This is a genomic window from Stenotrophomonas maltophilia group sp. LNF247, from assembly GCF_054083135.1.
In genome coordinates this window covers 1-115,343 of sequence record NZ_JBSRQL010000015.1, presented here as the reverse complement: position 1 = coordinate 115,343, position 115,343 = coordinate 1, and the positions used below count along the sequence as shown (strand labels likewise).

At 66.5% G+C, this 115,343-nt stretch carries 93 protein-coding genes and 1 pseudogene (1 of these 94 running past the window's edge); 56 read left to right on the top strand and 38 right to left on the bottom strand.

The window, feature by feature from the left end; genetic code table 11:
* From ACTXG9_RS15035 to egtB, 3 genes are all read right to left on the bottom strand, one after another.
* Positions 1–681, bottom strand: partial view of a lytic murein transglycosylase gene (locus ACTXG9_RS15035; RefSeq protein WP_227852623.1) — the 5' end (the start) only. 1,506 nt of this gene lie to the left of the window's left edge; only the first 681 of its 2,187 coding nucleotides appear in the window; the start codon lies at positions 679–681; its stop codon lies off the left edge, out of view.
* Positions 682–759: 78 nt separating this feature from the next.
* A complete protein-coding gene (egtD, locus tag ACTXG9_RS15030) occupies positions 760–1,734 on the bottom strand; it encodes an L-histidine N(alpha)-methyltransferase (protein WP_021202049.1) in 975 nt (324 codons plus the stop codon).
* Positions 1,731–3,002 (bottom strand): ergothioneine biosynthesis protein EgtB, encoded by a 1,272-nt coding sequence (gene egtB / locus ACTXG9_RS15025; RefSeq protein ID WP_019658761.1) that lies wholly within the window; start codon positions 3,000–3,002, stop codon positions 1,731–1,733. The genes egtD and egtB overlap by 4 nt, the downstream gene beginning before the upstream one ends.
* Positions 3,003–3,152: 150 nt before the next feature.
* Here egtB and ACTXG9_RS15020 point away from each other — a divergent pair, with 150 nt between their 5' ends.
* Positions 3,153–4,436, top strand: a complete 1,284-nt coding sequence (locus ACTXG9_RS15020; RefSeq protein WP_288042057.1) for a GGDEF domain-containing protein — start codon at positions 3,153–3,155, stop codon at positions 4,434–4,436.
* On the opposite strand, the gene ACTXG9_RS15015 is transcribed toward ACTXG9_RS15020, so the two are convergent.
* On the bottom strand, positions 4,418–4,810 hold the full coding sequence (locus ACTXG9_RS15015; RefSeq protein ID WP_026346891.1) for a YchJ family protein: 393 nt from the start codon (positions 4,808–4,810) through the stop codon (positions 4,418–4,420). The genes ACTXG9_RS15020 and ACTXG9_RS15015 overlap by 19 nt on opposite strands.
* A gap of 81 nt (positions 4,811–4,891) precedes the next feature.
* Here ACTXG9_RS15015 and ACTXG9_RS15010 point away from each other — a divergent pair, with 81 nt between their 5' ends.
* On the top strand, positions 4,892–5,671 hold the full coding sequence (locus tag ACTXG9_RS15010) for a sulfite exporter TauE/SafE family protein (protein ID WP_019658763.1): 780 nt from the start codon (positions 4,892–4,894) through the stop codon (positions 5,669–5,671).
* Between the two features lie 105 nt (positions 5,672–5,776).
* Here the strand turns inward: ACTXG9_RS15010 and ACTXG9_RS15005 are convergent, their stop codons facing one another.
* The 4 genes from ACTXG9_RS15005 to folE all read right to left on the bottom strand — a co-directional run bounded on the left by ACTXG9_RS15005 (position 5,777) and on the right by folE (position 12,055).
* Entirely contained in the window at positions 5,777–9,157 is a 3,381-nt protein-coding gene (locus tag ACTXG9_RS15005) for an ATP-binding protein (RefSeq protein WP_021202048.1), read from the bottom strand.
* Positions 9,158–9,173: 16 nt separating this feature from the next.
* Complete coding sequence (locus ACTXG9_RS15000; RefSeq protein ID WP_019658765.1) at positions 9,174–9,875, bottom strand: DUF4194 domain-containing protein; 702 nt, start codon at positions 9,873–9,875, stop codon at positions 9,174–9,176.
* On the bottom strand, positions 9,862–11,331 hold the full coding sequence (locus tag ACTXG9_RS14995) for a DUF3375 domain-containing protein (RefSeq protein WP_019658766.1): 1,470 nt from the start codon (positions 11,329–11,331) through the stop codon (positions 9,862–9,864). The genes ACTXG9_RS15000 and ACTXG9_RS14995 overlap by 14 nt, the downstream gene beginning before the upstream one ends.
* Before the next feature lie 112 nt (positions 11,332–11,443).
* A complete protein-coding gene (folE, locus tag ACTXG9_RS14990; protein ID WP_004141296.1) occupies positions 11,444–12,055 on the bottom strand; it encodes a GTP cyclohydrolase I FolE in 612 nt (203 codons plus the stop codon).
* 674 nt (positions 12,056–12,729) lie between these two features.
* On the opposite strand from folE, the gene ACTXG9_RS14985 reads away from it, so the two are divergent.
* The 6 genes from ACTXG9_RS14985 (at position 12,730) to ACTXG9_RS14960 (ending at position 18,410) form a co-directional block, all read left to right on the top strand.
* A complete protein-coding gene (locus ACTXG9_RS14985) occupies positions 12,730–13,185 on the top strand; it encodes a MarR family winged helix-turn-helix transcriptional regulator (RefSeq protein ID WP_012481667.1) in 456 nt (151 codons plus the stop codon).
* A 108-nt stretch (positions 13,186–13,293) separates the two neighbouring features.
* Positions 13,294–13,503: a DUF1656 domain-containing protein gene (locus tag ACTXG9_RS14980; protein WP_010487502.1), complete on the top strand. Its 210-nt coding sequence runs from the start codon at positions 13,294–13,296 to the stop codon at positions 13,501–13,503.
* Positions 13,500–14,417 carry an efflux RND transporter periplasmic adaptor subunit gene (locus ACTXG9_RS14975; RefSeq protein WP_188250461.1) on the top strand — a complete coding sequence of 306 codons (918 nt, stop codon included), beginning with the start codon at positions 13,500–13,502 and terminating at the stop codon, positions 14,415–14,417. The genes ACTXG9_RS14980 and ACTXG9_RS14975 overlap by 4 nt, the downstream gene beginning before the upstream one ends.
* The gene (locus ACTXG9_RS14970; protein ID WP_188250462.1) at positions 14,414–15,874 is read left to right on the top strand and encodes an efflux transporter outer membrane subunit; all 1,461 of its coding nucleotides are present in this window, start codon (positions 14,414–14,416) and stop codon (positions 15,872–15,874) included. The genes ACTXG9_RS14975 and ACTXG9_RS14970 overlap by 4 nt, the downstream gene beginning before the upstream one ends.
* A 3-nt stretch (positions 15,875–15,877) precedes the next feature.
* A complete protein-coding gene (locus ACTXG9_RS14965; RefSeq protein WP_288041356.1) occupies positions 15,878–17,917 on the top strand; it encodes an FUSC family protein in 2,040 nt (679 codons plus the stop codon).
* Between the two features lie 94 nt (positions 17,918–18,011).
* Positions 18,012–18,410, top strand: coding sequence for a hypothetical protein (locus tag ACTXG9_RS14960; protein ID WP_288041355.1), 399 nt, complete (start codon positions 18,012–18,014; stop codon positions 18,408–18,410).
* Between the two features lie 280 nt (positions 18,411–18,690).
* Here ACTXG9_RS14960 and ACTXG9_RS14955 read toward each other — a convergent pair whose 3' ends face one another.
* The 4 genes from ACTXG9_RS14955 to recC all read right to left on the bottom strand — a co-directional run bounded on the left by ACTXG9_RS14955 (position 18,691) and on the right by recC (position 28,251).
* Entirely contained in the window at positions 18,691–19,218 is a 528-nt protein-coding gene (locus ACTXG9_RS14955; RefSeq protein WP_456115720.1) for a hypothetical protein, read from the bottom strand.
* A 131-nt stretch (positions 19,219–19,349) separates the two neighbouring features.
* Complete coding sequence (recD, locus tag ACTXG9_RS14950; RefSeq protein ID WP_288037466.1) at positions 19,350–21,230, bottom strand: exodeoxyribonuclease V subunit alpha; 1,881 nt, start codon at positions 21,228–21,230, stop codon at positions 19,350–19,352.
* A complete protein-coding gene (recB, locus tag ACTXG9_RS14945; RefSeq protein ID WP_456115721.1) occupies positions 21,227–24,907 on the bottom strand; it encodes an exodeoxyribonuclease V subunit beta in 3,681 nt (1,226 codons plus the stop codon). Before recB ends, recD begins: the two co-directional genes overlap by 4 nt.
* A complete protein-coding gene (gene recC, locus ACTXG9_RS14940) occupies positions 24,904–28,251 on the bottom strand; it encodes an exodeoxyribonuclease V subunit gamma (protein ID WP_456115722.1) in 3,348 nt (1,115 codons plus the stop codon). Before recC ends, recB begins: the two co-directional genes overlap by 4 nt.
* Before the next feature lie 189 nt (positions 28,252–28,440).
* On the opposite strand from recC, the gene ACTXG9_RS14935 reads away from it, so the two are divergent.
* From ACTXG9_RS14935 to ACTXG9_RS14910, 6 genes are read left to right on the top strand one after another with little or no spacing between them, the layout of a single operon-like run.
* Positions 28,441–29,229, top strand: coding sequence for an ABC transporter ATP-binding protein (locus ACTXG9_RS14935; RefSeq protein ID WP_014039019.1), 789 nt, complete (start codon positions 28,441–28,443; stop codon positions 29,227–29,229).
* Positions 29,229–29,978 carry an MlaE family lipid ABC transporter permease subunit gene (locus tag ACTXG9_RS14930; RefSeq protein ID WP_005414955.1) on the top strand — a complete coding sequence of 250 codons (750 nt, stop codon included), beginning with the start codon at positions 29,229–29,231 and terminating at the stop codon, positions 29,976–29,978. The genes ACTXG9_RS14935 and ACTXG9_RS14930 overlap by 1 nt, the downstream gene beginning before the upstream one ends.
* 59 nt (positions 29,979–30,037) lie before the next feature.
* Positions 30,038–30,562, top strand: a complete 525-nt coding sequence (mlaD, locus tag ACTXG9_RS14925; protein ID WP_021203289.1) for an outer membrane lipid asymmetry maintenance protein MlaD — start codon at positions 30,038–30,040, stop codon at positions 30,560–30,562.
* Complete coding sequence (locus tag ACTXG9_RS14920) at positions 30,559–31,221, top strand: ABC transporter substrate-binding protein (RefSeq protein ID WP_134735715.1); 663 nt, start codon at positions 30,559–30,561, stop codon at positions 31,219–31,221. The genes mlaD and ACTXG9_RS14920 overlap by 4 nt, the downstream gene beginning before the upstream one ends.
* Positions 31,211–31,522: an STAS domain-containing protein gene (locus ACTXG9_RS14915; RefSeq protein ID WP_021203287.1), complete on the top strand. Its 312-nt coding sequence runs from the start codon at positions 31,211–31,213 to the stop codon at positions 31,520–31,522. The genes ACTXG9_RS14920 and ACTXG9_RS14915 overlap by 11 nt, the downstream gene beginning before the upstream one ends.
* Before the next feature lies 1 nt (position 31,523).
* Complete coding sequence (locus tag ACTXG9_RS14910) at positions 31,524–32,537, top strand: MlaA family lipoprotein (protein WP_111104078.1); 1,014 nt, start codon at positions 31,524–31,526, stop codon at positions 32,535–32,537.
* Positions 32,538–32,620: 83 nt separating this feature from the next.
* On the opposite strand, the gene ACTXG9_RS14905 is transcribed toward ACTXG9_RS14910, so the two are convergent.
* The 3 genes from ACTXG9_RS14905 to rmuC form a co-directional block, all read right to left on the bottom strand.
* Positions 32,621–33,166 (bottom strand): glutathione peroxidase, encoded by a 546-nt coding sequence (locus tag ACTXG9_RS14905; RefSeq protein WP_031270126.1) that lies wholly within the window; start codon positions 33,164–33,166, stop codon positions 32,621–32,623.
* A gap of 125 nt (positions 33,167–33,291) precedes the next feature.
* Positions 33,292–33,687, bottom strand: coding sequence for a hypothetical protein (locus tag ACTXG9_RS14900; RefSeq protein ID WP_019658780.1), 396 nt, complete (start codon positions 33,685–33,687; stop codon positions 33,292–33,294).
* A 71-nt stretch (positions 33,688–33,758) separates the two neighbouring features.
* Entirely contained in the window at positions 33,759–35,315 is a 1,557-nt protein-coding gene (gene rmuC / locus ACTXG9_RS14895; RefSeq protein WP_456115723.1) for a DNA recombination protein RmuC, read from the bottom strand.
* A 45-nt stretch (positions 35,316–35,360) separates the two neighbouring features.
* On the opposite strand from rmuC, the gene ACTXG9_RS14890 reads away from it, so the two are divergent.
* Positions 35,361–35,966 carry a glutathione S-transferase family protein gene (locus tag ACTXG9_RS14890; protein WP_021203283.1) on the top strand — a complete coding sequence of 202 codons (606 nt, stop codon included), beginning with the start codon at positions 35,361–35,363 and terminating at the stop codon, positions 35,964–35,966.
* Between the two features lie 153 nt (positions 35,967–36,119).
* Here the strand turns inward: ACTXG9_RS14890 and ACTXG9_RS14885 are convergent, their stop codons facing one another.
* Positions 36,120–37,127, bottom strand: coding sequence for a zinc-binding alcohol dehydrogenase family protein (locus ACTXG9_RS14885; protein ID WP_188250467.1), 1,008 nt, complete (start codon positions 37,125–37,127; stop codon positions 36,120–36,122).
* A 91-nt stretch (positions 37,128–37,218) separates the two neighbouring features.
* On the opposite strand from ACTXG9_RS14885, the gene ACTXG9_RS14880 reads away from it, so the two are divergent.
* The 3 genes from ACTXG9_RS14880 to ACTXG9_RS14870 all read left to right on the top strand — a co-directional run bounded on the left by ACTXG9_RS14880 (position 37,219) and on the right by ACTXG9_RS14870 (position 40,466).
* Entirely contained in the window at positions 37,219–38,190 is a 972-nt protein-coding gene (locus ACTXG9_RS14880; protein WP_111099192.1) for a LysR family transcriptional regulator, read from the top strand.
* Between the two features lie 14 nt (positions 38,191–38,204).
* The gene (leuE, locus tag ACTXG9_RS14875) at positions 38,205–38,834 is read left to right on the top strand and encodes a leucine efflux protein LeuE (RefSeq protein ID WP_005411716.1); all 630 of its coding nucleotides are present in this window, start codon (positions 38,205–38,207) and stop codon (positions 38,832–38,834) included.
* A gap of 204 nt (positions 38,835–39,038) precedes the next feature.
* A complete protein-coding gene (locus ACTXG9_RS14870) occupies positions 39,039–40,466 on the top strand; it encodes an amino acid permease (RefSeq protein WP_019658787.1) in 1,428 nt (475 codons plus the stop codon).
* A 49-nt stretch (positions 40,467–40,515) separates the two neighbouring features.
* On the opposite strand, the gene ACTXG9_RS14865 is transcribed toward ACTXG9_RS14870, so the two are convergent.
* Together ACTXG9_RS14865 and ACTXG9_RS14860 are read right to left on the bottom strand one after the other, a co-directional pair.
* Complete coding sequence (locus tag ACTXG9_RS14865; protein ID WP_206621908.1) at positions 40,516–41,757, bottom strand: dipeptidase; 1,242 nt, start codon at positions 41,755–41,757, stop codon at positions 40,516–40,518.
* Positions 41,758–41,892: 135 nt separating this feature from the next.
* Positions 41,893–43,062 (bottom strand): class I SAM-dependent rRNA methyltransferase, encoded by a 1,170-nt coding sequence (locus ACTXG9_RS14860; protein WP_019658789.1) that lies wholly within the window; start codon positions 43,060–43,062, stop codon positions 41,893–41,895.
* Positions 43,063–43,355: 293 nt separating this feature from the next.
* Here ACTXG9_RS14860 and ACTXG9_RS14855 point away from each other — a divergent pair, with 293 nt between their 5' ends.
* Complete coding sequence (locus ACTXG9_RS14855) at positions 43,356–44,318, top strand: TerC family protein (protein ID WP_019658790.1); 963 nt, start codon at positions 43,356–43,358, stop codon at positions 44,316–44,318.
* 93 nt (positions 44,319–44,411) lie between these two features.
* Positions 44,412–45,182: a rhomboid family intramembrane serine protease gene (locus tag ACTXG9_RS14850; protein WP_206621909.1), complete on the top strand. Its 771-nt coding sequence runs from the start codon at positions 44,412–44,414 to the stop codon at positions 45,180–45,182.
* 84 nt (positions 45,183–45,266) lie between these two features.
* Here ACTXG9_RS14850 and ACTXG9_RS14845 read toward each other — a convergent pair whose 3' ends face one another.
* The 6 genes from ACTXG9_RS14845 to rpmH form a co-directional block, all read right to left on the bottom strand.
* Positions 45,267–46,373 carry a glycerophosphodiester phosphodiesterase gene (locus ACTXG9_RS14845; protein WP_111099191.1) on the bottom strand — a complete coding sequence of 369 codons (1,107 nt, stop codon included), beginning with the start codon at positions 46,371–46,373 and terminating at the stop codon, positions 45,267–45,269.
* A 137-nt stretch (positions 46,374–46,510) separates the two neighbouring features.
* Complete coding sequence (mnmE, locus tag ACTXG9_RS14840) at positions 46,511–47,860, bottom strand: tRNA uridine-5-carboxymethylaminomethyl(34) synthesis GTPase MnmE (protein ID WP_329866740.1); 1,350 nt, start codon at positions 47,858–47,860, stop codon at positions 46,511–46,513.
* Between the two features lie 3 nt (positions 47,861–47,863).
* Positions 47,864–50,536 (bottom strand): polysaccharide deacetylase family protein, encoded by a 2,673-nt coding sequence (locus ACTXG9_RS14835; protein WP_188250473.1) that lies wholly within the window; start codon positions 50,534–50,536, stop codon positions 47,864–47,866.
* Positions 50,537–50,713: 177 nt separating this feature from the next.
* Positions 50,714–52,429, bottom strand: a complete 1,716-nt coding sequence (gene yidC / locus ACTXG9_RS14830) for a membrane protein insertase YidC (protein WP_021203276.1) — start codon at positions 52,427–52,429, stop codon at positions 50,714–50,716.
* Entirely contained in the window at positions 52,429–52,923 is a 495-nt protein-coding gene (rnpA, locus tag ACTXG9_RS14825) for a ribonuclease P protein component (RefSeq protein ID WP_021203275.1), read from the bottom strand. Before rnpA ends, yidC begins: the two co-directional genes overlap by 1 nt.
* Before the next feature lie 5 nt (positions 52,924–52,928).
* Complete coding sequence (gene rpmH / locus ACTXG9_RS14820; RefSeq protein WP_005411729.1) at positions 52,929–53,069, bottom strand: 50S ribosomal protein L34; 141 nt, start codon at positions 53,067–53,069, stop codon at positions 52,929–52,931.
* 255 nt (positions 53,070–53,324) lie between these two features.
* Here rpmH and dnaA point away from each other — a divergent pair, with 255 nt between their 5' ends.
* The 19 genes from dnaA (at position 53,325) to ACTXG9_RS14725 (ending at position 77,699) form a co-directional block, all read left to right on the top strand.
* Positions 53,325–54,656 carry a chromosomal replication initiator protein DnaA gene (dnaA, locus tag ACTXG9_RS14815; RefSeq protein WP_019658797.1) on the top strand — a complete coding sequence of 444 codons (1,332 nt, stop codon included), beginning with the start codon at positions 53,325–53,327 and terminating at the stop codon, positions 54,654–54,656.
* A gap of 275 nt (positions 54,657–54,931) precedes the next feature.
* Positions 54,932–56,032, top strand: a complete 1,101-nt coding sequence (gene dnaN, locus ACTXG9_RS14810; RefSeq protein WP_005411731.1) for a DNA polymerase III subunit beta — start codon at positions 54,932–54,934, stop codon at positions 56,030–56,032.
* Positions 56,033–57,011: 979 nt separating this feature from the next.
* Complete coding sequence (gene recF, locus ACTXG9_RS14805) at positions 57,012–58,106, top strand: DNA replication/repair protein RecF (RefSeq protein WP_207049679.1); 1,095 nt, start codon at positions 57,012–57,014, stop codon at positions 58,104–58,106.
* 112 nt (positions 58,107–58,218) lie between these two features.
* The gene (gene gyrB, locus ACTXG9_RS14800) at positions 58,219–60,678 is read left to right on the top strand and encodes a DNA topoisomerase (ATP-hydrolyzing) subunit B (protein ID WP_111104090.1); all 2,460 of its coding nucleotides are present in this window, start codon (positions 58,219–58,221) and stop codon (positions 60,676–60,678) included.
* A gap of 67 nt (positions 60,679–60,745) precedes the next feature.
* Positions 60,746–61,591: a CPBP family intramembrane glutamic endopeptidase gene (locus ACTXG9_RS14795; protein ID WP_021204594.1), complete on the top strand. Its 846-nt coding sequence runs from the start codon at positions 60,746–60,748 to the stop codon at positions 61,589–61,591.
* Between the two features lie 71 nt (positions 61,592–61,662).
* Positions 61,663–62,469: a M48 family metallopeptidase gene (locus tag ACTXG9_RS14790; RefSeq protein WP_019658801.1), complete on the top strand. Its 807-nt coding sequence runs from the start codon at positions 61,663–61,665 to the stop codon at positions 62,467–62,469.
* A gap of 132 nt (positions 62,470–62,601) precedes the next feature.
* The gene (locus tag ACTXG9_RS14785; RefSeq protein ID WP_021204595.1) at positions 62,602–63,789 is read left to right on the top strand and encodes a tetratricopeptide repeat protein; all 1,188 of its coding nucleotides are present in this window, start codon (positions 62,602–62,604) and stop codon (positions 63,787–63,789) included.
* 143 nt (positions 63,790–63,932) lie between these two features.
* On the top strand, positions 63,933–64,601 hold the full coding sequence (locus tag ACTXG9_RS14780; protein ID WP_010487418.1) for an energy transducer TonB: 669 nt from the start codon (positions 63,933–63,935) through the stop codon (positions 64,599–64,601).
* A 93-nt stretch (positions 64,602–64,694) separates the two neighbouring features.
* A complete protein-coding gene (gene exbB, locus ACTXG9_RS14775; RefSeq protein ID WP_004132614.1) occupies positions 64,695–65,456 on the top strand; it encodes a TonB-system energizer ExbB in 762 nt (253 codons plus the stop codon).
* Between the two features lie 62 nt (positions 65,457–65,518).
* A complete protein-coding gene (locus ACTXG9_RS14770; protein WP_005411739.1) occupies positions 65,519–65,944 on the top strand; it encodes an ExbD/TolR family protein in 426 nt (141 codons plus the stop codon).
* Positions 65,945–65,947: 3 nt separating this feature from the next.
* Complete coding sequence (locus tag ACTXG9_RS14765) at positions 65,948–66,361, top strand: ExbD/TolR family protein (protein ID WP_005411740.1); 414 nt, start codon at positions 65,948–65,950, stop codon at positions 66,359–66,361.
* A gap of 102 nt (positions 66,362–66,463) precedes the next feature.
* The gene (gene cls, locus ACTXG9_RS14760; RefSeq protein WP_456115724.1) at positions 66,464–67,924 is read left to right on the top strand and encodes a cardiolipin synthase; all 1,461 of its coding nucleotides are present in this window, start codon (positions 66,464–66,466) and stop codon (positions 67,922–67,924) included.
* A gap of 40 nt (positions 67,925–67,964) precedes the next feature.
* Positions 67,965–68,234 (top strand): hypothetical protein, encoded by a 270-nt coding sequence (locus ACTXG9_RS14755; RefSeq protein WP_329866731.1) that lies wholly within the window; start codon positions 67,965–67,967, stop codon positions 68,232–68,234.
* A gap of 9 nt (positions 68,235–68,243) precedes the next feature.
* On the top strand, positions 68,244–68,987 hold the full coding sequence (locus tag ACTXG9_RS14750; protein ID WP_053442312.1) for a pyridoxine 5'-phosphate synthase: 744 nt from the start codon (positions 68,244–68,246) through the stop codon (positions 68,985–68,987).
* Between the two features lie 144 nt (positions 68,988–69,131).
* Positions 69,132–70,223, top strand: coding sequence for a PA0069 family radical SAM protein (locus ACTXG9_RS14745; RefSeq protein WP_019337496.1), 1,092 nt, complete (start codon positions 69,132–69,134; stop codon positions 70,221–70,223).
* A gap of 168 nt (positions 70,224–70,391) precedes the next feature.
* Positions 70,392–73,613, top strand: coding sequence for a DUF6531 domain-containing protein (locus ACTXG9_RS14740; RefSeq protein WP_134735722.1), 3,222 nt, complete (start codon positions 70,392–70,394; stop codon positions 73,611–73,613).
* Between the two features lie 194 nt (positions 73,614–73,807).
* Entirely contained in the window at positions 73,808–76,039 is a 2,232-nt protein-coding gene (locus ACTXG9_RS14735) for an RHS repeat-associated core domain-containing protein (RefSeq protein WP_134735723.1), read from the top strand.
* A gap of 1,037 nt (positions 76,040–77,076) precedes the next feature.
* Positions 77,077–77,367 (top strand): hypothetical protein, encoded by a 291-nt coding sequence (locus ACTXG9_RS14730; protein ID WP_100053429.1) that lies wholly within the window; start codon positions 77,077–77,079, stop codon positions 77,365–77,367.
* Positions 77,364–77,699 carry a hypothetical protein gene (locus tag ACTXG9_RS14725; protein WP_241745043.1) on the top strand — a complete coding sequence of 112 codons (336 nt, stop codon included), beginning with the start codon at positions 77,364–77,366 and terminating at the stop codon, positions 77,697–77,699. The genes ACTXG9_RS14730 and ACTXG9_RS14725 overlap by 4 nt, the downstream gene beginning before the upstream one ends.
* A gap of 196 nt (positions 77,700–77,895) precedes the next feature.
* On the opposite strand, the gene ACTXG9_RS14720 is transcribed toward ACTXG9_RS14725, so the two are convergent.
* The 3 genes from ACTXG9_RS14720 to ACTXG9_RS14710 form a co-directional block, all read right to left on the bottom strand.
* Positions 77,896–78,606, bottom strand: coding sequence for a 2OG-Fe(II) oxygenase (locus ACTXG9_RS14720; protein ID WP_014035427.1), 711 nt, complete (start codon positions 78,604–78,606; stop codon positions 77,896–77,898).
* Positions 78,607–78,714: 108 nt separating this feature from the next.
* A complete protein-coding gene (locus ACTXG9_RS14715; RefSeq protein WP_206621829.1) occupies positions 78,715–79,731 on the bottom strand; it encodes a class 1 fructose-bisphosphatase in 1,017 nt (338 codons plus the stop codon).
* Positions 79,732–80,071: 340 nt separating this feature from the next.
* Entirely contained in the window at positions 80,072–81,274 is a 1,203-nt protein-coding gene (locus ACTXG9_RS14710; RefSeq protein ID WP_111099267.1) for an amino acid aminotransferase, read from the bottom strand.
* 171 nt (positions 81,275–81,445) lie between these two features.
* Here ACTXG9_RS14710 and ACTXG9_RS14705 point away from each other — a divergent pair, with 171 nt between their 5' ends.
* Positions 81,446–83,536 carry a TonB-dependent receptor domain-containing protein gene (locus tag ACTXG9_RS14705; RefSeq protein WP_206621830.1) on the top strand — a complete coding sequence of 697 codons (2,091 nt, stop codon included), beginning with the start codon at positions 81,446–81,448 and terminating at the stop codon, positions 83,534–83,536.
* An 80-nt stretch (positions 83,537–83,616) separates the two neighbouring features.
* On the opposite strand, the gene ACTXG9_RS14700 is transcribed toward ACTXG9_RS14705, so the two are convergent.
* Positions 83,617–83,955 carry a hypothetical protein gene (locus ACTXG9_RS14700; protein ID WP_005411772.1) on the bottom strand — a complete coding sequence of 113 codons (339 nt, stop codon included), beginning with the start codon at positions 83,953–83,955 and terminating at the stop codon, positions 83,617–83,619.
* 147 nt (positions 83,956–84,102) lie between these two features.
* On the opposite strand from ACTXG9_RS14700, the gene ACTXG9_RS14695 reads away from it, so the two are divergent.
* The 3 genes and pseudogenes from ACTXG9_RS14695 to ligD form a co-directional block, all read left to right on the top strand.
* Positions 84,103–84,501 (top strand): hypothetical protein, encoded by a 399-nt coding sequence (locus ACTXG9_RS14695; protein ID WP_021204615.1) that lies wholly within the window; start codon positions 84,103–84,105, stop codon positions 84,499–84,501.
* 139 nt (positions 84,502–84,640) lie between these two features.
* Positions 84,641–85,561, top strand: coding sequence for a non-homologous end joining protein Ku (ku, locus tag ACTXG9_RS14690; RefSeq protein WP_021204616.1), 921 nt, complete (start codon positions 84,641–84,643; stop codon positions 85,559–85,561).
* Positions 85,562–85,670: 109 nt separating this feature from the next.
* Positions 85,671–86,618: pseudogene (gene ligD, locus ACTXG9_RS14685) on the top strand (non-homologous end-joining DNA ligase); the annotation flags it as partial.
* A gap of 75 nt (positions 86,619–86,693) precedes the next feature.
* Here the strand turns inward: ligD and ACTXG9_RS14680 are convergent.
* From ACTXG9_RS14680 to ACTXG9_RS14665, 4 genes are all read right to left on the bottom strand, one after another.
* Positions 86,694–87,086, bottom strand: coding sequence for a hypothetical protein (locus ACTXG9_RS14680; RefSeq protein ID WP_456115725.1), 393 nt, complete (start codon positions 87,084–87,086; stop codon positions 86,694–86,696).
* A gap of 103 nt (positions 87,087–87,189) precedes the next feature.
* A complete protein-coding gene (gene adhP / locus ACTXG9_RS14675; RefSeq protein WP_021204618.1) occupies positions 87,190–88,218 on the bottom strand; it encodes an alcohol dehydrogenase AdhP in 1,029 nt (342 codons plus the stop codon).
* Between the two features lie 96 nt (positions 88,219–88,314).
* On the bottom strand, positions 88,315–88,953 hold the full coding sequence (gene eda, locus ACTXG9_RS14670; protein WP_111099265.1) for a bifunctional 4-hydroxy-2-oxoglutarate aldolase/2-dehydro-3-deoxy-phosphogluconate aldolase: 639 nt from the start codon (positions 88,951–88,953) through the stop codon (positions 88,315–88,317).
* Complete coding sequence (locus ACTXG9_RS14665) at positions 88,940–89,959, bottom strand: sugar kinase (RefSeq protein ID WP_026346897.1); 1,020 nt, start codon at positions 89,957–89,959, stop codon at positions 88,940–88,942. The genes eda and ACTXG9_RS14665 overlap by 14 nt, the downstream gene beginning before the upstream one ends.
* Before the next feature lie 285 nt (positions 89,960–90,244).
* Here ACTXG9_RS14665 and ACTXG9_RS14660 point away from each other — a divergent pair, with 285 nt between their 5' ends.
* The gene (locus tag ACTXG9_RS14660; RefSeq protein ID WP_029550752.1) at positions 90,245–92,995 is read left to right on the top strand and encodes a TonB-dependent receptor; all 2,751 of its coding nucleotides are present in this window, start codon (positions 90,245–90,247) and stop codon (positions 92,993–92,995) included.
* Between the two features lie 138 nt (positions 92,996–93,133).
* Positions 93,134–96,937, top strand: a complete 3,804-nt coding sequence (locus tag ACTXG9_RS14655; protein WP_288041325.1) for a LamG-like jellyroll fold domain-containing protein — start codon at positions 93,134–93,136, stop codon at positions 96,935–96,937.
* A 34-nt stretch (positions 96,938–96,971) separates the two neighbouring features.
* On the opposite strand, the gene ACTXG9_RS14650 is transcribed toward ACTXG9_RS14655, so the two are convergent.
* The 3 genes from ACTXG9_RS14650 to ACTXG9_RS14640 are packed head-to-tail and all read right to left on the bottom strand — an operon-like array spanning position 96,972 to position 100,204.
* Positions 96,972–97,559: a cysteine dioxygenase family protein gene (locus ACTXG9_RS14650; RefSeq protein WP_111099263.1), complete on the bottom strand. Its 588-nt coding sequence runs from the start codon at positions 97,557–97,559 to the stop codon at positions 96,972–96,974.
* Positions 97,560–97,610: 51 nt separating this feature from the next.
* Positions 97,611–99,233 carry a carboxylesterase/lipase family protein gene (locus tag ACTXG9_RS14645; RefSeq protein WP_111099262.1) on the bottom strand — a complete coding sequence of 541 codons (1,623 nt, stop codon included), beginning with the start codon at positions 99,231–99,233 and terminating at the stop codon, positions 97,611–97,613.
* Complete coding sequence (locus ACTXG9_RS14640; protein ID WP_021204622.1) at positions 99,230–100,204, bottom strand: alpha/beta hydrolase; 975 nt, start codon at positions 100,202–100,204, stop codon at positions 99,230–99,232. Before ACTXG9_RS14640 ends, ACTXG9_RS14645 begins: the two co-directional genes overlap by 4 nt.
* A 174-nt stretch (positions 100,205–100,378) precedes the next feature.
* On the opposite strand from ACTXG9_RS14640, the gene ACTXG9_RS14635 reads away from it, so the two are divergent.
* The 9 genes from ACTXG9_RS14635 (at position 100,379) to ACTXG9_RS14595 (ending at position 109,856) form a co-directional block, all read left to right on the top strand.
* Positions 100,379–101,206 carry a 2-keto-4-pentenoate hydratase gene (locus ACTXG9_RS14635; protein WP_019337392.1) on the top strand — a complete coding sequence of 276 codons (828 nt, stop codon included), beginning with the start codon at positions 100,379–100,381 and terminating at the stop codon, positions 101,204–101,206.
* 40 nt (positions 101,207–101,246) lie between these two features.
* Complete coding sequence (locus tag ACTXG9_RS14630) at positions 101,247–102,248, top strand: TRAP transporter substrate-binding protein (protein WP_021204623.1); 1,002 nt, start codon at positions 101,247–101,249, stop codon at positions 102,246–102,248.
* A 10-nt stretch (positions 102,249–102,258) separates the two neighbouring features.
* On the top strand, positions 102,259–102,789 hold the full coding sequence (locus ACTXG9_RS14625) for a TRAP transporter small permease (protein ID WP_031270840.1): 531 nt from the start codon (positions 102,259–102,261) through the stop codon (positions 102,787–102,789).
* A gap of 3 nt (positions 102,790–102,792) precedes the next feature.
* A complete protein-coding gene (locus ACTXG9_RS14620; protein ID WP_005421133.1) occupies positions 102,793–104,076 on the top strand; it encodes a TRAP transporter large permease in 1,284 nt (427 codons plus the stop codon).
* Between the two features lie 17 nt (positions 104,077–104,093).
* Positions 104,094–105,683 carry a family 43 glycosylhydrolase gene (locus tag ACTXG9_RS14615; protein WP_019337389.1) on the top strand — a complete coding sequence of 530 codons (1,590 nt, stop codon included), beginning with the start codon at positions 104,094–104,096 and terminating at the stop codon, positions 105,681–105,683.
* A gap of 39 nt (positions 105,684–105,722) precedes the next feature.
* Positions 105,723–106,781 (top strand): LacI family DNA-binding transcriptional regulator, encoded by a 1,059-nt coding sequence (locus tag ACTXG9_RS14610; RefSeq protein ID WP_019337388.1) that lies wholly within the window; start codon positions 105,723–105,725, stop codon positions 106,779–106,781.
* Between the two features lie 197 nt (positions 106,782–106,978).
* The gene (gene kduI / locus ACTXG9_RS14605; protein WP_019337387.1) at positions 106,979–107,827 is read left to right on the top strand and encodes a 5-dehydro-4-deoxy-D-glucuronate isomerase; all 849 of its coding nucleotides are present in this window, start codon (positions 106,979–106,981) and stop codon (positions 107,825–107,827) included.
* A 71-nt stretch (positions 107,828–107,898) separates the two neighbouring features.
* A complete protein-coding gene (gene kduD / locus ACTXG9_RS14600; RefSeq protein WP_005421125.1) occupies positions 107,899–108,654 on the top strand; it encodes a 2-dehydro-3-deoxy-D-gluconate 5-dehydrogenase KduD in 756 nt (251 codons plus the stop codon).
* Positions 108,655–108,755: 101 nt separating this feature from the next.
* On the top strand, positions 108,756–109,856 hold the full coding sequence (locus ACTXG9_RS14595) for a GDSL-type esterase/lipase family protein (RefSeq protein WP_180832951.1): 1,101 nt from the start codon (positions 108,756–108,758) through the stop codon (positions 109,854–109,856).
* A gap of 55 nt (positions 109,857–109,911) precedes the next feature.
* On the opposite strand, the gene ACTXG9_RS14590 is transcribed toward ACTXG9_RS14595, so the two are convergent.
* Positions 109,912–110,571 carry a DMP19 family protein gene (locus ACTXG9_RS14590; protein ID WP_188250480.1) on the bottom strand — a complete coding sequence of 220 codons (660 nt, stop codon included), beginning with the start codon at positions 110,569–110,571 and terminating at the stop codon, positions 109,912–109,914.
* 31 nt (positions 110,572–110,602) lie between these two features.
* A complete protein-coding gene (gene phhA / locus ACTXG9_RS14585; protein WP_021204627.1) occupies positions 110,603–111,496 on the bottom strand; it encodes a phenylalanine 4-monooxygenase in 894 nt (297 codons plus the stop codon).
* A 125-nt stretch (positions 111,497–111,621) separates the two neighbouring features.
* On the opposite strand from phhA, the gene ACTXG9_RS14580 reads away from it, so the two are divergent.
* Positions 111,622–112,104 (top strand): Lrp/AsnC family transcriptional regulator, encoded by a 483-nt coding sequence (locus tag ACTXG9_RS14580; RefSeq protein ID WP_004153377.1) that lies wholly within the window; start codon positions 111,622–111,624, stop codon positions 112,102–112,104.
* Between the two features lie 85 nt (positions 112,105–112,189).
* Complete coding sequence (locus tag ACTXG9_RS14575; RefSeq protein ID WP_329866714.1) at positions 112,190–114,187, top strand: hypothetical protein; 1,998 nt, start codon at positions 112,190–112,192, stop codon at positions 114,185–114,187.
* A gap of 41 nt (positions 114,188–114,228) precedes the next feature.
* On the opposite strand, the gene ACTXG9_RS14570 is transcribed toward ACTXG9_RS14575, so the two are convergent.
* Complete coding sequence (locus ACTXG9_RS14570) at positions 114,229–115,221, bottom strand: patatin-like phospholipase family protein (protein WP_021204629.1); 993 nt, start codon at positions 115,219–115,221, stop codon at positions 114,229–114,231.
* Between the last annotated feature and the right edge of the window lie 122 nt (positions 115,222–115,343).

The window sequence follows — 115,343 nt, the reverse complement described above, 5'->3', positions numbered from 1 at the left end:
GCGCTTGAGGTAATTGGCGGTGGAGGCCAGCGCATCGGGAATGCTGCCGACCAGATCGCGGCGGCCATCGCCATCACCGTCCACGGCGATGCGTGCATAGGTGCTGGGCATGAACTGCGTATGCCCGAAGGCGCCGGCCCAGGAACCGGTGAGCCCCTGTGCCTGCAGGTCGCCGCGGTCGATCAACTTGAGCAGGGCCAGCAGCTCACCACGGAAGAAGGGCTGGCGGCGGCCGGCACAGGACAGCGTGGCCAGCGACTGCAGCAGCGGGCGCTTGCCGAACACACGGCCGTAGTCGCTCTCCACGCCCCAGACCGCGACGATGGTGGCCGGATCGACGCCGTACTGGGCCGACACCCGATCAAGCAGGGCCCGATGCTGCTGCAGCAGGACGCGCCCATCGTCCACGCGCTGGCGATCGACCAGCGCGGCCAGGTAGTCCCAGATCGGCGTGGTGAATTCCGGCTGCGCGTCGAGCAGGCCGAGCACGCTGGGATCGGGGGTGAGCCCGGCGATAATCCCATTGAAGCGGTCGGCACTGATGCCCTGGCTGGCGGCTGTCGATTGCAGGACGGCCAGGCAGCGGCTGAAAGCGGCATCGCTGCTGGCCGCAGGCGCTGCTGTCGAAGCGGGTGCCGCGGCGAGCACGGCCGCCAGGCCGAGCGTGGTCAGAATGGGCATGGCGTCCTCCGTGTTGCCGTTGCAGGGCCATCTTAGGCGCAGCGTAGGCGAACCTGAAGCAGCGCGGGCTGGCGGCGGCTAAAGGGCGCGAAGCAGGCGCAGGCCATAGGCCGGGCTTTCAGCATCCCAGCGCCGCACGACCTGCAGGCCCGCTGGCAGCAGCAACGCTTCGAAGCTGTCGTCGGTGTACTTGTGGCTGTATTCGACGCGGATCGGCTCGTCGGCCTGGAAGTGGAAGGTGCGGCCATCCAGACGGACGTCCTGTGCGCGCTGGCTGACCAGATCGGTTTCGATGCGCAGCCGCGCGATGCTGTAGCGGGCGCGGTGGCGGAAGCCGTCCAGATCGAAGTCGCTGCCGATCTCGCGGTTCAGGCGCGCCAGCAGGTTGAGGGTGAATGCAGCAGTGATGCCCTGCACATCGTTGTAGGCGGCTTCGACCAATGCCGGGTCCTTGTGCAGATCGATGCCGACCAGGGCCAGGCCATCGCGGCCCATGGTCTGGCGCATCGCGCGCAGCAGTGCGACGGCATCCTCTTCGACGAAATTGCCCAACGTGGAGCCCGGGAAGAACAACAGGCGCCGCGCAGGCTCGCGTTCCGGTGCCGGGACGGCGACCGCGCGGGTGAAGTCGGCACAGACCGGCAGCATCTCGACGTCCGGCAGCGCCGGGGCCAGATGGTCGATGCTGGACAGCAGCGCGGCGCGCGAGATCTCGATGGGGGTGTAGGCCACGGGGTCCTGCAGTGCCGCCAGCAGCAGCGCGGTCTTGCGGCCACTGCCGCTGCCCAGCTCCACCACATGAACATGAGGACCGACGCTGCGGGCGATGTCCGGCAGCACCCGCGCCAGCAGCGCCAGCTCGGTACGCGTGGGGTAGTACTCGCAGGTCTGCGTGATCTGCTCGAACAGGCGTGAGCCGCGTGCATCGTAGAAATACTTGGATGGCAGCTGGCGCGGTGTCCGCGACAACCCGGCCACCACGTCGGTGAGGATCTGCTGGCGGCCGGGGGTGAGGTCGGTCAACGCCTGCAGCGCGTCGTGCACGGTGCTCATGTGAGGTCCCTGGCCAGGCGCAGTCCGGAGAACTGCCAGCGCGCCGGCGGCATGAAGAAATTGCGATAGCTGGCGCGCACATGGCCCCGTGGCGTGACGCAGCTGCCGCCGCGCAGCACCCATTGGCCGCACATGAACTTGCCGTTGTACTCACCGAGGTTGCCCGCGAAAGGGCGGTAGCCGGGATAGGCGCCATACGCGCTGTGAGTCCACTCCCAGACATCACCGAACAGCTGGCGCAGGCCGCTGCCCTGCCCCGCCTGCGGGTGCAGGTGATCGTCATCCGCAAAGTGGCCCCGCACCGCCTGAGACGCGGCCGCGGCCTCCCACTCGAACTCGCTGGGCAGGCGTGCCCCGGCCCAGCGGGCACAGGCATCGGCCTCGAAGTAGCTGAGATGGCAGACCGGCGCGTGCGGATCCAGCTCGCGCCAACCGCCCAGGGTGTATTCGCGCTGCAGGGTGTCATCCCAGTACAGCGGGTGCTGCCAGTCCTCGGCTTCACGCAACGCCCAGCCTTCACTGAGCCACCAGCGCGGTTCGCGGTAGCCGCCGGCATCGATGAAAGCACGGTACTCGGCATTGCTGACGGGACGTTCGGCCAGAGCATGTGCCGGCAGCAGCACGCGGTGCGGCGGCGATTCGTTGTCGTAGGCAAACGCAGCGTGCTGCGGCCAGGCTGCAGCGCCGACGGTAACGATGCGCTCGGGTGATTCGATCCAGCCCTGTGCACTGGCAGCGCCAGGGGGGGTGGGCAGGTCCTCGCGGTAGGCCGGCTGCAGCGGATTGCACCAGAACGCGTGCTTGATGTCGGTCAACAACAACTCCTGATGCTGTTGTTCGTGCTGCAGGCCGAGCTGCAGGTTGTGCAGCGCGTGTGGGTCCAGGTCACCTGCCGATAGCCGCGACTGCACCTGTGCATCGACCTGCTGGCGATAGTCATGCACCTGCTGCAGCGAGGGCCGTGAGAGGAGGCCGCGCTGCGGCCGGGCATGGGCGGGGCCGATACTCTTGTAGTAGCTGTTGAACAGGTAGTCCCATGCAGGGTCATGTGCAGGCGCAGCCGGGAAGCCGGCCAGCACGAAGCGTTCGAAGAACCAGGTGGTGTGGGCCAGGTGCCACTTGCTGGGGCTGGCATCGGCCATGCTCTGCAGCATGGCGTCCTCGGCGCTGAGCGGGCCGGCCAGTTGCATGCTGCGCGCACGCACGCGTGCGAACTGGTGGGCGAGATCGTGCTGCGGGGCAGCGACGGCGGCGGGTACGCTGTCCATGCCGACAGCATCGGTGCCGGCGGGTGAGTGCGATGTCATGGTCCGGCGTCACTTCGTTCACATGGATGGGCCTGCCGCATTCAAGAAGCCGCCCCGAACGCCGCTAACGGCAATGCTGCGGCCGCGTCGTCACCGCGCTGGAATTCCTGATTGCCCCTGCATCCGCTCCGCCAGCCTGCGCACTACCTGTTCGTGCTGCCCGCCGTGCTGGTTGCCGTGGTGCTGTGGGCGGCGTTGGGCAACGAAGACGTGGCCAGTCCGGGCCAACGCGTTCTGCCCTGGCTGCTGGCCTGCCTCAGTGCCGGCCTGGCCCTTCTCTACCACCAGGTGCGTGCGCTCTGCCTGCTGTTGGTGGTGGCAGTCATGTTCGCGCTGCTGCACCAGGATGTCGGCGGCTACCTGCGCAGCGGCCATGTCAGCGCGCTGACACCGCTGCGCTTCCATGCCATCTCGGCGTGGCTGCCATTGCTGTTCGCCGGCCTGTCGTTGTGGCCGGAGCGTGGGCGGCGCAGGCACGACCTGCTGTTGCGCTCCGTCGCCAGCAGTACGGCATTGCTGATCTTCCTGCTGCTGGCCGCGCAGCAGCCGCGCGGCATGCATGATCTGCTGTCGAACCGTCATTGGGCGTGGATCCCGGCCGACTGGAACGCGCTGGCGCAGCTGCCGGCGCTGCTGTTCCTGCTGGCCACGGCGGCGCTGGGTTGGCAGGCATGGCGCCTTCCGCGGCCGCTGCACACGGCTATGTTGCTGGCGCTGCTGTGCCTGTGGTGGATGCTGCCGAGGGTCTTCCTGCAGCCGGTGCTGCTGCCTGCGCTGGCCAGTGCGGCCCTGCTGCTGATGCTGGGCGCGATGCTGCAGGAGTCGTTCCACATGGCGTTCCGCGACGAACTGACCGGCTTGCCGGGGCGCCGCGCCTTCAATGAGACCCTGCAACGGGCGCGCGGCACCTACAGCATCGCGATGGTGGACGTGGACCACTTCAAATTGTTCAACGACACCCACGGCCACGACACCGGCGACGACGTGCTGCGCCTGGTGGCCTCGCGGCTGGCGCGGGTCGGTGATGGTGGCCGTGCGTTCCGCTACGGCGGCGAGGAGTTCGCGGTGGTGTTCCTGGGCCAGCCGGCCGACGCCTGCATGGATGCCGTGGAAGCCTTGCGGCAGAGCATCGAGGACACCCGCATGCAGCTGCGCGACCGCAGCACCCGCAGCCGCGACGATGACGCCGGGCGTCAGCAACGCGGGCGCGGCGGCAGCGGCCCGGTGGTGCAGGTGACGGTGAGCATCGGCCTGGCCGACAGCCTTGTGGACCCGCGCCCGGCAGCGGTGGTCAAGGCCGCCGACCGGGCGCTGTACGCAGCCAAGGACGGCGGCCGCAACCAGATCCGGGCGAACGCCGGACAGCGGGCTGAGGCTCAGACTGCGTCGAGGTAGTACCAGCGACCGTCGATGCGCAGGAAGCGGCTGTGTTCGGTCATCTTCACCGCGCTGCCGCCGCCTACCCGGTAGCGGGCGGTGAACCTCACCTCGGCGCTGTCAGCGCCGGTGACGGTGTGCTCATGGACGGTCAGGCCCAGCCAGTGCGTACGCTGCCCGGGCGCGTCATCCAGCGACAACTCGACCGGACGCGTGTCCGGATGCCAGCTCTGGCGCAGGTAGCCTGCCAGGCCCCGCACGTACGCGCTGTAGCGCGAACGCATGAGGCGTTCGGCGTCGGGGACGGTGTCGCCGGCATGGAAACGGCCACAGCAGGCGGCGTACTCCGCGGGTAGCCCGCAGGGACAGGGATCGGCAGGTTTTCGGCTCATGCGCGCATTGTCGCGCGGAGCGCCGCCAGCATCCATCGGCGAAGGGCGTATGCTGTCGCGCCCCCACCTTGATTGATCGCCGTGCTGGAACTGGTTCCCCCCGAGTTGTGGTGGCTGGTGGTGATCGCCTTCATCGCCGGTCTTGTGGATGCCGCCGTCGGTGGCGGTGGCCTGGTGCAGCTGCCGGGACTGTTCACGGTGCTGCCGCAGCAGACACCGGCGATGCTGTTCGGCACCAACAAGTTCAGTTCGATGTTCGGTACCGGTGCGGCTGCCTGGCGTTACGCGCGCAACGTGCGTTTCCCGTGGAAGCCGGTACTGTTCGCGGCCGGTACCGCCTTCATCTTCTCCTTCGCCGGGGCCACTGCGGTAAGCCTGCTGCCCAAGGACGCGGTGCGCCCGCTGGTGCTGGTCCTGCTGATCGCGATGCTGGCCTACACGCTGTGGAAGAAGGACTTCGGCGCGTTGCACCGGCCACAGGAGATCGGCCGCCGCGAGCTGGTGATCGCACTGGCGATCGGTGCGGCGATCGGCTTCTACGATGGATTCTTCGGGCCGGGTACCGGCAGCTTCCTGATCTTCCTGTTCGTACGCTTCTTCGGGCTGGATTTCCTGCGCGCGTCAGCGGCATCGAAGGTCGTGAACCTGGCGACCAACGTGGCAGCGATCTCGTTCTTCGTACCAACCGGCAACATCCTGTGGCTGTTCGCGCTGCCGATGGCCGCAGCCAACATCATCGGTTCGGTGGTGGGCACGCGCCTGGCGTTGAAGGGCGGCACGCCGTTCATCCGCAAGCTGTTCGTGGGGCTGGTGGTGGTGCTGATCGCGCGGATGGCGTGGGACACGTTCCGCGGTTCGTGAGGGACGTTATGAAATGGTAGGTGCCAACCTTGGTTGGCACGTTGTTTCAGGTCGCGAAGAGCAGCCGAGCATGGCTCGGCTCTACAGGTAGATGGACCGAGGCGCTCAGGCCTCGGCTTCTTCCGGTTCGTTGGCCTGCTGGCGACTGCGCTCGGGCAGCTTCAGGCGCTTGCCTTCTTCGTCGTACTCGATCAGCAACACCCCGGAGTCGTGTCGGCCGCTGATTTCGACGAAGCAGGCGCCGCCGATGAACGGTTCAAGCGTCATCACCGACTTCAGCGGGGTGGCGACCACCATCTGGAAGCCGAAGTTGTCGAAGATGTTCATCGCCAGCGCGGTGAACTCGTTGTCGGCCTTGTCGAAGGCCTCGTCGAGCACGACCGCCGCGTAGCTGGGCAGCTGGCTGTCGGCGCCGCCGAGCTGGTAGCGCAGCGCTGCCGCCAGGCAGGTGGTGGCCAGTTTCTGGCGCTGGCCACCGGACTTGCCCGCGCCACTACGGTAGATCTCGACCTGCTGGCGCGTTTCCGCATCCAGCTCGACGCCGATGAACTCCACGTGCATGCGCACGTCCAGCACCAGCTCGCGCCAGCGCTTGTCCTCGCCTTCCTGCGAGCCCAGTCGGTTGACCAGCTGGCGCAGCACGGTGAACTGCGATTCGGCCAGTTCACGCTGCTCGGTCTGTTGCTGCGACAGCACCTCGCGCAGCTGCAGGTGGAACTCGGCGACTTCCGGCAGGCGGCGGTCGCTCAGTTCGATGGTCAGCAGCGTGCCACGGTTGAACGGCACCTGCTCCAGGCTGGCATTCACTTCATCCAGGCGCTGTCCGATCGACTTCCGGGCTTCGGCGCTGTGGCGCTGCAGGGCCAGCAGGTTGTTCTTGCTCTGGTTCTGCAGCAGATCGAAGAAGCGCTCTTCGTGCTGCGGCAGGCCATCGCGTTCCAGGCGTTCGAGGCGGGCGAGGAAGTCCTCGGCCGAGGCCACCGAGACGGTGAAGTCACCCGACTCCTCCGGCCACTGCTGGATGAAGCGGCGGAAGCAGCCGATCAGCTGGTTCTCGATGCGGTTGAGGTCCTGCTGCGAGGACGACAGCTGCTCGTTCAGCGCGTTGCTGACCTGGCGCATGTGCGCTTCGAGCGTTTCCAGGCTGAGCGGACCCTGCTCCTGCAGGCGCTCGGCAAGCCCGGCCTCCTGCTCCTGGGCCAGGGTCGGCAGCACCAGTGCACGGCTCTGCTGGCGGGCGCGATCGAGACGGTCGCGCTCCTTGACCAGCTGGCCGCGTTCGACGCGAACGTCCTCATAGGTGCGGCGTGCCTGTTCGATATCCGCACGCACGGCGTCGATCTGCTTGGCCAGCCTGGCGAGATCGGCGTTGCCTTCGCGCAGGTCGCGCAGGGTGGCTTCGATATCGCTCAGGCGCTGCTGCGGAGCGGCGATGTCGATCTCGTTCCAGCTGATGCTGACCAGCTCGTGGCAGGCCAGGCGGCGTTCGTTGTCGCGGTCACGTTGCCCGCGCAGGCGCGCGATGTCGGTCTCGCAGCTGGCGATGCGCTTGGCCAGTTCCTGGGCTTCGCGCTCGAAGGCACCGACCTTGTCGTGGTTGTTGAAGCCGAGGATCCAGCGGCGGCGGTCGCCCACTGCACTGCGGTCGTCCTTCTCGAAACGGTCACCGGGATGCTTGACCTGGCCTTCGCGGGTGATGCCGCGGTCGACGTTGCGCAGTTGCTTGGCATCCACGCATTCGTAGTCGAAGCGCTTGCCCAGCTCGCGGCGCAGCCAGCTTTCGAACACATGCTCGCGCAGTTCAAGCTTGTGCAGCAGCGATTTCGCCGAGGGTTCGCGCGCGAACGCATCATCGTTGCGGCGCACGCGGTAGTAGGTGAAGCGCATGCCCAGGTGAGTGCGGTTCACCCACTCGGCAACATCGTTGTAGTGCTTGTCGTCGACCAGCAGCGACAGCGCGAAACCGCCCAGCACGCGCTCGATGGCACCCTGCCAGCCCTGCTCTTCCGCGCGGACCTGGATCAGTTCACCTACGAACGGCAACGCTGCCTCGGCGATGCCGGTCTCTTCGGCCAGGCGCGCACGCAGCTTCTGCATCGGCGCCGGGATGTTGGACGGTGTGCGCTGCATCGCTTCGAGTTCGGCACGGACTTCGCCGAAACGGCGCTCGTCATCGCGCTTGCCACCGAGGCGATCACTGATCGCATCGTCCAGTGCCGAGGAGGCACGCTGGCGATCCTGCAGCTCGTTCTGCGCGCGCTCGACCAGTTCGGCGAAACCGTGCGCGTCGTCCGGCAGTTCGGCCCCCAGCTGCTGTGCCGCCTGGCGTGCCTGCTCGCGCTTGGCCTGGCGCCGGTCGCGCTCAGCTTCGGCACGACCCTGCTCGCGTTCCAGTTCCTCGATGCGCTCACCGCCCTGCTGGCGGCGCTGCAGCTCCAGTTCGGCCAGGCGCTCGGTGTGATTGTCCAGTGCGGCACGGCGCTGGGCTTCTTCGCCAAGCAGGCCGCGGTCACGCACGTCCATCTCGCGCAGGCGCGCCTCGATCAGCGCCTGGCGGCGGCTCTCGCGGAAGCTGTCGACGCCAAGTTTCAAGGCTTCGTCGTCACCGCGCCGGCGGTGCATTTCCTTCAGGTCGTTGTAGTAGGCGCGCGCCGGCAGCAGGGTTTCCACCTGGCGGCGGGCGGTGACCACCGCCTGGTGTGCGCCATCAAGCTCGGCGAAATCGCTGACCAGGCGCTCGGCGGCGTCGAAGGTCTTCGGCGTGTCGAGCATGAAGTCGCGCAGGAAGACGTTGAGGTCTCCCAGGTTCTTCGCCGACTGCGTCTTGTGCAGCAGGCGCAGCGCCATCTCGTTGTCGATGCCGAGCAGGTCGCGGAAGCGCTCGGCGTAGCCGGAGAAGGTGTCGAAGTGGTGCAGGTCGGACAGCTTCTGCTTGAGCTTGCGCAGGTCCAGGTCGAAGCCGCCGAGATCCTTGGCGATGTCGAACGGGCGCTCGGCGATCATGTAGTGCTTGCGCACATCGCCGGCCGAGGTGCCGTTGCCGGAGATCCAGAGCAGGCGCACCAGGCTGACCACGCGGCCATCGCCGGCGCGGTATTCCAGCACCAGTGCGGTCCAGGTGGCGCCTTTGCGCAGGTACTGGGTGGCGATTTCGCCGGTGCCGCTGTCCTGCTGGTCAGCCCACGCGCCACGCACGTAGGACACCAGGTTGCGGTCGCGGCCGCTGCGCTCGGCTTCACGCGCAGCGGCGTTGAAGTCGACGATGGCCGGCGGCGTCAGCAGCGCGGACATGGCATCGAGCAGGGTCGACTTGCCCGAGCCGGAGCGGCCGACAAACAGGAAGCCGCGCTCGGCGATCGGCACTTCGGTCAGGCCGTTGAAGGTGCCCCAGTTGTGCACCTGCAGGCGGCGCATGCGGAACTGCTGCAGGCGCGGGTCCGGCAGGCCTTCGTTGAACAGTGCGGGAGTGTGCTTGGAGATAGCCATGCGATGGTCGGGTCTCTCAGGCCTCGGCGGCCGGGGTTTCGCGCAGCTGGCGGTACACCGCCGAAAGCTGGGACACGTCTTCGGCGGAGAACAGCAGCTTCAGCGCCGGCGAGACTTCGTGGCGGTCATCCTGGCCGCTGAGGCGGGTCAGGATGTGGTTGTCCTTCATCTTCTGCACCGCCGAGGCAACGCGGCGGTTGAAGCCGGCGCGGTCGGTGGACAGGTTCTTTTCATAGATGGCCAGCGCTTCGGCCATCTCGGCGTCGGCGACCACCGCGCGGTTGCCGCGTGCATCGGCCTCGGCCAGCTGCTGGCGCAGGTACAGCAGCAGCACCGAGTCGATGAAGGTCAGCGGCGAGGTGCGCAGCAGCACCGGCGCATCAACGTCTTCGGTATCGGCCTGGCGGGTGAACGCCACGCCGCTGTCGCGGTCGAGCACCAGTTCCAGGAACAGGTCCGCCAGCGATGAGCGGATGGCCGCTTCGCTGCGGATCAGCGCGGGCCACAGCTTGGCGTGGCGCAGCTGGTCGATGCTGGGGCCGATCAGCAGCTGGCACAGCGCGCGGCGCGCATCCAGCGGCAGGCGCCCGGTGTCGCCGAGGTAGTACACGTCGTTGCCACGGCGGGGCTGCGCCATGGTCGCCGCCGGCTCGGCCTCGTAGGCGTCTTCCGCCACGTCGGCCTGCGGTGCTTCGATGGGATCTTCATGCCAGCTCATGGCGTCTCTCCTGGGTGAACCAAACCAGCGGGATGCGGGCGCGGCGGATCTGGCCGTCGCCACCGCGCCATTGCGCAAGCTCCTGCTCGCCGGCGACCACGTTGCCGAAACGCGTGCCCAGCGACAGGTAGCCGATGACGCTGCCGAGGCCCTGCGGCGCTTCGCGCTGCGACAGGGCCTGGGCGATGCTGAGCCGCGGCTGTGCATCGAGCAGGTCGTGCAGGTCGCGGCGCAGGGTGCGGAAGTCGATTTCGGACGAAGCGACCAGATCGCCGACGCTTTCCAGACTGATCGCGGCCGCGTCGTTGTACTCGACGTTGCCATCGACCTGGGCACTGCGCGGATCGTGCAGCTTCCATTGCGACCACGAACGCAGGCGGCTGGTGGTCAGCTGCAGGTCGCGGCCGATGCCGCGTTGTGCGGGGAACTCGTCACGCAGGGCCAGCGCTTCGGACTGCGCCTGCTTGAGCAGCTGGTTGAGGCGGCGCTGCTCCAGATAGCCACGGCTCTGTACGAAGCCGCGCAGGCTGCGCGCGAAGTGCTGCAGCACGTCGTGCACCTGGCCACCGCGCTCGAGCATGGTGCTGGTGAAGCCGCGCAGGAAGTTGCGCTCGTTGCGGTCCAGGCGCCGGGCAAAGCCACGCGCCAGCACCGCTTCCAGCGCGGCATCGAGCTGGGCGCTCTGCTCGGCGTCATTGAGCAGACGCCAGAAGGCCTGGAAGCTGCGCCCTGCATCACTCTCGCCGATCACGTCCACGCCTTCGAACAGCTGCGACAGCACGTCGCCGCGCTCGCCTTCATCGTCGATGATGCGTTCGCGGAACTCGCGGTTGAGCTGCTCGAAGTCATCGCGCACGCGCCGGAAATCCTCGGTCAGCTCGTCGGCCAGGCCGATGATCTGGCGCGCACGTTCCAGGGCGCGCTTGCCATCCAGCGCGGTGACGCGGCCGGCGCCGACGCGGGCGATCTCGGCGTCGATGCGGTCGCGCTCGTCGCGCAGCGCCGAGAGGCGGGCATCGGGGTCGGACTCGGTCTGCGCGGCCAGCTGCGAGAGCTGTTCGATGACCAGTGCCAGGCGGCTCTCGGTGGCGGCCACGCGAGCCTGCTCGAGGCCGTCGGCGAAGCGGATCGCCTGTAGCGCTGCGGTCGACAGCTCGTACTGTTCCTGGTCGGCGCCTTCGGGCAGGCGGCGCTCCAACCAGCCTTGGGCCAACCAGTGCGCGATGTAGGCCTGCGCGGTCCGCGGCAGCTCGCGCGAGAGTTCATCGCCGGCCAGCTGGTCCAGCGCGCGCTGCAGGCGCTCGTTGAGCACCGACGAAGGCAACGTGCGCTCGCCGTCCATCAGCAGGCCCTGCAACAGGCCGATGATTTCCGGGGCATGGTCGGCGGCAAGCAGCTTCCACTGGGGCTGTTCGCGCAGGTGACGGTAACGGGCAATGCGTTCGCGATGCTTCATGCAGCGAAAAGAGTCATGAGGTCTGGTGGGGACAAGCAGCCACCCACGGCGGCTGCGTGGGCAGCCGTGGGCATGCCGGCCACCAGGGGCCGGCGCGGTGCGGGCAAACGGCTCAGCGCTTGCCGCCCACTTCGATGAAGCGCAGGAACTCGGCGCGGGTGCGCGCGTCGTCGCGGAAGCTGCCCAGCATCTTGGAGGTGACCATGCTGACGCCGCGCTTGTGGATGCCGCGGGTGGTCATGCACTCGTGGGCGCCTTCGACGACCACGCCGACGCCGATCGGCTGCAGCACGTCCTGGATGCACTGGGCGATCTGCGCGGTCATCTTCTCCTGCACCTGGAAACGGCGGGCGTAGGCTTCGACAACGCGGGCCAGCTTGCTGATGCCCACCACCTTGCCGGCCGGCAGGTAGCCGACATGCACGCGGCCGATGATCGGCGCCATGTGGTGTTCGCAGTGGCTTTCGTACTCGATGTCACGCAGGACGATCAGTTCGTCGTAGCCGGCCACTTCCTCGAAGGTCCGCTCCATGTAGGCGCGCGGGTCGTCGCGGTAACCGCTGAACCAGTCGCCATAGGCTTCGGCGACACGGCGGGGGGTATCCAGCAGGCCTTCACGGGACGGGTCCTCACCGGCCCAGCGCAGCAGGGTGCGCACGGCATCCTCGGCCTGGTCCTGGGTCACGTCGCCCTGCGGGGCGGCCTTTTCGTTGTTCTTGCTCATTGCGTACAGCGTCCCGAACGGGGGGCGAGCATCGTACCCGACCGGGGGGTGGGTCGTCCTGTTGGGACGGTTCATCGGGGGGTTCTTCCGCGCCTCGTTGCTGCTGAGCGAGAGGGGGAAGTGGCAGGCCGGGCAGGACACGCCGCAAGTACGTCCCTGTAGGCTCGGCCACGGCATCCATGCCGTGGACGGTCCTGCCCGGCCTGCCCCTCCCCCTCTCCGACAAATTCCTGCGGGCGCGGCCGGACCGCCCGAAAGCGGGGTCAGAAGCGGAGGTTCATGGCTTCGGAAGCGGCCGCCGCCGCCTTGGTGGGTGCGGACCGCTGGTCCGCACTGCTTCTGCTCTTGCTTCTAAGAGCCAACCCACCGCGCTCGCGGGGTGATGGGAAGGCAGCGGGGGCCGGGCGGGGCAGGACCGTCCGCGGCATGGATGCCGCGGCCGAGCCCCCAAGGGTGAGGGCGCTTTGCTTGCGAGGCATGCCTCGCAAGCGCCCGAACGCACAGCCGCCAGCGGCTGGGCCGGACCCCGGAGGGGGGTTCACGGCGTGTCCTGCACCGTCCGGCCCCCCCTGCCCCACCCGACACCAGGCAGGCGCAACGCTTTCCTCACTACACCCCCCATTCAGAAAAACCTATTGATAGGAATGAAATTAGTAGTATCCTATCTATCTCTTATGGACCGACCTCTCGACGAGCGCACCGTGCTGCAGATGCAGCTCAGCTCCGGCCTGCTGTACGCAGGGCGGCAGTGGCAGCGCCTGGCCGACAGTCGGCTCGGCAGCTACGGCATCTCCACCGCCTGCACCATGCCCCTGCTGATGATCGGCCGCTCCGGCGGTGGCATCCGCCAGGTGGCGCTGGCCCAGCAGCTGGGCATGGAGGGTCCTTCCCTGGTGCGCCTGCTGGACAAGCTGTGCGCCAGCGACCTGGTCCGCCGCGAGAGCGACGCCAGCGACCGCCGCGCCAACCTGCTGTGGCTGACCGACGCGGGCCATGCGCTGGTCAGCGAGCTGGAAGACCAGTTGATCGGCCTGCGCCAGGACGTGTTCGGCGAGCTTTCCATGGATGAACTGCACGCCGTGCTGAAGGCATGGCGCCTGCTGGCCGAGGCCGCCGACCGCATCACGTAAGAGCGCTGCCCCCGAACACCGCCGCTGCCGTGCACACGCCAGCGGCTTTTGCCCGTTGCCGTTGTTCTGTTGTCCCTCCCCTCCCCCACCTCGCCCCCGCCCCTTCCGATGCCCGGTGAATTCAGTCTCCATGGAGTGTTCGTCCCGACCCTGCTCGGGTTGATGTTGTTGGCCTACCTGGTCAACAGCGGCCTGCACGCGCTGCTGCAGCGTGCCGGCGCCTATCGCCATGTATGGCACCCGGCGCTGTTCAACCTGGCGCTGTACGGGATCGTGCTTGGCCTGCTGTTCCACCTCCTGCGTTGGATGCAATCGTGAACAAGATCGTGAAGAAGACCCTGCCCATACTGCTGACCAGCGCAGCCGTGATCGTCGCCCTGCTGGTGCTGCGCCAGCTGTGGGTCTATTACATGGATGAGCCGTGGACCCGCGACGCCCATGTCGGTGCCGACGTGGTGCAGGTGGCACCGGACGTGTCCGGGCTGGTGGAAACGGTGAACGTGGCCGACAACCAGGCGGTGAAGAAGGGCGACGTGCTGTTCGTGATCGACCGCGCGCGCTACCGCATCGCGCTGGAACAGGCCAAGGCCAGCTTGGCCGAGCGCCAGGCCTCGGTGGCGCAGCTGCGCCGCGAAATCGGCCGTGACCGCAGCCTGCAGGATCTGGTCGCCGCCGAGGACGCCGAAGTGCGCCGCGCCAAGCTGCAGGCTGCACAGGCTGCGCTGGGCACCGCACAGGCGGCGGTCGACCTGGCCGAGCTCAACCTGGGCCGCACCGAGGTGCGCGCACCGGCCGATGGCCGGGTCAACGACCGCACCATGCGCGTGGGCGACTACGTGGTGGCCGGCAAGCCGGTGCTGGCGCTGCTGGACACCGGCTCGTTCCGCATCGACGGCTACTTCGAGGAAACCCGCCTGCGCGGCGTGGCCCCGGGGCAGCGCGTGGACATCCGCCTGATGGGCGAATCGGCGCCGCTGCGCGGCCATGTCGAGAGCATCGCCGCCGGCATCGAGGATCGCTACCGCAGCAACGGCAGCACCCTGCTGCCGAACGTGACCCCGGCCTTCGACTGGGTGCGCCTGGCCCAGCGCATTCCGGTGCGCATCGCCATCGACGAGGTGCCCAAGGGCGTGGAACTGATTGCCGGCCGCACCGCGACGGTGACCGTGGACACCGGCCGTCACCCGCACAACGACAAGGTCGGCACCGCGCCGACACAGGCGGGCCTGTGAACGCCACCCTGCCCCGTCTCGGCCTGATCGTCGCGCTGGCCAGCCTGGCCGCGTGCAGGACCGTCGGCCCCGACTATGCGCTGCCGGAAGGCTCGGCGTTCAAGCGCCCGGAGGCCAATGCGGCCTTCATCGATACGCAGAACCCGCAGGTGGCCGCCAACCAGGCGCTGCCCGACCGCTGGTGGTCGCTGTACAACGACCCGGTGCTGGATGGCCTGATCACCCAGGCGCTGCGAGACAACGTCGAACTGAAGGCCGCCGATGCGCACCTGCGCCGTGCGGCGGCGGTATACGAACAGGCGCTGGACGCCGGTGGCTTCGAGTACGAAGCCGAGGCCGGGGTCAGCCGCGCGCAGCTGTCGGCCGAATCGTTCCTGCAGGAGCACGAGCTGCCGGTGATCAACCTGGCCGATGGCAAGTTCGCGGTCAGCTACCAGTTCGACCTGTTCGGCAAGCTCAAGCGCGGCGCCGAAGCGGCGCGTGCCGACGAGCAGTCGGTGGCGGCGGCACGCGATCTGGCCCAGGTCAGTGTGGTCGCCCAGGTGGCCGACAGCTACCTGGAAATCTGCCATGCCAACCACGAACTGCACGTGGCCGAGCATTCGCTGCAGCTGCAACAGCGCAGCCGCACCGTTACCGAGCGCCTGATCGCGGCTGGCCGTGGCACGCCGCCGGAGCTGGCCCGCGCCAATGCCCAGGTGGCGCTGCTGGAAGCTGCACTGCCGCCGCTGCATGCGCAGCGCTCGGCGGCCGCCTATTCGCTGGCCGCCCTGCTCGGGCAGACCCCGGGCCAGCTGCCGACTGGCGTGATCGACTGTGCACACGCCCCCGGCCTGGCGCAGCCCCTGCCGGTCGGTGATGGCCGTGCGCTGCTGCAGCGCCGCCCGGACGTGCGCCAGGCCGAACGCAAGCTGGCCTCGGCCACCGCGCGCATTGGCGTGGCCACCGCCGAACTGTATCCGGACATCCGCCTGGGTGCCTCGGTGGGTGCCGCCGGCCTGCTGGAAGACTTCGGCACGCCGATGACCCAGCAATGGTCGATCGGCCCGCTGATTTCGTGGACGTTGCCGTCGTCGGGCACGCACGCGCGCATCCACGCCGCCGAAGCCGGTGCCGACGCGGCGCTGGCCGAGTTCGACCACACGGTCCTGCAGGCGCTGCGCGAGACCCAGACCGCGCTGGACCGCTATGCGCAGGACCTGCGCCGGCTGCAGTCGTTGCGCATCGCGCAGGAGCAGGCCGCGCTGGCTGCCGAGCAGAACCGCCGGCTGTACCAGGGCGGCCGCACGCCGTACCTGTCCAGCCTGGATGCCGACCGCAGCCTGGCCACCAGCGATGCCACGCTGGCGGCCGCCGAAGCGCAGGTCTCGCGCGACCAGATCCATCTGTTCCTGGTGCTGGGCGGTGGCTGGCAGGCAAGCGCCACCGCGCCCAACGCCTCGACCGCAGCGAAGTAAGCCATGAACGCGCTGACCGACCGCCAGGCCTGGCTGTTCTCGATCAAGACCTACCTGGCCGCAGTGGCCGCGCTGTACATCGCCATGGCCGGCAACCTGTCGCGCCCGTACTGGGCGATGGGCACGGTGTACATCGTCAGCCAGCCGCTGCTGGGCCCGACCCGGGCCAAGGGCGTGTACCGCATCGTCGGCACCCTGGTGGCCGGCCTGGCCACCCTGCTGGTGCTGCCGGCACTGGTGGAAACGCCGCTGGTCCTGAGCGCGGCCATGTCGATCTGGCTGGCCGGCTGCCTGTTCATGGCCCTGCTCAACCGCGGCCCGCGCGGCTACGCGTTCCTGCTGGCCGGCTACACCACCGCCTTCATCGGCTTCCCCGCAGTGACCTCGCCGGAAACCATCTTCGACACGGTGGTGGCGCGCAGCGAGGAGATCATCCTCGGCACGGTGGTGGCGGTGCTGTTCGCCTCGCTGCTGTTCCCGGCCTCGGTGCGGCCGATGCTGCGCGCCCGCATCGGCAACTGGATGGAGGACGCCGCGCAGTGGTGCCGGCAGATCCTGGAACGTGGCCGTGCACACGTGCCACGCAACCGGTTGGCCGCCGACCTGGTGCAGTTCGAGGCATTGATCGAGTTCCTGCGCCGCGACGACCCGCGCCATGCCGGTTCGGCAGTGTCGATGGAGCGGCTGCGCGAACGCATGCTGCTGCTGTTGCCGGTGCTGTCCTCGATTGCTGACCGCCTGAGCGCGCTGCGCACCGATGGCCAGGCCCTGCCTGAAGGTTTGCCGGCGCTGGTCGATGACATCCACGACTGGCTGGACGGCCCGACCAACGCCAGTGAGTACGCGCGGCTGCGCGCGCGCATCAGCGCGCTGAAGCCGCAGGTGGACCGCGACCTGCAGCACCTGCAGCTGGCCAGCCTGCTGCTGCGCCTGGAGGAGCTGGTGGACCTGTGGCAGGACTGCCGCACCCTGCAGCACGCGATCGATCAGGGCACCGCGCCGCTGGACCGCGCGCACTATCGCATCCGCACCGAACGGGTGGCCGCCGACAGGCACGTCGACTACGGCATGGCACTGTTCTCCGCGCTCAGTGCCGGCGTGGCACTGATGAGCTACTGCGTACTGTGGATCGCGCTCGGTTGGGAGGGCGGTGGCAACGGCGCGATGATGGCGGCGGTGACCGCCGCGTTCTTCGCCGCACAGGACGATCCGGCACCGAGCATGGTGTCGTTCCTGGTGTGGGCGATGGTCGCCTCGGTGGTGGCCGGCGTGTACCTGTTCGGCGTGTTCCCGGCCGTGCACGACTTCGGCCTGCTGGCACTGGTGCTGGCGGTGGCGTTCCTGCCGCTGGGGCTGATGCTGCACCACCCCAAGAGCGCGTTGTTCGCGCTGCCGCTGACGGTGAACCTGGCCGCGCTGTTGAGCCTGCAGAACACCTACAGCGCCAACATCCAGACCTTCCTCAACTCGTCGATCGCGATGTTCATCGGCATTGGCTTTGCAGTGGTGATGACCCGCCTGTTCCGTTCGGTAGGTGCCGAGTGGACCGCACGCCGGCTGGTGCGGCAGGGCTGGACCACGCTGGCCGAAGCCGCCGAAGGACGTGGCCAGCAGGATCGGCAACGCTTCGCCGCACGCATGCTCGACCTGCTGGGCCTGCTCGCACCGCGCCTGGCAGCGACGCCGGAGGGCAGCGACATCGCCTCCGTGGACATGCTCAACGAGGCGCGCATCGGCCTGAACATCCTGCAGCTGCGTCGTGCACGGCTGGAACTGCCCGAGCGCAGCCGCGAAGCCGTCGAGCACATCCTGGAAGAGATCGCTGGGCACTACCGGCGGCAGATCGCGGCGCGCAAGCCGATTGCTGCAGACCAGGCACTGCGCGAGCGGTTGGATACCTCGCTGGGACGGGTCGGCAGCGTGGCCGCCTGCAAGGCGCGCGACGAGGCGCTGATGGGCCTGATCGGGCTGCGCTTTGCGTTGTTCCCGGAGGCGAAGGCGTTGGCGCCGGGATGGGTAGGCGCCGAATCGCCGTCCGTGTAATGCGATCCGCCAGGCGCGGTCCGGCGCTACCATCGTGGCCCGGTAGCGCCGGGCCATGCCTGGCGGCCACTCGCAATCCCCACAGGACGGTTCAATGAGTTACGACATGATGGTGTTCGAGGCCAGCGCGGCCCCGCGCGAAGCGGCGGCCTTCATCGCCTGGTTCGAGAAGCAGACGCAGTGGAACGAGCGCCACGAGTACGACGACCCGGCGGTCAGCAGCCCGGCGCTGCAAGTGTGGTTCGCGGAGATGGCGCAGGACTTCCCGCCGTTGAACGGCCCGTTGAGCAACGACGATGACGATCGTGCCGAAGTGACCGAGTACAGCATCGGCCGGCAGGTGATCTACGGCGCGTTCGCCTACTCGGTGGCCGAGCGCGCGCATGGCCGCGTTCAGGACCTGGCCGAGAAGCACGGCGTGGGCTTCTTCGATGTGAGTGCCGATGAAGCGGCGATCGTGTTCCCGGATGGGTTGGTGCTGATCGCGGAATGACGGGGGCGGCAGGGCTGCGCCCTGCACCTGCCGAGGCAACGTCAACGTCAAAAGCGGGTGTTCCTTGGGATGGCGGGGTGGGTCCGGTTGAGGGGGACGCCGTAAACCCATCCATGGGGGCTTGGTCGCGGCATCCATGCCGCTCACACCCCCTCAACCGGACCCACCCCGCCTTCGACAGTTTCCTGCGGTCTGCAGTAGATCCACGCCATGCGTGGATGAGCGTGGAAATGATCGAAGTACGCTTTTGTAGAGTCGAGCCATGCTCGACTGCTTCTGGCTAGCGATTCAGGAACAGATCGACCGCTTCATCAGCCTCGTAAGCAGTTATCTGCCCAAGCATCCGCGCGACACCCGTGTTCTCATGGGCCAGGGCAAGCGTTGTCAGCAACGCTGAACTCATACTCTTGTCATGTTTATCGAGGATTACGCTTGCGGCGAAGCATGCAAGGTTCTGGAGCGCTTCTGAGTACTGAGGCTCCACGGATTCAGGAATTGAGATTCCAGCCTCCCTCCGCTCGACTTCGATCTTGACCGGCAGCCCAACAAAGTCAAACATCAAGAGCTCTGGCTGCTGCAGAAGCACGTCAACAATATGCGGCACCGCTGCAAACGAAGCGCTGTAGACATCCCCTTGATGGCACAAGCTACTCCACAATTCCTCCCAGGTGTCTTCAATCGAATCGTCTTCCGATCTCTCCCCCTTTGGAATACTCAGATTGGCCAACAGCTCCGGAATGTCATCCGCAGCCCCATAGGCATGCTGTAGTTCGGCCCAGCGTGGGTCATCCAGGGCGATAAGCGCCATGTGCCGGTTCCTGTGTCGTGGGATAGCAACGCAGGATAGGTAGCGCCGACGGCGTCATCAAAGGGCAAATGCGACATCGGGGCGACCGGGGTCAGAGCCCGTTCCCGGTGGGAACGGGATCCGACCCCCGTTCAGAACAACTGGCCCTGCACCGTGGGTTGCTCGATGGGTGCCGGTGCTTCGGCCGCCTCCTCCGCACCCAGCCGCCAGGCCAGACCACCGAGGCGGCTGGCATGCCGCTTCAATGCGGCCTGCAGCACCTCTGCGCTGCCCGCCACATGCAGCACCTGGCGGGCACGGGTCAGGCCGGTGTAGACCAGCTCGCGCGACAGCACGCGGCTGTCCTGGCGTGGCAGCTGCAACCACACTTCATCGAACTCCGAGCCCTGTGCCTTGTGCACGGTCATCGCAAAGGCGCTTTCGTGCGCGGGCAGTGCTGCGGGGTGGAAGGCGCGTGGTTGGTCGACGGTATCGCCGGGGAACCAGGCCACCATCGCGCCGCTGCCATCGCGCAGGCAGATGCCGATATCGCCGTTGAACAGGCGGTGCCGGTAGCTGTTCTCGGTGACCAGCAGCAGGCGGCCCTGGAAGTAGCCAGGGGTGTTGCCTGCCAGCAGCTGTTCGATACGGCTGTTGAGCCCGCGCGCGCCCTGCGGGCCTTCGCGCAATGCGGTCAGCACGCGCAGGCGCCCGGCCTGCTGCAGGGCACTTACCGGATCAGCGGCCTCGGCCAGCGCGCGCCAGTGGCCGAGCAGATGCTCGCGTTGGCCACGCAATGGATCGGCTTCGCCTTCGTGGAAATGCACGCCCGCCAGAGACCCGCCGCGCAGCAGCTGCAATGCGGTGCTGCTGTCGCCTTCGCGCACGGCATGCGCCAGCGGCGCCAGGTCCAGCGCATCACTCTGACGGTAACCGCGCTGCAGCTGCACGCGGCGGCCAGCAAAGGCGCGTGGTGCCGCCTGCGGCTGCAAGGTGGCCGGCGCCAGCAGACCATGCAGTGCCTGCGCGTCGTCGGCGCGGGTGCCGATGCCATCGCCGCTGGCGCGCAGGATCGCGCTGAGTACGTCGCCGGCTTCCACCGACGGCAGCTGGTCCGGGTCGCCGAGCAGGATCAGCCGGGTGCCACTGGCGATCGCATCGACCAGCTTGGCCATCATCGGCAGATCGATCATCGACGCTTCGTCGACCACCACCACATCCACCGGCAGTGGATTATCAGCGTGGTGGCGGAAGCGCGGTGAATCGGGAATCACGCCGAGCAGGCGATGCAGGGTGGTGCCGGTACTGGGCAATGCCGCGCACAACGTCGCATCCACTCCTTGTTCCTGCAGCCGTTGCACGGCTACGCGGAGGCTCTCGGCCATGCGCTCGGCAGCGCGACCGGTCGGCGCGGCCAACGCCACCTCGGGCAGCGGCTGGCCGGCATGCCGGGCCTGCGCCGCCAGCAGCAGCAACAGGCGCGCGATGGTGGTGGTCTTGCCGGTGCCGGGGCCGCCGGTGACCAGTGCCAGCGGATGGCGCAGGGTCACGCCGGCTGCGCGTGCCTGGTGGTCCTCGCCGCCCAATGCCTGCGGGAACAGCTGCGCGAACAGCGGTGCCAGCGCGGCCATGTCCGGCGGCGGCAGCGGATGCCGGCCGATGCGCTGCAGCCCGGCCGCCAGCTGCCGCTCGTACTCGCGGTAGCGGCGCAGGTAGAGCAGGCCGTTTTCCAGCACCAGCGGCGCGTCCTCGGCGATGGCATCGGCCTGCTCCGGCGTCGCCACCCACGGCGATGCACGCAGCTGTGCCAGCCAGTCGTGCGCGGCAGGCCACTCGGGCACGCCGTCCAGCAACCGCTGCGGCTGAGCCGGATCAAACCCGGCGTGGCCCTGCGACACCGCCAGCGAGGCCAGCGCCGCCGCCAGCGCCACGCTCTCGGGCGTGTCGTCGCGCAGCCGCTGCAGGCTGGTCGCCAACGCGTGATCAAGGGTGCGCAGCTGGCCCTTCTGATGCAGTTCCTTCAGCAGGCTCATGCGCTGGCTCCACGGGCACGTGCGGCCAGTTCGGCCTGGGCCTGCTCGCCACCGGCAAACAACGCATCCAGTGCATCCACCAACGCCAGCGGGAAACGGTCCACATGCACGCCATTGCCGGTGCCATCCAGGCCGCGGCAGAACAGGTAGCGGATGCCGCCCATGTCGCGCTCGTAGTCGTAGGCCGCGCCCAGGCGGAAGCGCAGCCAGCGATGCAGGGCCACGGTGTAGATCAGCGCCTGCAGGTCGTATTCGCTGTGGCGCATGGCAATGGCCAGCAGGTCCGGGCTGTAGCCGGGCAGGCGGTTGGATTTGTAGTCGAGCACGTACCAGCGCCCGTCGCGCACGTAGGTCAGGTCGATCATGCCGGTCATCAGCCCTTCCAGGCGGCGGCGCTGGCCGAAGCCGCGCCGGCCACTGGAAATGCCGTGCGCATGCAGCACCTGCAGCAGCGCCGGCACCGTGGTTGGTTCGATGGCGAAATGGAAGTCGATTTCGGCGCGGCGCTCGCCTTCTCCCAGGCTGTGCAGCGCGCCGCCTTCGGGCAGCGGCACGGTCAGGGTGTGGCCAACCAGCGGCACCAGCACCGCCACGCCGTCGTCCAGGTCGACGTCGGCATAGCCTTCGTCGTGCAGCGCCTTGCGCAGTACCTCGGCCTGCCCCTCGGGCGCTTCCAGGCCCGGCTGCCAGTCAGCCCATGCAGCAAAGTTGACGTTCTCCATTGCCCCATGCAGCACGTTGCCGAAGCGACTGCCCATGAAGCGCGGATCGAGCGGGGCGTTGTCCTCGGCGGCCGCGGTGGGTTCAGGCAGCGCCGGTTCCAATGGCAGTTCCGGGCCGGCCGGTTCGTCGGCGGCCGGTGCCGGCAGCTCGGTGGCGGCCGCTTCGATATCGCTGCCAACGCCTGCATCTGCGTGGGCCAGCTGGGTAAAGCTGTACACCCACCAGTCGTGCGGCACGCGCCGGGTCAGTGCACGCACCGCCGGAAGGTCACCTTCCACTTCGGCCGCCAGCTGCGGCAGCGCGGCCGGTGCATCACTGTCATCGATGTGCACATCGGCGTGTGCGCGCAGCGCCTGCAGGTCGCCCAGCAGCGGCGCCAGACGCGTCTTGCCCAGCCCGGCCAGATCACCCACGGCGATCCACAGCGCGTGCTCGGCACGGGTCAGTCCCACATACAGCAGGCGCGCATCCTCGGCGCGCTGCTCGCGTTCGCGCTGCGTGGTGGCCGCTTCCCAGGCCTCGTCCTTGTCCAGCTTCCAGTGCAACTGGCGCTGGCCGCCGACGTGCACGGTGCAGTGCGAGGCCGTGTTCGGTGCGCCGCCGTCGATGCCGACGAAGGGCAGGAACACCAGCGGATACTCCAGGCCCTTGCTCTTGTGCAGGGTGATGATCTGCACGCGGCGCGCATCCGATTCCAGGCGCAGCAGCTGCTGCTCGTCATTCTGGTCGGCGCTGGCCATCTGCCCCTGCAGCCAGTCCAGCAGGCCATGCATGCCCAGCGCCTGCGCCGAGGCCTCCTGCAGCAGTTCACCCAGCTGCAGGTAATTGGTCAGGCGGCGCTCGCCATCGATCAGCGCCAGCAGACGCTCGCCCTGCGCGGCACAGACATCGGCGATCACCGCGAACGGCCCGCCGCGCTGCCAGCGCTCTCGCCAGTGCAGCAGCTGCGCCTGGAACCCGCGTTGCAGGTCGCCGTCGCGTTCCATCGCCGCAATCGCACTGGCGCGCTGGCCGAGCAGTACCGTGGCCAGCGCTGCGCGCAGGCGGCCCTCGTCGGCCGGTTGCAGCAGTGCCAGCAGCAGCGCACGCAGATCACGCGCTTCAGGCGTGGAAAACAGGCTCTGTTTGCCGGCTGCCACTGCCGGAATGCCGACCGCGGCCAGTGCGCGCTGCACCAGGGTGGCCTCGCGATGCGAGCGCACCAGCACCGCGATGTCACCGGGCTGCACCGGGCGCCCACGCAACACGGCATTGCCCGCACGCGCCTCGACCAGGATCTGGTGAATCGCGGCCACGCAGGCCTGGGTCGCCGCATCGCGCGAGGCATCGGCGCTCATCGCCTTGTCACCGCCACTGCGCAGCACGCGCAGGGTGAGCGCCGCGGCGGCATGGCCGTCGCGCTGGTAGTCCGCATCGCTGCGCACGCCACCGGGCCGCACCGGCTCGAACTGGATGTCGCGTTCGAGGAAGGCGTCTTCGCCAGCGTTGTCGTACAGCGCCTGCAGCGCGCGCAGCACAGCGGGTCGCGAGCGGAAGTTCTGGTCCAGTACCGGCGCCTGCTGCGCCACCTGCTTGGCCTTCAGGTAAGTGTGGATATCACCGCCGCGGAAACCGTAGATCGCCTGCTTGGGGTCGCCGATCAGGAACAACGCCGGTGCCAGGTCCAGCTCGCGCACCTCCGGCGAATCACCGAACACGGTGTGGAAGATGCCCCACTGGCGATCGTCGGTATCCTGGAACTCATCGACCAGCGCGATGCGGTACTGCGCGCGCAGCTGCCTGACCAGCGTCAGTCGCTGCGGGCCTTCCAGGGCGAGCGCTACGCCATCGATCAGATCGTCGTAGGTCTGCACCCGGCGGATGCGCTTCAGTGCCTGCAGCCGCTGCGTGGCGTCGGCGCGAAGCGCGTGCAGGAAATTCAATGCGGTGGCACGCAACCAGGCATCGCGTTCGGCCAGCAGCACGACATAGCGCGCCAACGGTGCCTGCAATGGCGACGACGGCGTGCGCTCGGCGAATTTCTTGTTGGTCTTGGCGGCCAACGCCTCCGGCAGCAGCGCCGGCAGGCGTTCGCTGATCAGCAGCTCGCGCGGGTCGGCGCGCTCGGCCCAGGCCAGCAGCTGCCGGCCCAGCGGATGCAGCCAGCCCAGCTTGTAGGACACGCCGTTGAGCCACTTGTTGTCGACGGCATCGCACAGGTCGATGAAGAACTGCTCGCCATGCTCGCGCAACGCCTGCTGCAGTTCGGCGGCGGTGGCCTGCAATGCTGGGTGTGGATCGGCCAGCGCCACCGGCCGTGGCAACGGGTGCAGAGGCGGCGTAGCCAGCAACGCGCGCAGATCGGCCGCCAGCGCATCCGGGTTGGACCACAGCCAGGTCAGCGGCTCCAGCGTGGCCGGGTCGTTGGCATGCACGCGCCACAGATCGGCCGCGAGCTCCTCCAGCAGCTCACGGTCGCTGGCCAGCAGTTCCGGCGGATCAAAGGTGTGGCCGCTTTCCAGCGCATGCTCGCGCAGCACGCGGGTGCAGAAGCCGTGGATGGTGAAGATGGACGCCAGGTCGATCTCGTCTGCGGCCACCTGCAGGCGGCGTTTCAGTGCGGCGGCGCTCTCGGTGCCGCCCTGCAGATGGCGCTGCAGCACGTCGCGGGTCAATCGCACCTCCGGTGCTTCACCGTCGGCCGCTTCCAGGTCGACCAGGCGCGCGGCCAGCGCCAGGCGCTCGCGGATGCGCTTGCGCAGTTCCTGGGTGGCGGCATCGGTGAAGGTCACTGCCAGGATCTGGCCGATGCGCAGGCCCTGCTCCACCACCAGGCGGGTGAACAGCGTGGCCAGGGTGAAGGTCTTACCGGTGCCGGCGCTGGCTTCGATGAGGCGGATGCCGTCCAGCGGCAGGGCCAGGTAGGGATCACGGCTGAGGGATTCGATGCCGTCTTCGGCGATGGCGGTGTTCATGCGTTGCCCTCCTGGCGTGCTTCGGCGCCGAGAGCGCGGCCTTCGCGCACCGCGCTGAAGACCACCTGGCTGTTGCGCAGCAGGTCGGCATAGCCGGCGTCGGTGGCAAATGGATCGGCACCCCGCAGCAGCAGCTGCCAGGCGTCGCTGCTGGATTCACCCCAGCTGCGGTCGCTGCCGTGCCACTGCTTCCAACCTTCGCTGCGCTGCTTTTCTGCCGGCGCGTTGTACAGCACCCAGCCGGTGTACGGGGCAAAGCGCAGCGGCTCGCGCAGGCCACGCTGGCGCAGCTGCAGCAGCGCACGCAGCGCCGCACGTGCAGCGGGAACGCTCAGTGCCGGCAGTACATGCGGGCCGGGACCGGCGTCGCCACCATCATGGAACTGCACAAGCGGCAGCGCATCGCCCGCCGCGTTCGCCAGCAGCCAGTCCAGGCCGTGGCGGATCACTGCATTGCCATTGAGTGTGCCGGCACGCAGGCGCACCAGCCCTTCGGGATGCCGATCGGCCACGCGGCCATGCAGGCGCACGCCATCGACGTCCACTTCGTAGCGACGGCTTTCCAGTGGTTCGCCCTGCATCCAGCCCAGCAGCGCACTGGCATACGGGCGTGTCTTCAACTGCTCTACCTCGAACTGGCGCTCGCCCAATGGACCCGACGGCAGCAGGCCACGCGCGCGCAGCCGCGGGTACAACGGCTCGGCATCGCCGCTGAGCGTGGCGCGTACCACCGCCGCCTGCACGCTGCGCTTTTCCGGTCCGCGCGCGGACAGCACCAGCGGTTCCAGGTCATCCACCTCCTCCACCTCGTCGGCCAGGCGCAGGCCCAGCGACTGAGCGAGGAACTGTCCGGCCGGGTCGCACAGGAAACGACGCAGGGTATCGAGTGCGACCTCGTCTTCCACCGCATCGTCGAGCGGCGGCGGCAACGGTGCATCGAACCACGGCTGCAGGCCACCGCGCTGGCCGGTCAGGCGACCGGCGGCCGGATGCCACTGGGGGCGATAGCTGAAGCGGCGTGGATCGCCATCACCGAACGCGGCTGGCGAGAACGGCTGCAAGGCGTGACGCACGGTGAAGTCGCGGACCGCAGCAGTCGGATCGAGGTGATATGCGGCGGCGGCATCGATCAGTTCGCTGACCAGTACCGACGGCTCACGTACGCTGCCATCGCGCGGATCGGCGCCGAGATAGCTGAGATAGAACACCTCCTGCGCGGCCGCGAACAGCTGCAGGAACAGGAAGCGGTCATCCTCGCGGGTGGAGCGGTCGCCCGGACGGCGGCGCGGCGTATCCAGCTCGGCGGTGAGCTGGTTGAGGCCCGCGGCCGGGTCCCGGCGCGGGAAATCGCCATCGTTGAGGCCGAGCACGCAGATCACCCGGAACGGCAGCAGCCGCATCGGCACCATGCGGCCGAAGCTGATGCCACCGGTCAGCAGCGGTGCGCGCGTATCGGCCTCCCCCAGTACGCCGGCGAAGTGCGAACGCACCACCTCCGGCGGCACGCCGTCTTCGAAACCGGCCTTGGCGGCATCGTCGGCGAACTGGTTGAGCAGCTTGCGCAGGCGCTCCAGCGCGCGCTGGCTGTTGGGTGAACCGGGCGCGGTGGGCAGCAGTGCATCCAGCAGCGACAGCAGGCGTTGCCGCCACTGCGCCGGTGTCAGCAGCTCGCCGAGGCGTCGCTGGTAGACCGCCAGCACGCGCAGCAGGCGCAGCAACCGGTCCAGCGCGTCCAGCGCGCCGCCTTCCAGTTCGATCCACGGCGCCACGCCGGCCACGTCGGCCTCGCTGCCGGTGGCATGGCCGAGTACCAGGCGATCCAGCGCGAACTGCCAGGTGTAGGCGTCGTCGGCCGGTGCCTGGTGCTGGTTGCGGTGTCTTGCGTCCAGGCCCCAGCGTGCGCCGGCCTGCTGCAGCCAGCCATGCAGGCGGTCGAAGTCCACCGCTTCCAGCCCGGCCGCTTCGGACAGCGGCGCGCTGGCCAGCAGGTCCAGCACTTCGTTCAGGCCAAAGCGCGAGACCGGCAGGCCCAGCAGATGCACGAACACATCGGCCAGCGGCTCGCCCGCCAGCGGACTGCTGTCGGCCAGCGCATACGGAATGTGTTCCTCCTCGCCGCCGCGACCGCCGAACACCGCTTCCAGGTACGGCACATAGGGATCGATGTCCGGCGCCAGCACCGCGATCTCGCGCGCCTGCAGCGGCGGGTCGAAGCGCGGGTCCTGCAGCAGGCTGCGCAGCTGGTCGTGCAGTACCTGCAACTCACGCAGGCGGGTGTGGCAGGCGTGTACCTGCAGGCTGGGGTCGTCGCTGCGCAGGCCGTCGCGCAGTTCACCCGAGGGCAGCGCGCGACGGTGGAACAGGTCACGCTGCAGGCGATGCAGCAGGCTGTCGGACAGGCCACCTTCGTCCAGGCTTGGCCGGGTGTCTTCTTCCGGATCCGAATAGGCGGCGATTTCGCCGGCCGGATGCACCACCTCGTAACTGCCCAGCACCGCCATGAAGTCGCGCCCGGCCGCACCCCACGCTTCCAGCAGCCGGTTCTCGCCGGCCGCTTCACCGAAGGGATCCGGTGCGCCACTGCGCAGGCGCTCGGCCAGCGTCTGCAGATCTCCCCAGTACGACTGCACCGGGGTGGGCATGTAGAAGTGCAGCTCGCCCACCCGGGCCTGGGTGGCCATCACCCGCAGCACGTCGGGCGAGATGTTGAGCGTCGCGAACGCGGACATGCGCGGCGGCAGGCCTTGCGGCAGCGGCTGGCCGGCGCCTTCGAAGCGGTCCAGGTACTCCTGGATGCGGCGGGCGCGGTAGTCGTGGCCCCGGGTGATGGTGCGCCACAGGATTGCCTGCGGATCGGCCGGATCGGCCCCCGCCGCCCAGCGCAGCAGCCAGTCACGCCGCCAGGCCTGGTACTTCTCGAACACCGAGGCCAGCTCGCCGGCCAGCGCCCACGGCTTCAGAGCATCATCGCCGGCAAGATACGACTGCAGCGCGCGCATCGGTGGCTGCGCCAGCAGCGACGGATCGCGCAGCGCCTGGTACAGCTTCCAGTGCAGGCCGGCCGCGTCCAGATCGTCCTGCTCGCCGCTGACGTTGGCCTTCAGCGCCCGCGCCACGAACTCGCCGGGGGTCAGGAACTGGAGGTTGGCGGCGACGCCGAATTCCGCGGCCAGTGTCGCCTGCAGCCAGCGCCGCATCGCCACCTGCGGGATCAGCACCACTTCCGGCGCCAGCAGCGGCTGGCCCTGCACCGGCACACGCACGTTGCGCGCCAGCAGCGCGGCCAGCACGTCCAGGGAATTGGAATGGTAGAGGCGGAAATCGCTGCCCGGGTCACTCATCATGCACAGTGTGCAGCACGGCAGGCAGTATTCAATGGTTGGCACGCCAGCGGTACGGATTGTTCCGGCCCGCCGACCGATTGTCCCGGCCTACGCGAGGCCTTGCCGTGCAACAATACTGGACCGTCCAGTCTGCTTATGTTCAGCCGACGGGCCCGATCCTTCGATGTCTAAAAAACGTTAATGGTGCCCATGTCGGCTTCCACCTCCAGTCTGGTGCAGTTATCCAACGTCCGCATCGACCGGAGCGGGCGCACGATCCTGCGCGACGTGTCGCTGCAGGTGCCCAAGGGCAGCATCACTGCCGTGCTCGGTCCGTCCGGCAGCGGCAAGTCGACCCTGCTGGCGGCGCTGACCGGCGAACTGCGCCCGGTCGCCGGCGAGGTCACCCTGTTCGGCAAGCCGATCCCGCATGACAGCGGCGCACTGCTGGAAATGCGCAAGAGCGTGGGCGTGCTGCTGCAGGGCAATGGCCTGCTGACCGACCTCACTGTGGCCGAAAACGTCGCCCTGCCGCTGCGCACGCACACCCGCCTGCCGACCGCCGTGCTGCGCCGCCTGGTGGAAATGAAGCTGCATGCGGTGGGCCTGCTGGCCGCCGCCGATGCCTGGCCGCGCGAGCTGTCCGGCGGCATGGCGCGCCGTGTGGCGCTGGCCCGTGCGCTGGCGCTGGACCCGCCGCTGATGATCTACGACGAGCCGCTGACCGGGCTGGATCCGATCGCCTCCGGGGTGATCATGAGCCTGATCCAGCGCCTCAACCACAGCCTGGGCCTGACCAGCATCATCGTCAGCCACCACGTGCACGAGACCCTGCCGATCTGCGACCAGGTGATCGCGATCGCCAATGGCGGCATCGTGTTCCAGGGCACGCCCGAGGCGCTGCAGTCCAGCCAGGACCCGCTGCTGCGGCAGTTCCTGCATGGCCAGCCCGATGGCCCCATCCCGTTCGATGCCGCGCCGCGCGCGAGGGTCGCCTGATGCCGTTCGTCCAAGCCACCCGTTCGCTTGGCCGCGCCGGCCTTTTCTCGCTGACCGTTTTGCGCGGTTCGCTGCCCACGCGTGATTTCCTTGCCGAGCTGACCCGCGAGATCTACAAGATCGGCGCGCGCTCGCTGCCCATCATCGCCGTCGGTGGTGCCTTCGTCGGCCTGGTGCTGACCCTGCAGGGCTACCGCACGCTGACCACCTTCGGTGCGGCCGACGCGCTGTCGACCCTGCTCGGCCTGTCGCTGTACCGCGAGCTGGCACCGGTGCTGACCGCGCTGCTGTTCATCGGCCGCGCCGGCAGCTCGATCGCGGCCGAACTGGGCCTGATGCGTGCCACCGACCAGATCAAGGCGCTGGAGCTGATGGCGATCGACCCGGTGGCCAAGGCGGTAGCGCCGCGCTTCTGGGCGGCGGTGCTGACCGTGCCGTTGCTGACCGGCATCTTCTGTTCGCTGGCGATCAGCGCCAGCTACTTCGAAGCCGTGCACGTGCTGGGCCTGGACAACGGCGTGTTCTGGTCGGCGCTGCGCAACAGCGTGGATTTCTGGGACGACTTCGGCGTGGCGATGCTGAAGTCGGCGATCTTCGGCGGCACTGCCGCGCTGGTGGCCGCCTATGTTGGTTTCCACGCCGAGCCGACCATTGAAGGCACTTCGGTGGCGACCACCCGTGCGGTGGTCAACGCCTCGCTGCTGGTGCTGATGTTCAACTTCGTGCTGTCGGCAATGTTGTTCACCTAACCCCTCCACCGGCGGTGCGCAGGCGCGCGCGGCCACCACGACTCGATCAGGTAATCCACATGGCCATCCGCGGTCCCAGACTTGAATTCTCTGTCGGCGCCTTCCTGCTGCTGGCTCTGGCCTCGTTGCTGGTGCTGGCCGTGGCCTCGACCAACCAGCGCTGGAGCTGGGGCAGTGAGGGCTATGACCTGAAGGCGCGCTTCTCCCAGGTCGGCCAGCTGCGCAAGCAGGCGCCGGTGAAGATCGGCGGCGTGACCGTCGGCCAGGTCGCTTCGATCGACCTGGACCCGGTGAAGTTCGAATCCATCGTGACGCTGCGCATGGACAGCAAGGTCAAGGACCTGCCGGCGGACACCTCGGCCGGCATCTTCACCAGTGGTTTGCTCGGCGAGAGCTATATCGGTCTGCAGCCGGGCGGTGACCCGGACGTGCTGAAGGCCGGCGACGAGATCGTCTTCACCCAGCCGGCCGTGGACCTGATCCAGCTGGTCGGCAAGTACATGTTCAGTGGCGGCGCCGGTGGCGGCACTGCTCAGAAGCCCAACGATGGCGCGCAGGCGCCTGCAACGGAACCGCAACCATGAAAATGAAACTGATCCCGGCCCTGCTCGCCTCGGCGCTGCTGGCAGCCACCCCGTTCCTGGCCCAGGCCCAGGCCGCCGCACCTGCCGCTGCCGCAACGCAGAGCCAGGCCGGCAAGGTGGTGATCGATGCCAGCAGCCGCATCCTGTCCACGCTGCAGCAGCGCAAGAGCGAGTTCACCAGCAACCCGGCCAGCCTGCGCAGCTACATCGACAGCGAACTGACCCGCACCTTCGACCGCGACTACGCCGCGCGTCTGGTGCTGGGCCCGCACGCCCGCGGCGCTTCCGACGCCGACATCAAGCTGTTCGCCGATGCGATGGCCGACAGCCTGATGCAGCGCTACGGCTCGGCCCTGCTCAACATCCAGGGCAAGCCAAGCTTCCGCCTGAAGGGTGAAAGCCCGCTGCCGGGCAATCGTGGCGTGCGTGTCAGCACCGAACTGGTGCGCGCCGGCAACGAGCCGACTCCGGTCGAGTACTGGATGCGCAACGTGAACGGCCAGTGGAAGATCTTCGACGTCAACATTGAAGGCATTTCCTACGTGCAGACCTTCCGCAACCAGTTCGATACCCCGCTGCGCCAGAAGGGCATCAAGCAGGTGGCCAGCGAACTGCACAGCGGCAGCATGCAGGCCGGGCCCGCGGGCAATGGCAAGTAACGCACTGGCACTGCTGGAAGGCGACACCCTGCGCCTGCGCGGGGTGCTCGACCGTGCCGCGGTGATCTCGCTGTGGCCGCAGCTGCAGGCCCTGCCGGCAAAGCTGTCACGGCTGGAGCTGGGCGAGGTGGACCGCGTGGACAGCGCCGGCCTGGCGCTGCTGGCCGAGCTGGCGGCACGCGCGCGCAGGAGCGGTCACCCACTGGTCGTCTCCGGCGCGCCGGCCGGCTACAACGAGCTGAGCGCAGCCTACCGGCTGTCGCCCGATCTGGATTTCAACGCTACTTCTGCTGCGAGCTGACATGAACGTCGTACGCACTCTCCCCTTGATCGTCCTGGCCGCCGCGCTGACCGCCTGCGCGGGCAAGCCCGCACGCAGCGATGCACCGGCAGCCAGTACCGTGGTCCCGGCCAGCACCGTCGCCGAGGCCTCCGCCCCCACCGCCGATACCGCTACGATTGATGCCGCGCCGGCCGCAGCCGTGGTTGCCGCCCCTGCACCGGCCACGCCACCCTCCGTACCGGCCCGCGGCGCCGACACCGATGCGGCCAGGGCCGCAGCGGCGACCGCCCCCGGTGGTGATGACGACTTCGATGCCCTCTATGGCGGCAGCGGCAACACCGGCAGTGCGGCAGCCTACGACCCATGGGAACCGTTCAACCGCAAGGTGCACAAGTTCAACAACGCGGTCGACCGCGGCATTGCCCGTCCGCTGGCCACGGCCTATACCCACGTAGTGCCGCGCTTCGCCCGCACCGGCGTCAGCAACTTCTTCAGCAACCTGCGGGCACCGGTGACCATCACCAACCAGCTGCTGCAGGGCCGCGGTGCCGATGCCTGGGACAGCCTCGGCCGCTTTCTGATGAACAGCACGCTGGGCATCGGTGGCCTGTTCGATCCGGCCAGCAAGGCGATGGTGCCGCGCCGCAATGAAGACTTCGGCCAGACCCTGGGTGCGTGGGGCTGGCGGCGTTCGCGCTACGTGGAACTGCCGTTCTTCGGCCCGCGCACCGTACGCGATGTATTCGGCCTGGCCGGTGACATTCCGCTGTCGCCGATCCGCCGCATCGAGGAGGACAAGGTCCGCATCGGCCTGCAGGGCCTGCAGCTGGTGGATACCCGCGCGCAGCTGCTGGCGGTCGACGACCTGCGTGACACCGCCGTGGACGAGTACTCGCTGGTCCGCGATGCGTGGATGCAGCGCCGCAACTACCAGATCGAGAACGATCTGCGCAGCAAGCGCGACCGTGGCCACGACGATGCCAATTCGCCGATCCCGGTCGATGCGATGCCGATGCCGCAGTGGACGCACTGAGTCCAGCCTGCAGCGCATGAAAAACCCCGCTTCGGCGGGGTTTTTCTTTCCGGCAGATGCCAACCTCGGTTGGCACGCTTTCCTCAAGCCGCCAGCGCGGCCTCGATAGCGTCGCGCAGGCGCGCGTCATCGGCAGCCACGTCCGGGGCGAAGCGGGCGATGACCTCGCCGTCGCGGCCAACCAGGAACTTCTCGAAGTTCCACAGCACTGCCGGCGCTGCGTGGATCGGAATCTCCTTGCTCGCCAGGCGCTCACGCAGCGGACCCTCGCCGATCGACTGCGGCTGGGCGGCGGTCAGCTGCTGATACAGAGGGTGGGTGTCGTCACCGGCCACGCTGATCTTGGAGAACATCGGGAAGCTGACGTCGTAGGTAAGCTGGCAGAACTGCTGGATTTCCGCCTCGCTGCCCGGCTCCTGGCCGAGGAAGTTGTTGGCGGGGAAGCCCAGCACTTCCAGGCCCTGCGCGTGCTTTTCCGAATACAGCGCCTGCAGGCCTTCGTACTGCGGGGTCAGGCCGCACTTGGAGGCGACGTTGACCAGCAGCAGCACCTTGCCCTGGTAGTCGGCAAGCGAGGACGGCTGGCCGTCGATGGTGGTGAGGGAAATGTCCTGGATCGGGGTGCTCACGTGGGGCTCCGGCAACAGCGGGAAATGGCCCACCAGCATAGCGCTGTGCGCGCGGTTGTAGAGCCGAGCCTACGCTCGGCTGCTGTGGCATCAGCCGAGCGTGGGCCCGGCTCTACAGGCAGGATTCAATCCACGCAGATCGTGCCCTGCGCCTTGCCGTCGTCAATGCGCTGGCGGCAACCGAAGTTCTGGCGCACGTCGCGCTGGCAGGTACCGGTGACGGCACTGCCGGCGGCCACGTCGCCCGTGGCCAGGCACTGGCCGCTGCAGTCGCTCTTGCGGCTGCAGGCCTTGCCGGCGTCGGCATAGGGAATCACGCACTGCTCGCGCTGCAGCCGGCCGAGCCGCTGCAGGGTGCCACCGGCGGCCTGGCAGTCCACGTCGCGCGCTTCGCGGTACGCCTCGTCCGCTTCGGGGGTGCTGGAGGCGGCCTGCGTGGTCGTGTCCACGGTCGTTGGCGTGCTGCTGCAGGCGGCGAGCAGCGCGGTCAGGACAAGGCTGGTGAAGCGGGGCAGGCGCATGGCGGTACCTGGTCGAAGCGGACAGGCCGCCAGCATACCCATCGGCGATGCAGGCGGCGTGTCAGTGTGGCTCAGGCCTCGTCGCCCTCGCCGTCACTGCCTTCCTCCTCGGCCACCGCATCACCCTCGGCCAGGTCGCCGAGCAGCGACTGCGCCTGTTCGGACGCCAGCGACTCCACGCCACGCAGGCGGCGTTCGATGGTACGGGTCTTGCGGCTGGCCTCCCCGATGCTGCGGCCAACGGTAGTGATCTGCTTCTCGGCCTTTTCCAGGATGCCGGCGAACTTCCCGAACTCGCTCTTGACCGCACCCAGCAGGCCCCACACTTCGCTGGATCGCTTTTCAATGGCCAGGGTGCGGAAGCCCATCTGCAGGCTGTTGAGCAACGCGGTGACCGTGGTCGGTCCGGCCACCACCACACGGTGCTCGCGCTGCAGCAGGTCGACCAGGCCCGGGCGCCGGATCACCTCGGCATACAGGCCTTCGGTGGGCAGGAACATCACCGCGAAGTCCGTGGTGTGCGGTGGCACGATGTACTTGTCGCAGATCGACTTGGCCTGCACGCGCACCGCGCGCTCCAGCTGGATGCCCTGCAGGCGCACGCCCTCGGCATCGCCCTGTTCCTGTGCGTCCAGCAGGCGCTCGTAATCCTCGCGCGGGAACTTGGAGTCGATCGGCAGCCACACCGGCGTGTCGTCGCTGCTGCGGCCCGGCAGGCGCACGGCGATATCGACCATCTCGCCACTATCCGGGCGCACCCTCACCGCACGCGCGTACTGCTCCTGGGTGAGTGTCTGCTCGAGGATGTTCTCCAGCTGCACTTCGCCCCAGCTGCCGCGGTTCTTGACGTTGGTCAGCACACGCTTGAGGTCGCCCACGCCGGTGGCCAGCTGCTGCATCTCGCCGAGGCCACGCTGCACCTGTTCCAGGCGCTCGGAGACCAGCTTGAAGGAGTTGCCCAGCCGCGTTTCCAGCGTCGACTGCAGCTTCTCGTCCACGGTGTGGCGCATCTGCTCCAGCTTCTGGGCGTTGTCGTTCTGCAGCGCGCGCAGCTGTTCCTCCAGCGTGGCACGCATCTCGGCGATGCGCTGCTCGTTGCGCTGGGTCAGTTCCTGCAGGCGCAGGCCCAGACTGTCGGTCAGGCGCTGCTGCGACTGCGCGCCCTCCTCGCGATCCTTGCGTGCATCGTCCACCAGGGTCTGGCGCAGCGCCCCGAGCTGGGTATCGGTACGCGCAGTGAGCTCCTGCAGCTGCTGGCCAAACGCATGGATGCGTGCCTCCTGCTGCTGGCCGAAGGTCTCCAGCTGGCCGCGCAGTTCCTGCAGCCGCTGCCCCATCAACGCTGCGCCGCGCTGCTGGCTGTCGGCCACTTCAGCGCGGGCTTTGCGGGCATCTTCGCCCAGCGCTTCGCGCAGCAGGTCCAGGCGCTGGTCGGTGCGGGTGGACAGATCGGTCAGCGCGCGGGCGAAGCCATCGAGCTGTTCGCGCAGTTCGCTGCGCCCGGCGCGGGCCTCCTCGCGCACGGCCTGTTCCAGGCGGTCATGCGGCGGACGGCGCAGCAGGGCGACCAGTTGCAGGATGAGCACGGCCAATAGAAGGCCGGCAATGAGCAGGTATTCGGTTTGCATGGGGCAAGTGTAGGCTGGCCGAGTCTCAGCTGCTGCGTCAGGACCATGCCCGCTCTATACGGAAAGCCCACTTCCATCAACGTGCGCAAGGTACTGTGGCTGTGCGCGGGGCTGGATCTGCCCCTGCATCACGAGCCGGTCCCCCCACCTGATCTGCTGGCCACGCTGAACCCCAACCGGCAGGTGCCGGTGCTGCGCGATGGCGACTTCGTACTGTGGGAATCCAACAGCATCTGCCGCTACCTTGCCGCGCGCGCCGGACGCGAGGATCTGCTGCCACGTGCGGCGCAGGCCCGTGCGCGGGTGGAGCAGTGGATGGACTGGCAGGCCAGCGATCTCAACAGTGCCTGGCGCCACGTGTTCATGGCGCGCGTGCGCCAGCATCCGGACTATCCGGACGATGCCCGCGCCGAGGCCAGCCTGGCGCAGTGGAACCGGCTGATGGGTGTGCTTGAAGCCCAGCTGGCCGCCACCGATGCCTATGTGGCGGGCAGCACCTTCACCCTTGCAGATATCGTGCTGGGGCTGTCGACCCAACGCTGGCGCAGCACGCCGGGCAGCAAGCCCGCGCTGCCCCACCTCGTCGCATGGTTCGAGCGCCTGCGAGAGCAGCCCGGTTTCGCCGAACACGTCGACAACGGCGTGGCGTGAGCCGTGGTTTCCGCAGCTGTTGGTAGGTGTCGACCCTGGTCGACACGGCTGATCCACGCCATGTGTGGATGAAGCTCCGTAGAGCCGAGCCTATGCTCGGCTGACGCCCACGCGCGAACGGCAGCCGAGCGTGGGCTCGGCTCTACAGGAGCCTTACCAGCCTTCCAGCACGATCTTGCCCTTGGCGCGATGGCTCTCCAGCAGCGCATGGGCACGGCGCAGGTTGGCCGCGTCGATGCGCCCGAAGTGCTCGCCCAGCGTGGTCTGCAGCACGCCGGCATCGATCAGCTCGGCCACCCGGTTCAACAGGTCGTGCTGGCGCTGCATGTCCGCCGTCCGGTACAGCGGGCGGGTGAACATCGATTCCCAGTGCAGTGACAACGCCTTGCGCTTGAGCGCCATCACATCCACCTGGCCCGGGTCATCGATCAGGCCGAACTGCCCTTGCGGCGCCAGCAGCTCCACGATCTGCGCGTAGTGCTGGTCGGAATGGGTCAGGCTGGCCACGTGCTGCACCTCGCTGATGCCCAGCCGCGCCAGGCCCTCGGCCAGTGGCAGGCGGTGGTCGATCACATGGTGGGCGCCCATCGCATACACCCAGTCCTGGGTCTCCGGGCGCGAGGCGGTGCCGATCACGGTCAGCCTGGTGAGCTTCCGCGCCAACTGCACCAGGATCGAGCCGACACCACCGGCAGCGCCGATCACCAGCAGGGTCTGGCCTTCGCCCCCGTCCTCGGGAATGCGCAGGCGGTCGAACAGCAGCTCCCAGGCGGTGATCGCGGTCAGCGGCAGTGCGGCGGCAGCGGCGTCATCGAGGCTGGCCGGCTTGCGGCCGACGCTGCGTTCGTCCACCAACTGGTACTGGGCATTGCTGCCCGGGCGATCGATGACGCCAGCGTAGTAGACCGCATCGCCGGGCTGGAACAGGCTCACCTCGCTGCCCACCGCATCGACGATGCCGACCGCATCCCAGCCCAGCACGCGCGGGCCGTCGGTGGCCACGCCTCGGCGGACCTTGGTGTCGACGGGGTTCACCGCCACCGCGCGCACCGCCACGCGCAGGTCGCGCGGGCCGGGCTGCGGCAACTCCAGTTCGAGGTCGATCAGGGCCTGGGGATCATCGATCGGCAGGCCGGCTTGGGTGTAGGCAATGGCGCGCATGGCAGCGGTCCAGTGGGGGAGGAGGCGACAGGTTGCGCCGCACGCGGTCTCGCAGAAAGGCGGAGAATCGGGCAGCACTTTCACTCTGGCGATGAAGATGATCCGCTTCGACGATCTGCAGCTGTTCGTCCGCACTGCTGCGCTGGGCAGCTTTTCGCAAGCGGCCCGCGAGGCCGACCTGCTGCCGGGGCAGGTCGCCGCGGCAGTGGCGCGGCTGGAACGCGAGCTGGACCTGCGCCTGTTCGTGCGCACCACCCGCAGCCTGCGCCTGACCGGCGAGGGCGCGCTGTACCTGCCCTACGCACAGGACGTGCTGGCCACCCTGCGCGAGGGCCAGGCGCGCGTGCAGGCCGAGGACGCCGAACTGCACGGCACCCTGCAGCTGTCGGCGCCGTCGGACTTGGGCCGCAACCTGCTGCTGCCCTGGCTGAGCGCGTTCCGCGCGTCCCATCCCCGGCTGCGCCTGCACCTGCGCCTGTCCGATGAAGTGGCCGATGTGTTCCGCGACCCGGTCGACGTGGCCATCCGCATCGGCCACTTCGACGACGCCAACTACGTCGCCCTGCCCCTGCTGGAAGGCAATCGGCGCGTACTGGCGGCCTCGCCCGATTACCTGCAGCGGCGTGGCACGCCCACGCGCCTGGAAGATCTGCGTGAGCACGATTGCCTGGTCTACCAGCTCAGCGGTCGTGCCTACGATCGCTGGTCATTCGACGTCGACGGCCGCCGGGCGGTGATACCGGTGCGCGGCCCGCTGGTCTGCGATGACGCCGATGTGGTGCGGCGCTGGGCCGTGGCCGGCGAAGGCATCACCTACAAATCCTGGCTGGACCTGCGCGAAGACGTGCTGGCCGGGCGCCTGCAGCTGCTGCTCGACGGCGTCGGCAGCCACATTCCACTGCATCTCGTGTGCCCGCACCGCAAGCAGTTCTCACCCGCGGTGCGGCAGCTGCACGCGCAGCTGCGCCAGCACCTGCAACCGCTGCTGTCTGGCATGCCGGTTGGCCCCACCGGCCCCCTGTCCTCCGCCGTGGTGCTGGCCGACAATGGCGGCCCCGCGTAAGAGAGAACACCGCCATGCCGTGGATGGGCATCCAGGACCTGTGGACGTTTCTGGTCGCCGTGCTGGTGTTTCTCGCCCTGCCCGGCCCCGGCACCTTCACCCTGCTGACCGCCACCGGCCGTGGCGGCGTGCGTGGCGGCTACACTGCATTGGCCGGCCTGCTGGTCGGCGACCAGATCCTGATGTGGCTGGCGCTGGCCGGCGTGGCCGCACTGCTCAAGGCCAACCCGCTGGTGTTCCACGCCGTGCAGTACCTGGGTGCGGCCTACCTGGTGTGGGTGGGCATCAGCCTGCTGCGCACGCCCAAGCACGAGGGTGGCGACGCTGGCCCGATCCGCATGCAGCCCGGCCGCTATTTCCAGCAGGCGATCCTGGTCAGCCTGCTCAATCCGAAGGCGATCCTGTTCTACATGGCCTTCCTGCCGTTGTTCATCGATCCGAAGGCACACCAGGGCATCGCCACCTTCGCCGCGCTGGCCGGCATCATCCTGGTGGTCAGTATCGCCTACTGCTCGATGCTGATCGGCGTGGGCAACCTGGCCCGTCGCCGGTTGATCCAGCACCCGCGGATCAGCGATGCGCTGCGCCGCGTGGCCGGCCTGTTCCTGGTGGGGTTCGGCATCCGGCTCGGGTTGAACGGGTGAACGGGCGGCTGCCGCTGCTCGGCCTGGCCCTGCTGTTCGCCGGCACCGCCTCTGGCGACCCGGCCTGCTTTATGCCGATTCCGGCAGTCTGGTCGCGGTGCAGCGCGCGCGCCGGCAATCATGACCCCCGTCAGTGGTAATGCTGCGCTGCGTTCGGTCACACTCGGGAACTTGTCGTTCTAAGTCACCCCTTCCGAGGCCTGCATGTCCCTGTTCCGGCGCAAGTCCCTAGATTCCGTCACCGTCCACGAAGCCGGCAGGCGCCTGATCCCGACGCTCAGCTGGCCGCACCTGATCGCGCTGGGCATCGGCGCCATCGTCGGTACCGGCATCTACACGCTGATCGGCGTCGGTGCCAACCTGGCTGGCCCGGCCGTGCTGATCTCCTTCGCCATCGCCGGTGCGGTCTGTGCCTGCGCGGCGCTGTCCTACGCCGAGCTGTCGACGATGATGCCCGCCGCCGGCAGTGCCTACACCTACAGCTACAGTGCGCTGGGCGAGGTGTTCGCCTGGGTGGTGGGCTGGAGCCTGATCCTGGAGTACTCGCTGGTGGTGAGTACGGTGGCGGTGGGCTGGTCCGGCTACTTCGTCGGCTTCCTCGAATGGGTCCACACCCAGTTCGGCTGGAACGTGCACCTGCCGGCCTGGCTGGCGGCCGGCCCGCACGTGGAAGGCGGCATGATCAACCTGCCGGCGATCATCATCACCTGGCTGGTGGCCGGCATGCTGATGGCCGGCACCAAGGAAAGCGCCACGCTCAACGCCATCCTGGTGGTGTTCAAGCTGATCGCGCTGGCCATCTTCGTGGCCGTGGCCCTGCCCGCGTTCGACAGCGCCAACCTGCAGCCGTTCATGCCGTACGGCTTCGCCAAGTCGATGGGCCCCGACGGCGTCGAGCACGGCGTGATGGCGGCAGCGGCGATCATCTTCTTCGCCTTCTACGGCTTCGATGCGATCTCCACCGCCGCCGAGGAAACCAAGAACCCGGGCCGCGACCTGTCGATCGGCATCATCGGTTCGATGATCGGCTGCACCATCGTCTACGTGCTGGTGGCGCTGGCCGCCGTGGGTGCGATGAGCTACGCGGTGTTCGGCCACAGCGCCGAGCCGCTGGCGCTGATCATGCGCCAGCTGGGCCATCCGACCGCGGCGATGGTGATCGGCGTGATCGCGATCATCGCCCTGCCGACCGTGCTGTTGGCCTTCCTGTACGGCCAGAGCCGCATCTTCTTCGTGATGAGCCGCGACGGCCTGCTGCCGCGTCGCCTGTCCAAGGTGAACGCACGTACCGGCACGCCGGTGGCAACCACGCTGTTCACTGCGGTCGTGGTTTCCGCGCTGGCCGGCGTGGCGCGCCTGGACGAGATTGCCGCACTGGCCAACGCCGGTACCCTGGCCGCGTTCACTGCGGTAGGCATCTGCCTGGTGGTGCTGCGGCTGCGCGAGCCGGACCGCGCGCGCACGTTCCGCACGCCGCTGGCCTTCGTGGTTGGCCCGCTGGCCGCGCTGGGTTGCATCTACCTGTTCATCAGCCTGCCGCACACCACCCAGCTGTACTTCCTGTTGTGGAACGTGGCCGGCCTGGTGCTGTACCTGCTGTACAGCCGACGCCATGCGCTGATCGCGAAATAGACCGATCACCGGTAGTGGCGGCCGCTGGCCGGCACCACCGCAGGGCGTTTCAACCGCCCTGCTTTGCGGCGTAGTCCTGCGCCTGGCGCATCACCCGCAGCAGGTTGCCGCCCCAGATGCCGGCGATCTGCTTCTCGGTATAGCCCTTGCGCAGCAGCCACGCGGTGATCTTCGGCAGCTGGCTGACATCGGGCAGGTCACTCAGTCCGCCACCACCATCCCAGTCCAGGCCGATGCCCGCGTGCTCAGGGCCGACCACCGTGAGGATGTGGTCGAAGTGGGCGAAGAAGTCGTCCAGGCTGGCGTGCCGCACCGGGTGCTCGTGGTCCAGTGCCTGTTCGGCCTTCAGCAGGGCAACGCCTTGTTCGATGCCCATGCCTTCCCAGCCGCCCAGCTGCTTGCTCAGCGCTTCCTCGGCCTGTTTGCGCTCGGGCGTCTTCGCGGTGTCGATCAGGTAGCCGCCATAGGCGTTCACCTGGATCACGCCGCCGGCTTTGGCCAGCTTGCGCAGGCGCGCGTCGTCGAGGTTGCGCGGGTGGTCGTAGACCGCCTTGGCCGAGCTGTGCGACAGCACGAATGGTACCGGCATCATTGCCAGCAGATCGTCGAACACCGCATCCGATGCATGTGACTGGTCGATCACGATGCCCAGCTTCACCGCCTGCCGCACCAGCTCCTTGCCGGCCGGGCTAAGTCCTTTCCATTCCGCACCCTTGGGATCGGTGGCCGAATCGGCGAACTCGTTGTTGGCAAAGTGCACGGTGCTGAGCAGGCGCAGGCCGGCGCGGTGGTAGAACGAGAGCAGGCTGGGATCGGCCACCAGCGGGCTGGCGTTTTCCATGCTGATGTAGACCACACGCTTGCCGGCCGCCTTGATCCGCGCCGCGTCATCGGCGGTCAGTGCCAGCGCGAACCGCTCGGGGTTGGCGGCCAGCATCTCGCGTATTTCCAGCAACCGCTGCAACCCGTGGTCACGTTCGGCCAGGTGAGCGGCGTGGCTGCGGTCGCCCTGGTCGGTGTAGATCGCCCAGAACCCGCCGTCCAGCGCGCCTTCGACCATGCGCGGGTAGTCCACCTGCGAGAGTGCGTTGCGGTCGTGGCGCTGTTCGATGTCGAAGCCGGTGCGGCCGAAATTGGCCGGCGTATCCAGATGGCTGTCGAGGGTGACCAGGCGCTGCTGCAGGGCCTTGGCGCGGGCCAGCTCCTGCGTGCTGAACTCGATGGCGTGGGCGGACAGTGGCGCGCACAGCGCCACGGCAAGCACGAAGGACAGGTGGCGCAACGATGGCATGGGCTCTCACCGGTGTTGGGAAGAGCCCGACCATAGCGCTGCGGCCCGCCGTTTTGTAGCGCCGGGCATGGGCTCGGCTGCCAGACAGATCAGCCGAGCGTGGGCTCGGCTCTACAGAGATCGGCAGTCACGCGGTCAATCCACCACGCGGCAGAACACGGCCTTGAGGTAACGCGATTCCTGCACGTGGGCCATGAACGGATGGTCCGGGCCGGCGCCGGCGACCTTCAGGATCTGGATCGTGCGGCCGGAGAAATAGGCCGCGCGGCGCAGCATGTCGAGGAACTGGTCCTCGGCCACCAGGCCGGTGCAGGAAAACGTGGCGAACAGGCCGCCCGGCTTCACCACGCCAAGCGCCAGCTTGTTCATGTCCAGGTACTTCTTCAGTGCGGTGATGACCTGGTCGCGGTCGCGGGTCATCTTCGCCGGGTCCAGGATCACCACGTCATACTGCTCACCGCGGTTGGCGGCGTCGCGCAGCCACGGGAAGATATCGGACTGGATGAACTTCGGGCGCACGTTGTTCAGGCGCGAATTGCCCTTGGCGATCTGGATGACGTCCTCATCAATGTCGATGCCGACCACTTCCGAGGCGCCACGCGCTGCTGCGTACACGGCGAAGCCACCGGTGTTGCAGCACAGGTCCAGAACGCTCTTGCCTTCCACCTGCTGGCTCAGCCACTCGCGGTTCTCGCGCTGGTCGGCGAAGAAGCCGGTCTTGTGTGCACCGGCCGGGTCGGCGCGGAACTTGATGCCGTACTCGGTGATCACCGCCGCTTCGGTGGTGGTGTTGCCGTGGAAGTCGAAGCTCTCCTGCTTCTGCACGTGTTCGTCGGCGAAGCTGTGGAAACGGCAGCCCGGGAACTGCTCGCGCAGGGCGTCGTAGATCCATTCGCGGTGGCGGAACATGCCGGCGGCGAAGAACTCGACCACCACCAGGTCGCCGTAGCGATCCACCACCAGGCCGGACAGGCCGTCGCCTTCGCTGTGCACCACGCGCCAGGCGTCGGAGACCGCGTCGAGCTTCAGCACCTCACGGCGCAGCGACACCGCCTGGGCGATCTTGCGCGAGAACCAGCCGGCATCGACCGGCACGTTCTGGTCGGTCTCAAGGATGCGCACGGCAATGCGCGAGTGCCCGTTGTAGAACCCGCGGCCAATGAACTCGCCATCGATGCCGACCACGTCGACGATGGAACCGGGCTTGGGCCGGACGGTCGGCTTCTCGACCAGTTTCTGGAAGATCCACGGGTGGCTGGAACGCCACGCATTCTTGAGGCGGACAATCGGAAGGGGGGTATTCATCCGGTCATTGTAGCCGGGGGGCACCGGGGGCCGGAAATCCAGGGCCCGGCGCGGCATTTGACGGCGGCCCGGCCAGGCCGCAGAATCGGCAGCAGAAGGGGAGTAGCTCCCAGACGTTGTCGCCGTCATTTCGAGCCCGCAGGCTCCGGTGCAACGGCAGTTCCAGCCGACTGGAACTGCGAGCGAGACCTTCGCCGTACTGGCGAAGCTCTGTCCCTGGATCCCCCTCCCGATCCTCCGTTGCAGATCCTCGCCGTCCGGCCTGGCATTCATCTTTCCAACGGACATTCCCAATGCAGACGATCGGTAACGTGTGGTTGTGGGGCGGCTTCGCAGCGGTGGTGGTCATCGCCCTGCTGGTCGACCTCGTGTTGATGCGCCATGGTGGACCGCACAAGGTCACCTTCAAGGAGGCCCTGTGGTGGTCCATCGGCTGGGTCGCGCTGGCCCTGCTGTTCAATGCCGGCCTCTGGTACTACCTGAATGAGACCGCCGGCCAGGTGGTAGCGAACAAAGTCGGCCTCGAATTCCTGACCGGCTACCTGGTCGAGAAGGCGCTGGCGGTCGACAACATCTTCGTGTTCCTGATGATCATGAGCTACTTCGCGGTGCCGGATGAGCAGCGCCAGAAGGTGCTGATCATCGGCATTCTGGGTGCGATCGTGCTGCGTACGATCATGATCTTCGCCGGCAGCGTGCTGATCAGCCAGTTCCATTGGCTGCTCTACGTATTCGGTGCTTTCCTGCTCTTCACCGGTTGGAAAATGTGGTTTGCCGCCGGCCAGGAGCCGGACCTGGAGACCAACCCGGCCCTGCGCTGGATGCGCAAGCACCTGCGCCTGCTGCCGGACTACGCCGGCAACGCGCTGAGCGTGAAGCGCGACGGCGTGCGCTGGTTCACCCCGCTGTTCGCGGTGCTGATCCTGATCGCGGTCACCGACGTGATCTTCGCGGTGGACAGCATCCCGGCGATCTTCGCGATCACCACCGACCCGTTCATCGTGCTCACCTCCAACGTGTTCGCGGTGCTGGGCCTGCGCGCGATGTTCTTCCTGCTGGCCGGCATGGCCGACCGCTTCCACCTGCTGCCGTATGGCCTGGCGCTGGTGCTGGGCTTCATCGGCATCAAGATGATGATCATCGACCTGTTCAAGATCCCGACCCCGGTGTCGCTGGGCGTGGTCGCGGTCATCATCGCCGCCACCGTGGTACTGAGCCTGAAGTACCCGCCGAAGGAAGGCTCCGGCCACGCCTGATCATGGCCGGCCGGCGGGATTGTCCCGCCGGCCGCACCCACTCTCCCGCAGCGGTGGCCTTGGTTTCGCGCCAGTCACCGCCATTGCTGAGGTATGGACAACAACGCGCCCCTGCCCGCCGGCGACGTGCCGGCCCCTCGCGATGACCGCTCGCGCATCCTGCGGGCGTTCAATCTCAGCCTTGCCGCTGTGCTGGTGCTGGTGGCCGTGTTCGCCCTGCAGGGCACCTTCGACTGGCGGCCGTGGGCGGTCGCACCGCTGGAAGCCAAGGGCCTGCTTGGCCTGATCGGTGGACCGATTCTGCATGCCTCGGTCGAGCACATCGCCGCCAACAGCATCGCGATCCTGATCCTGGGCACGCTGGCTGGCAGTGTCTACCCGAAAGCAACCGTACGCGCCCTGCCCCTGCTGTGGCTGGGCTCGGGCATCGGCGCGTGGATGCTGGGCAATCCGGGCAGCGTGCACCTGGGCGCCAGCGGGGTGACCCACGGCCTGATGTTCCTGCTGGCCAGCCTGGGCCTGCTGCGCCGCGACCGCACCGCCATCGCCACCGGCCTGATCGGCATGCTGTTCTACGGCGGCATGCTGATGACCATCCTGCCACACGCCGATGGCGTGTCCTGGCAGTCGCACATGGGCGGCGCCTTCGCCGGCATCATCGCCGCGCTGCTGTTCCGCAACGCCGACCCGCTGCCGCCGCGCCCGCGCTACAGCTGGGAAGACGAAGAAGACGAGGCAGAACCGCTGGCCGACGACGAGCTGGAGCCGCCGTCGCCACAGCGCGTGCCGGTGCTCTGGCAGCCGCGCGAGGGCCAGGACTACGTGGTGATTCCGTTCCGCCGGCCGGACGAACCGCGCGGTTGAAGCGAGGGGCCGCCGGGCATGGCCCGGCGCTACCGTGTGGACGCCCTGGGTAGCGCCGGGCCATGCCCGGCGGCCAGGGGTCGATCAGTTCCCCGCCGCGCCCATGCCATCCACCGCCTGCCGGCCCAGCGCCGGATCATCGGTGAAGAACGCATCGATGCCGGTCGCCAGATAGGCGTGCATCTCGGCAATCGAACCTTCGGGATTGCGCGCGGTGTCGGCGCCCTTGCGCAGGTTGCTGGCCTGGAAGTGGTTCTCCGGACGGAAGGTGTACGGAATCACCATCAGCCCCACTGCATGTGCGTCCTGTACCAGCGTGGTCGGCGTGCTCAGCGCGCCCTTGGCATCCAGCGGAATGATCGAGCGCAGTTCCGGGCCGATGCCGTCGGCGTAGCTGGCGATGTCCTTCAGTCCGGCCGGGGTCATCATCTGCGCGTAGGTCAGCGTGCCACCGGCCTTGGCGATGTCGGCCGGCTGGGTGCCGCCCTTCCACAGCAGTTGCAGCAGGCGGATGTTGCTGCCGCGCGGGATCTTGCCGCGCAGGTAGCGCAGGTTGGCGGTCTCGAACGACTGGATGGTGACCGGGCCGACGTTGGTATAGGCATTGCCACGCAGCGCGGTCAGGAGCTTGTCTTCCATCGGCAGGCCGATCGACTGGAAGTAGGTCGGGTGCTTGATCTCCGGCACCAGGCCGATGCCACGGTTGGCACGCCCGGCCTGCTGCACCAGGAAGGCCAGGATCTCGTCCAGGCTGGCGATGCGGAACTGACCGTCGTAGGCGGTGCTGCGCAGCTCCGGCAGGCGCTCGCGCGCATACAGGGTCTTCAGCTCGGCCAGGGTGAAGTCTTCGGTGAACCAGCCATCGACCTTCTGGCCGTCGATGACCTTGCTGGTGCGGCGGCTGGCGAACTCCGGATGCGAGGCCACATCAGTGGTGCCGCTGATCTCGTTCTCGTGGCGGGCCACCATCATTCCGTCCCTGGTCATCACCAGGTCCGGCTCGATGTAGTCGGCGCCATCGGCGATTGCCTGCGCATAGGCGGCCAGGGTGTGCTCGGGCAGCAACGCGCTCGCCCCGCGATGGCCATAGACCGACACCTTGTGCGCGGCCGGGGTGGAGGATTCAGCACTCATGGCCACCGATGGTGCCACGGCCAGCGACAACAGCAACGCACAACCCCACGACTTCACTGCGACTTCCCCAAGCGGTATGTGATGGGCGCCAGTATGCGGCGGCAATGTGACAGGTGGGGGAAGCCCGCACCTGTAGAGCCGAGCCCATGCTCGGCTGATTGGAAGAACAGCCGAGCATGGGCTCGGCTCTACAGTTACTTCCCGATGCAGAAGCTGGAGAAGATCCGTCCCAACAGGTCATCGGCGCTCATCTGCCCGGTGATCTCGCCCAGCGCGTCATGCGCCAGCCGCAGCTCTTCGGCGGCCAGTTCCAGGTGCTCCTGCGCCAGCTCGCCATCGGCGCGCTGCGCGTGCTCCTGCGCACGCTCGATTGCATCCACATGCCGCGTGCGCGCGGAGAACTCGCCATCCGCCTGCTCCCCTGCCCCGGCCGAAGCGATCAAACGCAGGCGCGCGTGCAGATCCTCCAGGCCGGCACCGGTCGCAGCCGAGACGAACACACGGTCCGGGTCGTCCAGCATCGGCAGCGCATCCAGCAGGTCCGACTTGTTGTGGATGTAGACCTTGTGTGGCACCGCTGCCACGGCCTCGCCCAGCGCCGCTTCACCCGCCGCCGGATCGCGCGCGTCCAAGACGATCAGGGCCAGGTCGGTTCGCTCGATCTCCACATGGGCGCGGCGCATGCCTTCGCGTTCGATGGCGTCGCCGCCGTCGCGCAGGCCAGCGGTATCGACCAGGGTCAGTTCCAGCCCGTCCAGGCGGATGGTCTCGCGAAGCGTGTCGCGGGTGGTGCCGGCGATGTCGGTGACGATGGCGCGTTCACTGCCGGCCAGCGCATTGAGCAATGAGCTCTTTCCGGCATTGGGCGGACCGATCAGCACCGCGTGCAGGCCATCGCGCAGGCGGCGACCGCGTTCGGCATCGCGGCGCAGCAGGGCCAAGTCGCTGCGCGCCTGTTCCAGCCCGCGCCGCACCTGTGCGCCACCGAGCGTATCCAGCGGTTCGTCGGCGAAGTCGATGGCCGCTTCCACGTGGATGCGCAGCATGACCAGCTGCTCGACCACGGCCTCGATGCGGCGCGAGAACACGCCATCCAGCGAGCGTCGTGCAGCGCGTGCGGCACGGTTGTCGCCGGCGGCGATCAGGTCAGCGATGGCCTCAGCCTGGGCCAGGTCGAGCTTGCCGTTGAGGAACGCGCGTTCGCTGAACTCACCCGGCCGCGCCTGGCGCGCACCGAGCGCGATGCAGCGCGCGACCAGCTGCTGCAGCAGCACCGGGCTGCCATGGCCCTGCAGTTCCACCACCTCTTCGCCGGTGAAGCTGTTCGGTGCCGGGAACCACAGCACGATGCCATCGTCGATGACCTCGCCGTCGGCATCACGCAGGCGCGCGTAGTGCGCGTGGCGCGGCCGCAGCGCGGGCGCCCCCAGCGCATTGGCAATCGCCGCTGCGCGCGGACCGGACAGGCGCACCAGGCCGACACCGCCCGCGCCGGGGGCACTGGCGATGGCCACAATGGTGTCGGTGCGGATCGCGTCGTTCATGGCTCAGAGCTTCTCCAGCTGCGTGCGTGCCTGCGCGGCACCGCTGCCCTGCGGCTGCAGCGCCAGGTAGGTGGTGTAGGCCTGCTTCGCCTTGGCCTTGTCGCCGGCGTTGAAGTAGGCATCACCCAGGTTGAGATAGGCCACGGCGCGCGATGGGTCGATCTTCAGCGTGTTCTCCAGCCAGCGCGCCGCTTCGGCATAGCGCTGCTGGCGGTAGTAGACGAAACCGAGGTTGTTGGCGGCCTGGGCAAAGTCCGGACGCAGCTTCAGTGCTTCGGTGAACTGCGCGACTGCCTCGTCGTACTGCTTCTCGCGGTACAGCTGCAGGCCACGGTCGTTGGCCTGCTGCGCGCGCTGGCGGTCGGACGCCGGGCCGGCGGAGGGCACTACCAGCTTGGCCTTGCCGCCCTGCAGGTCAGCCACCGTCACCGGCGCCTGGCTGCCCTTGGCCTCGCTGGCGGCATCCACCTTGTTGTTCAGTGCGATTGCATCGGCGGTCAGCTGGAGCGTATCGGCATTGAGGAATTCCTGGCTGTCCGGCACCTGGAACACGAACTCGCCGCCCTGCGAACCGGGCAGGCTGCCGAAGGCCGGGGTCTGGTGCGAGACCGCCGATACGGCCGGCGCCACGTAGGCGGCCAGCTCGGTACCGGTGATCAGGCCGTCGCCGTTGAGGTCACCCTTGCCGGCCAGCGCCTGCAGCAGCACCCAGGTGAACACCGAGTGGCCGTTGGGGCCGGCATCGGCCACCTGCTGGTCGGCGCCACCGGCGGTCAGCATCTGCCGCGCGCTGCGACGCGCGTTCTCGCGCAGGAACGACGACGACGACGGGCCGCCACGGGTCAGGCCCAGGCCGCTGTAGCAGGCATCCATCACGAACATCACGTGCTTGGCCTGCATGCTCTCGGCGATGTTCTGGATATCGGTCATCGCGATGGCATCGGTAGCGAATTCCTTCGGGTCCGAATCAACCGGGATGATGTAGCCGAGGTCGCGCCCTGAGGCGAGCTGGCGGGTCGCGCCGTGGCCGGCGAAGAACACGAACACGCGGTCGTTCCTGCCAGTGCGGTCATCGGCCAGGCGGTCGTGGAAGGCGGCCAGGATGTTGTTTCGGGTGGCCTGCTCGTTCTTCAGCACGATCACCTGCGAGGACGGGAAGCCGAACTGCCCGGTCAGGGTATCGGCCACCGCCTGCGCGTCGTGGCTGGCGTATTCCAGCTTCGGCCACTTGGCGTAGTTGTCGATGCCGACCACGATCGCCCACGACTTCTCGTAGCCGGTGGTGACGGTGGCGGCGCTGGCGTCACCCTTGCGCGCACGGGCGACCGTGAAGTCCCGGCCATTCCAGCCGGCGAACTGGTAGCCATCGGCGATCAGCCGGTCGAGGATCTGCGGCAGCGCCTTTACCGCACGATCGTGGATGTCATGGAACAGGATGATGCCGCGCTGTTCCTTGTTCACCTGGTCGAGCACGCGCTGCACGATCGATTCCGGCACCGGGTCGGCCCAGTCCATCGAATCGATGTTCCACATGATCGACTTCAGTCCGGCCTCGTTGAGCAGCTGCAGGCCTTCGGCGTTGCGCGCGCCATAGGGGAAGCGGAACAGCGGCGCGCGCTTGCTGTCGACATCCTTCAGCAGCGTGTCGGTGTCGAGCACCTGCTGGCGCAGCGCGTCACCGGTGGTGCGCGACAGTTGGGCGTGGGTCAGGCTGTGGTTGCCGACCGCATAGCCTTCTTCCATCAGGTTGCGGCTGATCTTCGCCATCGGGCCGAGGCTGACCTTGCCGTCGGCCTCGACCTTGCCCAGGTTGCGGCCCACTTCGAAGAAGACACCCGGCACGTCATAGCGCTTGAGGATGGCCACCACTTCATCGGTATAGGCCTTGTGCGGACCGTCGTCGAAAGTCAGCACCACGGTCTTGGCCGGCAGGTCGCGGCCGAAGATCTCGCGGTCGCTGTCCTTCATCGACATCGGGTATGGCTCGATCACGCCGTAGTCGCGCAGGATCGCTTCGCGGCTGTAGTCCTTGTGCAGGTGGGCGATGTAGTCCTCCCACTTCTCGCGCTTCAGCGCGATGGCGCGGGTGCGCTCGAAGCGGCTGAAGATGCGGGTCAGTTCCTGGTTGTAGTTGCGCTCGATCTCATCGAGCGCCTCCAGGTCCTCGCCGATGCGCTGGTGCAGCTTCACCGCCGGCAGCGAGGAATCGGTGCTGACCCGCTCATGCAGATCACGCAGTACTTCGCGGAAGGCCAGGCGGTCGGCGTCGAACAGTTCCGGCGCCGACTCGATGTAGTCCAGCACGGTGCCGAGGGTGGCGAAGCGCTGCGGGCTGGAGCCGCGCAGCAGGGTGTCGAACTGCGCGGCGATCGCCGTGCGCTGTTCCAGGCCATCGTGGAACAGCTGCTGGCCCACACGCGTGGAGGTGCCGCGGTCGGCGGCCGACTGCTGTTCCTCGTCTGCCAGCAGCACGATGATCCGGCGGTAACCGTCGAGCTGTTTCTTCAGGGCCACCAGCATCGGTGCGGCCGCGGGATCGGCGGCGGCCGCGGCCTGCGCGCTCGCCTGGGTGACGGTGGTCGCCGGCGCCTTCGCATCCTTGTCGCCACAACCGGCAACGACCAGGGTCAACAACAGCGAGGGCAGGAACAGGCGGAACGACGACGCACGCGGCATGGCGGACTCGAGGGCGGGAGGGACGATGTGCCGGCGATTCTAACGCCGCATGCGAAAAGCCCGCCTTGCGGCGGGCTTTTCGCGTCGATCGGTGCGGTAGAGTCGACTGTGGGTCGACTGCTCATCCGCCAGTCGACTAACAGTCGACTCTACAAAGCAGGTGACCTGCGGTCGGGATTACTTCTTCTTGACCGGGGCCGGAGCGGTGGTGGCCGGGACCGGCTCGCCGCCATGGCGCTTGGTCATCCACCACTGCTGCAGCAGGCCCAGGCCGCCGTTGACCACCCAGTACAGGACCAGGCCGGACGGCATGAAGGCCATCATGACGCCGAACACCAGCGGCATGAACTGCATCATCTTCTGCTGCATCGGGTCCATGCCCGGTGCCGGGGTCAGCTTCTGGGTGAACCACATCACTGCCACGTTGATGACCGGCAGGATGAAGTACGGGTCGCGTGCGGTCAGGTCCTGGATCCAGCCGAACCAGGGCGCCTGGCGCAGTTCGACCGATTCCACCAGCACCCAGTACAGGGCGAAGAAGATCGGCATCTGGATGAGGATCGGCAGGCAGCCGCCCATCGGATTGATCTTTTCCTTCTTGTACAGCTCCATCATCGCGGTCTGGAACTTCTGGCGGTCATCGCCATAGCGTTCCTTCAGCTGCGCGATGCGCGGCTGGAAACGACGCATCTTGGCGCCGCTCTTGTACTGGGTTGCCGACAGCGGGTACAGCACCAGCTTCAGCAGCACCACCAGCCCGACGATCGCCCAGCCCCAGTTGCCGACCAGCTTGTGCACCTGGTTGAGCACCCAGAACAGGCCCTGGCCGATCACCGCCATCATCGAGAAGCGGCTGTAGTCGACCACGCGGTCCAGGCCCGGCACATCTTCCTTGGCGATCAGGTTGACCAGCTTCGGGCCGACCCACAGGCGGGCTTCGGTGCTGGTCGACTGGCCCGGCGCCACGGTGAAGGCCGGGCCACGCGCTTCGATCAGGTCACGACCGGCCACCTGCGAGAGCACGTAGTGTGCGGTCTGGTCCTTCTGCGGGATCCAGGCGGTGAAGAAGTGGTGCTGCAGCATCGCCAGCCAGCCGCCGGTGATGTTCTGGTTCAGCGTGCCGTCTTCCAGGTAGTCCTTGAACGCACGACGCTGGTACTTCTTGTCATTGTCGTACCAGGTGGCACCGTTGAAGCTGAAGGAATCCGGGTTGGTCATGCTCCGCGACAGGATGGTCGGGGTGCGGTCCAGGGTGCGGTAGACGTAGCCGTTCCACGGCGCGGTGCCGGCGTTGCTGACTTCGTCCTTGAAGCGCACGGCGTACTCGTTGCGCGAGACGGTCAGGGTGCGCTTGATGGTCACGCCGTTGTCGGCGGTCCACACGAACGGGATCTGCAGTTCGTTCTGGCCCTTGGCCAGCACGAAGTCGGTGGTGTCACCCACCAGCTTGAAGCCGTCGGCGCCGGGAACCGGGGTGTTCTTGTCTTCGCTGGCCCAGCCACTGATCGCGCTGTACGGGTGGGCGGGGTCTTCGGTCAGCAGGCGGACCGGCGGACTGCCTTCGTCCTTGGTCTGCGGGAACTGCAGCAGCTCGGCGTCGAGCACGCGGCCGCCGTCGAGCACCAGGCGCAGCACGTCGGTGGTGACCGTCACGCGCTGGCTGGCCGGGGTAGCGCTGGCCTGGGCCTGTGCGGCGGCCTGGCCGGGGGCGCCCGGCACCTGGGCGCTGGGGATGGCGCCGGGGTTCGCGCCCGGAACACTCTGTGCGGCGGCCGGGGCCGACGTGGTGGTTGGTGCCGGGGTCGGAGCAGCCTTTTCACGGCTCCACTCCATCCACAGCAGCACGGCCACCATCAGCCAGGCAAAAATGAGGAATACGCGGGTCTGGTTCATCAGCGGACAGGCTCGGCGGGGCCGGGACGCGATGCCGGCTCGGTCAAAGAAGGAGTTGCGATGCCATCAGGCGGCGGCATTGTGCCGTCCACGCCCGGCGTGGGCAATGCACGCAGGCGACGCAGCAGGCGCAGGAAGGCCTGGCGGATCTCGTCGTTGCTGGCGGAACGCGCAGCACTACGAGCCACGACGACAAAGTCGCCTGGCTGGATGTCGGTACGTGTCTGACGCAGGATGTCGCGCAGGACGCGCTTGATCCGGTTACGCCCGACGGCGTTCGGATCGACCTTGCGGGAAACCGCCAGACCCAGCCTGGCCGGCCGGTCAGCCGGCAGCCAGTGCAGGGTCATCAGCGGATCGGACACACGGCGGGCGCCGTTGAAGACCGTTGAGTATTCGGCACGCGTGCGAACCCGCGCAGAGCGAGGGAATCGCTTGCGCGGGTCTGCAGTATTCACTGTCGAAGGGATTGCGTCTGCCGCGATGTGCGGCATGGCAATCAGGCGCTCAGGACTTTGCGGCCCTTGGCGCGGCGACGCGACAGGATCTTGCGGCCGTCAGCGGTCTTCATACGGGCACGGAAGCCGTGGTCGCGCTTACGCTTGAGGTTGCTGGGCTGGTAGGTGCGCTTCGTGGCCATTGGGGGCCTCTCGTATGAATGGGACGGAAAGAACCGGAAATTCTAGAGAGGTCTCCCCCCTCACGTCAACCCCTGGGGACTACGCGAATTCACCGGGCTGTGCAATAGCTGTGGATGTTTTTGTGAATAAGTAGGGGACAAGCATTCCGAAGGCGGGCGCTCGGTGGTAGTCTGAGCCATCCATTTCCCCCCTTTCCGGCCTGTGTCTGGGCGCCTTGTCGCGTCCATGCACCGGCCACCGGACGATTATTGCTGATGGATGCCTGGTCCCGTAGTCTCGAGCGCCTCGAAGCGGAGTTCCCGCCGGAAGACGTTCATACCTGGTTGAAGCCGCTGCAGGCCGATCTGCGCGTGGACAGCCTGGTGCTGTATGCACCCAATGCCTTCATCGTCGACCAGGTCCGCGAGCTGTACCTGGCCCGGATCCGCGAACTGCTGGCTCACTTCGCCGGTTTCAGCGACGTTTTTCTTGAAATCGGCTCGCGCCCGCGCCCTGTAGAGACGCAGAACGCGCCGGTTTCCACGTCGTCGGCGCCTGTGTCCAGCGAACCGCAGGTGCCGTTTGCCGGCAATCTGGACAATCACTACACCTTCGCCAACTTCGTCGAAGGCCGCAGCAACCAGCTGGGCCTGGCCGCCGCCTTCCAGGCAGCGCAGAAGCCGGGCGACCGCGCGCACAACCCGCTGCTGCTGTACGGAGGCACCGGCCTGGGCAAGACCCACCTGATGTTCGCCGCCGGCAACGCCATGCGCCAGGCCAATCCGGGCGCGAAGGTGCTGTACCTGCGTTCGGAACAGTTCTTCAGCGCGATGATCCGGGCCCTGCAGGAAAAGACCATGGATCAGTTCAAGCGCCAGTTCCAGCAGGTCGACGCGCTGCTGATCGATGACATCCAGTTCTTCGCCGGCAAGGACCGCACCCAGGAAGAGTTCTTCCACACCTTCAACGCGTTGTTCGATGGCAAGCAGCAGATCATCCTGACCTGCGACCGCTATCCGCGCGAGGTCGAAGGCCTGGAAGCGCGCCTGAAGTCGCGGCTTGCCTGGGGCCTGTCGGTCGCGATCGAACCGCCGGACTTCGAGACCCGCGCCGCGATCGTGCTGGCCAAGGCGCGCGAACGTGGCGCCGAGATTCCCGATGATGTTGCGTTCCTGATCGCCAAGAAGATGCGCTCCAACGTGCGCGACCTCGAAGGTGCGCTCAATACCCTGACCGCCCGCGCCAACTTCACCGGCCGCGCGATCACCACCGAATTTGCCCAGGAAACCCTGCGCGACCTGCTGCGCGCCCAGCAGCAGGCGATCAGCATTCCCAACATCCAGAAAACCGTTGCCGACTACTACGGCCTGCAGATCAAGGATCTGCTGTCGAAGCGTCGGACCCGCTCGCTGGCCCGCCCGCGCCAGGTCGCCATGGCCCTGACCAAGGAACTGACCGAGCACAGCCTGCCCGAGATCGGCGACGCCTTTGCCGGTCGCGATCACACCACGGTGCTGCATGCCTGCCGCCAGATCCGGACCCTGATGGAAACCGACGGCAAGCTTCGCGAGGACTGGGACAAGCTGATCCGGAAGCTGAGCGAATGATGCACGGATGCCGATGAGGCGTCATCGCACAAAACGGTGCAGAATCCGGTAGCAAGCGCGGGACACGTTGTGGATAAGAATGGCGTTTGAAATCGCGCTGGAGTTATCCACAGCTTTCCCCACCCTCTGGGGGTCGGTAATACAGAGGGTTTCGAGGCCAGAAACTCTTTTATTTACAAAGACTTAGCGTTGTTTTCCAGCGATTCTGTCTCTACCAGCACCACCAAGCTTTTGATTTATTCCACATTTTTTAAAGCATAGGGGCACGGAACCACATGCGTTTCACACTGCAGCGCGAAGCCTTTCTCAAGCCGTTGGCACAGGTCGTCAACGTGGTCGAACGCCGCCAGACCCTTCCGGTTCTGGCCAATTTCCTGGTCCAGGTGCAGAACGGCCAGCTGTCGCTGACCGGTACCGACCTGGAAGTGGAGATGGTGTCGCGGATCGCGGTTGAAGATGCCCAGGACGGCGAAACCACCATTCCCGCCCGCAAACTGTTCGAGATCATCCGCGCCCTGCCCGACGGCAGCCGGATCACCGTCTCGCAGACCGGTGACAAGATCACCGTGCAGGCCGGTCGCAGCCGCTTCACCCTGGCCACCCTGCCGTCCAATGACTTCCCGTCGGTGGACGAGGTGGAAGCCACCGAGCGCGTGGCCATCGGCGAAGCAACCCTGAAGGAGCTGATCGAGCGCACCGCGTTCGCGATGGCCCAGCAGGACGTGCGCTACTACCTCAACGGCCTGCTGTTCGACCTGCGCGGCGATGCGCTGCGCACCGTCGCCACCGACGGTCATCGCCTGGCCCTTTGCGAAACCGACCTGGCCAAGCCCAGCGGTTCCAAGCGCCAGATCATCGTGCCGCGCAAGGGCGTGACCGAGCTGCAGCGCCTGCTGGAAAGCGGCGATCGCGAGATCGAGCTGGAAGTTGGCCGTAGCCACGTCCGCGTCAAGCGCGACGATGTCACCTTCACTTCGAAGCTGATCGATGGCCGTTTCCCGGACTACGAAGCGGTGATCCCGATCGGCGCCGACCGCGAAGTGAAGGTGGACCGCGAAGCCCTGCGTGCCTCGCTGCAGCGCGCTGCGATCCTGTCCAACGAGAAGTACCGCGGCATTCGCGTGGAAGTCTCGCCGGGCAACCTGAAGATCAGCGCGCACAATCCGGAACAGGAAGAAGCCCAGGAAGAGATCGAGGCCGACACCACGGTCAGCGATCTGGCCATCGGCTTCAACGTGAACTACCTGTTGGATGCCCTCTCCGCCCTGCGCGACGAGGAAGTGATCATCCAGCTGCGCGACTCCAACTCCTCGGCGCTGGTGCGTGAGTCCAGCAGCGAGAAGTCGCGCCACGTGGTGATGCCGCTGCGTCTCTGACGGAAACGCTGTTTCACGTGGAACCCAGAAGCGCCCGGGACCTCCCGGGCGTTTTTTTATGTTCCACGTGGAGCATTGTCGAAACAGATCGGAGAAAGTCCGGACGCGCCCTGCTTGGCTCCAGACCAACTCGATCTCGCTTGCTCGAAGCAACTCAGGATCCAGGACCCTGGGGGGGCGCCTTGCAGTGCTCGTCGGGCTCCATGTTTTTGGGGTTCTGGCAGCGAGTTCTTCGCATATCCCACTTCGCTGTCCTGATCTTCACTGCTGGAAGCAGCAGATCCTCTTCCTGGAGGAGGTCCTCCGCTTCTGCAAACTGCACTGTCCACAGACCGGCTCGGGGGCAATTTGGGGAAATCCTAGCTTCTAAATCTGGGTATAAATCTAAAGCGTGGTGGTGATGGTAGAGCCAGATTTCGTGGAAAAATGTATTATCTATTTGTTTTTAAAGGGATTTATGAGTCTGAAACCCCCTGTATAGAGGGTCCTCGGGCTGGGGGGGAACCTGTGGATAGTTTTGAGCGCTTAACAAAAGGGCTTTTTTATCCACAGATTGCCCATACCTTGTGTATAAGTCATACATCCCTGCTGTGGACAGCGTGGAACGAGCGTCCTGAATTTCTTGAAATCTGTGGAACCCTCCAAGGCATCGGATCGCAGATTTGAAGGAATCGGCGGGGTCATCCGTCGGAGCCACCCGCGAGGTGTCCAGCGGGTGGCCCTGCAGTGCTCGCGAAATCGGCGAAATCCGAGGGCCTGGACGCTGGAACCTCGCGCAGATTTGAAGAAATTTCGGGCCTTTGCAGCCCGGAACGTGCGAGCGCGTCATCCGCATTCCACGTGGAACGCGTCCATCGATGGGTGCAGAAGCTGCACCTTCGGCTCAACCGGCCTGCCACCGCGCCCGGCTTGACCGATGCAGTAAGCTGATGGATTCCCTGCCCCTCTACCGCCTCGTGCGGATGGTCTTTCGCGCCCCATGCAGATCCGCCGCCTCGCCTTGCATCAACTGCGTCGCTTCAGTGCAGTGGACCTGTCGCCCCAGCCGGGATTGAACCTGCTGACCGGTGACAACGGTGCCGGCAAGACCAGCGTGCTCGAAGCCCTGCATCTGATGGCGTATGGGCGGAGCTTCCGAGGCCGGGTACGCGATGGTCTGGTGCGCCAGGGCCAGGAAGCCCTGGAAATCTTCGTCGAATGGGACGAACAACGCGCGAACCACCCGCCGCACCGCCGGAAGGCCGGGTTGCGCCACAGTGGCCAGGACTGGAAGGGGCGATTGGACGGGGAAGATGTCGCGCAGCTGGGCAATCTCTGCGCAGCACTGGCCGTGGTGACGTTCGAGCCCGGAAGCCACGCACTGGTCAGTGGTGGTGGCGAACCCCGCCGCCGCTTCCTCGATTGGGGCTTGTTCCACGTGGAACCGGATTTTCTGTCCTTGTGGCGCCGCTACTCCCGGGCGCTGAAGCAGCGCAACGCCCTGCTCAAGCAGGGCGGGCCGTTGCGGATGCTCGATACCTGGGATCACGAGCTGGCCGAGGCCGGAGAACCGCTGACCAGCCGCCGCCAGCACTACCTAGAGCGTCTGCAGCGGCGCACTGTAGCTTTGGCCGCCAACCTGGCGCCGCAACTGGGCATCCAGGGATTGGACCTGAGCCCTGGCTGGCGGCGGCATGAACTTCCGTTGGCCGACGCCCTGCTTCTGGCCCGGGAACGCGACCGGCAGGCCGGGTATACCTCGGTCGGCCCACACCGGGCAGACTGGAGCGTGGATTTCCAGAGCATTCCTGGTCGCCATTCGCTGTCCCGAGGCCAGGCCAAGCTGACGGCATTGGCGTGCCTGCTGGCGCAGGCCGAGGACTATGCGGAACAGCGCGGGGAATGGCCGGTGATCGCGCTGGACGATCTGGCCTCGGAACTGGATCGCACCCATCAGGCCAGGGTACTGGAGCGCCTGCTCACCGGACCGGCACAGATTTTCATCACCGCCACCGAAACCCCGGCAGCGCTGCAGGCGCTGACCCATATTGCCCGGTTCCACGTGGAACATGCACAGATCGTGGCTGTGCCATAGTGGGCACACCAGGGCCGCTCGACCCCGGCTGGTATAATTCGGGTTGGAATCCTTTCATTCTCGGCACACCGCTCCACGCGGTGGCCGACCTGCGGAGCCTACGGCAAGCGCAATGAGCGACGAACAGAACACCCCGGCAAACAACGGCAACTACGACGCCAACAGCATTACGGCCCTGGAAGGCCTGGAGGCTGTCCGCAAGCGTCCCGGCATGTACATCGGTGACGTGCATGACGGTACCGGTCTGCACCACATGGTGTTCGAGGTGGTCGACAACTCGATCGACGAGGCGCTGGCCGGCCACGCCGACCACGTTGCAGTGACCATCCACGCCGATGGCTCGGTCTCCGTGTCCGACAACGGCCGTGGCATTCCGACCGGCAAGCACGAGCAGATGAGCGCCAAGCTTGGTCGCGAAGTGTCCGCTGCCGAAGTGGTGATGACGGTCCTGCACGCAGGCGGCAAGTTCGACGACAACAGCTACAAGGTTTCCGGCGGCCTGCACGGCGTCGGCGTCAGCGTGGTCAACGCGCTGTCGCAGAAGCTGGTGGTGGATGTGTTCCAGAACGGCTTCCACTACCAGCAGGAGTTCAGCAACGGCGCCGCCGTGACCTCGCTGGCCAAGCTGGAAACCACCACCAAGCGCGGTACCACGGTGCGCTTCTGGCCGTCGACCGTCGCCTTCCACGACAACGTGGAATTCCACTACGACATCCTGGCCCGTCGCCTGCGCGAGCTGTCGTTCCTGAACTCCGGCGTCAAGATCGTCCTTGCCGACGAGCGTGGTGATGGCCGTCGCGATGATTTCCACTACGAAGGCGGCATCCGCAGCTTCGTGGAGCATCTGGCCCAGCTGAAGACCCCGCTGCATCCGAACGTCATCTCGGTCACTGGCGAGCACAACGGCATCGTCGTGGAGGTGGCGCTGCAGTGGACCGACTCCTACCAGGAGACGATGTACTGCTTCACCAACAACATTCCGCAGAAGGACGGCGGTACCCACCTGGCCGGTTTCCGCGGTGCGTTGACCCGCGTGCTCAACAACTACATCGAGCAGAACGGCATCGCCAAGCAGGCCAAGATCAACCTGACCGGCGACGACATGCGCGAAGGCATGATCGCGGTGCTGTCGGTGAAGGTGCCGGACCCGAGCTTCTCCAGCCAGACCAAGGAAAAACTGGTCAGTTCCGATGTGCGTCCGGCGGTGGAAAACGCCTTTGGTGCGCGCCTGGAAGAGTTCCTGCAGGAAAACCCCAACGAAGCCAAGGCGATCGCCGGCAAGATCGTCGACGCCGCGCGCGCGCGTGAAGCCGCGCGCAAGGCCCGCGACCTGACCCGCCGCAAGGGCGCGCTGGATATCGCCGGCCTGCCGGGCAAGCTGGCCGACTGCCAGGAAAAGGATCCGGCGCTGTCCGAACTGTTCATCGTCGAGGGTGACTCGGCAGGTGGTTCGGCCAAGCAGGGCCGCAACCGCAAGAACCAGGCAGTGCTGCCGCTGCGCGGCAAGATCCTCAACGTGGAACGCGCGCGTTTCGACCGCATGCTGTCCTCCGACCAGGTCGGTACGCTGATCACCGCGCTGGGCACCGGCATCGGCCGCGACGAGTACAACCCGGACAAGCTGCGTTACCACAAGATCATCATCATGACCGACGCCGACGTCGACGGCGCTCACATCCGCACCCTGCTGCTGACGTTCTTCTACCGTCAGATGCCGGAACTGATCGAGCGCGGTTACGTCTACATCGGCCTGCCCCCGCTGTACAAGATCAAGCAGGGCAAGCAGGAGCTGTACCTGAAGGACGACCCGGCGCTGGACAGCTACCTGGCCAGCAGCGCGGTGGAAAACGCCACGCTGGTGCCGGCCACCGGCGAACCGGGCATCGAAGGCCTTGCGCTGGAGAAGCTGCTTCTGGCCTACGCGGCCGCGCTGGATTCGATCGAGCGCAACGCACATCGTTACGACCGCAACCTGCTTGAAGCGCTGGTCGATTTCGTGCCGATGGACCTGGAGAGCCTGCGCAGTGCGGGTGAAGGCGAAGGGCTGGATGCACTTGCCAAGCGGCTCAACCAGGGCAGCCTGGGCAGCCCGCGTTTTACGCTGGAACTGCAGGAAGCCAACGACGAGCGCCCGGCCGCTGTACTGGTGACCCGTCGCCACATGGGCGAACAGCACGTCCAGGTGCTGCCGATGTCGGCGTTTGAAAGCGGCGAACTGCGCGCGATCCATCAGGCCTCGAAGCTGCTGCACGGCCTGATCCGCGAAGGCGCCACCATTTCCCGCGGCGCCAAGTCGATCGAAGTGGACAGCTTTGCCAAGGCACAGAACTGGCTGCTCGAGGAGGCCAAGCGCGGCCGCCAGATCCAGCGATTCAAGGGCCTGGGTGAAATGAATCCGGAGCAGCTGTGGGACACCACGGTGAATCCGGAGACCCGCCGACTGCTGCAGGTGCGCATCGAAGACGCTGTCGCTGCCGACCAGATCTTCAGCACGCTGATGGGCGATGTCGTCGAACCGCGTCGCGACTTCATCGAAGACAATGCGCTGAAGGTCGCAAACCTGGATATCTGACACAATCCGGACACGGCCGGCGCGCGGGGAGGCGCGCCGGCTTTCGACTCTTGAACGCAGGTACCTGATGTCCGCATCCGCCCCGGTTTCCGCTCCGCCCCCGGTTCCGCCGTCTTCTGTCGCGCCGCGTGCGGTTTCGCCGTTGGCGGGGTTCTTCATCGACCTGGGCATCGCCGCTGTCACGTTGTTCGGCCTGAGCCTGATCAGCGGCGTGCTGTGGGGCCTGTACCGTGGCGTGGTGGTCGGTTACGCGACCGCGCAGGCCGGCGCTGGCGCACCCGACGCCAGTTCGGTGGCGGCGTCATTGGGCCAGCCCGGCGCACTTGCGCAGATTCTCATGGCGCTGTTTGCCACCGGCGGCGCCGCGCTGCTGCTGTACTTCTGGCGACGGCCGGCCAACGCCGCCGAACGTCATGCGTCGCGCCAGGCACTGCGCCGCCCCTCCACCTGGGGCTGGACCCTGCTGGTGGCGACCCTGATCGTGCTGGGCAGCAACGGTATCGCCTTCCTGGCCAAGCAGTTCGGCATCGAACCGGTCCCCACCAACCTGGCGCTGATGCAGAGCGCGATCGCGCGCTTCCCGTTGTTCCTGATGCTGTTCGCGGTGGTACTGGCACCGGCCTACGAGGAACTGCTGTTCCGCCGCGTGCTGTTTGGACGCCTGTGGAAGGCGGGGCGCCCGTGGCTGGGTGTTGTACTGAGCAGCCTTGCTTTCGCCCTGATCCATGAAATCCCTGGCACCAGTGCAAACGGCCCGGCCGAAATCGCACAGCTGTGGCTGGTCTATGGCGGCATGGGCGCCGCGTTCTGCTGGTTGTACCAGCGCACCGGCACGCTCTGGGCCGCGATCACCGCGCACGCCCTGAACAACGGCGTGGCGCTTGCCGCGCTTGTGTTTTTCGGGGCAACGTAACGCCGTGTCCGCTTGACGAAAGATTAAGCCGCTACGCTACACACTGCGCATATGAACACGGGGGTGGACCCATGAAACAACTGCTGCTGGCCCTTGTCATCACCACCCTGGTCAGCGCCTGCGCGACCACGACCTCCCCTACCGGCCGCCGGCAGATGGTGGGCGGTGTGTCGCAGGCACAGCTGGACCAGCTCGGCGCACAGGCGTTCGCCGAAACCAAGCAGAAGGAAAAGATCAGCACCGACGGCCGCCAGAACGGTTATGTGCAGTGCGTGGTCAACGCTCTGGTCGCGCAGCTGCCGCCTCAATACCGTGGCGTACGGTGGGAGACGGCCGTGTTCGTCGACAAGGAGCCCAACGCCTTTGCCCTGCCCGGTGGCAAGGTTGGCGTGAACACCGGCATCTTCACCGTCGCCAAGAACCAGGATCAGCTGGCTGCCGTAATCGGCCATGAAATCGGGCATGTCATTGCCCGTCACCACGAAGAGCGCATCACCCGCCAGATGGGCGCACAGACCGGACTGGCCGTGCTCGGTGCGTTGGCCGGTGCGGCGTACGGTGAAGGTGCCGCCAGCACGGTCAACCAGCTTGGCGGAATGGGCGCGCAGGCGGCCTTCCTGCTGCCCGGCTCGCGCACCCAGGAGAGTGAGGCCGACGTAATCGGCCAGCGACTGATGGCCCAGGCCGGCTTCAACCCGGCGCAGGCGGTCGATTTGTGGCAGAACATGATGGCTGCCAGTGGTGGCCGCAGCCCGCAGTGGCTGTCCACCCACCCTGATCCGGCCAACCGCATCCAGGAACTGCGGCGCGATGCGCCGGGGCTGACGCCGGTCTACCAGCAGGCGCAGGCCGCCGGGCTGCGGCCAAAGTGCGGATGAGTGCGCAGTTCTATGCTGTATTGCAGCACATAAAACGATTTCTCACGCCATCTGTTTCTGATACGTTTGGCGGCTCAGATTTTTCTGACAGTCCGACTTTGCCGCTATCCGGCGGTTCGATCGAGGTGAACGATGATTTTCCGTAACCACAAAGCTGTGCTTTCCGTCCTCGTCGCGACCGCCCTGACCGGCGCCGTGGTCACTGATGCCTTCGCGCAATCCTCGCGTTCCTCCGAGCGTGGCAACCGCGGCGGCAAGCAGGCCAAGGCCGAAGCGCTGTACCCCAACGCGACCCGCCAGGAGCCGACCGTCAAGGCATCGGCCAAGCTGGGCAGCAAGCTTCAGAAAATGATTGACAGCTACAACAAGGAAAAGTTCCCGGAGACGCGCACGCAGGCCGACGCGATCCTGGCTGACAGCGCCGCGAACGAGTATGACAAGTCGCTGGCCGCGCAGCTGGCGTCGCAGGCTGCCTACCAGACCGACGATACCCCGGCTGCCATTGCCTACCTGAAGCAGGTCCTGCAGTTCAACGGCCTGGACAACAACGGCCACTTCCAGTCCATGCTGATGCTGGGCCAGTTGCAGCTGCAGGAAGACCAGACCGCCGAAGGCTTGGCGACCCTGGACAAGTACTTCGCCGAGAGCAAGTCGACCAAGCCGGAAGAGCTGATCGCCAAGGGCCAGGCGCTGTACCAGCTGGAGCGCTACCAGGAAGCGATCCCGGTGCTGAAGCAGGCCATCGCCGGTGCCACCGAACCGAAGGACAACTGGAACCAGCTGCTGATGGCGGCTCTCGCCGAAGCCGGCCAGTCCGGCGAAGCGGTGAAGGAAGCCGAGGCTCTGGCCGCCAAGAACCCGAACGACAAGAAGGCCCAGCTGAATCTGGCCAGCATGTACATGCAGGCCGACCAGATGGAAAAGGCCGCCGCGGTGATGGACAAGCTGCGCAGCAGCGGCCAGCTCACCGAAGAGCGCGAGTACAAGCAGCTGTACTCGATCTATGCCAACACCGAACACAAGGAAAAGGACGTCATCGCGGTCATCAACGAAGGGTTGCAGAAGGGCATCCTGAAGCCGGATTACCAGGTCTACCTGGCGCTGGCCCAGTCCTACTACTACTCCGACCAGGTGCCGCAGGCGATCGATGCGTGGCAGAAGGCTGCCCCGCTGTCCAAGGACGGTGAGACCTACCTGAACCTGGCACGCGTCCTGCATGCCGAAGGTCGTATCCCGGAGGCCAAGCAGGCCGCCCAGCAGGCGCTGGCGAAGGGTGTGAAGAACCAGGCTGATGCCAAGAAAATCATCAACCTGAAGTAAGTAGGAATAACGCCTGAATGCCTGCACAGTTGATGCGCAGGCGCTCAGGATTGGTATAAGCTTGGAGGTTCCTGCGGTGTCATGCACCGCTGATCAGGGATTCCGCCCCCGGCATCCCGGCCCCACTATTGAGCTCTTGGCGCATGACGGAACAACTAGTCGTTCACCGGTACGAACAACCCGATGACAAGGGGCTGAGCTGGCCTCGCATCGTCGGCATCGCGTTTGTAATTGCCCTGCATCTGGCCGCCTTCATGATGCTCCTCATTCCCGCCGTGGCTCCCAAGGCCGTTGCGGAGAAGGAGCGCAACGTCATGGTGACCATCGTCGACGCACCGCCGCCGCCGCCCCCGCCGCCGCCGCCGCCGCCGCCGACGGATACTCCACCGCCGCCGGTGAAGAATCTGTCGCCGCCGAAGCCGTCGCCGGTCCCGCCGCCGCCGCAGGCGCCGGTCGTGGACGTGCCGGAGCCGCGCCCGAACGACATCGTCACCCCGCCGTCGCCGCCGGCACCGCCGGCACCGCCGACCTCGATCGAGGCCAGCGTGGACATCTCGTCGAAGGCCATGAATCCGCCGCGCTACCCGCCGGCAGCCTTCCGCGCGGGTATCCAGGGCGAAGTGATCCTGATCATTGATGTCGATGCCAGCGGCAACGTCACCAATGTCACGGTGGAAAAGTCCAGCCGTAACCGCGACCTGGACCGTGCTGCGATGGAAGCGGCTCGCAAGTGGCGCTTCAACGCCGCTGAAGCAGGCGGTAAGAAGACGGCAGGTCGCGTTCGCGTTCCGGTCAACTTTGCGCTGAACTGATGCGCCCGGGTGGCCGCCGGCCACCCCCGCTCCCGGTTCGATTGTTTAGCTTAGCTACACCCTTTATCACCACACACAACAAAGGTAAGCGTCATGCTGCAGGAAATTTTCATCGCCGCTGCTGCCGGGGGCAATCCGTCCAACGCCCTGTCGCAGATGGGCTTCGAGCACCTGATCCACGAAATGACCACCAAGCCGGGTGATTTCGCGGTTTCCTGGGTCGTGCTGCTGACCCTGGTCGTCATGTCGGCCATGTCCTGGTACTGGACCGTCATCAACATCTTCCGTGCTACCCGCCTGAAGAGCGCCGCCGATCGCGTCGTCAGCCTGTTCTGGGACACCCCGAACGCGCAGGACGCCATCCGTGCGATGGAAGAACAGCCGGCTTCCGAGCCGTTCTCGAAGATCGCCCTGGACGCTGCCCAGGCGGCTGCCCACCACCAGCGCGCTGAAGGCGGCGCCACCGGCGGCGTGGGTGAGAACCTGAGCCGTTCGGAGTTCGTCGACCGCGCCCTGCGTCAGGCCGTGACCCGCGAAAGCAACAAGCTGCAGTCGGGCATGACCCTGCTGGCCACCGTCGGTGCAACCGCCCCGTTCGTCGGTCTGCTGGGTACCGTGTGGGGCATCTACGGCGCGCTGATCAAGATCGGTGCCACCGGCTCCGCTTCGATCGACGCCGTTGCCGGCCCGGTGGGTGAAGCGCTGATCATGACCGCGATCGGTCTGTTCGTCGCGATCCCGGCCGTGTTCGCCTTCAACTTCTTCAGCAAGATCAACAGCGCGACCATCAGCAAGTTCGATACCTTCGCGCACGACCTGCACGACTTCTTCGCCACCGGCTCGCGCGTCCGCTGATTGCGGCGCGCGTCACCCAGCGACGAACGTAAGTAGTCACCAAGATCTAGACGGAGCCCGTTATGGCTTTCAGTAGTGGTAACAGCGGCGGCCCCATGGCCGACATCAACGTTACGCCCCTCGTGGACGTGATGCTGGTGCTGCTGATCATCTTCATCATCACGGCGCCCCTGATGTCCCACAAGGTCAAGGTGGATCTGCCGGAAGCCAACCTGATCCAGAAGCCGGAAGACGCTGAAAAGCGTTCCGGACCGATCACCCTGGCAGTCAAGGAAGACGGCTCGATCTACTGGAACGACGAAGAAATCAACAAGCAGACTCTCGAGTCGCGCTTGGCGACCGCCGCCCAGCAGACCCCGCAGCCGCCGCTGAACCTGCGTGGTGACCGCACCACTAAGATGCGTGTCATCAACGACCTGACCAAGGTCGCGCAGGAGCAGGGCATGCTTGACGTCGGCTTCGTCGCGACCAAAGAAAAGGGGCAATAAGCCATGGCATTCAGTAGTGGTGGTGGCAAGGGCCCCATGGCAGACATCAACGTCACGCCCCTCGTGGACGTGATGCTGGTTCTGCTGATCATCTTCATCGTGACCGCGCCGATCATGACGTACCCGATCGCCGTGGACCTGCCGCAGCGCGTGCTCAACCCACCGCCGCAGCTGGTCGAACCGCCGCCGCCGATCGAACTGAAGATCGACGCCAGCAACCAGGTCTCGTGGAACAACAGCCCGATCAATACCAGTGAGCTGCAGCAGCGGATGGAGCAGGAGGTCCAGCGTGACCCGACCAACCAGCCGGAACTGCGCATCGACGCCAGCCCGGATTCCGAGTACGACGTGATGGCCAAGGTTCTGGCCGCTGCGAAGAACGCTCAGATGAAGAAGATCGGTTTTGTGCAGCAGTAATCGCTACACCGCAACACAACAGTCATGACGCGACTGCAGACGCCCCTGGAGACAGGGGCGTTTTTTTTTATGCCTGCCGGCCTGGACCGCTATGATCGGCGGATGCTCGCCCTCTTCGACTCCGTGCGTCATTGGCTCGACGGCATCGCCCACCTTGGCTCGATCCTGGCGGTGGCCTACCTGCTGTACCTGCTCGCGCTGACCGGCTGGATCATGCTGCAGAAGCGCGAGCCGGTCGCGACGCTGAGCTGGATCCTGTCGCTGGCGCTGCTGCCGTACCTGGGCCTCTTCATCTACTACCTGCTGGGCCCGCAGAAGGTGAAGCGGCAGCGTCTGCGCCGTGGCCGCGCGCGGTCGGGCATGGAGCACTACAGCGACGTCTGCCCACCCGACGCCGACTGCACCGAGTTGGCCAAGATCGCCCAGGCCACGACCGGGCTTGCGCCGAGCAGCGCCACCGAAGTGACATGGCTGGTGGACGGCGCGGCGACCTACGCGGCGCTGCTTGAGGCCGTCGCACAGGCACGCGACCACGTGCATCTGGAGTACTACATCTTCAACCCGGACCATGCCGGCACCGCCCTGCGTGACGCGCTGGTGGAACGCGCACAGGCCGGCGTGCAGGTTCGCCTGCTGCTCGACGCCGTGGGCTCTTCCGCCCTGCCCCGCCGCTTCCTGCAGCCGCTGCTCGACGCCGGTGGTGAGGCGATCTGGTTCCACCCACGGCAGCTGCTGAAGCCGTTCAAGCGCCCCTGGTTGAACCTGCGTACCCATCGCAAGCTGGTGATCGTCGACGGCCGGCTGGCGTTCACCGGTGGCATCAACATCACCGACGACGAGGATGAAAGCCGCAGGGCGGATGCCTACCGCGACCTGCACATGCGCATCCGCGGCCATGTAGTGCGCAGCCTGCAGCTGGTATTTGCCGAGGACTGGCTCTACGCCAGCGGGCAGGATCCCTCGCGCATGGACATCGCCCGCCTGTGGCCAGCCGACATGCCGCTGCGCGGTGATGGTGCGATCAACGCCCAGGTGCTGGTCTCCGGCCCGGACTCGGGCTGGGAAACGATCCATCGCCTGCATGTGGCGGCGATCCAGGAAGCGCACGAGCGCGTGTGGCTGGTCACACCGTATTTCGTGCCGGGTGAAGCGGCGCGGATGGCGCTGACCTCGGCTGCACTCGGCGGCCTGGATGTGCGCTTGCTGGTACCGAAGATGAGCGATTCCTGGTTCGTGACCCAGGCCGCCCGCTCCTACTTCGATGAACTGTTGCACGCAGGGGTGAAGATCTACGAGTACGGCCCACGCATGCTGCATACCAAGGCCTTCATCGCCGATGATGATGTCTGCATCGTCGGCAGCGCCAACTTCGACCACCGCAGCTTCCGGCTCAACTTCGAGCTGTCGATGATGATCAGCGACCGTGACCGGGTGGCTGCCCTGGCCGAACTGCTGCAGGGCGAATTCGACCGTTCCACGCGGGTGCACGACCAGGCCGGCCGCTCGCTGTGGCTGCACCGCCTGCCGGAAGCCTTCGCCCGGCTGGCCTCGCCGCTGCTCTGACGCAGCGCTACACTGCGCCGATCACCCGGGGAGCCCGACTATGTACTGGTTGTACCTGCTGCTGGCGCTGGGCTGTTTCGCCTTCGCGCTGAAGACTCCCAACGCCGGGCTGATGAGCCTGTGCCTGCTGGCCGCCCTCGCCTTCCTGCTGGCCTGGGTACGTGGCCGCTACGTGGCCCGCTTCGGTGATCTGCAGCGCGATCCGTCCACGCTGGTCGATGCCGAAGAACTGCGCCGCCTGCGTGAGCAGGCCCAGGCCCGCCGTGATGAAGACCCCATCGACCACGATCCGTCCCCTCTTTCCAAGTAGTTCCGTTCCATGACCCAGCTCAGCGTCAACGTCAACAAGATCGCCGTCCTGCGCAATTCGCGCGGCGGTGCCGAACCGGACGTGGTGCGTGCCGCCCAGGCCTGCCTGGATGCCGGCGCGCATGGCATCACCGTGCATCCGCGACCGGACCGCCGCCATATCACCGCCGAGGACGTGCTTGCGCTGTCCACGTTGACCCGCGCGCGCGGTGTCGAGTTCAACATCGAAGGCAACCCGTTCGCGCCGCCGCGCGAGGGTTACCCCGGCCTGCTGCCGCTGTGCGCGCAGACCCGCCCGGCGCAGGCCACCCTGGTGCCTGACGGGGACGGCCAAATCACCTCCGATCATGGTTTCGACTTCGAGCGGGATGCCGAGCGGCTGCGCCCGCTGATTGCCGAACTGAAAGCGATGGGTTGCCGCGTCAGCCTGTTTGTCGACGCGGGCAACCCGCTGCTGGAGCAGGCGGCCGAAGTCGGGGCCGATCGCATCGAGCTCTATACCGGCCCGTACGCCGAAGCCCACGCGGCCGGCGATGCTGACGCGATGCTGGTGCTGTTCGCCACTGCTGCACGCCGTGCGCAGGCCGTCGGCCTGGGCGTGAACGCCGGCCACGATCTGTCGCAGGACAACCTGCGCGATTTCCTGGCCCACGTGCCGGACGTGCTGGAGGTGTCGATCGGCCACGCGCTGATCGGCGAGGCGCTGTATGAAGGGCTGGATGCAACCGTGCGCGGGTACTTGGCGCTGCTTTGATGTATTGCAGCCGAGCGTAGGCTCGGCTCTACAAAAGGTATCCGTATCCACTGTAGAGCCGAGCCCACGCTCGGCTCAGACTTGCCCTGAACCCTTCAGGCAGCCGTCGCAGCCATTGAGACGGCTGCGGCGTAATCTGCCGCAATGGGTATCGCGATCAAGGGCCGAGGTTCCACGTCCCACCTTGCCGGGCGCTTTGAAAGCACCGTCAGCGAGGCGGTGGACGACGGCTGGGCGGTGGACGAGAGCGAGGAATTCCTCGCCCCGCGCCTGCGCACGGAAGTACGCGCCGAGACCGCGCGTAGCATCATCACCCGCAACACCTCGCCGGACGTGGGCTTCAGCCAGTCGGTAAATCCCTACCGCGGCTGCGAGCATGGATGTTCCTACTGCTTCGCGCGCCCCTCGCACGCCTATCTGAACCTGTCGCCGGGCCTGGACTTCGAGACCAAGCTGTTCGCCAAGACCAATGCGCCGCAACTGCTGCGCAAGGAGCTGTCGAAGCCGGGTTACGTGCCGCAGCCGATCGCGCTGGGCATCAACACCGATGCGTATCAGCCGATCGAGCGCAAGTTCAAGCTGACCCGCCAGCTGATCGAAGTGATGCTGGAAACCAAGCATCCTTTTTCGCTGATCACCAAGAACGCACTGGTCGAGCGCGATATCGATCTGCTTGCACCGCTGGCGGCGGAGAACCTGGTCAGCGTGCACTTCTCGGTGACCTCGCTGGACCCGCATCTTTCCGCAAAGCTGGAACCGCGCGCATCGGCGCCGCATGCACGGCTGCGCGCGATGAAGCGTCTGCATGAAGCGGGCATTCCGGTCGGTGTGATGGTGGCGCCGGTGATCCCATGGATCAACGACAGCGAGCTGGAGGCCGTGCTGGAGGCTGCGCACGACGCTGGCGCCAGTACCGCTGGTTACGTGCTGCTGCGCTTGCCGCTTGAAGTGGCGCCGTTGTTCCGCGACTGGCTGGACACCCATCATCCCGATCGTGCCGCGCATGTGATGAGCACCATCCAGCAGCTGCGTGGCGGCAAGGACTACGACAGCCAGTTCGGTACGCGCATGCGCGGCCAAGGTGTGTATGCGGATCTGTTGAACAACCGCTTCAAGCTGGCGCGCAAGCGTCTGGGTTTCAATGCGCAGAACAGCCATTGGCCGAAGCTGGATTGCAGCCGGTTCCTGAAGCCGTTGCCGCCGAAGAAGGATTCGCCGCAGGGGTCGTTGTTCTGACGCACGCACCACTCGGCTGCCTGCCTTCGCTCGTCCAGCGACGTGCAATGCCAATGAAAGTACGTCTCCATCTATTGCAAGCTGCCATAGGGCCGTCATACACTCGCCACAAACATGAACACCCGATGACTGAATGACTCGGTCTCGGATGAGGAGATAGGCAAGCGCATGATGCACGTCGCAACACGGAACACTCTGCAGTCCCGTCTTCTTCTTCTGCCGCTCCTTTCCCTGCCGATGACATTGGCAACTGCGGCAAACACTCTCGAAACCGTTCAGGTCACCGCAAAACGCCCTGCTGGAGGTAGCGGTGTAGGTGGTTTTGGATTTGGCGGCGGCAGTGGTGTCCACCTGTCCGAGTCTCAAATGGACAATGGCGGCGGCGGCGGTGCAATTCCGACCGAAACCGCGAAGGAGCAGCCGACCGATGACAAAGAGAAGGACTGCAACGGCCGCAAGGGCAATCCTGTCGTTCTCTACAGCGGCAACAAGGTCGAACCAGAACTTGATTTCGCCAGCCAGGGCGAAATGGGCCTGTTCCTGCAGCGCAACTACAATCACTACTGGAGCGCGACCGGGCTGTTCGGCAATCACTGGCTGAGCAACTTCGACTATTCGCTCGCATTCACCGATGCAAATCAGCTGGCGTGGGTGCAACGGCCCGACGGTCGTCGCATCAAGTACCTCAAGGATCCGGCCAGCGGTCGCTGGTATGAGGACAAGGCCCAGCCCATCGCGTACCTCTCCGCGAACGGCGATGGCACGTTTACGCTTCGAAACGAAAACAACGGTACGGAGACCTACAACGCCGAGGGCTATATCACCCGACTCAGCAATGAGCAGGGCGTGAGCTGGACGTTCTCCTATGCTGACCGTTACCTGCAGAAGGTGACGCACTCCTCGGGACGCAGCGTCAGCTTTGGCTGGGCCAACGGACAGGTCAGCCAGGTGACCGATCCAGCCGGCAACATCTATCGCTACACCTATACCCCCAATGTTTTCGGGAACGGACGTGGCCGGCTTGCCAGCTCGACGCTGCCAGGCACACCAGCGACGACGATCAGCTACCACTACGAAGATGCCCGCTTCCCGGGTGCCCTGACTGGCAAGTCCTTTGATGGCGTGCGTTATTCCACGTTTGCGTACGACGCGGAGCGGCGCGCCATCAGCACGGAGCACAACGGTGGTATTGAGCGATTCCGCTTCAGCTATGCCGTGCGCAGCACCGAACCGGTGCTCCCGCCGCCCGCGCCGACTCGACCCGGCGGTGTGCGCGCCGACGAAGAGCGTGGATGGTGCGAACAGCGCACCGGAGGCTCACGCATCTGCTATCAACCGCGCTCGCTGCCTGTTGATTCGCTGCCGATGGAGAGCGCTCTCGGTATGACGGCCGCCGCTGCGCCGAGCCTTACGCGGCCCGTCGATATTGATGTCACTGTGATCAACCCTCTTGGCCGTAGCACCACCTACACGTTCAAGGACGGAAAGATGGTATCGACCAAGGGTGATCCCTCGCCGAACTGCCCTGCCAGCTACAAGGAGCAGAGCTATGACGCCAACGGATATCCTGATCTGGTCCATGACTTCCAGGACAATCTGACCAACTTCGACTACAGCGCACAGGGTTACCTGCTGAAGCGGGTGGAAGCGGTCGGCAGCTCGGCCGAACGTACGACGTTGCAGGAGTGGGATACCACGCGCAACCGACTCCTCAAGACAACGGTGGTGGGTGATCTTGAAGTTGCCTATTCCTATGATGATCGCGGAAACGTGGCCAGCGCAACCGAGCGCAATCTGACGGCACGTGGAGTGCCCAGCCAGACGCGAGTGACCCGAAGCACGTATACCTATCACCCAAACGGATTGAAGGCCTCCATCAAAGTCGATGGACCGCTTGCGCAGGACGACGTCACCTCCGTTTTCAACAGTCAGGGCGATCTGACCAGTGTCACCAACGCGCTTGGTCATACGATCAGCTATTCCAACTACAACGGGCTGGGGCTGCCGGGGCGCATCGTCAACGCGAATGGTGGTGTGCGAGAGTTGACGTATGACGGCCGTGGCCGCGTTGTATCCGACAGAACCAGTTCGGGAACCGGCTGGGCGACGACCGCCATTGGCTACACCGCTGCAGGTGACATCGCATCGCTTACCCAGCCTGATGGCGTGACAGTCCGCTACGGCTACGATGCAGGGCGCCGCCTGACACAGGAAGTCCGTTCGATGGGGGACGGCAAGTGGGCGTGGACCCATCATAGCTACAACAACGCTTCCAATCGCACGCGCACCGAGGTTTCACAAACCGACTATCCAATGGGTTCGATGGTGAGCGGCGTGATTGACGAAATCACTCATGATGCGCAGTGGAACTGGTTCGTACGTGGCTGGGCTTGTTCCACTGGCTCGGCTGGGTCAATCCAGGTGGACGGTTACGCCGACGGCAACGTCTATCTGGGTAGCACTCAAGCAAACCTTGCCAGCGAGCCAGGAGTTGCAGCCGCTTGCCAAGCATCAGGGAGTGCCTATAGGTATCAGCTGCCGATATCGCTAGCCCAGAGGCAACAGTTGGGCGGTCGCAAGTTCTCCGTCTACGGCCAATCTCCGCAGGGCCGCGGCCAGGATCGACCGCTCGCGAACTCAGGCGTGTTTGCGATTCCAACGGCAACCATCGTTGGTGACATCGGCGGCGTGACCCAGGACGGCAACTGGAACTTCTTCATTGAAGGCTGGGCCTGCTCAGTTGGCGTGGACGCCTCGATCGACGTACACGTCTATGCCGGTGGCGCAGCTGGTGGCGGTACATTCGTCGCTTCGGGCCGCGCCAACTTGGCGACCGACGGAAACGTTGCCAACGCGTGCCAGGCACGCGGAAGTGCCTATTGGTTCAAGATTCCTCTTGACGGCAACGTACGATCGAATCACGGGGGCAAAGCACTATACGTGCACGGTATCTCGCCTGTTGGCGGTCCGAACCTGACCATCAATCGCTCGGGCACTTTCACCGTTCCGGCCGTTGTGCGGAGTGCGGAGTTCGTTTCCTTCAACGCCTATCCCACCAACATCACCAATGGACGGCAAAGCACGTTGACCATACAGGTCCGCAACACAGGCAACGTCGTATGGGACGGAAACACCTACCTTGCATGGGGCCAGGACCAGCTGGATCAATCCCGAGCACTGGCTGGGCCAGTATCCCCTGGAGGGATTGCATCGTTCAGCATCGACGTTGCGCCCTACCACGATGGCATCGGGATCAGGAGCTTTGCATATATTGCCCAGATGGCGACCAGCGGTAGGGCTTGGGGACCCCGGCCCTACACCATGATCGCGGTAGAAAACGCGGATTGGTACTGCCCGCCAAACAGCACCACCTGCGAGGCGCCGATGTGATGACCACACTGACCTTACCCCTCATCCCATCGAATGCTGTTATCCAGAGGGTGAACTACAGGTACTGCGCGAGAACTGCGTCCGGTGGTGCGGCTTGGGCCGTGGAAGCAAACGTCTTTCAGTCGGTCGAGAACAACAAGGGAAGTTGCGGTCGCAGCGTCTGCGAACGCCCTCGGTAAGAAAGGACCATCCATATGCCAGCACTGACGCTTGCCCTGATCGGGCTGAACGCTGTTGTCTCCGTCAACACATATGAGTACGACGAACTGGGCCGCGTGATCGTCGAGCGCGGCAATGGGGTACAGAACGTACGCTATGCCTATGACGCGGAGGGACGCGTCACCCAGGTGACCGATTCGCAGAATCGCGTCACCCGAATGAGCTACGATCCGCGTGGACGCCTGATCAAATCAATCGACGCCGCCGGGGGCACGACCCAGATTGCCTACGACCTGGCAGATCGCCCCATCCGTGTGAGCGATCCCCGCAATCTCGTTACCACCTACGAATTCGATGGTTTCGGCCAGATGTGGAAACAGGTGAGTCCGGATACGGGAACGACACAGCACCAGTACGATGCTGCAGGTCTGCGGACATCGACGGCGCGGGCCGATGGCAGCGTCGTCTCCTTCGGCTACGACGGTCTGGGACGAATGACTTCTGCGAGCGCAGAAGGCCGAACAATGGGTTATAGCTACGATTGGTGCGGCAACGGTAAAGGTCAGCTGTGCGGCACTTCAGGGCCCGGAACCGCCACCCATTTTGCCTATACACCGAACGGACAGCTGCAGATACGGCGCGACTTCACCGATTTGTCTGGTCAGAAGACGGACTACAGCACCACCTATGGATACGACGGCATCAATCGCCTGAGCCAGATCACCTATCCCAACGGTGACAAGGCGACCTACACATATGGCTCCCAAGGAAAACCAAGTGCGTTGATGGCGACGGTCGACGGGACTCAACGCTCAATCATCTCCCAGGCCAACTGGAAGGTCACGGGAGCGCATGAGTGGCTGGCCTATGGCAACGGGCTTGCCCGGGGCTACAACCATGATCAGGAGGGGCGGCTGACCGCAATGTCGGTCTGGGGACCCAATGGCAGCAAGGTCAGCTATTGGGACTATCAGTACAGCGGCGATGGCGAAATCACCGCCATTGTCGACGCTGTCGACCCGAACATGACCCAGTTGATCGGCTACGACGCGTTGAGTCGTATGACCAAGCTGACCCGCTTCGGTGTCATCAACAATCTTTCCTACGATGCCGGCGGCAATCACGACCGCTATCAGGCAGGCAATCAGCTGACCCAATACAGCATCGACCCGGGGAGCAACCGGGTGCTGAACTACACCAACCAGGACGGCAGCCGTCAGTACCAGTACGACGCATTGGGAAATCGTATCAGCGAGACCGCAGGCAGCCGGATCAGCACCTATGAGTACAATGCATTCAATCGCATGAGCCGCAGCAACATAGGTGGCACTGCGACTGATTACGTGCTCAATGCGCAGGGGCAGCGCGTTGCAAAGATCAACCAGAACACCAACAGTCGCTACTTCTACGTTGGCCAAAACCAGCTTATGACCGAGCTGAACAATGGCGTGTGGACCAACTATTTCTGGTTCGAAGGTGAACTGGTGGGTTTGGCTCGCAGCGGGCAGCACAATTATGTGCATACCGATCATCTTGGACGCCCGGAGTTCGTCACCAGCCCGAGCCAGCAGACCGTCTGGAAGGCGTACAACTACGCCTATGGGCGCAGTGTCCAGAAGGATGAGATTGGCGGGTTGAACATTGGCTTCCCGGGCCAGTACTACGATGTGGAAAGCGGCCTCTGGTACAGCGGCTTCCGCGACTATGACGCGAGCATCGGCCGGTATGTGCAGAGTGATCCGATCGGGTTGGCAGGTGGCGCCAACACCTACGCATATGTTGGTGGCAATCCCATGAGCAATGTCGATCCTCTCGGGCTTATCGCATATGCATGTACCAAATCAGGAAATAATGTTGGCATCGCTTTGCCTATCAATTTCCAGAATGGAAGCAATGCTCAGGCGGCTGCGATGGCCAGTGCAATCGAAAAGGCATGGACTGGGAGATTCGGGAAGTACCAGGTCACGACGGTTGTCATGCAAATGGACAAGTACGATCCTGTCAGAACCAACGCCGTGTCGATTCGCCAGGGCGATCATGAGTCTTGGGTAAATCGGGTGTGGATGAATGAGGGCGTATGGTATCTGCCTGGACAGTGGGGCGCAGCCACCTTCGCTCATGAAGCAGGGCATCTGATGGGATTGCCTGATTACGGAACCGGAATCATGGGCAGAGTGATTAACATGAACTCCGTCAATGAAAAAAACATAGAAGACGTATTGAAGGCGGGCAATGAGGCAATTATCAAAGGGTGTGGGTGCAAATAGGACCGCCATACTGTGCTGTTTAGTCGCTTATATGATGCTGGGCTGCCACGCCAAGGAGCTGGCCCCAATAAGTAAGCGATTCAACGTATGCGCAGAGGTTCAATCTGGCATGCGCTTTCAATCCGACGCTCCTGGGCCTGACTTTGAAACCGGGGTGTTCGTAGACGGGAAGCGCCGTATTGACGTACTGATTGGTGGACATCCCGGCTTCACAATCGGCGAGCGCCGCCGTGGAGAGTACGCCAAAGGCGAGTTCACGCTGATTGCAGTGCACGATGGACCAGAAGGTCAGAGTGCGCTGTTCGCGATGGCAACTGGACAGCCCCAGGGGCCACTTTTTGTTCGCCTAACGACGAATGGCAGTGCGCAAAGGCCCAACGAGTTCAGAGATGGATTTATTAGGAAGTGCCGGTCAGACGGGAACAATCAACATTAGTCGCTGCCAATTCCCATATCTCTATACAGAGTGGAGCACAGCATTAGGCTACTGAGGGAGTGGCCATGCAGTGCCGGAGACGAATACGGGCTGGGACGATGTGTCCTCGATTCGAAAGGCTGCATTGAATCGAGGACACATCATTCGATCTACAGTGCACATGTCGATGCAAGGAAATCTCTGTCGAGAAGGCCAAGTGTATGGCAAGGCTGGGTCTCCAATCCCTGGCTATCCCTTGTCCCTCCCAATAGTCGGGTGAATCAGTCTACGCCCAGCAACTTTTCCGTGCTCTGGACATGTTGAGGTTGGAAATCAAATTCCTGAGGTTTCATTTACGGCTGGACGAAGATGAATTTTTCTCCAGAGGTGAGGGCGCAAGGTGTAGCTCCCGTCCAAGGATCTCTCAGCAGGAGCATTGTTTCCATGGATCGGTCGGCTATGGATGAGGCCAGCGTAAGAGAGCTGATTTCGATGTTTCGACACCATGGAATAGACATGCGCAAGCTGCGCGAGCTAGAGACGAAAGAGTTCAGCATCATGGATGCGAAGCATATCCGCCTACTGGTTCAAGTCGATGCTTCCGGATCCATGAGCGCATGAAATGAAGATCATCTACTGGCTGGGCATCGCGTTCCTGTGGATGCTCCCATTGAACTTTCTTCTACTGACAGCGGCCAAATTGCTGTCAGCGGATCCGCTAGGCAGCGAAGAGCTGGTCGGCCTCGGCATGGCCGTATTTGGTGGGGCAGCGGGAGGGATCCTGTATCGACGTCGTCCTCGCAAGCGACCCGGTCCGTCGAGCATCAATGATCCGGTGCTCGGTGCAAAGACGACTGAAGCCTTGCGGGATTCAAGTGGCGGCGAACAACGGCAGTCGGGGAATGGGCCATGAAAAAGGTACCGCTGCGCCATCTGCTCCTGTGCGCTGTCATTGCGGGCCTGATAGGCGGTACCTATCTTTCAATGTTCGGATCCACCGGAGGTGCCGATTGGACCGGAAAGCCAACAGAAGCAGAACTGCGCGCTGCTACCGAGACCTTTGAACTTCCTTCAGGGAGCCATCCCACGAACGTTAAGTTCTTACCGAAGGTCACGTTCTTGGGGCCGTCTTCGACGCCGAACTCGAATCTGATCCAGAGCAGATCGCCGCTTTCTTCATCAAACAAGCCGCAGAGAAGCGGTGGCGACTGCAGAAAGACAAACGGCAGCGCCATTACAGATTGATGGTCTTCTGCGAGGATCGCCTGGCGCGCTCGGTAGAGCTGACGACAAGGGGCAGTACGGTGAAGCTCTATGGAGGAACCTACTGGGACTCGGACAGGGGCGGCGACTACTACTGCTATCCTGAGGCCCGGTAAACCACCGACGGCATAACGAACTTGCCTGGATATCGGCTCCAATCGGGAGAAGTACGATGACCTCACCCTCCCCCAAACAACTTCTGCGCGCTCTGGAACAGGATCCAACTCGTCGCGATGAACTTGTCCCCGCCCTGCGGGCGATTGCCACGATGGGTATGGGTGAACGCCGTCGGCGCAATCAGCAGGCTGCCGGTGCGTGGTGCGATCTTCCGCCCCTGGAACAGGAACTCGGTCTCGCCTTCGTCAAAGTCGTCGTTGAGGTACAGCGTCCACAACACGTGTCGGTGCAGAGTCTCGGCCTGCGCATCCTTCGGGTACAGCTCGCAGTGCCAGTACGGATAACCGCCCTCGCCCGCTGCGTACCACTGCAGGTTGATCGCACCCGGGCGCAGGCAGGTGCGGGCCAGGTCGGCCAGCTGCTGCGGCGGCATGTCAGGGAAGTCCTCGGCAGACAGGCGTCGCGGTTGGCCGTTGCTGTCCTGGATCTGCAACATCAGCGGCGCAATCAACGCCTGTGGATAACGGCGTAGATAAGTCAGCAGGCCGTTGAACACCGCGATCTGCAGCTGCTGGTCGACATCCTGCCAGCCGTCCAGGCCACTGATGCGCAGATCCTTGCTGTGCTTGAGTTCCGGGAACACGCCACTGCCCACGGCACCGGGCTGCAGGCCACGCGTGGCGCGCAGGCGTTCAACGATGGCCGCGCAGACCTCGCTGGGGACGGCGTTGTGGATGACTTCGATGAAATCGACCGGGCCCTGCTCGTGCATGCGTGCATTCCTTAGGCGGCAACGGCTTGATGGTGCCGTTTGCCGCCCTTGGTGTCACCCCACGGTCATGTCATCGAACTGCCATGACGTCTGTCAGGCGATAGGCCGTCAGCCCTGTGCGTCGTCGTGCGCGTGGTGGTAGCGCACGGCTTCGGCCACTTCCTCGCGCGAACCCAGGAACACCGGCACGCGCTGGTGCAGGTGGTCGGGCTGGATGTCGAGGATGCGCTCACGGCCCGTCGAGGCGGCACCGCCGGCCTGTTCGACCAGCAGGCCCATCGGGTTGGCCTCGTACATCAGGCGCAGCTTGCCGGCCTTGGACGGATCCTTCTTGTCCCACGGGTAGATGAAGATGCCCCCGCGGGTCAGGATGCGATGCACGTCGGCCACCATGCTGGCGATCCAGCGCATGTTGAAGTTCTTGCCGCGCGCGCCTTCCTTGCCCGCCAGCAGGTCGCTGACGTAGGCCTGCATCGGCGCTTCCCAGTGACGCTGGTTGGACATGTTGATGGCGAATTCCTGGGTGGCCGCCGGAATCTGCATGTTCTCGGTGGTCAGCACGAACTCGCCCTTCTCGCGGTCCAGAGTGAAGGCGTGGCTGCCATGGCCGACGGTCAGCACCAGCTGGGTGCTGGGCCCGTAGATGCAGTAGCCAGCGGCGATCTGCTTGCTGCCCGGCTGCAGGAAGGCGTCATCGCCCGGCAGTTCGACATTGGTCGGGCAACGCAGCACCGAGAAGATGGTGCCGACGGAGACGTTGACGTCGATGTTGGAGCTGCCATCGAGGGGGTCGAACAGCAGCAGGAAATCACCGCGCGGATAGATGTCCGGCACCGGCTGGCTGTGGTCCATTTCCTCCGAGGCGCAGGCGGCGAGGTGGCCACCCCAGGCGTTGGCTTCAAGCAGGATCTCGTTGCTGATGACGTCCAGCTTCTTCTGCGCTTCACCCTGCACGTTGCCGGTACCGGCATCGCCGAGCACGCCACCGAGGGCGCCCTTGCTGACGGCGATGGAGATGCTGGTGCAGGCGCGGGCCACCACGGCGATCAGCTGGCGCAGGTCGGCATTGATGCGGCCGGCGTGCTGTTCCTGGATCAGGAAGCGGGTCAACGAAGTACGGGACATGGGCGGGCAGGTCTCGGCAGCGGGAAAACGCCTATTGTCGCCCGTATGGCGGGGGCGTGCGTGAGCGCGGGAAGGCGTAATCGTTTCCAGATGCGTTGCGCTCGTGGCGCCTTCCTTTTGTCGAGGCTCGCGGGAGGGGAAGGCGATGCAGGACACGCTGCAAGTACGTCCCTGTAAGCTCGATGGCGCCATCCATGGCGCCAACGGTCCTGCATCGCCTCCCCCTCCCGCGAGCGTCAGGGTTCCCCGCGAGCGCGGTGGGGATGGCAAAGGCAAGAGCAGGAGCAAAAAACAAAGGCGCCTTTCGGCGCCTTTGTCCTCAAGCCACTGGAGCGTTGCTTCAGCCCTTGGCGACGGTGGCCACGGCCTTGGCGACGTATTCCAGGTTGTTCTGGTTCAGCGCGGCCACGCAGATGCGACCGGTGCCGACGGCGTAGATGCCGAACTCGTCGCGCAGGCGCTCGACCTGCTCACGGCTCAAGCCGGAGTAGGAGAACATGCCGGCCTGCTCGTTGATGAAGCCGAACTGCGGGGCACCTGCAGCGGCCAGCTTCTCGACCAGGCCCTGGCGCAGGGCATGGATGCGCTCGCGCATCTCGGTCAGCTCCTGCTCCCACATCGCGCGCAGTTCCGGGTGGGTCAGCACGCCGGCCACCAGCGCAGCACCGTGGGTGGATGGGCTGGAGTAGATGGTGCGGATCACGCGCTTGACCTGCGACTGCACCGCCTTGGCGTCAGCGGCGGTCGGCGCCACCATCGACAGCGCACCCACGCGCTCGCCATACAGCGAGAACGACTTGGAGTACGAGTTGGCGACGATGAAGCTGTCGATGCCGGCTTCGGCGATGATGCGCACCGCGGCGCCGTCCTGCTCGATGCCCTTGTCGAAGCCCTGGTAGGCCATGTCGATGAAGGGGAACAGCTGCTTGTCCTTCAGCAGCTGTGCGACCTGCTTCCACTGGGTGACCGTGAGGTCGGCACCGGTGGGGTTGTGGCAGCAGGCGTGCAGCAGCACCACGGTGCCGGCTTCCAGCTTGCCCAGGTCCGCCAGCAGGCCGTCGAAGTTGACGCCGTGGGTGGTCGGATCGAAGTAGGTGTAATCCAGCACCTCGAAGCCGGCCGCGCTGAACACGGCGCGGTGGTTTTCCCAGCTCGGGTTGCTCAGCGCAACGGTGGCGTGCGGCAGCAGCTTCTTCAGCACGTCGGCGCCGACGCGCAGCGCACCGCTGCCACCAACGGTCTGCGCGGTGGTCACGCGGCCAGCGGCCAGCAGCGGCGAATCCTTGCCGAACACCAGCTCACGCGTGGCCTGCGTGTACGCCGGCAGGCCATCGATCGGCAGGTAGCCGCGCGGTTTGGCTTCAGCGGCGAGCTGCTGCTCGATCTGCTTGACGGCGCGCAGCAGCGGAATGCGGCCGCTCTCGTCGTAGTAGATGCCCACACCCAGGTTGACCTTGGTCGGGCGGCTGTCGGCGTTGTACGCCTCGGTCAGGCCCAGGATCGGGTCGCCTGGGACCAGTTCCACGTTTGCAAAGAAGGACACGGCGGTACTCGTTCGGTAGACGGAAAGGGGGAGGAATTGCGCCACGCGGTTCGCGGCTTTTCGGCCGGAAACAGCCCATCGTAACAAAGCCTGCCGGGGCTGGCCGCCGCCATCGTCATCCGCGGCCCCGTACCATGGCGTGCGTTGCCGCCCGATCCATCAACCTGAATCATGAATCCCGCCGCACGACGCTGTTGCCTTCCGCTGTCTGCCCTGCTGCTGTCGCCCTGGACAGCGGTGGCCGAGCCTGCGCCCACCGCCCTGCCTGCGGTGCAGGTACAGGCCGCACGGGTGCCGGGCATCGACCCGTTCGCGCTGCCGGCCAGCCAAGACACGGTCTGGATCAATGCCAGCCGCGCTGGCACCGGCGCGCAGCTGTCCGAGGCGCTGGCCGGGGTACCGGGGCTGCTGGCGCGCGACCGGCAGAACTTCGCGCAGGACACGCAGCTGTCGATCCGTGGCTTCGGCGCGCGCTCGACCTTCGGTGTGCGCGGGGTGCGGGTGTTGATCGACGGCGTGCCGGCCACCATGCCCGATGGCCAGGGCCAGCTGTCACACGCCAGCCTGCTGGGCGCCGAGCGCATCGACGTGCTGCGCGGGCCGTTCTCGGCGCTGTACGGCAACTCCTCCGGTGGCGTGCTGCAGGTCTGGAGCGCGCAGGGCCAGGCCGGCGACCCGTGGCGGTTGCGGCTCAACGCTGGCGCCGACAACACGCTCAGTGTCGGCGCGCAGCTGAAGGGTGCCGGCCAACTGCTGGACTACAACATCGCCGCCAATCACCTCCGCACCGATGGCTGGCGCGACCACAGCCGTGCGCGCCGTGAATCGCTCAACGCACGCATCGGTGGTGCGCTGGGCGGTGGGCGGCTGGAGCTGTTGCTCAATGCGCTCGATGCCCCCGATGCACAGGATCCGCTGGGCCTGACCCGTGCCCAGGTGGCGGCTGATCCGCGCCAGGCCACGGCGGTGGCGCACCCGTACAACACCCGCAAATCGGTGCGCCAGCAGCAGGCCGGCCTGCGCTGGACCCGTGAAACGGGAGCGCAGCGCTGGCAGTTGATGGGCTATGCCGGGCAGCGCGCGGTGACCCAGTTCCTGCCCATTCCGCCCACGGCGCAGGCCAATCCGCTGCATGCCGGCGGCGTGATCGATCTGGACGCCGGCTACGGCGGGCTGGACGCGCGCTGGGGCTGGCACGGCGATCTGGCCGGGCGACCGCTGGACCTGGTGGCCGGGCTCAGCGCCGACCGCCAGCGCCAGCATCGGACCGGCTACGAGAACTTCATCGGCAGCACGCTGGGCGTACGTGGGCGCCTGCGCAGAGACCAGATCGACACCGTGCATAACGTCGATCAGTTCGCGCAGGCGTGGTGGCAGTGGAGTCCACGCTGGTCATTGCTGGCTGGCCTGCGCCACAGCACCGTGCGCTTCGAATCCGACGACCGCTACATCATCGGCCGCAACCCGGATGACAGTGGCCGCCGGCGCTACCAGGCCACCACGCCGGTGGCCGGGATCAGCTTTGAGGCCAACCCGCAGTGGCGGCTGCATGCTGCGGTCGGCCGCGGTTTCGAAACCCCCACCTTCAACGAACTGGGCTATCGCGCCGACGGGCAGGCGGGATTGGCACTGGACCTGGCGGCCGCCCGCAGCCGCAATCTGGAGATTGGCAGCAAGTGGCACGCGCAGGGCGGAATCCAGCTCGATATCAGCCTGTTCCGTGCAGATACCGACGATGAGCTGGCCGTTGCCAGCAACACCGGGGGGCGCAGCACCTATCGCAACATTGGCCGCACCCGCCGCCAGGGCGTGGAACTGCAGTACCGACAGCCGCTGGCCGAGCAATTGGAACTGCAGTTGGCCTGGACTTGGCTGCAGGCGCAGGTGCGCTCGCCTTACCTGACCTCGAACAACGTGGTCGCGGCGGGCAGTCGCTTGCCGGGTGTGCCGCGCCAGCAGGCGTTCGCACGCCTGCAGTGGAGCCCCGCCGACTGGCAATGGGCTCTGGAGGCCACGGCCAGCAGCGATACCGTGGTCAACGACGTCGCCACCGAACGGGCGCCGGGCTTTGCCCTGTTGCACGTGGAGGGCGGACGCCGCTGGACCCTGCCCAGCGGTGAACTGCGTGCTTTCGCGCGGCTGGAGAACGTGCTGGACCAGGCCTACATCGGCTCGGTGATCGTCAATGACGGCAACGGGCGCTTCTATGAGCCGGGACCGGGACGGCGAGCCAACGTCGGCCTGCAGTGGTCGTGGCGCTGAGTTGGTAGTGCCGGCCGCTGGCCGGCATCGCTTTGTGTAGGGCAGCCCAGACGTTGCCGGCCAGCGGCCGGCACTACCGGTCAGTCGGGGGCCTTGGCCGGCACGAACGGCGAGGTCGGGTCGCTGGCCGGGAACGTCTCCTCCAGCGCCTCGTCCTGGTTGTCGCTGGCGCGCTGCTTGCGCTCGCGGCGCTTGAGCGGGCTCTCCTGGCCACCCCGGTGGCGGTCACCGCCATCCTTGCGGTCCTGGGCGGCCTGTTCAGCCTCGTGCTTCACCGGCAGGTGGTCGTGCTCGGCATCGAAGAACGGCGCGCCGGTGCCGCGGTAGTCGGCGTTGTCGGCATCGCGCTTGCCGCGCTGCTCGCCGGGAATGGGCGGGTGGTTCTCCCGCAGCGGGTCTCGCGAGGTCTCTCGGCTCATGGTCTGGTACCTGCCCTTGGGGGGATTCCACTACACCGCCCCGCAGGTAAAGCCGTTGCGAACCTGGCGTCATGAACATCTCGCTCACCCCCCGGTAACGGCACCGCGCGTATTCCTGCCCACCCGCCCCCGCTGCAGGAGCCGTCCATGCCCCGTCTTGAACGACCCGCACCGTCCGTGTTCAACGCCCTGCTCGATCCACTCGGCCAGCGCACTGCCCAGCGCCGCACGCGCCGCCAGGAAGATCCGCAGGCGGTGGCGCAGGACTACCTGCAGTACATGATCAGCGACTACGAGGAGAGGCGTGGCCAAAGCCACCGCAACTGGCGCGATCTGTGCCCGGTATATGCCTTCGCGCTGACGACCCATGCTGCGGATTGGCCACGCGGTGATGCTGCCGATACCTGCGAGGAACTGGCCGAGCATTGGGAACAGATGCGCGGGCAGTCGCGGCTGGGCTGGTCGCAGGCACGCCCGGTCGTGGAGGACGCCTGGCGCGCGCTGGACCATATCCCGGCGGCGGCGGTGAGGCCGTTGCTGCAGTAGTGGCGGGCACTTGAAGCAGCCGAGCGCGGGCTCGGCTCTACAGCCAAGTGGTCGCGCCACCTGACGTGCACGGCACGGACACGGTTGGTTTACGCCCTCCGGCCCACGCTGGGCACCCTGCCCCGCCAAAGGTACGCCCATGGCCCGCCCGATCTGGACTGGCACGCTCTCGTTCGGCCTGCTCAATGTGCCGGTGTCACTGATGTCCGGAGAGCGCAAGGTCGATCTGCAGTTCCGCATGCTCGACTCCCGCGATCGCAAGCCGATCCGCTTTGAGCGGGTCAACGCCGATACGGGCGAGGAAGTTCCCTGGAAGGACATCGTCAAGGCCTACGAGTACGACAAGGGCAGCTATGTCGTGCTGGAGGAAGGCGATATCCGTTCGGCGGCACCAGAAAGCCACGAGGCCGTAGAAGTGGAATCGTTCGTGGATGCATCGCAGATCGATCCGCGCTACTACGAGAAACCGTATTTGCTGGTGCCCGGCAAGAAGGCCGAGAAAGGCTATGTGCTGCTGCGCGAGACCCTGCGCAGCACCGGCAAGGTCGGTATCGCGCGGGTGGTCGTGCGCACACGCGAGTACCTGTGCGCGGTGATGCCGCATGAGGACGCACTGGTGCTGATGATCCTGCGCTATCCACAGGAACTGGTGGATCCGGAGGAGTACAAGCTGCCCACCGGCAAGCTGTCCGACTACCGCATCACCAGCAAGGAAACGGCGATGGCCGAACAGCTGATCGAGTCGATGGCCGGCGACTGGGATCCGTCGCAGTATCACGATGAATTCCGCGAGCGCCTGCAGCAGGTGTTGAACAAGCGCATCAAGTCCAAGGGGGGTACCACGCGGGTCGACGATGAGCCTGCACCGCGCGAGGACGCCAGCACCAATGTGGTCGATTTCATGGCGCTGCTGCAGAAGAGCCTGGATGCCAACAAGCGCACGCCAGCGAAAAAGACGGCAACGCGGAAAGCAGCCACCAAATCCACGGTAAAGAAGGCAGCCAAGAAGGCTGCGAAGAAAGCTGCAAAGAAGACCGCTGCACGCCGCAAGGCAGGTTGAGCATGTCGCTGGAGCAGTACCGGCGAAAGCGCCGACCTGGCGGCGGCGCAGGGCAGACGCCGGCGCCTGACGACACGCCCGCGCAGGGTGATCCGACGCGGCGGCCTACCTGCGCCAGGCTGGTTTCAAGCGGCTGCGCAGCGACACGCCGAAGGAGGACCTTGGAATGAACATCGCAGATACCGAAGCTGGAGGCGAGGTCCAGATTACTCATCCGGAGCGGGTGGTTTTTCCAAAGCAGAAGCTGACCAAGGGCGCCGTGGCCGACTACTACCAGCGCATGGCGCGCTGGATCCTGCCGGAAATCAGCGCGCGTCCGCTGTCACTACTGCGCTGCCCGGACGGCGTCGGCAAGGCCTGCTTCTTCCAGAAGCACCATGGTGCCGGCCTGGGCGATGCGGTACATGCGGTGCCGCTGCAGCAGAAGAGCGGGCGCGAGGATTACGTTTACATCGACGACGCACGGGGCCTGCTGCAGCTGGTGCAGATGAACACCCTGGAGTTGCATCCCTGGGGTGCAACCGTCGCCGACCCCGAGCATCCGGATCGGCTGGTGTTCGATCTTGACCCTGGAGAAGGCGTCAGCTGGGCACAGGTGAAGGCCGCTGCGCGTGACGTCCGTGACCGCCTGCAGGAGGCCGGCCTGAAGAGCTTCGTGCGGTTGTCCGGTGGCAAGGGCGTGCACGTTGTGGTGCCGCTGAAGCCCAGGGCCGACTGGGAACAGGCCAGGGTGTTCTGCGAGGCATTTGCCCGGGCGATGGCGGAGCGCGCGCCGGACCACTACGTGGCGACCATGAGCAAGGCCAAGCGTGGCGGCGTCATCTTCATCGACTGGCTGCGCAATACGCGGGGCGCCACCAGCGTGTGCTCGTGGTCGCTGCGTGCGCGTGAAAGTGCCGGTGTGGCGGTACCGCTGCGCTGGGAGGAACTGGCACGCGTCGGTGCGGCGGATGCGTTTTCGATGGCCAAGGCGCTGGCGCGCGCGAAGCGGCTGAAAGCGGATCCGTGGCAGGGCATCGATGCGTTGAAGCAGACGCTGCCGCGGATGGACCTGTAGAGCCGAGCCTATGCTCGGCTGCCTGTGTAAATGTGCATGAAAGCCGAGCACAGGCTCGGCTCTGCAGGGGCGGCATCACCTTGCATCGCGCGAGGGACGACGGCCAAACCACCAGCCGGCCAGCAATTGCAGCGGCAGCGACGCCAGCAGCGAAATGACGAACCAGAGCGGGAAATCCGCACCCGCCGTCCACATCGCGTAGCCGCAGCCCAGCGCGATCAGCGACCAGATCGAGAAGCCGTGCGAACGCGGCCAGCAGGGCGCGTAGTAGGTGGCAAAGGCGATACCCGCGATGCCAGCGAGCACGCTGAAGGCCAGGTCCCAGCCCAGCTGCGCGCTGTTGTTGTCCGGCGGCATGCCCAGCAGCGGCGGCAGCCAGCTGGCGACGCTGCTCACCAGCGCAAGTGAAAGTACACCGCCGAGCAGGGCAACGATGGACAGGAACAGGATCTTGAGCACGCCGGGCATGCGCGCATTGTACGGCCGCGCGGGTGCCCGCTGGCGATGAATCGGCATGGCCGCCGCGTCCGTGGGAGAGGGGGACGGAGCGGCGGCGGCCATGCACGGAGGGTCAGGCGGCGAAGTCCAGTACGACGCGGCCTTCGATGGTGCCTGCGTGCATGCGTGCGAACACGTCGTTGATGTTTTCCAGGCGATCGGTGCTGACGGTGGCGGCGACCTTGCCCTCGGCAGCGAACTGCAGCGATTCCTGCAGGTCCAGGCGGGTGCCGACGATCGAACCGCGCACGGTGATGCCGTTAAGCACCATGCCGAAGATATCCAGCGGGAAGTTGCCGGGCGGCAGGCCATTGAGCGAGACAGTGCCGCCGCGGCGGACCATGCCCAGTGCCTGCTCGAACGCCTTCGGCGACACCGCGGTGACCAGTGCACCGTGTGCGCCACCGATCTCCTTCTTCAGGAAGGCGGCCGGGTCGGTGGTACGCGCGTTGACGGTGACCTGCGCGCCGAGCTTCCGCGCCAGCGCCAGTTTGTTGTCATCCACGTCCACCGCCGCCACGTTCAGGCCCATTGCGCGGGCGTACTGCACGGCCATGTGGCCCAGGCCACCGATGCCGGAGATCGCCACCCAGTCACCGGGCCTGGTGTCGGTGACCTTCAGGCCCTTGTAGACGGTCACGCCGGCGCACAGCACCGGCGCGATCTCCACGAAGCCCACGTCCTTTGGAAGCAGGCCGACATAGTTGGCATCGGCCAGTGCGTACTCGGCGAAGCCGCCGTTGACCGAGTAACCGGTGTTGCGCTGCGTTTCGCACAGCGTTTCCCAGCCCCCCAGGCAGTGTTCGCAATGGCCACACGCCGAGTACAACCAGGGGATGCCGACCCTGTCGCCTTCCCTGACGTGCCCGACCCCGCCACCCACGGCCACGACGTGCCCCACGCCCTCGTGACCGGGGATGAACGGCGGGTTCGGTTTGACCGGCCAGTCGCCCTCGGCGGCGTGCAGGTCGGTGTGGCAGACACCACAGGCCTCGATCCTGACCAGTACCTCGCCCGCCCCCGGGCGTGGTACCGAGACTTCCTCGATGACCAGTGGCTTGCCGAACTCACGCACGACAGCGGCCTTCATGGTGGAATTCATGTTCGGATCTCCGTAGTGCGCTTGCCCACAGAATGACGCCGGCACGAGGCCGGCGCTTTGATCACGATCAAACCTTTGAAGATCCGTGCGTCGGGTTCAGCTGGCCAGCACCGAGGCCTCGCGGGCGAGGCGCTCGATGGCCTCCCAGTCGCGGGTCTGCAGCAGTGCCGGCGTGGTCAACCACGAGCCACCCACGCACAGCACATTGGGCAGGTGCAGGAACTGCGGCGCGGTCTGCGCGCTGATGCCACCGGTCGGGCAGAAGCGCACGTCGGCGAATGGACCGTGCCAGGCCGCCAGCAGCGCGGCACCGCCGGCCTGCACGGCGGGAAAGAACTTGAACGTGTCTTGGCCGTGCTCCAGGCCCAGGATCAGGTCCGAGGCCGTGGCCGCACCGGGCAGGTACGGCAGGTCGGCATCGCGCGCGGCCGCGTACAGTGCCGGCGTGGCGCCGGGGGACACCGCGAAACGCGCTCCGGCCTGCTTCGCCGCCTGCATCTGTGCCGGGGTAAGCACGGTGCCGGCACCGATCACCGCGTCCGGTACGGCCTCGACCATGGCCGTGATCGCGTCCAGCGCCTGCGGCGTGCGCAGGGTCACTTCGATCACCGGCAGGCCGCCGCGGAACAGGGCCTGGGCCACTTCGACCGCGTCATTCACGTTTTCGGGGGTGTACACCGGAATCACCGGTGCCAGTTTCAGGACCGCGCGTACGCGCGGATCAGCGGCGGACATCGAATCGCTCCTCGCCCATCAGGGCCAGCACGTCAGCTTCGCTGACAGGATTGAAATCGCCGGGGATGGAGTGCTTCAGCGCCCCGGCGGCCAGGCCGAACCGCACGGTGGCGTCGGCATCAAGGCCGGACAGGATGCCATGCAGGATGCCGGCCGCGAAGGCATCACCGCCACCGATGCGGTCGACGATGCCCTGCAGATGACGCAGTGGGGCCTGTGCGCGGGTTCCGTCGCAACCCAGCAACACAGCGCCCAGCACATGGTGGTCCACGCTCAGCACCTGCCGCTGCGTGCAGGCCATCCACTGCAGTTGCGGAAAGGCACCGAACGCGGCGGCAGCGGCCGCGTCGATCCGCTCCATCAGGTCCGGCTGGGTGAAGCGGGTGCCCAGTACGACCTCCATGTCGCGGTAATCGGCGAACACGATGTCGGCCTGCGCGAACAGTTCGCGCAATACCGCCTGCGCATCGCCTCCCCAGCGCTGCCAGAGGCGGGGCCGGAAATTGCCGTCGAAGGAGACGCGGACACCGGCCTGTCTTGCCGCGCGCGCCGCCGCCAGCGTGGCCGCCGCCACGTGCGGGCCCAACGCCGGGCTGACCCCGGAGACGTGCAGCCACTGCGCGTCCTGCAGCAGCGCTGGCCAGTCGTAGTCGGCTGCAGTGCTGCGCGCGAACGCCGAATCCGCGCGGTCGTAGACCACTTCGCTCGCGCGCTGTACCGCGCCGGTGGTGAGGAAGTACAGGCCCATGCGGCCCTCGGCGTCCTCGCGCACACCGCGCGTATCCACGCCGTGCCGCCGCAGTTCACCCAGTACATGCGCCCCCAGCGCATTGCCGGCCACGGTGCTGACCATGGCCACCTGATGTCCAAGCCGGGACAGCGAGACACCCACGTTGGCTTCGGCCCCTCCCACATGGACCTGGAGTTGCGGCGACTGCAGCAGCAGTTCGTTGCCGGGGGCACCCAGGCGCAGCAACAACTCTCCAAAACACACGATACGACCCATCTCAGCTCCTTCACGCGTGCCACCAGCATGGGACACTGCATGGCGTGTAAGTGGACCACGCGAGGGGCGTGGCGATTGGCTAGCGGTGTCATTCTAGACCGAAGACGCCTTGAGAGCGCTTGGGCGATATGTCGAAACCTTTGTCCTGCAAGCGTCTTGGAGACATTGCAAATCTGTTGCGGTGCAAGATGCCCGATCCCGGTGGTGCTGCTAACGTCGGTTTTGACTAGCGGTGTCATTTCGCCGCGCAGCTGCGATACCAGACCTTTGGGAGAGGGGAAAGGCATGCAATCTCGGATCCATGGAAAAAAGACACCGGTTACCTTGCTGGCCCTGGGGGTGGGACTCGCCCTGTCCACCAGCGCGGCCGCCCAGCAGCAGACCGCTACCGACCTGGACACGGTGAACGTCACAGGCTATCGCGCCAGTGTCGAAAAGGCGCTGGACATCAAGCGCGGCGAGGCCGGCGTGGTCGATGCCATCGTCGCCGAAGACATCGGCAAGTTTCCCGACCTCAATCTGGCTGAATCGCTGCAGCGCATTCCGGGCGTGGTGATCACACGCGAAGCCGGCGAAGGCCGCAACATCTCGGTGCGCGGCCTGGGCCCGGATTTCACCCGCGTGCGCATCAATGGGATGGAAGCGCTGACCACCGTCGGCGCCGGTGACCAGAGCGGTGGTACCAACCGCGGCCGCGGTTTCGACTTCAACGTGTTTGCCTCGGACCTGTTCTCGCAGCTGGTGGTGCGCAAGACCGCCTCGGCCGACGTCGAGGAAGGCTCGCTGGGTGCCACTGTCGACCTGCGCACCGCGCGCCCGTTCGACTACGACGGCTTCACCTTCGCCGCAAGCGGCCAGGCCGGCTACAACCAGATGGCCGAAAAGGCCGACCCGCGGCTGGCCGCGCTGGTCTCCAACACCTTCGCCGATGGTACCTTCGGCGCTCTCCTGTCGGTGGCCTACTCCGAGCGCCAGGCACTGGAGGAAGGCTCCAACACTGGCCGCTGGGCCAACGGCCCGAGCAATGGCAATTTCGCTGCGTCATCGCCGTTCGCCGCCGCACGCGCCGCTGATGTATTCCACCCGCGCTTCCCGCGCTACGTGCAGATGGAACACGAGCAGAAGCGCCTGGGCGTGACCGGCTCGCTGCAGTGGAAGCCCAGCGATGCCAGTGAAGTATCGCTGGACATGCTGTACTCGAAGATCGATGCCACCCGCGACGAGCAGTACATCGAAGCGATTTCCTTCAGCCGTGGCAGCAGCAGCACCCCGCGCCTGGTCGGCAAGCCGAGCACCATCGTCAGGAACGGCGAGATCCGCAACGGCGCGCTGCTGTACGGTGAATTCGACAACGTCGACATCCGTACCGAGAACCGCCACGACGAGTGGAGCACCGAGTTCAAGCAGATCAGCCTGAACGGCCAGCACCGTTTCGGCGACGACTTCACCGTGTCCGGCAAGCTGGGCATCTCGCGCTCCAGGCACGAGAATCCAGTGCAGACCACCGTCATCATGGACAAGTACGACGTCAAGGGCTACAGCTACGACTACCGTGGCAACAGCCGCTTCCCGATCCTAAACTACGGCATCGACCCGACCGACCCCAACGGTTGGGAACTGGCGGAAATCCGCCTGCGCCCGCAGTACGTGGACAACGACTTCGATACCGGCCAGATCGACTTCAACTGGAACATCAGCCCCGGCTTCCGCCTGAAGGGCGGCGTGCTTGCCAAGGACTACACGTTCAAGACCACCGAACTGCGCCGTGCCAGCGAACTGGCCGTGCCGACCTTCGCCAGCGGCAGCAGGATCGTGCCCGTGGACATGATCAACCAGGCCGGCCTGAAGGGCATCAATGGCAATCCATCCAACTGGGTGGTGCCGAACCTGGATGCAATCGCCGACCAGTTCGACATCTACAGCAACAGCGGCATCTATGCCGTCGCGCCGCGCGCCAACAACGTGCGCAGCGTGGAAGAGAAGGACCGTGGTGCCTACCTGATGGGCGAGTTCAGCACCGAAATCGGCTCGCTGCCGCTGTCGGGCAACTTCGGCGTCCGCTACGTGCGCACCAGGCAGACCTCCACCGGGCTGTCGACGCTGGCCAGTGGTACCACCTCCACCACCGCCACCCGCACCTACGATGACACCCTGCCCTCGTTCAACCTGGTGGCCGAGGTCACGCCCGATTTCCTGATCCGCCTGGGTGCGGCCAAGGTCATGACCCGCCCGGGCCTGGGCAGCCTAACGCCAGGTGCAACCGTGGCCGTGGCCGGTGGTGCGCGCACCATCTCCAGCGGCAATCCCAACCTGGACCCGACGCGCGCCACCAATGTCGACCTGGGCTTCGAGTGGTACTTCGCCGAAGGCGCGATGGCGGGCCTGGGCCTGTTCTACAAGGACATCGAGACCTCGGTGCAGACCCTGCGCGAGAACCGCCCGTACACCGACAGCGGCCTGCCTGCCGAACTGCTGACCGGTACCGGCGCCTCGCCCACCGACGACTTCACCTTCACCCGGCCAGTCAATACCCCCGGCGGTGAGCTGTACGGCGCCGAGGCGAACTACACCCAGCCCTTCACTTTCCTGCCGGGCAAGTGGTCGAACCTGGGCGTGCAGCTGAACTACACCTGGGTCGAATCGAAGATCCAGTACATCAACTCGGCTGGCCAGCCGGTGATGAAGAACGATCTGCTGGGCCTGTCCAAATCGTCATGGAACGCAACGCTGTTCTACGAAGGCGAGACCTTCGCTGGCCGCGTCTCCGCCACCAACCGCGATGACTACCTCACCCAGGTGCCCGGTCAGGAAACCGGCTTCAACCTGGACGGCTACCACGGCATGACCGGCACCACGGTCATTGATGCGTCCATCCGCTACAAGATCAGCGACCAGCTGGAACTGAGCCTGGAAGGCATCAACCTGACCAACGAAGCCTCGGATGAATGGGTGTACTCGCCCGCCACCGGCCGCCTGCCACTCCAGTACACCGAAACCGGCCGCCAGTTCCTGCTGGGCGTGCGCTACAAGTTCTGAGCAACGCCGGCGGCGCGTACCGATACGCGCCGCGGTTCGCCATGACCGCTGCTGCGCCGCAAGGTGCCGCTGCGGCGTGGCCTTGCTACGGTCCGGCGGCCCGCCGCCGGCCGTCGCCCGTTGAAAGGAAATGTCTCCATGCCGCACCGCACGACCGTGTCCCGCTGCCTGCTGCTGGCAGTGGCCCTGGCTGCAGGCCCCGCGACGGCCGCCGCCGATGTCCCCACCCTGCTCTTCCATGTGGATGCCAATCACGGCCTGCAGGCCGTGACCGCTCACGGTGAGGCCGTAGCGAACTTTCGCGACAAGGTCGCGGTGGTCGACGACGGCCAGCATGGCAAGGCCATCCAATGGGAAGACGACGGCGTGCTTGCCTGGGACGCGCCGGGCAACATCCTGGCCCAGCGCGGCACGCTGGCCTTCGACTGGCGTTCACGCTACGCGGTGGGTGAAGCGCCGTTCGTGATCTTCCGCGTCGGCTACGCCGACCACAGCAGCTGGGACATGGCCTGGCTGCGCATCGACTGGAACGGGCACGGCTTCGATGCCTTCGTCACCGATGCCAACCTGGCACGCACACGCGTGTCGTTCCGCATGGATGCACTGCCGCGTCCCGACCAGTGGTTGCACCTGGCCTTCGCCTGGGATGAGGACCACGGCGTGCGCCTGTTCATCGATGGCCGCGAAGTGGCGCGCGCGCAGGCCACCGGCAATTACGATGCCGCGCTGGACCAGCTCGGCCTTGCCGGGCGGGTAATGGCACCGTACCAGGTGCAGAGTCGCTACAACTTCCTGCGTGGGAGCGATTTCCAGCACATCCGGGTCTACGACCGCATGCTGGATGCGCCGGCGGTGGCAACGCTGGCGCGCGGCCGCGAGCCAGCCAGCGCCGTGGCGATCGGCGATGGCACGCGCGCCTGGCGCCACCGCTTCGGCTGGGAAGGGGCTGCACCCCCAGCGTTGGCGGCCGGCGGCACCCGCATCCGCAAGATCGAATTCGCCGACACCCGCGACCTGAAGGCGTGGATGTGGAAGGCCACCGATGGCATCGCCGAAACCACCTGGCCGGGCGTCTACAACCGCTCGCGCCTGCCCGGCCGCAATGACTACTTCCAGCTTCCGGACTGGAACACCTATGTGGAAGGCGGCCAGCACCTGGACCTGACCCTGCCGGCCACCGAAACGGTGAACCGGGTGGAGATCCGTGGTGCGGCCTTCGGCACCCTTTCCCACGGGCCCGACGCCGGACATGCCACCGACGTGCTGGTCACGCGCCCGCGCGGCGTGGTGCGCAGCGTCGACGACATTGCCGCGCAGCGCGGCGGCGTGCTGCGTTTCAGCAACGTCGAGCAGGAAACACCGATCCAGGAAATCTGGGCCTACCACGTGAGCGAGGGCACCGAGCCGGAAGGCACGGTGAAGCAGACCTACATCATCGACAGCCGGGCGCTGCCCGACTACACCAACCTGGACGCATTGCGCCGCTACATCGACGGACGTTTCCCGGCCGCCGAACGCAGCACGGTGATGGCGCTGCCGAAGGGCGCTGGTTCCCGCCGCCGGGATGCCGGCACCCTGCCCGCACATCCGCAGCCGATCGTGCACGTGCTGATTCCTTCCGGGGTGGGTGACGCGCCGGCCAACCAGCCGCTGATCCGCAGCTGGGCCTACAGCTGGGAGAACATGCACGACGGCCTGGACGGCGTGGCCATCGACCTTCCCGCGCTGGACCTGCCGCCCACCCACGATGGACTGATCCCGCTGAACATCCGCATCAAGGATCCGATCTGGCCGGCGCGCGACATGATCGATGTATCGGTGTCGGTGCCGCCACGGCAGGCGCGCACGCTGTGGCTGGACCTGCGCGATCGCATCCTCACCCCGGACAGCCTGTGGCTGAGCATCGCCTCGGCCGCACCAGGCTTCGATGCCGATGCCCTCGACGGTGCGCAGGTCCGGCTGGTGTTCAAGCCGCGTGCCGACGCGCTGAAGGAGCACGTGGCCGACCGCTTCAACCAGGTCCGCGACAACTGGGGCTTCCTGGTGGAAGAGCACACCACGTCCAAGCGCCAGCGCCTGTACGCGCGCGTGTACGCGGACCTGAGCGACCTGCTGCGGGTGGATCCGGACCATGAACTCGGCCGCCTGTACTGGAACTACATCAGCTACAACAGCCAGGGCCGCCCGCCCTACACGGCGCCTGCCGTGCCCAGGGGCGTGCCGGCGTGGGCATTCAACCAGGTGCAGGACCTGGCGCAGGTGCGGCAGTTCGTCGACTGGTGGATCGACGAACGGCAGGTGGCCTACGGTGACTTCGGTGGTGGCATTTCGGACGATTCCGACCTGACCCAGCAGTGGCCGGGGCTGGCCCTGATGGGCGTGCAGCCGGATCGATTGAACGCCTCGCTGACCGCGCTGTCCGACGCGGTGTACCGCAACGGCATGTTCAGCAACGGCTTGAGTACCATCGAGACCGACGAGCTGCATTCCTATGAGGAAGGCATCAACACCAACAGCGCCATGCTCTACCTCAACTGGGGCGATCCGCTGACGCTGGAACGCCTGATGGAAACGGTGAAGGCCTTCGACGAGCGCATCATCCTGCGCAACCCGCAGGGCCACCTGCTGTTCTCCAGCAACTGGTTCGGTGGCAACAAGGTCTACCGCGAACCGAACTGGCAGTGGCAGAAGCCGTATTCGTTCCCGGTGCTGCACCCGGCGTTCCTGCTGGGCCAGTACAACGCCGATCCCACCGGCCGCGGGCTGGTGATCGGCCTGGCCGATGGCTATCTGGCCCACGCAGGCAAGGACGACAAGGGACGCTTCACCCTGCCCAACGAGATCAACTGGGCCAGCGGTGCCACCCGCGGCGGCGAGTTGAACAACGGCTCCGGCAGTGGCGACACGATGCACACCTTCTGGGCGGCGTGGCGCTGGAGCGGCGATGCGAAGTACCTGCAGGCACTGGACTACCGCGTGGCCCGTGGCGGCCCGGGCGCACTGGCCAACCTGGGCGAGAACGTCGTGGACGTACTGGGCCGGCAACAGGACTGGTATCCGCTGCTGCGCGCCGAGGCCGACGCGGGAAAAACCGGCTTCGCCAGCCTGATGGCCTGGCAGGCCAGCGGCGACAGGTCATACATCGCCGCCCTGCATGCCGACGGCCTGCAGGCGAAAGTGCAGCGCGCGTACATGAACACCGAGGGCCACTGGTGGTCCGACCGCGTGGAAGCGCCCAGTGAATTCCTCCAGCGCGCACGCCTGGGTGGGATCGCGCTGAAGCGCAACCAGAGTTGGCCCGGCCACACCGTCAGCTGGCGCTTCGACCGCGATGGAGCGGCCGAACAGGTCGCCCTGCTGGTGCATGCGCCGTCGCGTGAACGTTTCACCGTTACCAGCTACAACCTGGGCACGCGCACCATCGGCGCCGACATGACCGGCTGGAACGTGGCCAGCGGGACCTGGCGGATACGCAGCGGCGTGGATGCCGATGGCGATGGCCACATCGACGGCACGCCCGCCGAACGCCGCGTACAGCTGGAAACCAGCGCTTCGGTGGCGCTGCAGTTCCGTCCCGGGCGTACCGAGGTGTTCGAGTTCGAACGCGTGTCCGAGGGAACACCGGTGGAAACACGGCCGGACCTGGGCGTGGGTCGCGGCGACGTACGCATCGACGGCAGCCAGCTGCAGGTGACCGTGCACAGCCTGGGCCATGTCGGCACCGGCGTGGCCGTAGCAATGCTGGAAGACGCGCGCGGTCGCGAGATCGCCCGCACGGACGTGCCGGCACTGGGGGCACCCCGTGACCTGCAGCCGAAGACCGTGCAGGTCTGGCTGCCGTTGCCGGCCGGTGACCGCAGCGGCCTGCGCGTGCGCGTGGCGCTGGCCGACGGTGGCGAGGAAGTGACCCGGCTCAACAACGTGGTCGGCGTGCCGCGATGATGCCTGCATTACGCCGGGCGTGATCCGGCGTGGGTCAGGACGCCTCGGTCTCCAGCCGTTTCATCCGGCGCTGGTACCAGCCATCATCCAATGGCTCGAACACCGCGCTGCGTTCCATCACGCCCTCGTAGACATGCAGCGACACGGCCACGTCCGCGTCGCTGGCGTTGCACAGCGTGTGGTACTCGTGCGGCGGAATCAGGCTGCCGGCACTACCGCAGTGGCCGTACAGCGTGGGCTGGGCGGCAAAGCGATGACGTTCGCCATCCTGTTCAATCAGCGCATAGGGAGTGACGATCAGTTCGCCCTGCCAGACGCCTTCCACGCACCACATCGCATCGTGGTCGTGCAGCGGCGTGCCCTGGCCTGGGCCCCAGCACATGGCGATGACGCTGTAGCCCAGGGTCGGGCTGCGGTGCAGTTCACGGCGTGCGTAATGCCCTTCGACCGGGCGCCGCACGCAGGGGGGCAGCTGGATGGACGGATCGACGATGGCCTCGCGCAGCACCTGCTGCAGCGCACCGGTGATGGCCTCCGGCGTGCCCAGCATCACCGCGGCATCGATCGCAGCGAACAGCCGCTCCCGGCCGGTGAATGACGGTGGCAAGGACATCGTTCCCATGCCCCGACTCTAGCCGAGAGGGGTTAACAGAATGTTTGCACCGCGGTGTCATCACTGCGTGCCGCGCTGCACGAACGGTACTTTTGCATACAGCGCACGTTCGCCGGCACGAGGATCGTCCACCACGCTGCTCTGGCGATCGAACAGCATGGTCTGCCGCCGGGGCAGCGCGTAGGGGGGCCATTGCGGCATTCCGCGATGATTGGGGTCGCCGTTGCGCGCGAAGGCGATCAGTGCGTCGCTCATTGTCGCCGCCAGCGTATGCGCGTCCGCGCCGCCACCGGTGCGTGCGCCGGGCAGGCCGGCGTTGTCGAACACCAGCGGGATGTCCAGCGTGTGGAAGGCGCGCAGCCGGCCTTGCTCCACCGGTGAGCCCCAGTCCAGCTGGTAGGCCCAGGTGGGCGCGGCCCCGCTGGGCTGGCGCGCACGCGCTTCCAGCTCCTCCACTGCGCCGCGCCAGGAACGTCCTGCGGTAGTGGCCGCGAAGAACACCTCCGAAGGCGTGTAATGCGGGTACAGGCGCCGGTACTCGGCGATCACCGTCTGCGGCAGCAGATCCACGAACTGCTGGCGTTGCAGCTGTGCCGGCAGCGTCTCCCAGGTCAAGGTGAAGTTGGCCGGATCGTTGCCGAGGAAGGCAAGGGTCTCGTCGCGCGTATTGCCGATGACCATCGGAATGCTGGCCGACTGCCGCGGCGCCTGCGGCCAGAACGGATGCACCGGAAGGGAGACTTCGTCCAGTACCGGCCCGAAGTACAGCGACGTGCTTTCCACCCGCGATGGATCGCGGGCACGGGTGGCTGCAAGCAGATCCGTGGCCGGGAGCCGCAGCAGGGCAGACAGGTCCTTTGCACCCACTGCCTCCATTGCGATGGCAGCGCGCTGCGCGGCGGCACGCGGGCCGGCCGCGGTGACCTGCTGCCCGCTCATCGTCCACGCGCGCTGGAACAGGCCGCGTGCCGCCGGCATCGCCATCAGCGTGGCGATCTTGGCGCCGCCCCCGGACTGGCCGAACACGGTGATGTTTCCAGCGTCACCGCCGAAGATCGCCGCGTGCTCGCGCACCCACTGCAGCGCCTGCACCAGGTCGAGCTGGCCGACATTCCCCGACGCGGCGTAGCGTGCGTCGCCAAGTGCGCCCAGGTACAGGTAACCGAAGGTGTTCAGCCGATGATTGAGGGTCACCACCACCACATCGCCGCGGCGGCACAGCGCACTGCCGTCGTACAGCGGATCGCTGCCGGAGCCGTTGTTGAACCCACCCCCGTGTATGTAGACCAGCACCGGGCGGCGACCGCCATCCCCCAGTGCGGGGGTCCAGACGTTGAGGAACAGGCAGTCTTCGCTGCCGGGGCCTTCCGCGCCGCCCTGCGGTGCGGCCGCGCCATAGTCCAGTGCATCGGCGATCCCGTTCCATGCCGCTTCCCGGCGTGGTGGCTGGAAGCGATGGGTGCCGGTATCGGCGCCGTAGCGCACGCCGCGGAATACCAGCACGCCTTGTTCATGCTGGCCGCGCAGGCGCCCCCCGCGCACGCGGACGATCGGCAGGCGTTCGTCGCGTGCAGCGGGCATCGCCGCTGCCGGCAGTGCCACCAGCGTGGCCGTGGCCAGCGCCCAGCGCGCGCTGTCGCGCAGGAAACGGCGGCGCTGCAGATCGTCGGGTGCTCCCGTCATCGGCTGCGCTCCGCATCCTTTCCTGCTGTCAGCCATGCCTGCGCCAGCGCTGGCCACTGCGCCAAGGTGGAGCCGGGCTGCAGGCGCATGCCGAAGCCGTGGCCACCATGGGCGAACACATGCAGTTCGTGCTCGACGCCCGCCCTGGCCAGCGCCTGCGCCATCACCTCGCTGTTGTGCACGCTGACCACGCGATCGTCGTTGGCATGGATCAGCATCGTCGGCGGCATGTCCGCACGCACGTGCTCCTGCACCGAGTACTGCGTCGCCAATGCGGGGTCAGGGCGCTCGCCCAGCAATCGCCCGCGCGAACCACTGTGCGCATGCGCGCCCATGTCGATGACCGGGTAGACCAGCACCGCCCGTGCCGGGCGCGCGCTCAGCTGATCGATCGCATCGCGTGCGGGATAGACCGGCGCATCGAAGCCGGTGGCCAGCCGCGCAGCCACGTGGCCGCCGGCGGAAAAGCCCATGACCGCCACATTGTCCGCCTCCAGGCCGCGGCGCGCGGCCTGGTCGCGCACGACCCGCAGCGCACGCTGGGCATCGGCCAGCGCCGCCTGGCGGTCCCTGCCCGGCTGCGGCAGGCGGTAGCGAAGCACGAACAGGGTGAAGCCTGCCCGCTGCACCCAGTCCGGCACCAGCGCGCTGCCCTCCTTGTCGATTACCACCCGCTGGTAGCCGCCGCCCGGAATGACCAGCACCGCCTGCCCGTTCGGACGTGGCGGCGCGTGCACGATCATGTATGGCGCATCGATCCCGTCCACGAACCGGTCCGGATGGGCCGGATCGGCGCTGCGCTCAACCACCCGCGCCTTCCGTGCCGGAGCGCTCTGGCCAGGTACCTGGCCGTCCGGCCACAGCGGCAGGCGTTCGCCCGCCACCTCCCCGGCAAGCCGCTGGCCGTCGCGCAGCGGGACGTCGCTGGCACGTGCCGGGGCAAGCGTCAACAGAACGCACAGGAACAGCACAAGAGGGGGCAGACGCATGGCGGACCGGGCTCCAGCGAAGGGTGGGCAGCGTGCCGCAGGCGCCCCGGAAGCGGGTGTGATGCGCTGCGGCTTGCGTGATGACACCGGTTTACCATATACACCTCCTGCAGACGCTGTCGATGGGCAGTGCAACAACGCAGAGGGAGACCGTTCTTGAGCAACGAACACGGCACACAGGGGCAGAGGCCGGCGCCGGACGGTGCAGCCGCCATCGCCCGCGCCTTCACCGATGCACGCCGCGCAGGCAAGGCCCTGCCCGCGTTCCCCGGAGAGATCCCCGTCGATCTGGTGGCTGCCTACCACGTGCAGGACCAGGCCATTGGCCTGTGGAGCGATACGGTGGTCGGCTGGAAGGTGGGTTACATCGCTGCCGAGCGCCGCGACGGCTCCGGCGATGAGCGCCTGCTGGGGCCGATCTTCAAACGTCAGCTCTGGAATGATACCGGTGGAACAACCGACATCCCGGTCTTCGTCGGGGGCTTCGGCGCAGTCGAAGCAGAGTACGTGCTGGAGCTGTTGGAGGACGCGCCGGCCGGACAGCTGGACTGGTCCCCGGAACAGGCCGAAGCGCTGCCTGCGCGCCTCTATATCGGCGTGGAAGTGGCCAGCAGCCCGCTGGCCACCATCAACGAACTTGGTCCGCGCGTGGTGGTGTCCGACTTTGGCAACAACAACGGCCTGGTGCTGGGCCCGGAGATCGTCGACTGGACCGCACGCGACGAAAACTCGCTGCGTGCCGAGACACTGATCGAAGGTGAGGTGGTCGGCACCGGTGGCGCCACCCGCCTGCCCGGTGGCCTGCGCGCGGCCTATGCCTTTGCGCTGTCCCGTTCGGCCCTGCGTGGCCGGCCGCTGCGCAAGGGCGACCTGATCGCCACCGGCAATGCCACCGGCATCCACGATATCGAGGCAGGACAAACGGCGCTGGTGCGCTTTGCCGGCTTCGGTGACATTGCCTGCCGGGCCGTGCCCGCGGGATGACCGCGGGGCTGCCCTGGTGAACACGCGCGGGAGGGCGCAGATGATCACACGACGTAACTTCCTGGCCGGTGGCGCTGCTGCCCTGGCCACCCCGATGCTCGCCGCCTGTGGCCGCGGGCCGGGCGGCGATATGGCCGGTGGCGCGCTGTTGACCGCCACCGACGTGCATGTGGCCGACTACCCTACCGTCACCGCGGTGAAGTGGATCGGCGAAACGCTGCAGCGCGAAACCAACGGTCGCCTGCGCCTGCGCCAGTACCACTCCGGCCAGCTGGGCCGCGAATCCGAGGCGATCGACATGGCGCGCTTCGGTGCCATCGATATCACCCGCGTGTATGCCGGTGCGCTGAACAATGCCTTTCCGCTGACCCAGGCGCTGTGCCTGCCCTACGTGTTCACGTCGGTGGCGCACCAGCGTGCCGCGCTGGATGACGGCGTGGCCGAAGCCGTGCTGCGCGGCTTCCAGGGCCGCGGCCTGGTCGGCCTGGCGATCTACGATTCCGGTGCACGCTGCTTCTACAACACCAAGCACCCCATCGTTTCGCCCAAGGACCTGCACGGCCTGAAGCTGCGCGTCGCCTCATCGGACATCTTCATCCAGCTGATGCGCCTGCTCGGCGCCAATCCGACGCCGATGTCGCTGGGCGACACGTTCTCCGGGATGGAAACCCACATGATCGACGGCGCCGAGAACAACATGCGCAGCTTCCATTCCAGCCGCCACTTCGAAGCGGCGCACTACTGGTCGCAGAGCGACCATTCGTACGCGCCGGATGTGTTGCTGATGTCGCGCGCCAGTTTCGAACGCCTGTCGCCTGACGACCGCCAGCTGCTGCTGCAGACCGCGCGCGCGTCGGTGAAGGTGATGCGCGAGCAGTGGGATGCGTCGGAGGACGCCGCACGCCGCGCCGTCCTGGCCTATGGGGTGAAAGCCAACGAGGTGGACATGCCCGCCTTCCGCACCGCCGCCCAGCCGCTGCTGCAGCAGTACCTGCAGCAGCCGGAGATCGCCGCGCTGGTCGACCGCATCCGCGCCGCCTGAGGACACTGCCATGATCGAGACGACGACGCCCGCCACCGGGCCTGGCCAGCGCCTGCTGGACCGCATCGCCGACATCGCCATCTACGGCGCCGTTGCTGCCCTGCTGGGGCTGGTGGTGGTGCAGGGCTGGCAGGTGTTCGCGCGCTACGTGATCAACGATTCGCCCAGCTGGACCGAGCCGGTCACGCTGCTGCTGCTGGCCACGGCGATGAGCCTGGGTGCCGCCTGCGGTGTGCACACCAACCGCCACTTCGGCTTCTTCCTGCTGCATGCCTGCCTGGGCCCCGGCCTGCGCCGTGCGGTGGACGTGCTGGTGCAGCTGGTGGTGGCGGTGCTGGGAGGCTTCATCGCCTTCTGGTCGGGTGATCTGCTGCTCGACGGCCTGGACATCAAGACCGCCGGCGCCGATCTGCCGCAGAGCATCAACTACCTGCCACTGGCGGTGGGCGGCGGGCTGATGCTGCTGTTCGCGCTGAACCGTGCGTGGAACGCGCTGCAGGCCCGCGCCACCGGCGCCGAAGACGCTGAAGGAGATCGTTGATCCATGGGTATCACCATCCTGTTCTCCGTGTTTGCCGTGCTGCTGCTGCTCGGCGTGCCGGTGGCCTACGCGCTGGCCGCTGCCGCGCTGGCCACCCTGCTCTACCTGGATATCCCCAGCATCGTGCTGGTGCAGCAGATCTCGGCCGGTACCGGCTCGGCCTCGCTGATCGCCATTCCGTTGTTCATCTTCGCGGGCGAGATCATGATGCGCGGCGGCATCTCCGAGCGCCTGATCGCCCTGGCCTCGTCGCTGGTGGGGCGCTTGCGCGGTGGCCTCGGCCAGGTCTCGATCCTGTCCTCGCTGTTCTTCGGCGGCGTGTCCGGCTCGGCCATCGCCGACGTTTCGGCGGTCGGCGGCACGATGATCCCGCAGATGGTCAAGCGCGGCTACGACCGCGATTTCGCCGTCAACGTCAGCATCACCGCCGCGCTGGTGGCGCTGCTGGTGCCTCCGTCGCACAACCTGATCCTGTTCTCCGCTGCCGCCGGCGGGGGCCTGTCCATCGCCGACCTGTTCGCCGCCGGCATTGTCCCTGCGCTGCTGATGACGCTGGCGCTGATGGTCACCGGCTATGCGGTCGCACGTCGCCGCGGCTATGGCGTGGAGGTCTTTCCCGGCTGGCGTGCCGTGGCCCTGCGCATCGTCTCCGCCCTGCCCGGCCTGGGCCTGGTCGCGCTGATCTTCATCGGTATCCGTGCCGGCATCTTCACCGCAGTGGAAAGCGCAGCCATCGCCGTGGTCTACGCCTTGCTGGTGACCACCGTGCTGTACCGGCAACTGCGCTGGCGCGAGTTCTTCGACACCGTCATCCACGCTGCGCGCAGCACGGGCGTGATCCTGTTCGTGATCGCCACCGCTGCCGTGTTTGGCTGGCTGCTGGCCTACCTGCAGGTGCCCGCAGCCGCCGTCGAGTTCCTGCAGTCGTTCGCGCACAGCCAGTTCATGGTGCTGCTGATGATCGTGGTGATGCTGCTGCTGCTGGGCACCTTCATGGACCTGGCGCCGATGATCCTGATCTGCACGCCGATCTTCCTGCCGGTGGCGCGCGCCTACGGCATCGATCCGATCCACTTCGGCCTGGTGCTGGTGCTCACCGGTGGCCTGGGTCTGGTCACGCCCCCGGTGGGCTCGGTGCTGTTCATCGGCACGGCCATCGGCAAGATCAGCGTGGGCCAGAGCATGCGCACGATCTGGCCGTTCTGGTTCGCCGCGCTCGCCGTGCTGCTGGTCGTGGCCTTCTTCCCCTCACTGTCGTTGTGGCTGCCCGCCGCGCTGCGCGGCTGAGCCACAAGGAGACTGCCATGCGTGCACTGTGTATCGCCGCCACCATCACTCTGCTTGTGCTGTTGCTGCCGGCACGGCCTGCACCCGCGGCGGAGCCCGCGCGCGCGCCGGCGCAGTGGGCGCGGGGGCTGGAACACCAGCGCCAGGCGGACCGGGGCGATGGCACGTTCCTCAATCCGGTGCTGGCCGGTGACCATCCGGATCCCTCGGTGCTCAAGGACGGGGACGATTACTACCTCACGCTGTCGTCGTTCGACGCCTACCCCGGCCTCCCGATCTGGCACTCGCGCGACCTGGTGAACTGGCAGCCGCTGGGACATGCGGTCACCCGCAACGTGGGGGCGATCTGGGCGCCGGACATCGTCAAGCATCGGGGGCGCTACTTCATCTACTTCCCGGCCCGCACCGGCGAGCGCCGCAGCAACTTCGTGGTCTGGGCCGATGACATCAAGGGCCCGTGGAGCGCGCCGATCGACATCGGCCTGGGTGGCTACATCGATCCCGGCCATGCAGTGGGTGAAGACGGCAAGCGCTACCTGTTCCTCAGTGGCGGTGATTACGTGCAGCTGGCCGACGACGGGTTGAGCGTGGTCGGCACGCCGAAACACGTCTATGACGGCTGGCGCTACCCGCAGGACTGGGACGTTGAGGCCTACGCGCAGGAAGGCCCGAAGATCCACGTCCGCGACGGCTGGTACTACATGACCACGGCAGTGGGCGGCACCGCCGGTCCGCCGACCGGGCACATGGTGATCACCGCGCGCTCGCGTTCGATCCACGGACCATGGGAGAACGCGCCCAACAACCCGATTACGCGCACGCAGTCGGCGGCCGAGCCCTGGTGGTCACGCGGCCACGCGACGGTGATCGAAGGGACCGATGGACGCTGGTGGATGATGTACCACGGGTACGAGAACGGCTTCTGGACGCTGGGTCGGCAGGCCCTGCTCGAACCGATCGAATGGACCGCTGACGGCTGGTTCCGGGCCACGGGCGGAGACCTTGGTCAGCCACTGCGCAAGCCGGCCGGACAGGCGCTGTCGCCGCATGGCATGGCGCTGTCGGATGATTTCCGCGGCAGCACGCTTGGCCCGCAGTGGGCGTTCTTCAACCCGGCGCAGGATGAGTACCGCCGGCTGGGTTTCAGTGGCAACGGCCTTGTCCTGCAGGGCAAGGGCAGCACGCCGCGCGACGCCTCGCCGCTGACCACCATCGCCGGCGACCGGGCCTATCAGTTCGAGGTGGAGATGGAGATCGCCCCCGGTGCCGTGGGCGGCGCGCTGCTGTTCTACAGCGACCGGCTGTACGCGGGCGTGGGCAGCAACGGCGAGTCGTTCATCATGCATCGCTACGGCGAGGAGCGCCCTGCCCGACCGGCCCCGGGCCGCGGCGGCCGGCTGTGGTTGCGGGTGACCAACAACCGCCACATCGTCACCTTCCACTCCAGCACCGACGGGCACACTTGGCAGAAGTATCCGGTTCAGATGGAAGTGTCCGGTTACCATCACAATGTCGCGGGCAGGTTCCTGGCGTTGAAGCCGGCGCTGTATGCGGCCGGCGACGGTGCGGTAACCTTCCGCAACTTCCGCTACCGCGCGCTGGACTGAGCGCGGAGCCGGAATCCCCAGACTTACCGGGTTCAAAACATGTCAGTGCGCAACAAGAACGATGCCGCTACGCCGGCATTGGCGAAGGGCAAGGCAGCCACCATCAACGACATCGCGCGACTGTCGGGTGTATCCAAGAAAACGGTTTCAAGAATCATCAACAACTCGCCACTGGTGCGCAAGGACACGCGCGACAAGGTGGAAGCGTTGATGCGTGAAGTGGGCTATACGCCCGATCCATTGGCCCGCGGGCTGGCGTTCCGCCGCTCCTTCCTGATCGGCATGGTCTACGACAACCCCACCGCGCAGTACATCGTGGACATGCAGTACGGCGCGCTGGATGCATTGCGTGGATCCAGTTTCGAGCTGGTGGTGCATCCCTGTGACAGCCGCAGCCCCGGCTACATCGAAGGCGTGCGTCGCTTCGTGCAGCAGCAGAAGCTGCACGGCGTGATCCTGGTGCCGCGTGCCTCGGAAGACCAGGCGCTGGCGGACATGCTCGATGAGATCGGCTGCCGGTTTACCCGCGTGGCAGCGCTGCCGCTGGACGAAAGCTCGCAGATGGTGGTCACCCATGACCGCGATGGTGCGGCCGAAGCCGCCGACTACCTGCTCTCGCTCGGCCACCGTGACATTGCCCTGGTGACCGGTCCCAGCGCCTACCGTTCGGCCCATGAACGTACCGCCGGCTTCATCGACGCACTGTCGCAACGCGGTATCGAGCTGCCGAAGGACCGCATCATCGAGGCCGGCTACACCTTCGAATCCGGTGTCGCCGCTGCCGAGAAACTGCTGCTGGGCAAGCGCCGCCCGACCGCCATCTTCACCGGCAACGATGAAATGGCCGCCGGTATCTACAAGGTGGCGCTGCGCGCGGGCATCAACATTCCGCGCCAGCTGTCCATTGTCGGCTATGACGACAGCCCGCTTGCCTCGCGCCTGTGGCCCTCGCTGACCTCGGTGCGCCGGCACACGCGCGATACCGGACGCACCGCCGCGGCGATGCTGATCCAGCCCGAAGGCCAGGCCGCGCTGCCCATTGCCAGCGTGCGGCCGCACCTGATCGTCCGCGATTCCTGCCAGCCGCCGGAGGATTGATCCCCAAGGATCAATCCTGCAGGTCACGACCTCTGGTCGTGACACGCCCCTGCCCCATCCACCCGATCCACCGCGCCCTGCCCGGGCCATCCCGGCATCGTGCGACGCAAAATGACACCGGTTTCCTGTCTGGCTAGAATCGACCGTGAACCGCGCCGGGGCCGACCCGTCGGCCCGCCCCCCGCTCTGGAGACGCCATGTACAGCAAGACCCATTACGCCACCCATCCCGATGCCATCCACGGTGCCAGCAACGACCAGCTGCGTGACCTGTACCTGCTCGATGGCCTGTTCAACGCCGGTGCGGTGACCCTCAAGTACACCCACTACGAGCGCTTCGTGATTGGTGGCGCCGCCCCGGTGGACGCACCGCTTGCGCTGCCGACCCAGACCGAACCCGCTTCGGCCGCAGGCCACCCGTTCCTGGAGCGCCGGGAACTGGGCGTGATCAACGTCGGCAGCGGCACTGGTACGGTCACCGTGGATGGCACCGGCTACACGCTGGGTCCGAAGGACGGTCTGTACGTGGCCATGGGCAGCAAGGAGGTCGTGTTCGCCTCGCAGGACGCCGCCAACCCCGCCCAGTTCTATCTGGCCTCGACCCCGGCCCATGCCCGCTTCGAAACCAGGCAGCTGTCCATCAAGGACGCCGTTGCACTGGACCGCGGCGCGCTGGAAACCAGCAACGAGCGCACCATCTACCAGTACATCGTGCCGGCCACCTGCCAGTCCTCGCAGCTGCTGCTGGGCCTGACCGTGCTCAAGCCGGGCAGCGTGTGGAACACCATGCCGCCGCACCTGCACGACCGTCGCAGCGAGGTCTACTTCTACTTCGACCTGGGTGACAGCGACCGCGTCTACCACTTCATGGGCGAGCCGGCCGCGCAGCGTCACATCGTGATCCAGAACAACGAAGCGGTCGTGTCGCCGCCGTGGTCGATCCACATGGGCGCCGGCACCAGCAACTACGCCTTCATCTGGGCGATGGGTGGCGAGAACCTGGACTACACCGACATGCACGTGCTGGACATCTGCCAGCTCAAGTAAGCCCGCCTGGCCGCCGCGCACCGTGTGCCGGCCGTCGACACCGCTCGTCTCTATCAAGGAACGCATACGAAATGGCTAATCCCTTCAGCCTGGAAGGCAAGGTCGCTCTGGTAACCGGTGGCAATACCGGTCTGGGCCAGGGCATCGCCGTGGCACTGGCCGCCGCTGGCGCCGACGTGGCCGTGGCCGGCATCGCCCCGCCCACCGATACCATCGAAAAGATCACCGCGCTGGGCCGCCGCTGCCTGGCCATCGAAGCCAACCTGATCAGCATCGAGCCGGTGGCGCGCGTGGTCCGCGAGACCATCGAAGGCCTCGGCGGGTTGGACATCCTGGTCAACAACGCCGGCCTGATCCGCCGCGCCGATGCGGTGGACTTCAGCGAGCAGGACTGGGACGACGTGATGAACGTCAATCTCAAGTCCGCGTTCTTCATTTCGCAGGCCGCCGGCCGCCACTTCATCGAACAGGGCCACGGCAAGATCATCAACATCGCTTCGATGCTGTCCTTCCAGGGCGGTATCCGCGTGCCGTCGTACACCGCCAGCAAGAGCGGCATCGCCGGCATCACCCGGCTGCTGGCCAACGAGTGGGCGGGCAAGGGCATCAACATCAATGCCATCGCCCCGGGCTACATGGCCACCGACAACACCGCCCAGCTGCGCGCCGACGAAGCGCGCAACAAGGCGATCCTGGAGCGCATCCCGGCCGGTCGCTGGGGCACGCCGGATGACCTGGCCGGTGCGGCGGTGTTCCTGGCTTCGTCGGCGTCGGATTACATCAACGGCGCCGTGCTGCCGGTCGATGGTGGCTGGCTGGCGCGCTGACGCGTGATCCGCGGTGGTGCCGGCCGCTGGCCGGCGTCCTGGCAATGCTTCCGCCGTTCATGAGGTTGCCGGGCAGCGGCCGGCACTACCGGAGACCGGACATGCGCACCCTGTTGCCTTTGTTGTTGCTGCTGTCGTGCACCACCGCGCAGGCGGCGCCCGTGCGGGTCTTCATTGCCGGTGACTCCACTGCGGCCGCATACGGCCCCGAGCGCGCGCCGCAGGCCGGCTGGGGCCAGGCGCTGCAGAGCTACCTGGACCTGGCGCGCTTGGAGGTGCACAACCACGCCAAGGGCGGGCGCAGCACGCGCAGTTTCATCGAGGAAGGGCGCCTGGAGGCCATCGCCGCCGAGCTGCGCCAAGGCGACGTGCTGCTGATCCAGTTCGGCCACAACGATGCGAAGTTCGAAGACCGCACGCGCTACACCGATCCGGACAGCGACTACCCACGCCTGCTGATGCGTTACGTACAGGTGGCCCGCGCAAAGGGCGCCACGCCGGTGCTGGTCACGCCGGTGGCGCGGCTGCTGTACGACTTCGGTTCACTGCTGGATACGCATGGCCGCTACACGCAGTCGATGAAGGCGTTGGCCGCGCGCGAGCAGATTGCGCTGATTGATCTGAATGACCGCAGCATGCGCTGGATCCGCGCGCTGGGTGAGGAGGGCGCGCGACCCTACTTCCTGTTCGTGCCCGAACAGAACAAGGCCGACGGCACCCATTTAAGCGTGGCCGGCGCACATGCGGTGGCCTGCCTGGTAGTGCGCGAGGCGGTGCCGCTGCTACCCGCGCTGCAGCCGGCGCTGGTGCGGGATATCGACTGCGACGTGGTGGCGGAAGGGCAGGGTAGCGACCCAGCCCTGCCCTCGCAGGTGGTGCACGAAGACAGTGTTGTGCGCACGCAAGCAGGCCCGCACGGCGGTGCCGGCCCGACCACGGCGTATCCGTTCTTCGCCGATGCCGAAGGGCTGCCGTTCGTGCTGCGCAAGCGTGTGCTGCACAAAGGCGCGGGCATCGGCCTGCATCCGCAGCACAAGGACGAGATCTATTACATCGTCAGTGGGCAGGGCAGTTATGTGCTGGATGGCAGGCAGTACGACGTGCACGCCGGGCACGCGCTGCTGACCCGCAAGGGCAGCCACCATGCGCTGCAGCAGGTGGGTGAGGAGGATCTGGTGGTGCTGCTGGTGTACCCGCGCTGATTGAAACGTAGCCGAGCATGGGCTCGGCTCTACGGAACAGCGCCGGCGTGCATGGTCATCGTCGTTCGACAGGCTCCGGGCCGAAGTGCTTCAGCCCCAACCTGGCCAAGTCTTCCGGTCGCTCGAAATAGGCTTCGTCGAAGGCGTGCAGCGTCTCCTGCTCCTGTTCGGTCATCGCGCCGTACAGGTCGGTCAGTTGCTTGACCGCCGGGTCATCTTCCAGCCGGTCGACCAGCCCGCGCATGCCGGCCAGGATCGCGTGGGTCTTCGCCGCGCCCATCGCCTGCAGCGCACGCAACGCCAGCTGGCAGGTCGGGTCGCCCCAGTTGCACAGGAACTGCATGAAGCCGCCGTTGTTGATGTCGGCCTCCATGCGCCACAGCGCCACCAGCTGCTGGTCTTCGTCGGACAGCGCATCCAGCGTCCACGCGGCTGCCTTCAGTCGCGCCAGCGCGGCCTCGTAGCGGTCTTCCCAGACCTGGTTGAGGATATCGACCACGCCAGCCTCGCGCGCCGGCAGCAGCGCCGGCCAGTTCACGCCCAGGCCATCGGCGGTGGCGACCCACCGCGCGCGTTGCCCTGCATCGGCTTCGAACAACGCAGGTACCCAGCGCAGCGGCTGGCGGGTACGGCAGCCATCGGCCAGGGTCAGCAGGATGAAGTCGTCGTCGAAAGCGACATCGGTTACGCGCAGCGAAGCAAATGCATCAGTCATGCCGTGCAGGATAGCCGCGCGGCAGCGCGCATCACACGTCGCCGCCGTCCGCCCAGCCTTCACCCGTGCCGGCCTGGAACACGTGATCGTCAGCCTGCACGTCACCGGCAGGCAGGTGCGCCTGGTCGGCCAGTGCCGCGTAGATCGGGGTGAAGTCCGGCGACGTCGCCTGCATCAGCTGTTCAAAGCTGTCGATGACGAAGTAGGTCTTCTGGAAGGTGTCGATGCGGTACTTCGTTCGCATGATCCGCTGCAGGTCGAAACCGATGCGGTTGGGTGCGGCCGATTCCAGCGAGTACAGCGACTCGCCCTTGGACGACACGATGCCGGCACCGTAGATGCGCAGGCCGTCGAGCGTGTCGATCAGGCCGAACTCCACCGTGTACCAGTACAGGCGGGTGAGGTTCTGCAGCGCGTCCGGGCCGATCGCGTGGGCTTTGACGCCGCCACGGCCATAGGCCTCCATGTAGTCGGCGAACACCGGGTTCATCAGCAGCGGCACATGGCCGAACAGGTCGTGGAACAGGTCCGGCTCGGCGATGTAGTCGATCTGGTCCGGGCGACGGATCCACCAGGTCACGGGAAAGCGGCGGTTGGCCAGGTGGTCGAAGAAATCCAGTTCCGGCAGCAGGCCTTCGACGCCGACCAGGGTCCAGCCGGTGGCCGCGCCCAGCACTTCGTTGAGCTGGTCGAAGCGCGGAATCATGTGCGCGTTCATGCCCATCTCGTCCTGCGCGTCCAGGAATTCCTGGCAGGCACGGCCGACCAGCAGCTCGCGCTGGCGCTGGTACAGCGTGCTCCAGGTGGCGTGGTCGTCGGCGCTGTAGGTGTCCCACGGCTGCTCGACGAGCGCGGTGGTGTACACCGGCACGTAGCCCTTGTCGGTCTGCTGGTGTTCGACGCGGCGGGGCTGGGCGAGGTCCATGGGGCACTCCTTGAAGGGATAGCCACGATGCTAGGGCAGGGCGCGCGCAACAGGGTTGCAAAAGTTGCGCCGATTGGCATTGTTGGCGCAATATCCTTGCGCAGTCACCATGTTGCGGAGCAGCAATGGCCGGAGAAGTCCAGTTTGATCGCACGGATATACGCCTGCTGGCTGAAATCCAGCGGGATGGGCGCGCCACCAACGCGGAGCTGGCGACTCGGGTGAACCTGTCGCCCTCGGCCTGCCTGCGCCGCCTGCAGCGGCTGGAAAGCGAGGGCGTGATCGTCGGCTACGGCGCGCGGCTGGAGCCGCGGCAGCTGCGCCTGGGCCTGCAGGCCTTCGTGCGCGTGCAGTTGGAAAAGCACGACCAGGCCGCCATCGGCCACTTCGTGGACAGCGTGCAGGGCTGGGACGAGGTGGTGGCCTGCCATGCGCTGACCGGCGACATGGACTACCTGCTGCACGTCTACGTGCGCGACCTGGAGCACTTTTCGCACTTCCTGCTGGACCGCCTGCTCAACGCCGGCGGCGTGGCCGACGCCAATTCCAGCTTCGTGCTGCGCACGGTGAAGGGTTTCCAGGCATTGCCGTTGTCGCAGCTGGAATGAGCGCAGCGGCGATTTGACGCGGCCGGGCGGGTAGCCGAGCATCACCGCCCTGCGCGCGCCGCAGCGTTCCTTTCCGGTTCCACGCATGTCCGAACTCCAGCACCCGGTGCCCACCACCATCTTCCTGCCGCTGCAGCGCAAGTCGCTGGCACGTTACATCGCTCACGGCACGCCGCCGCAGACGGCAGTGGAGCAGGCCGGGCTGATGGCCGCGCAGTTGTGCCGGACGCGCCTGCATCCAGCGGCCGAGATCGAACGCCTGCTGCATGATGCCTGCGCGCTGTTTGCCGGCAACGAAGGCGCCGCCGCGCAGCTGGCCGGCCCCGGTGGCGGAGGCCAGCCGGAGCTGGATGCCTGGCTGACCGCATTGGCCGCCCACGGCGTGCTGCTGGCGCCGGCGCAGATCCTGCAGGACGTCATCGCGCAGTCGCCATTGGAGTATCCGGGCCTGGCCCTGCAGCAGGCCTGCCAGGAAACCCTGACCGAGCATGAGATCCGCTTTCCCGCCACCTTTTCCAGTGACGAGGCGCTCACGCAGGATGACGTGGCCGCCGAGGACGCGCGTGCGGTCGAACACCATGGCCTGTACACCTCCGAGCAGGCCCGCGTGCTGCGCGCCATCGCCGCCAACCCCGATGAGCTGATCGACCTCGATGGCTATGCCGGCACCGGCAAGGGCCACCTGGTGCTGGCGCTGATGGAGGCGCGGCCCGGCCGCTACACCTACGTGGCGCCCTCGCGTGGGCAGGTGGAAGCCTTCCGCAGCCGCGTGCCGGCCAGCACCGCGGTGCGCCTGCTGACCCAGATCGAGTTCGCCAACCGCGTGGCGCAGCATGCCGCGCGCAGCGGCCACACCGGTGGCTTCGTTGCCAGCTACCGGCGCAGCACCCGCACGCCGCGCGAGATTGCCGGCCGCATCGGCCTGCAGGGCATCGGTGGGCGCAGCCCGGAGCAGGTGCTGCTGACTGCGTTCGAGGCCATCAACCGTTGGTGCGCGTCGTCGGCACCGGGCTTGGCGTTCCAGCATTTCGACCGTTCGGTGCCCGCCGCGATGCTCGACGTGTCACCGTACATGGCGGCTGCCGAGCACGTCTGGCGCTGCATGTTCGACGCCGAGCTGCAGCGGGGCACGCTGCTGAGCCTCAGCCCGGCGCACATCGGCAAGTGGTTGGCACTGCGCGGCGTTACCCCGCCGCTGGACATGGGCATGCTGCTGGTGGACGAGGCGCATGACCTCAGCCCGTCGTGGAAGCAGTTGCTGGCCGGCCATGCGCCTGGCGTGGTCAGTCTGGGCGATCCGCATCAGTGCCTGTCCGGCACGGTGCCGCGCTGGGGCGCGTCGAAGGTGCTGGAAATGCACCAGTCGGTGCGCCAGGGCAACCAGGTCGAGGGCCTGGTCAACCAGACCCTGGCGCTGGATGGACTGGGCCAGGACAGTGGGCCGTTCGTCGGTGCCGCCGACCGCGCCACCGGTGTGCTGCATTACCGCCACTGGGCGCAGGTACCAAGCGAGGGCCTGCGCATCCATGGCAGCGTCGCAGATCTGGCCCTCGATGCGGCGCAGCTGCAGGCGCTCGGGCTGCGGCCCTACCTGCATCCGGCATCGCTGCGCGCGCTGCGCGGTGTGTTGCAGCGCCCGCTGGATGCGTGGCGCCGTCGCCACGCCAGCGCATCGGACCCGGAGTGGGAGCGCTTCCTGGCCACGCAGGCCGACGAAGGGCAGGGCGCGCTGGTCGAACTGTTTGCGTCTGCCGATCGGGTGCAGTCACTGCTGCAGGCGCTCGATGACCAGGACACGCCCGCTGAAGGGCGGGTGGCGCTGTGCCTGGCCGAACACGCGAAGAACCTGCAGTTCGACGTGGTCTCACTGTCACCCGGTTGCTTCAGTGCGGGGCAGGGCGGGCGCATCTGGCACAACCCGGTGCGCGCGGTCTATCTGGCACTCACCCGTGCGCGACGCCAGCTGCATGTGCCGGCCGATGGCATGGAACAACTGCAGCACACGGCGACACTGCAGGAGCAGGCCCGTCAGGCGCGCAGGCGCGAGCGGCAGCAGGCCAGCGGTTACCGGCCTGCGCGCTAGAACGCGCGCGTCGCTGTCTGGCAGCGACACGCCGGCTCAGCTCAGCACTTGTCCTTGCGGCCCATCAGCCTGCCCAGGCGCGAGGCTTCCTCGCACTTCGGCGCGGCCACGGGTGCCGGTGCGGCGGCCGCGGCGCGTGCACGCTGCAGCTGCTGGATCTTCGCGCGGATCTGCGGCATCGCGGCCATTGCGGCCTTTTCGCCCTCCAGGATCGCGGTGCCACGCTGGCTGAAATCGGCGGCGCCGATGTCCAGCACCTTCGGGCGGATGACGATGTCGGCGCGTGCCAGTTCCTGCTCGCCCAGGCGCTGGCCCATGATCGAGATGGACTGGTTGACGATGCCCAGCATGTCGGTCGGCGCCTTGCCGCTGGCCTTGCTGGAGATGTCCACGGCGATCACGAAGTCGGCGCCGAGCTGGCGCGCGGCATCGACCGGCACCGGGCTCACCACGCCGCCATCGATGTAGTTGCGGCCACCGATCTTCACCGGTTCGAACACGCCGGGAATGCTGCTGGAGGCGCGCACGGCCTGGCCGACGTTGCCGCGCACGAAGATCGCGCGCTCGCCTGTTTCCAGCTGGGTCGCGACGGCGGCGAACGGCTTCTTCAGGCGCTCGGCGGGGCGGTTGGCGACCTGCTCGTTGACGTAGTCCTGCAGCTTCTGGCCCTGCACCAGGCCACCGGAGAACAGGCGCACGTCGCGGATGCTGGCTTCATCCAGCGCCACTGCCTTGCTCTGCATCTGGAACGCATCCATGCCGCTGGCATACAGCGCGCCGACCACGCTGCCGGCACTGGTGCCGGACACCACGGCCGGTTCGAAGCCATTGGCCTCCAGCATCTTGATCACGCCGATGTGGGCGAAGCCCTTGGCTGCGCCACCACCGAGGGCGATACCGATCTTCACCGGCTTGGCCTGCGGTACCACGGTTGGCGCCGGCGGCGGCGCAGGGCGGACCGGGTCGCCACCGCAGCCGGCCAGCAGGCCGATCAGGGCGACGGACAGCAGCATGCGGGGTCGGAACAGGCTCATCGGCAGTGCGCTCGCGGCGCCGGATTCAGGAAAGGGCGCCAGCATACCGAAGGTGCCGCAGGGCGGGCAGGGTAGGTCGGCCCGCCCATTCATCGGATGCTTCGGGTAGTGCCGGCCGCTGA

Excerpts from the sequence above, each read along its gene's own strand:
- egtD (WP_021202049.1), bottom strand. The coding sequence starts at position 1,734 with ATGAGCACCGTGCACGACGCGCTGCAGGCGTTGACCGACCTCACCCCC.
- egtB (WP_019658761.1), bottom strand. The coding sequence starts at position 3,002 with ATGGACAGCGTACCCGCCGCCGTCGCTGCCCCGCAGCACGATCTCGCC.
- ACTXG9_RS15015 (WP_026346891.1), bottom strand. The coding sequence starts at position 4,810 with ATGAGCCGAAAACCTGCCGATCCCTGTCCCTGCGGGCTACCCGCGGAG.
- ACTXG9_RS15005 (WP_021202048.1), bottom strand. The coding sequence starts at position 9,157 with ATGGCTATCTCCAAGCACACTCCCGCACTGTTCAACGAAGGCCTGCCG.
- ACTXG9_RS15000 (WP_019658765.1), bottom strand. The coding sequence starts at position 9,875 with ATGAGCTGGCATGAAGATCCCATCGAAGCACCGCAGGCCGACGTGGCG.
- ACTXG9_RS14995 (WP_019658766.1), bottom strand. The coding sequence starts at position 11,331 with ATGAAGCATCGCGAACGCATTGCCCGTTACCGTCACCTGCGCGAACAG.
- folE (WP_004141296.1), bottom strand. The coding sequence starts at position 12,055 with ATGAGCAAGAACAACGAAAAGGCCGCCCCGCAGGGCGACGTGACCCAG.
- ACTXG9_RS14985 (WP_012481667.1), top strand. The coding sequence starts at position 12,730 with ATGGACCGACCTCTCGACGAGCGCACCGTGCTGCAGATGCAGCTCAGC.
- ACTXG9_RS14980 (WP_010487502.1), top strand. The coding sequence starts at position 13,294 with ATGCCCGGTGAATTCAGTCTCCATGGAGTGTTCGTCCCGACCCTGCTC.
- ACTXG9_RS14965 (WP_288041356.1), top strand. The coding sequence starts at position 15,878 with ATGAACGCGCTGACCGACCGCCAGGCCTGGCTGTTCTCGATCAAGACC.
- ACTXG9_RS14960 (WP_288041355.1), top strand. The coding sequence starts at position 18,012 with ATGAGTTACGACATGATGGTGTTCGAGGCCAGCGCGGCCCCGCGCGAA.
- ACTXG9_RS14955 (WP_456115720.1), bottom strand. The coding sequence starts at position 19,218 with ATGGCGCTTATCGCCCTGGATGACCCACGCTGGGCCGAACTACAGCAT.
- recD (WP_288037466.1), bottom strand. The coding sequence starts at position 21,230 with ATGAGCCTGCTGAAGGAACTGCATCAGAAGGGCCAGCTGCGCACCCTT.
- recB (WP_456115721.1), bottom strand. The coding sequence starts at position 24,907 with ATGAACACCGCCATCGCCGAAGACGGCATCGAATCCCTCAGCCGTGAT.
- recC (WP_456115722.1), bottom strand. The coding sequence starts at position 28,251 with ATGATGAGTGACCCGGGCAGCGATTTCCGCCTCTACCATTCCAATTCC.
- ACTXG9_RS14935 (WP_014039019.1), top strand. The coding sequence starts at position 28,441 with ATGTCGGCTTCCACCTCCAGTCTGGTGCAGTTATCCAACGTCCGCATC.
- ACTXG9_RS14930 (WP_005414955.1), top strand. The coding sequence starts at position 29,229 with ATGCCGTTCGTCCAAGCCACCCGTTCGCTTGGCCGCGCCGGCCTTTTC.
- mlaD (WP_021203289.1), top strand. The coding sequence starts at position 30,038 with ATGGCCATCCGCGGTCCCAGACTTGAATTCTCTGTCGGCGCCTTCCTG.
- ACTXG9_RS14920 (WP_134735715.1), top strand. The coding sequence starts at position 30,559 with ATGAAAATGAAACTGATCCCGGCCCTGCTCGCCTCGGCGCTGCTGGCA.
- ACTXG9_RS14915 (WP_021203287.1), top strand. The coding sequence starts at position 31,211 with ATGGCAAGTAACGCACTGGCACTGCTGGAAGGCGACACCCTGCGCCTG.
- ACTXG9_RS14910 (WP_111104078.1), top strand. The coding sequence starts at position 31,524 with ATGAACGTCGTACGCACTCTCCCCTTGATCGTCCTGGCCGCCGCGCTG.
- ACTXG9_RS14900 (WP_019658780.1), bottom strand. The coding sequence starts at position 33,687 with ATGCGCCTGCCCCGCTTCACCAGCCTTGTCCTGACCGCGCTGCTCGCC.
- rmuC (WP_456115723.1), bottom strand. The coding sequence starts at position 35,315 with ATGCAAACCGAATACCTGCTCATTGCCGGCCTTCTATTGGCCGTGCTC.
- ACTXG9_RS14890 (WP_021203283.1), top strand. The coding sequence starts at position 35,361 with ATGCCCGCTCTATACGGAAAGCCCACTTCCATCAACGTGCGCAAGGTA.
- ACTXG9_RS14885 (WP_188250467.1), bottom strand. The coding sequence starts at position 37,127 with ATGCGCGCCATTGCCTACACCCAAGCCGGCCTGCCGATCGATGATCCC.
- ACTXG9_RS14880 (WP_111099192.1), top strand. The coding sequence starts at position 37,219 with ATGAAGATGATCCGCTTCGACGATCTGCAGCTGTTCGTCCGCACTGCT.
- leuE (WP_005411716.1), top strand. The coding sequence starts at position 38,205 with ATGCCGTGGATGGGCATCCAGGACCTGTGGACGTTTCTGGTCGCCGTG.
- ACTXG9_RS14870 (WP_019658787.1), top strand. The coding sequence starts at position 39,039 with ATGTCCCTGTTCCGGCGCAAGTCCCTAGATTCCGTCACCGTCCACGAA.
- ACTXG9_RS14865 (WP_206621908.1), bottom strand. The coding sequence starts at position 41,757 with ATGCCATCGTTGCGCCACCTGTCCTTCGTGCTTGCCGTGGCGCTGTGC.
- ACTXG9_RS14860 (WP_019658789.1), bottom strand. The coding sequence starts at position 43,062 with ATGAATACCCCCCTTCCGATTGTCCGCCTCAAGAATGCGTGGCGTTCC.
- ACTXG9_RS14855 (WP_019658790.1), top strand. The coding sequence starts at position 43,356 with ATGCAGACGATCGGTAACGTGTGGTTGTGGGGCGGCTTCGCAGCGGTG.
- ACTXG9_RS14850 (WP_206621909.1), top strand. The coding sequence starts at position 44,412 with ATGGACAACAACGCGCCCCTGCCCGCCGGCGACGTGCCGGCCCCTCGC.
- mnmE (WP_329866740.1), bottom strand. The coding sequence starts at position 47,860 with ATGAACGACGCGATCCGCACCGACACCATTGTGGCCATCGCCAGTGCC.
- ACTXG9_RS14835 (WP_188250473.1), bottom strand. The coding sequence starts at position 50,536 with ATGCCGCGTGCGTCGTCGTTCCGCCTGTTCCTGCCCTCGCTGTTGTTG.
- yidC (WP_021203276.1), bottom strand. The coding sequence starts at position 52,429 with ATGAACCAGACCCGCGTATTCCTCATTTTTGCCTGGCTGATGGTGGCC.
- rnpA (WP_021203275.1), bottom strand. The coding sequence starts at position 52,923 with ATGCCGCACATCGCGGCAGACGCAATCCCTTCGACAGTGAATACTGCA.
- rpmH (WP_005411729.1), bottom strand. The coding sequence starts at position 53,069 with ATGGCCACGAAGCGCACCTACCAGCCCAGCAACCTCAAGCGTAAGCGC.
- dnaA (WP_019658797.1), top strand. The coding sequence starts at position 53,325 with ATGGATGCCTGGTCCCGTAGTCTCGAGCGCCTCGAAGCGGAGTTCCCG.
- dnaN (WP_005411731.1), top strand. The coding sequence starts at position 54,932 with ATGCGTTTCACACTGCAGCGCGAAGCCTTTCTCAAGCCGTTGGCACAG.
- recF (WP_207049679.1), top strand. The coding sequence starts at position 57,012 with ATGCAGATCCGCCGCCTCGCCTTGCATCAACTGCGTCGCTTCAGTGCA.
- gyrB (WP_111104090.1), top strand. The coding sequence starts at position 58,219 with ATGAGCGACGAACAGAACACCCCGGCAAACAACGGCAACTACGACGCC.
- ACTXG9_RS14795 (WP_021204594.1), top strand. The coding sequence starts at position 60,746 with ATGTCCGCATCCGCCCCGGTTTCCGCTCCGCCCCCGGTTCCGCCGTCT.
- ACTXG9_RS14790 (WP_019658801.1), top strand. The coding sequence starts at position 61,663 with ATGAAACAACTGCTGCTGGCCCTTGTCATCACCACCCTGGTCAGCGCC.
- ACTXG9_RS14785 (WP_021204595.1), top strand. The coding sequence starts at position 62,602 with ATGATTTTCCGTAACCACAAAGCTGTGCTTTCCGTCCTCGTCGCGACC.
- ACTXG9_RS14780 (WP_010487418.1), top strand. The coding sequence starts at position 63,933 with ATGACGGAACAACTAGTCGTTCACCGGTACGAACAACCCGATGACAAG.
- exbB (WP_004132614.1), top strand. The coding sequence starts at position 64,695 with ATGCTGCAGGAAATTTTCATCGCCGCTGCTGCCGGGGGCAATCCGTCC.
- ACTXG9_RS14770 (WP_005411739.1), top strand. The coding sequence starts at position 65,519 with ATGGCTTTCAGTAGTGGTAACAGCGGCGGCCCCATGGCCGACATCAAC.
- ACTXG9_RS14765 (WP_005411740.1), top strand. The coding sequence starts at position 65,948 with ATGGCATTCAGTAGTGGTGGTGGCAAGGGCCCCATGGCAGACATCAAC.
- cls (WP_456115724.1), top strand. The coding sequence starts at position 66,464 with ATGCTCGCCCTCTTCGACTCCGTGCGTCATTGGCTCGACGGCATCGCC.
- ACTXG9_RS14755 (WP_329866731.1), top strand. The coding sequence starts at position 67,965 with ATGTACTGGTTGTACCTGCTGCTGGCGCTGGGCTGTTTCGCCTTCGCG.
- ACTXG9_RS14750 (WP_053442312.1), top strand. The coding sequence starts at position 68,244 with ATGACCCAGCTCAGCGTCAACGTCAACAAGATCGCCGTCCTGCGCAAT.
- ACTXG9_RS14745 (WP_019337496.1), top strand. The coding sequence starts at position 69,132 with ATGGGTATCGCGATCAAGGGCCGAGGTTCCACGTCCCACCTTGCCGGG.
- ACTXG9_RS14740 (WP_134735722.1), top strand. The coding sequence starts at position 70,392 with ATGATGCACGTCGCAACACGGAACACTCTGCAGTCCCGTCTTCTTCTT.
- ACTXG9_RS14735 (WP_134735723.1), top strand. The coding sequence starts at position 73,808 with ATGCCAGCACTGACGCTTGCCCTGATCGGGCTGAACGCTGTTGTCTCC.
- ACTXG9_RS14730 (WP_100053429.1), top strand. The coding sequence starts at position 77,077 with ATGAAGATCATCTACTGGCTGGGCATCGCGTTCCTGTGGATGCTCCCA.
- ACTXG9_RS14725 (WP_241745043.1), top strand. The coding sequence starts at position 77,364 with ATGAAAAAGGTACCGCTGCGCCATCTGCTCCTGTGCGCTGTCATTGCG.
- ACTXG9_RS14720 (WP_014035427.1), bottom strand. The coding sequence starts at position 78,606 with ATGCACGAGCAGGGCCCGGTCGATTTCATCGAAGTCATCCACAACGCC.
- ACTXG9_RS14715 (WP_206621829.1), bottom strand. The coding sequence starts at position 79,731 with ATGTCCCGTACTTCGTTGACCCGCTTCCTGATCCAGGAACAGCACGCC.
- ACTXG9_RS14705 (WP_206621830.1), top strand. The coding sequence starts at position 81,446 with ATGAATCCCGCCGCACGACGCTGTTGCCTTCCGCTGTCTGCCCTGCTG.
- ACTXG9_RS14700 (WP_005411772.1), bottom strand. The coding sequence starts at position 83,955 with ATGAGCCGAGAGACCTCGCGAGACCCGCTGCGGGAGAACCACCCGCCC.
- ACTXG9_RS14695 (WP_021204615.1), top strand. The coding sequence starts at position 84,103 with ATGCCCCGTCTTGAACGACCCGCACCGTCCGTGTTCAACGCCCTGCTC.
- ku (WP_021204616.1), top strand. The coding sequence starts at position 84,641 with ATGGCCCGCCCGATCTGGACTGGCACGCTCTCGTTCGGCCTGCTCAAT.
- ACTXG9_RS14680 (WP_456115725.1), bottom strand. The coding sequence starts at position 87,086 with ATGCCCGGCGTGCTCAAGATCCTGTTCCTGTCCATCGTTGCCCTGCTC.
- adhP (WP_021204618.1), bottom strand. The coding sequence starts at position 88,218 with ATGAATTCCACCATGAAGGCCGCTGTCGTGCGTGAGTTCGGCAAGCCA.
- eda (WP_111099265.1), bottom strand. The coding sequence starts at position 88,953 with ATGTCCGCCGCTGATCCGCGCGTACGCGCGGTCCTGAAACTGGCACCG.
- ACTXG9_RS14665 (WP_026346897.1), bottom strand. The coding sequence starts at position 89,959 with ATGGGTCGTATCGTGTGTTTTGGAGAGTTGTTGCTGCGCCTGGGTGCC.
- ACTXG9_RS14660 (WP_029550752.1), top strand. The coding sequence starts at position 90,245 with ATGCAATCTCGGATCCATGGAAAAAAGACACCGGTTACCTTGCTGGCC.
- ACTXG9_RS14655 (WP_288041325.1), top strand. The coding sequence starts at position 93,134 with ATGCCGCACCGCACGACCGTGTCCCGCTGCCTGCTGCTGGCAGTGGCC.
- ACTXG9_RS14650 (WP_111099263.1), bottom strand. The coding sequence starts at position 97,559 with ATGGGAACGATGTCCTTGCCACCGTCATTCACCGGCCGGGAGCGGCTG.
- ACTXG9_RS14645 (WP_111099262.1), bottom strand. The coding sequence starts at position 99,233 with ATGACGGGAGCACCCGACGATCTGCAGCGCCGCCGTTTCCTGCGCGAC.
- ACTXG9_RS14630 (WP_021204623.1), top strand. The coding sequence starts at position 101,247 with ATGATCACACGACGTAACTTCCTGGCCGGTGGCGCTGCTGCCCTGGCC.
- ACTXG9_RS14625 (WP_031270840.1), top strand. The coding sequence starts at position 102,259 with ATGATCGAGACGACGACGCCCGCCACCGGGCCTGGCCAGCGCCTGCTG.
- ACTXG9_RS14620 (WP_005421133.1), top strand. The coding sequence starts at position 102,793 with ATGGGTATCACCATCCTGTTCTCCGTGTTTGCCGTGCTGCTGCTGCTC.
- ACTXG9_RS14615 (WP_019337389.1), top strand. The coding sequence starts at position 104,094 with ATGCGTGCACTGTGTATCGCCGCCACCATCACTCTGCTTGTGCTGTTG.
- ACTXG9_RS14610 (WP_019337388.1), top strand. The coding sequence starts at position 105,723 with ATGTCAGTGCGCAACAAGAACGATGCCGCTACGCCGGCATTGGCGAAG.
- kduI (WP_019337387.1), top strand. The coding sequence starts at position 106,979 with ATGTACAGCAAGACCCATTACGCCACCCATCCCGATGCCATCCACGGT.
- kduD (WP_005421125.1), top strand. The coding sequence starts at position 107,899 with ATGGCTAATCCCTTCAGCCTGGAAGGCAAGGTCGCTCTGGTAACCGGT.
- ACTXG9_RS14595 (WP_180832951.1), top strand. The coding sequence starts at position 108,756 with ATGCGCACCCTGTTGCCTTTGTTGTTGCTGCTGTCGTGCACCACCGCG.
- ACTXG9_RS14590 (WP_188250480.1), bottom strand. The coding sequence starts at position 110,571 with ATGACTGATGCATTTGCTTCGCTGCGCGTAACCGATGTCGCTTTCGAC.
- phhA (WP_021204627.1), bottom strand. The coding sequence starts at position 111,496 with ATGGACCTCGCCCAGCCCCGCCGCGTCGAACACCAGCAGACCGACAAG.
- ACTXG9_RS14580 (WP_004153377.1), top strand. The coding sequence starts at position 111,622 with ATGGCCGGAGAAGTCCAGTTTGATCGCACGGATATACGCCTGCTGGCT.
- ACTXG9_RS14575 (WP_329866714.1), top strand. The coding sequence starts at position 112,190 with ATGTCCGAACTCCAGCACCCGGTGCCCACCACCATCTTCCTGCCGCTG.
- ACTXG9_RS14570 (WP_021204629.1), bottom strand. The coding sequence starts at position 115,221 with ATGAGCCTGTTCCGACCCCGCATGCTGCTGTCCGTCGCCCTGATCGGC.